The following is a 110221-nucleotide window of genomic DNA, read 5'->3' on the forward strand; positions in this document are numbered from 1 at the left end:
CCTCGTGCAGTTACGCGACTCCAAGGGCATCGACCTCTGTATCAACCGCGTCTCCCGCACCACCGGGGAGGTGCTGGACTGGATGCACCTGGACGGCTTCGGCCACGGCTACCAGATCGGCGCCCAGCACATCGGCGGGCGCACGCATCTGTGGTGCGAGACCGCCCCGGTCCGCAGTGGTTTCGGCACCAGGGTCACCCGTTTCCCGTATCTGCCCGGTCAGAGCATCGGCCCGACCTCCGACGTGTTGACCAAGCCCTACTCGCCCGGCCCGGACACCCTCACCTGCGCCCCCAACGTCGACCCGATCGGCAACTGGGTCACGCTGCGCTACCGCACCCCGGCCGGCTACTTCTACAGCCGCCACCCCATCGACCCGGCCACCGGCAAAGTCTCCGGAACCCCCACCGCCACCATCCCGCACCCGCCCTCGGTCGTGGGCACCTTCCAGGGGTTCGCCACCGTCGGCGACCTGCTCTACCTCTACAACGGCAACCCATCGGACTCCTACGAGAACAGCAACGCCCGCATCTCGCTCATCTCCTGGCGTCATCCGGACCGGCCTCCGGTCGTCACCCCCGTCACCGCGCTGCCGGGCCTGGCGCACCGCGAGCCCGAGGGCCTCGCCGTCGAGCCGCTGGGGGACGACCGGGTGCAGCTGCTGTTCGGCCTCAGCGGCGACGCGCCGGAGGGACGGCTGGCCAGCGTATGCGCCTTCACCTCCGATCCACCGGTGCGGGGCGTGAAGGTGCTGTCGGACTGGGGCAAGCTGGCGCTGGCCCGCGGGTTCGAGGGTCATACGGGCGCGCGGGTGCCCCGGGCTCGGCTGATCAGCGTCGGCGGACTGACCCAGCTCCAGCTGCGCGGCTCGCTCGGCTGTCCGGGTCTCACCGAGCCGGCCGTCGTCGCCGACCTGCCGCCCTGGCTGACCCCGAGCGTGCCGGTGCGCGCCGCCGTACCGCGCAACATGAGTTACGGCAACGCCGCCTGCCAGGTCGAGGCGACCTCGTCCGGCCAGCTCCGGGTCACCGGCCCCAGCTCCGCCCACCCGCTGTCCTGGATCGACCTCGACAGCTTCACCGCCCCCTGGAAGTGACATGCGCTCCCCAACCCGCCGCACCCTGCTGACCGCGGCCGTCGCCCTGCCCGCCCTCACCCTCGCCACCACCCCGGCTGCTGCCGCCTCCGACGGCGAGGTCGTGTTCGCCTGGAAGGCCATCGCGCTCACCGGCACCGCCAAGGCTTTCGCCGACGCGCCACCCCAGGCGCGTGTGATACGCGTGGCCGGCACCGATTTCCTGCAGCTACGCGGCGCCGCCCACGTCTCCTACACCGGCGACAGCCCGCTGGGCATCCTGCCCGCCGGGCTGGCAGTGCCCAAACTGACCCGCGGATTGTGCCCGCGCAATACCCACAACGGGCTGAGCGTGTGCCGAGTGGAGGCCGACGTCAAGGGCACCCTGGTCGTGCTCGGCGGCACCAGCGCCAGCAAGATCACCTGGGTACGGCTCGACGGCTTCTCCTCCGTCCTGTCCTGATCATCGCCGAGCACGACCAAGAACACCGCTCCATCGCCTCGGCGTCGATGGCATCAATGTGGATCACTGCGCTGGTGTTCCTCAGGAGAGTTGACGCATCTACCCAGGTCGCCGGGCAGGATTCGGATCGGCGGGCGAGCACGGTCAGGTGTTCCCAGGATCCAATCCGGGGCCGGGAGCGATCAACGTGCGATCGTGACGTGATCGTTCAGGCACGTTTCAACGAGCTCCTACTCGGTCGCCGCGACCAGCCGTAGGACCGGAACGCCGAACCAGCCGCCTGGGCCTCTACCTCGGGGAATGACAGTTGGCGGTGGCCGGGCTCCGAGCGGACGTACAGGTTCTTGGGATGATCGGGCACGCGGGTGGCGGCGCTGGTGTGACCGTGTCTGCGGCATGACGCCGGATTCACCCATGATTTGCAGATCAGTCAGGTACCGCCCACCGACGCGCCATAGACTTGCGGCCGATTTCCGGACGTTCAAGAAGCGGTGGATACATGGCTGGGACCCCTCGCGAACAACTGGCTGAGCTGCTCGGAGCTATGGCGGAACCCGCGGCCTCCAGCGTCTACCGCAAGCTCTTCATGACCGATCTGTCGGTGACGGTCGACGGTGTCGGCCCGCTGCGGTTCCCGGTCGGCGAGGAGCAGGTCGCCCAGTTGCGTGAGCTCGGCCGGCGTGCGCGGTTCGGACGGGGCGAGGAGACACTAACCGACCTGCAGGTTCGTGACACCTGGGAGATCCCCAGGGAACTGGTGCGCATCGAATGGACGGACGCGTTCGCCACCGTCCTGGAGGTGATGCGCGAAGAGCTCGGGCTACCGGCCCACTGCGAGCTCACGCGGGAGCTTCACTCCATGCTGGTCTATGAGACCGGCCAGTTCTTCGTCGCGCACCAGGACTCCGAGAAGGACGACGCCATGGTCGCGACCCTGGTGGTGACGCTGCCCTCCGCGCACACCGGTGGTGAGCTGCTCGTCGAGCACAACGGCCAGACTGTGGAGTACCGAGGGTCGAAGGTCGCGGTCTCGCTGGTGGCCTTCTACGCCGACTGCCGCCACCAGGTGCTCCCGGTGAAGACGGGGAATCGGATCGTTCTCACCTACAACCTGCTCCTCACCGGTGACAGCGACGCCGCCGCACCCGAGGGCAAGCCGGCCGATGGCCTCGCGGCCTGCCTCGCCGAGCACTTCGCCACCCCGATCACCCGTCCGTACGGCGGAGGCCAGGGCGATCCGCCGTCACGGCTGGCCTACCTTCTCGATCATGAGTACACGGCCCGGGGACTGAGCTGGTCCCGGTTGAAGGGTGCCGACGCGGCTCGGGCCGCCCTGCTGCGAGCGGCGGCAGACCAGGCTGGCTGCGAGGTGGCGCTGGCCCTCGCAGAGATCCAAGAGACCTGGGACGCCTTCGACGAGAACGAAGACGAAGACGACTACTACGAGGAAGAGGAAGAGGAAGAGGAGAAGGACGAGGACGGGCAGTATGTCGTCCAGGATCTCATCGAATCTTCCATCACCCTCAGCCACTGGCTCGACCCGAAGAATGGCCGCCTTGAGAAGATCTCGCTGACCATAGAGGACGCGGAGGTCACCACGAGCACCCCGTCGGCCGACCTGAGGCCCTATGCCTCGGAGTACGAGGGCTACATGGGCAACTACGGCAACACCCTGGACCGCTGGTACCGGCGTGCCGCGCTGGTCATCTGGCCCCGGAACCTGAGCTTCGCCAGCCGGGCCGAGGTCTCCGCGCTCGGGGCGCTGAACGAACTCGGCGAAATGATCCACGACGGAGCCGCCACGAAGGCCCGCGATGCCGCCCAGACGTTGGCGCCGTTCTGGCAGCAGGCCGTCGGTTCCGGCCCCCAGGACGAACTGCTCGCCAATGCCCTCCAGGTCGCCGTGGGACTGGACGCCGACGAGACGGCCACCATGCTGCTCTCCCCGTTCCGGCTTGAGTGGCTGACCGCCGCCCACGCGGCGGCGCTGGCCAAGCTGGCCGCGCACTACGGCGAGGTCTGGCTGGCCGATCTCCTGCGCAGCTGGTCCCGATCCTGGCCGCCACGTGGTTACGGCCATGACCCGAATCTGATCGAATGGATCTCGGACCTCCCGCGGCTGACCGCAGTGTTCCAGGACGCCGGAGCCACCGGAACCACGCTCGCCCACCTCATCCTCGAACCGTCGTGGGAGTGGTTCGCCGGCCTGGTCCGCCCCGCGCTAACCGGAGCCGCCACCATCAGCCGGGAGGAATGGCTAACCAGCCTGGGCCAGCCCTTCTCCGGCATCCTCACCGCCGCCGCGCAGAGCGGATCAACCGTGGTGCTGAACGGCGCGAGCGAACTCGGCCGCACCTCCGACGACCAAGTGGTCCGACTCGTGGCAGCCGCCCTGCGCTCCTCCATCGAGACCTCGCACCCGGTCTTCGGTGAGCTGGCCTCCAACTGCGTCGGACGGATCCGCGCCTCACTGGCCCGGCCGCCGCGCGACCCTGACGACTGGTCCGTCGAGTCGCCGGGCGGGTGCGCATGTGATCTGTGCGCGACGCTCACGACCTTCCTGAGGGACCCGCAGCGTCAGGTCTTCGAATGGAAGCTCGCCAAAGAGGGCCGCCGCCATGTCCATTCCCGCATCGACATGGCCGAACTGCCGATAAGCCACCAGACCAGGCGGGAGGGCAGGCCGTACACCCTGGTCCTCACCAAGACCAAAGCGCTCTTCGAACGGGAACATCGCGCCCGCGCGCGAGAGCAAGCGGACCTGGCCTGGCTCACCGAACACTGGAAGTGATCGCCTGAGCGGTTGAAGCCCCCGAGGTATCAGGCCGCGAGATGATAAGCGGATGCTTGTTGTGCGCGCGACCAAGAAGTTCCTCGACCGCGTCGGCCCGCCCAACCTCGACGAGACCGAGCAACCCGGCACACTCTTGGTGGTACGCCACCGTCCTGTTCTGGCGGCCGCAGGTCGCGTTGTTCGTCAACGAGCCGACGCTCCTGCCCGTGCTGATGCCGCTGGCGCCCGGCGCCACTCTGCTCGAAAGGTTCCCCTCCACGGTCGCCGCGGTGCTCGCCATGCACGGCGCTCCACAGCCGATCATCGACGACGAGATGCACCGGATGCGGGAAAAGCGGCTCGCCAAGACTACAAACCGCAGCGTCACCGGTGTCATGACGGAGTTCGCTCGGCTTGCCGAGTTCTACCGCGAAGGCACCTCGGAGCTGCCGGAACTCGCGAGGCGCTTGGCCCGCGTACCCTGTGGTCCGCTCTACAAGCGGCACGTCAGCCCCGATCGCGAGTTCGACGCGTTCCTGCGCTCCATCACACCGGCGAATGGCTGAACCGCGATAAATCCTGGGGGTCTCCTACAGGTCATCCTCGGGTCTACGGCCCGACCTGTGATGCTCCCGCCGCCACTCATGATCCCAATACGAGCCGTGTACGGCACGCAGCCGCTCCAGCGCCACCCCCAGGTCCACCGCCGCCTGCTCCCGCTCGTCCTCAGCCACCGGGGTGACCCGCGTCGAGCGGATCCGCACCCGCGAGCACATACGCCTCTCGCAGGAACGGCTCCTCCAGCGGCATCCGCTTGGTACCCTCGCACGCCTCGGCCAGGATCCGAAGCTTCTCAACCCCCGCCGGTAACGCCGGCCACACCTCACCACGTGACAAGTCAGCCTACGACTGCCGATGCGGCATCCTTACCCTGTGAACGACGAACGGCATGATCTTCCCGGAAGGGATGTCGAACTCGACCACGCCGCAGACGTGCGGTGGCAGATCCGCACGCTGATCGGGCTCATCGTCAGCGGCGATCTCGACGAGCATCTCCCGGAGATCGCCCGCGCGGTCAACCAGCGTCAGCACGAACGCCACAACGCCCGCGAACGCCAGGTCTTCGCCACCTTCCAGATCGGTGACCGGGTCCGGGTCAACCACAGCATCCGCCCCTCCTACCTGCACGGCGTGACCGGCACCGTGGTGGGCTTCGCCCACAAGAACGTTCGCGTCCTGCTCGACACACCTGCCGGCCGGTTCACCGACGGTGAGGTCACCGTTCCCCCGCTCGGATTGGACTCCCTGTGACCGCCCTGGCTCATTCCGGCCATCCGCGTCCTCACCCAGCTCATGGCCAACCACCCCGAACTGCGTGACGAAGCCGAGAGCATCCCCACCGCACTCGCCGGAGACATCCAGACCACGGTCATGGAGCTGGGCAGTGAGCTGTTCTCCGGACGGACCGGCCACCAACCGGGGCTGGGTTGGGTCCAGCCCTACGACGTCGCCGACGAAATCGTCGCCGAGGTCGTCGAACCGTTCCTGGCCGACGCCGTACGGCGAGCGCAGGCAGGCGCTACCGACGCCGCCGTCACGATGAGCGTCGACATCATCGAAGGGCTCCACTCCCTGCCGCTCCCCACCGAGCTCGACAGCACGATGGTCTACTCCTTCTGCGCCGAGGACTCCGCCTACCAGTGGGCACAAGAGCTGATCGGCCGTCTCCGCGAGGCAGGCGTCGCGCTGCCGGAGGCTACGCTCGCCGAGACCGCACCCGATTGGTTCGACCTCACACAGGCCGACATCATCCAGCGTCGAACAGGTCCCTGAGGACAGCGAGTTCGCGCGGCCCGATCTCCTCACCGGGAAAGACCCGGGCGCAACACTCGATCGCCTCAACCGACGACGTGATCTCTGCCAGTGTCGCCACGTGGCGGAGGTCGTCGTTGCGGCCCGGTCGTCTTCACCGAGCCCCGGGTGCTGCTGGTGGCCCCCGACCACGACCTGGCCCGCCTCGGTACGGTCTCCCTCGAGACGCTCGGCGACTTCCCCGTCCTGGACGGGCGCGTGAACGGCCACCGGAACGTTCCCGAGTACTGGGAGGACGCCTTCACGCCCTTCTCCACGCCCAAAGGCCGTCCGGTCGAGCGCAGTCCGCTGCCGGTGGTGAGCCTGGAGGACATCTTCACCCTCGTCGGCGTCGGTGAGGCCGTCCAGCCCCTGAGCGCCCACGCCACCCGCTACCACGCCCGTCCCGACATCGCCTACCTGCCCATCCACGACAGTCCGCCCGCACGGTGGGTCCTGGTCTGGCGCAGCGACGCGGAGACCGAGCCCGTCCGCGCGCTGGCCCAGATCGTCCGCGATCTGGGCACCCTCGTCATGTGATGTCACGTTTTCCGAAGGCGTCCCGTCTCAGGGTAGACACCGAGGAAAGGCAGAGGCAGATGGCACAGCGGATCGTGATTCTGGGCGCGGGATACACCGGCATGACCACCGCCATGGCCCTGGCCGGCCGTACGCGCGGGCGGGGTGTGGAGGTGACGCTGGTCAACCCGATCACCCGGTTCACCGAGCGGCTGCGGCTGCACCAGACGGCCGCCGGGCAGGACCTGGCCGACCTGCGGATCCCGGACCTGCTGAAGGGCACGGGGATCACGTTCGTCCAGGGCTGGGTGACCGCGATCGATGCCGGGGCCCGCGTGGTCAGCCTGGACGGGGAGCGGACGCTGACCTACGACACGCTGGTCTACGCGCTGGGCAGCGTCGCCGACACCGAGGCCGTGCCCGGGGTGGCCGAGCACGCCTACACACTCGACAGCGCGGCCGAGGCCGGGCGACTGGCCGCCCAGCTGGCCGGCGCGCGGACCGTGGTGGTCGGCGGCGGCGGCCTGACGGGGGTCGAGTCGGCCGCCGAGCTCGCCGAGACGCATCCGGGGCTGCGGGTGGTGCTGCTCAGCCGCGACGTGCCGGGCTCGATGATGGGCGCCAAGGCCCGCGCCTACCTGCACGCGGCCCTGGTACGGCTGGGCGTCGAGGTCAGGTCCGGGGTGGAGATCGCCAAGGTGCTCCCCGGCGGGGTCGAGCTGGCCGGCGGGGAGTGGGTCGAGGCCGACGCCTGCCTGTGGACCACCGGGGTCCGGGTCTCGCCGCTGGCCGCGGACGCCGGCCTGACCGTCGACGAGCGCGGCAGGATCGTGGTGGACGCCACGCTTCGGTCGATCTCGCACCCCGAGGTGTACGCCGTGGGCGACGCGGCCGCGGTGCGCCAGCCGTACGGGATCATCCACGGCACCTGCCAGAGCGGCATCCCCACCGGCGCGCACGCGGCCGCCTCGATCGCCCGCCAGGTCAGGGGCAAGCAGCCCCAGCCGTTCCGGTTCGGCTACATCCATCAGCCGATCAGCCTGGGCCGCCGCGACGGGGTCGTCCAGTTCACCCGCCCCGACGACACTCCGCGCGGGCTCTACCTCAAGGGCAGGTGGGCGGTGGCCTACAAGGAGTTCGTCAGCTCCAGCCCGTGGAAGACCTTCGGGCTGCTCAAGAGGTACGGCGGCGCGACGGTCTGGTCGCGTGGCGGGCGCGCCACCCGATGAGGAATGATGGCCCGCCGTGGATGAGCACGTCTTCGAAGACCACCGCAACCTGCTGTTCTCGGTCGCCTACCGGATGCTGGGCAGCGTCGCCGACGCCGAGGATGTCGTGCAGGACGCCTGGCTGCGCTGGTCGGCGGTCGACCGGGCCGACGTCGCCGAGCCGAAGGCGTACCTCGTCAGGATCGCGACCAATCTGGCGGTGGACCGGCTCCGGTCGGCCCAGGTCCAGCGGGAGACCTACGTGGGTCCGTGGCTCCCGGAGCCGATCCTGACCCGGCCGGATGTCGCCGAGGACGTCGAGCTGGCCGAGTCGGTGTCGATGGCCATGCTGGTGGTGCTGGAGACGCTGACCCCGCTGGAGCGGGCGGTGTTCGTGCTGAAGGAGGTGTTCGGCTTCCCGTTCTCGGAGATCGCCGAGGCCCTCGGCCGGTCGGAGGCCTCGGTGCGGCAGCTCGGCCACCGTTCCCGTGAGCACGTGCGGGCCCGCCGTCCGCGGCTGCACGGCGACGCCGCGGTACGGCGGGCGGCGACGGAGAAGTTCTACGCCGCCGCCCTGGGCGGTGACATCAACGAGCTCATGCAGGTTCTGGCGCCCGACGTCACCCTGTGGACCGACGGCGGCGGGAAGGTCCGCGCCGCGTTCCGACCGGTGCACGGCGCGGCCAAGGTCGCGGCCTGGCTGGTCGGGGTGACGCGGCGGCCGTACGAGGGGGTGGCGATCGAGGACATGACCGTCGAGATCGTCGACGTCAACGGCGGGCCCGGCCTGCTGGTGTCCGGCGGCGGACGGGTCCTCTCAGTGCTGACCGTCGACCTGGACGAGGCCGGGCGGGTCGTCGCGATCCACACCATCGGCAACCCCGACAAGCTGGAGCGCCTGTCACCCGCATGATCAGATGTCGCCGAGCATCCGGCCGCTGTCGCTCTTCGGAGCGGCCAGCCGAAGCGACGACAGCGTCTGCAAGCCGGCATGGTCCGCCCGAGCAGGAGGACCATGCGGGCTTCATCAAACGGTGCCCCTAGTGCTCGCCGGCGTGGTCTGCCCGGGCCGGGAGGAGCAGGGCGGTAATGACCACCGCCACGGACAGCACCGCGCCGAGAATGAAGGCCAGCCGCATACCGTCGAGGTTGGCGAGTGCCTCGGTGACGCCCGCGGACTTCAGTGCATCGGCTCGCGCGCTCATCACGGTGATCACGAGCGCGGTGCCGAAGGCCGCCGAGACCTGCTGCAGCGTGCTCAGGATCGAGCTGCCGTGGGAGTAGAGGTGCGGGGGAACGGCGCCGAGCCCCAGAGTGAACACCGGGGTGAAGGTCGCGGCCAGACTCACCATCAGCAGCGCGTGCAGACCGAGGAGCTGCCAGTACGGCATGGTCATCGTGACCTGGGTGAAGCCGGCGAGCGCGAGCATGATCCCGATCGCGCCCGGGATGACCAGAACCCGGCCGCCGAACCGGTCGAACAGGCGGCCGACGGTCGGACCGAGCAGCCCCATCGCAAGGCCGCCCGGCATCACCAGGAGCCCGGTCTGCAGGGCGCTGAGTCCGCGGACGTTCTGCAGGTACAGCGGCAGCAAGATCATCGAGCCGAGCATCGCCATGAAGGACACCGACATCAGGATCAGCGCGACCGTGTAGGTGCGGTGGCGCAGGGTACGCAGGTCCATCAGCGGCGCGCCGCGCTTCTGCAACCTCAGCTGGCGGACGACGAAGACGGCGATGGCGATCAGGCCGACCGCCACGATCGCGGCGGCGACGCCGACGTCACCGCCCTCGAACTGGCTGAGCCCGTAGACCAGGCCGCCGAAGCCGGCCGCGGCGGTTACCACGCTGAACCAGTCGATGGTGCTGAACTGGGGCACTCCAACGTTCTCGAGCTGCTTCAGGCCGCGCCATGCGATCACGGCGGCGATGGGGAGCACCACGGCGAACAGCAGGCGCCAGGACCCGAACTGGAGGATCACCCCGGAGACCGTCGGGCCCATCGCCGGCGCGACCGAGATGGCCAGGGTGACGTTGCCCATCACCCTGCCCCGGTCAGCCTCGGGCACCACCTGCATCAGCGTGGTCATCAGCAGCGGCATCATCACGGCCGTCCCTGACGCCTGGACGATGCGGGCGCCCAGCAGCACCTCGAACGACGGCGCGACGGCGGCCAACGCCGTACCGAGCAGGAACAAGCCCATCGCGGTGGCGTACGCGCTTCGGGTGGACACCCGCTGCAGGAACCACCCGGTGATCGGGATGACCGCGGCCATGGTCAGCATGAAGGCGGTCGAGAGCCACTGCGCGGTCTGCTCGGTGATGTGCAGCGCGCTCATCAACCCCGGGATCGCATTGATCATGATCGTCTCGTTGAGGATGACCACGAACGTGGCGAGCACGAGCAGCCGGATCACGGCCGGGGTGCGACCTGAGACGGCGGCCGCGGATTTGGCGGGTGAGTCGAGCTTCGGGCTGGGCACGGCACCTCAATCGGGGTTGTCGGGCATAACGTGGTCATGGCTGGTGTCCCAGCCGTCGCTCTCATGAGCGGTCGTGGCCATGTAAAGACTGCCGGACGCCACCGACAAAAACTCATCGACCGCGCTCCACACTGCGGTACGTGAGATGAAATGTCACCCGGTTTTCGCGACGATCTTCGTGCAAAGGAGGGGTCTGTTCCGCCCCATGGCCTGGGCGAACATCCCGCACACGCCATGGGAGCGCTCAGTCGGCAGCTCGCGGAGAGTGACCGGAAGCACAGTGGGCATCGAGCGCCGGGCCCAGCGGAGCCGTGTCAGCGGCCGCGTCAGCACGGCAACGGCCCGGTATCAGAGCGGTCGGCGATCGTGGATCCCATGAACGCTTCAGCCATTGTGGCCTCGGGGCTGCGAAAGGCATACAAAGACAAGATCGTGCTTGATGGCATCGATCTGGATGTCCGGACCGGCACGATCTTCGCCCTGCTCGGGCCCAACGGCGCCGGCAAGACCACGACGGTGAACGTGCTGACCACGCTGCTGACCCCCGACGCCGGGAAGGTGGTCGTCGCCGGGCACGACGTGGCCACGGAAACCAAGGCGGTACGCGCGGCGATCGGGGTCACCGGGCAGTTCGCTTCGGTGGACAACCTGCTCACCGGCGAGGAGAACCTGCTGATGATGGCGGATCTCCTGCACCTGCCCAAGGCGGAGGGCAAACGAATCGCCGCCCGGTTGCTCGACCGGTTCGAGCTGGTCGAAGCGGCGAGCAAACCGGCGGCGTCCTACTCCGGCGGCATGCGCCGCAAGCTGGACCTCGCCATGACGCTGGTCGGCGAGCCGCAGATCATCTTCCTGGACGAGCCCACGACAGGACTCGATCCGCGCAGCCGCCGCACCATGTGGGAGATCATCCGGGAACTGGTCGCCGACGGTACGACCATCTTCCTCACCACCCAGTACCTCGAGGAGGCCGACGAGCTGGCCGACCGCATCGCCGTACTCGATCAGGGCCGGCTGGTCGCCGAGGGCACCGCCGACGACCTCAAGCGCCGGGTTCCCGGCAGCCACGTCCGGCTGCGGTTCACCGACCGGCACCAGCTCGACGTCGCGGCACGGGTCCTGAACGTGTCCGCGAGGGACGACGAAGACCTGGCCTTGCGGGTTCCCGGCGACGGCGGAGTGCGGTCCTTGCGCGCGCTGCTCGATCGGCTCGATGCGCATTCGATCGACGTCGAGGAACTGTCGGTGCACACGCCGGACCTGGATGACGTCTTCCTCGCCCTCACCGGTCACAAGAACCTCACCGGTCACAAGAACAAGGAGGTCAACGCACGATGAGTGCTATCTCAGACTCCGCGACCATGTTGCGGCGCAACTTCCGGCACACGATGCGAAATCCGCTGGCACTGTTCAACGGCATCATCATGCCGATGTTCCTGATGTTCCTGATGGTCTACATCTTCGGCGACGCGTTCAGCGTCGGCGTCAACTACGCCGATTACGCGACCCCTGGGTTGATCCTGACGGCCATCTGCTACGGGGTCGGCCCCACCGCGATCGCGGTGAGCTCCGACATGACGACCGGATTCATCAACCGGCTTCGCGTCATGGACGTGTCACGGGCCGCGGTGTTGAACGCGCACGTGATCGCGACCATGCTGCGGAGCCTGGTGGCCATCGCGCTCCTCATCGGGGTCGCGCTGCTGATGGGATTCCGGCCGTCGGCGAGCTTCCCGCAGTGGCTCGGCGTGATCGGCATCATCACCCTGACGGTATTGGCGATCGGCTGGCTGACCGTCGCGTTCGGTCTCGCGGCGAAGTCGGCGGAGAGCGCGGGACTCGCTGCTGTCCCGCTGATGCTCCTTCCCTTCCTGAGCAGCGCGTTCGTGCCGGCCGACAAGATGGGGCCTGGCGCGCGGCAGTTCGCGGAGTACCAGCCGTTCACCCCGATCATCGAAACCCTGCGCGGGTTGCTGAGCGGCACGCCGTCGGCGGGCCCGGCCATCACGGCGATCGCGTGGTGTGCAGGGCTCGCGCTGATCGGCTACCTGTGGGCGCGCGCGACGTTCACGAAGCGAGGGTGATCTCGGCCAGCTCCCGCCAATCCCGCCGCCGGCCGTCGCGGGTCGCCTCGGTGAACACGGTTTCACCGAGGCGATTTCGCGTGTCCGCGGCGATCCTGGAAGCGTCCGGCTGCGAACGATCCGGTGTGCCGCGCACGCCGTCGCTTGCCGCGAGAAGCCGTACGGCCTGCTCGTACTGCCCCTGGCGCAGCGCGAGATCCGCGATCCCGATCAACACCTCGGCGAGCACCGGTGGAAACGCCTTCTCCGTAGCCGTGCGGAACGCTTCGGTCCGGTACGCGCGGGCCTTTTCGAGATCGTCGGTGAGGTAGCCGTACATGTCCATGGCCTTGGCGCGGACCACGTCGATTCGTTCGTCGTTGTCCAGCATCGCCCGCACCGTGGCCAGGTGCTGGTGTGCCTTGTCCGGCTCGCCGCGCCAGCGCGCCTGCTCCGCCTTCGCAAGGGCGAGCTCGGCAAGCGTGTCCGGCCAGGCGATCCCGTCCGCGTACCGCTGCGCTTCGGCCATGGCCGACGTGCTGGATCGCTCATCGGCGAGCAGCCAGTACAGCCGAGCCTGCCGCGCCCGCAGGCCGACCACATCCTCGGTCGCCCCTAGCTCGGTCAGCGCCACAACCGCCTCTTCGTAGTGCTCACACGCGCGTGCGAACTCGCCGAGCATGGCGAGCCGATCGCCCAGGAAGCCCAGCGCCAACGCGATCCCCCACCGGTCACCCAGCGTCCGGAACTCGGCAAGGGCGATTTCGGCGTCGATGTCCACGTCGGTTTCGTCGCCGCCGAGTGTGAGTCGCAACCGGCCACGAGCGAGCCTGGCCTGCGCCCGCACCCATGGATCGTCGTCGGCGATGAGCGGGTCGAAGGCGGGCAGGAACTCCGTCGGCCCGTGCAGCATGCGCTCCAGCGGCGCGACGAACCCCAGCATAGGGTGGCGAAACCCGCTGTGCTGGGTGACCCGGTGCGCCTCCTGGATCCACTTCCGCGCCTGATACTGATCGCCGCCGACCCCGGAAGTCACGAACACTGTCACGATGGTGTACGCCATCGCCCGCACCTCATCGGACACCTCACCGTCCAGCGAGGCCGCCGCGATGCTCAACTCGGTGCCCTCGGCCCGGTGCCCGCTGAGGAACCAGTACCAGCCCACGGCCGCGACCAGCCGCATCGCCTCCTGGGCCCATCCCTCGGCGATCGCCCCGCGCAGGGCCGCACCGATGTTGTCATGCTCGGCCTCGAGCGTGGCCAGCCACTTCAGCTGCTCGGCCGTACGCAGGTGGGGATCGGCCGTCTCGGCCAGCTCGGTGAAATAGGCGAGGTGCGCCCGGCGCGCCGGCTCGGTTTCCCCGGCTTCGACGAGCCGCTGCGCCGCGTACTCCCTGATGGTGTTGAGCATCCGGTAGCGCGGCGTGCCGTCGCCGTCGGCGAGCAGCAGCGACTTCTCGATCAACGCGGTCAGCAGGTCGAGCACCGGCTCCCCGGCGAACGCCTCGTCCCCGCACACCCGTTCGGCCGCTTCCAGGCTCGCCCCGCCGGAGAACACCGAGAGTCGCCCCAGCACGCCACGTTCGGCCTCGGTCAGCAGATCCCAGCTCCAGTCCACGACCGCGCGCAGCGTCTTGTGCCGGGAGAGTGCTGTACGGCTGCCGCCGGTCAACAGCCGGAATCGGTCATCGAGCCGATGTGCCAGCTGATCGATGGACATGGTGCGCAGCCGTGCCGCGGCCAGTTCGATCGCCAGCGGCATCCCGTCGAGTGCCCGGCAGATCCGCGCCATGGCCGACAAGGTGTGTACGTCGGAGCCGATGTCCTTGCGCACCAGATCCGCGCGGTCCCGCAGCAGCCGCACCGCGGGCGAGGACCCGACCTCGGAGGGGTCTGCTCCCTTCGCGGGCAGCGCGAGTGGCTCGACCTGCCACAGCACCTCCCCGGTGATACCGAGCGGCTCCCTGCTCGTGGCCACAATCCGCAGCCGGCGGCACTCCCCCAGAAGCCGATCCGCGAAAGCCGCGGCCGCCTCGATCACGTGCTCGCAGTTGTCCAGGATCAGCAGGATCGCACGTTCCCGGATCGCGGTGATGAGCCGATCCACCGGTTCCCCACCCCGCGCACCACCGAGCAACGCCTGGTCACGCAGGCCGATCGCGGTGAGGGCGGCCTGCGCCAGGTCAGCCTCTGCCTGCACCGAGGCCAGTTCGACCAGCCACGCCCCATCCGGCAGCTCGGTGAGCATCGTCCGCGCGGCCTCCGTGGCCAGCCTTGTCTTGCCGGAGCCACCCGCCCCCGTCAAGGTGACCAGCCGATGATTGATGGCCAGACCGGCGACCGCGCCGACGTCACCGTCCTTGCCGACGAAACTCGTCAGCTCGGCGCGCAGGTTCGTCCTGCGGTTGTCCGCCCGCTCGCCCAGCTCGCCCCGCAGCAACGCGGTGTGCAGCGCGGAGAGCTCGGCCGACGGGTCGACGCCCAACTCCTCAGCGAGCCGCTCGCGCGTCCGCTGGTACACGGTCAACGCCTCGTTCCCGCGCCCCGCCTCGGCGAGCGCCCGCATCAAGGCCGCCACGAACCCCTCCCGCAGCGGGTACGTGGCGACCAGTTCGGTCAGCTCGGAGACCATCTCCGAGCCATTGCCGAGGCGAATGTCCGCATCCACCCGATCCCCGAGCGCGGCAACGTAGAGTTCGTCCAGACGCGCGACCACGGCGTCGAACGCATCGCTGTCTTTCAGCGCTATGTCCGCCATGGGCGTACCGCGCCACAATGCCAGGGCCGAGCGCAGCAGCTCCGCCCGCGCCGCAGGCTCGGCGGCACGGGCCTGGTTTATCAGCTGCTCGAACCGGTACACGTCCACGGCATCAGGAGCCACGGCCAGCCGGTACCCGCCGGAATCCGCCTCGACCACACCGTCCGGCAACACCCTGCGCAGCCTGGACACCAACGCCTGCACGGCATTCACTTCGTCCGCGGGCGGCCGTTCCCCCCAGATCCAGTCCACCAGCCTCGCACGCGTGACGATCCGGCCAGGTTCGAGCGCGAGTGCGGCCAGCAGCGCGCGCAGCCGAATCCCGGGAACCTCCACCACGGCGCCATCGCCGTTCCGGACCTCGAACGGCCCGAGCAATTCAACTCGCACATCAGTCATTGTGCCGAACTGTGGCGACATTACGAGCCGGTCGGCTTCGGCCTCGGCGGGGTCGGGCTCTCCTCGGCGATCACGACGCTCACCATGCGGATGTCTCGCGGGGCGTATTCGAGGACGGCGCTGCTGGTCAGACCGATGACTGTGTCGTGTCAGCGGCCGCGTCAGCACGGCAACGGTCCGATATCAGAGCGGTCGGCGATGGTGGATGCATGAAAGAACACACCGTCACGACGCTGCCGACGGCGCGTCAGCCCGGCTGTCCGTTCGACCCGCCCAAGGAGCTGATCCAGGCTCGCGAGCACGGCCCGATCAGCCGCTACCCCTTCCCCGACGGACATCAGGGCTGGCTGATCACCGGCTACGACCTGGTCAGGTCGGTCCTGGCCGACTCGCGGTTCAGCTCCCGCAAGGAGCTCATGCGCCACCACCCGACCATCGACCTTGGCGACATCGAGGTCCCTCCGGCGCCGCCCGGCGAGTTCCTCCTCATGGACGAGCCGCAGCACAGCCGCTACCGCAAACCGCTGGTGGGCAAGTTCACCGTACGGCGGATGCGACAGCTCACCGAGCGCATCGAGCAGATCACCGCCGACCACCTGGACGCCATGGAGAAGGCAGGGCCGTCGACGGACCTGGTGACCGCGTTCGCCAGGCCCATCCCCTCCATCGTGATCTGCGAACTGCTGGGCGTGCCGTACGAGGACCGGGGCTCCTTCCAGGAGCAGGTCGAGTCATTCCTCGGCGGGGAGGTCAGCGACGAGGAACTGATCGCGGCCTACACCGCGACCCAGCAGTACCTCGCGGAGCTGGTGGCCGCCAAGCGCGCCAACCCCACCGACGACGTGCTCAGCGACCTCACCGACAGCGACCTGACCGATGAGGAGCTGCGGGGTGTCGCCCTGATCCTGCTGGCGGCCGGGTTCGACACCACCGCGAACATGCTGGCGCTGGGCACCTACGCGCTGCTGCAGAACCCGGAGCAGCTGGCGGCGCTGCGCGCCGAGCCCGCGCTCACCGACGGGGCAATGGAGGAGCTGCTGCGGTATCTGAGCGTTGCCAAGCAGTTCGCGAGGGTCGCGCTGGAGGACGTCGAGCTGGGCGGCAAGACCATCAAAGCCGGCTCGACGGTCATCCTGTCGTACAACACCGCCAACCGCGACCCCGAGCGCTTCACCGACCCCCACGTGCTCGACCTGCGCAGGCAGGACGGCGGGCACCTGGCCTTCGGCCACGGCATCCACCTGTGCCTGGGTCAGCAGCTGGCCCGCGTCGAGATGCGGGTCGCGCTCCCCGCGCTGTTCAACCGCTTCCCCACGCTGCGCCTGGCCGTACCGGCTGAAGAGGTTGCCCTGCGCCCGGAGACCGCCGACATCTACGGAGTGAAGAGCCTCCCGGTCACCTGGGACGCCTGACCGCCCCTGGCACCAACCCATTTCCATAACAGATGCAAAGGAGCACCACCATGTCCACCACCCTTACCGACCACGACAAGCTCACCCTGCGGACCGCCGCGTGGGGCGCCGTCTCACTGATGTCCGCCGCGGGTGCCGCCGGCTCGGCCCACAAGGTCGCCACCCACGGCTCCATCGCCCTGACCTCCGCGACCGGCCTGGTCGGGCACGTGGTCACCAAGGCGCCCAAGGGTGTGAAGTACGGCAAGTCCGTGGCCGCACTCGCCGACCAGGTGCTGCCGGCCCTGACGACGGCCATGAGCCTGCTCAAGCAGCAGAATCCGGCAGAGGCCGACAACTTCCGTCGCACCGTCATCGTCGCCATCGAAGCGGCCGCCCGCACCCACCAGGGCGAGCCCAGCCCCACCATGGCCGAGATGGCCCGCAAGATCACCGCAGCCCTCGACGCCGCTTGACGGGATGCCGACCCGCGCAGCCACAGCTCGTCACCGGGGTCCACTCCGGACCCCGGTGACATGGTGGCGTGGCGGGTCGCGAGCGCGGGTTCGGCTCGTGAGCAGGCCTCCCATTCGGGTAGGTGTCACCAGCCCCAGCAGCAGCTCACCTGGGTGTCAGCGCAGACCATCCAAGGAGATCGTGAGATGCAGGCGACCCACAAGCCACGCCACCGCAGCCTCGACGTGGACGGAATCGAGGTCTTCTACCGGGAGGCAGGCGCGGCGGACAAGCCCTGCGTGCTGCTGCTGCACGGGTTCCCGAGCGCCTCGCACACCTTCCGGCACGACTCTCGCCGCTGGCCGAGGTCACCCGAGTCATCCGGCCGCCACGACCCGTTCTTCGACCTGTCCGAGATCATGGGCTATGCGCGAACGCTCGACCGGCTCGAGATGCACGTCTACGACGGCGGCCACCTCATGCTCGAGACCCACGCGCCCGAGTGCGCCGCGGCGATCGCGTCCTTCATCACCGATGTCACCGCCGAACGCGCCACGGCTGACGGCGTCACTGGCCGTCCGGGCTGACGTACGGCGGTCCTGACCTGCCCGCCAGAGCGGAAAGGCCCTCGCGGGCGTGTGACTGTTCCGCACGGTTGCCCACCTCGACGGCCACGTCGAGGGCGGTGCCGTACAGGCGTTCCGCCTCGCAGAACTCGCCGAGCGCCAGCGCGACCGCCGCCAGGCCGTTGAGCGCCTTGGCCTCGCCGCGCCGGTAGCCGAAGCGGCGGTACAGCTCCAGTGCATCGCCGTGGTGCGCGCGCGCCTGCGCCGACAGGCCTTGCCGCAGGCAGGCGACGCCGAGATGGTGCAGGGCGTCCGCCTCGCCGCCCCGGCTGCCGATGGTACGAAAGAGCCCCAGCGCCTCCCGGTGGAGTCCGGCTGCCTCGGCGAACCGGCCCAGCCGCTCGTGCGCGACGCCGAGGTAGTCCGTGGTCACCGCCTCGCCGAACCGGTCGCCGAGCTCGCGAAACAACTCCAGGGCACAGCGCAGGGCGGCGAGCGCCGCCTCGTGGTCACCGGCGGCGACTCGCACGCTGCCCAGGCCGGTCAGCGCCCGCGCCGGTCGTCGGCGGTACGGCAGGCGGCCAAGGCCTGCTCGAAATGCTCCACTGCCAGCCGGTGGCCGCCCTGCACGTGGTGAACCCAGCCCAGGTCGGTCAGCGCCCGGCCCTCACCCGCCGGGTCTGCGAGCCGCCGGGCCGCTGCCAGAGCCTTGCCTGTGGGACGATCCGGATCATGGCTAAAGGAACGCCCCTCATGGACTTGAAGAGAGCAAGACGTTCCGGCGAACCTGTGAGAGTCAGCCGTGAGATCGACTGTGGGGATCGGCTCGATGCCTACGTGGTCGGCATCGGCCGCAAGTGGGTACTGCTGCACACCATCTCCGACGAACTTCGACTCGACGGCCACTCGGCCATACGTCTCCGCGACATCAAGTACGCGACGCGTTCGGGCTGGAAAGGTGCAACCATGACCCATCGTGCCCTCGCCTTGCGTGGGGAGTGCGTCCAGCCTCTGGCCGGGGTCGACCTTGATACCACCGCGGGACTGATTGAGACGCTGACCGCGGCGTTTCCTCTCATGGCTGTCTACATCGAGAAGATCGACCCACATATCTGCTACATCGGTCGCCCTCACGGGGTCACCCGGAAGAAGCGATTGCGTCTCCAGGAGATCGGGCCGGCTGCGGACTGGGCACTCACCTACTCCACGAACAAGACAACGGACATCACCCGGTTCGACGTCGGTGGCGGGTACATCGATGCCCTCCATGCGGTCGGCGGAGATCCACCAAAGTGTTGATCTTCGACAGTGCGGCTGGTAGGCGCCGGACCCCATCCCCACCCCTACCGGGCGGAAAGCGGCGTACGCCTGCAGCGGCTGGCTCTCGATCCACCGGCCGCTGCCGTGGTGGCGCGGCTGTTCCGGCTCCGGATCGCCGGACTGGGGGCTGACCGGATCGCCAAGGTGCTCAACGCGGACGACATCTCCTGTCCATCGGCTCACGATCGCGCACGTAACCGTCATCGTGAGGGAACCGAATGGACAGGGGGTGCGGTGTGGTGTGGTGTAAGGCCACGATGTGGACGCGTTGTTCGTGCCGCACGGCGTGGTGCTGGAGGAGCCGCGGGTGGCCGAGCAACTGGGGCTGCCGCCGTTGTGGCTGAACGAGCAGGCCAGTGTCTACATCTCGGGCGAGCCAGACCCCGGCAAGCGCCACCAGAGCATGTCTTCGCGATGAAAGCGCTGGCGGCGCGGGGACGCGTGACGGTGAGATCGGGCTCCTCGACAGGGAGCCAGGCGACCAGGACGTCGATGTCCCTGGTGCGAAGGGTTGCAAAGGCGTTGACGAAGGGGCTGTGGCGGATCTGGAGCCCCCATTGCGGGTGACGGGCGCGGAAGGCCTCCCAGAAGGGACGCAGGTCGTAGGCGTTGCTGGGCAGCATCCCGACGCGCAGCATGCCGGCCATGCCCCGTCCGGCGGCGATCGCGTCGGCGATCGCCCGCTGCGTCTGCTCGTAGGCCGGTCGCAGGCCGGCGTGGAAGCGTTCGCCCACGGGGGTCAGCGCCACCCTGCGCGTGGTCCGGTCGAACAGCCGCGCGCCGATGAGGCGTTCCAGCTTCTTGACCGTCTGGCTGACCCGCGCCGTCGACACCCTCAGCCGCTCGGCGGCCCGCCCGAAGTGCAACTCCTCGGCGGCCGCCAGGAAGATCTCGATATCGCGCTGTTCCATGAGATACCCCTGTTCGACCGTTAACACGGGACTTAACCACTGTTGCGAAGTTTGCCGTTTTTCTTGTTGAGACGAAATGAGACCGTTGAGGAGACGTGGAAACCGCTTAGGAAGTGACATACATGGAGCTCAGCGTTCATACCTTCGTCAGCCTCGACGGCGTCATGCAGGGGCCCGGCGGGCTTGAGGAGGACCCCAGCAACGGCTTCGAGCGCGGCGGCTGGCTCGTGCCGCACAGCCAGGCCGGCCAGCTCGACCCCGTCGACGGCTGGTTCCGCAAGGCCGACGCCATCCTTGTGGGGCGCAACACCTTCGAGATGATGCGCACCTACTGGTCGCAGGTGACCGACCCGGACAACATCGTCGCCACCGCGCTCAACACCTGGCAGAAGTACGTCGCCAGCGACACCCTGTCCGACGCCGACGCGGCCTGGGGCAAGACCACGGTGCTGCGCGGCGACGTGATCGAGCAGGTACGCAGGCTCAAGGAGCAGCCAGGCGGCGAACTGCAGGTGCACGGCAGCTGGCAGCTGGTGCGCACCCTGCACGATGCCGGGCTCGTCGACACCTACCGGTTGATCCAGTTCCCCGTCGTGGTCGGCGACGGCAAGCGCCTGTTCGCCGACGGCGCCACCCCGGCGACCTACCGGATCACCGAGTCGGAGGTGCTGGCCGGGGGTTCGGGCGCGGTCGCGCTCACCCTGCGCCAGAACGGGTTCGGCACCACCGGCACCGGCGAGTTCGTGGTGCGCGACGGCGAGGAGGCCGCCATGTGACAACGACCGGTCACCGGACGACCCTCGTGGACCAGCAGGTCACGGTACCCGCAGCCGACCCCCAGCCGATCGTGCGCGCCTCCGTCCAGTGTGGAGCCCGAACACACGACGAAGGAGCACACCATGACCGTGAACCGTGAGATCCACCTGGCCGCCCGCCCCTTCGGCGAGCCCCGCCCCGACGACTTCGAGCTGGTCGCCGCCGCGGTGCCGGAGCCGGCCGAGGGCCAGATCCTGGTCCGCAACACCTGGATGTCGGTCGACCCCTACATGCGCGACCGGATGGACGAGGGAGAGTCGTACCTGCCGCCGTTCCAGCTCGGCACGCCCATGGACGGCTCGGCGATCGGCGAGGTCGTGGCCTCGCGCTCGGCGGAGATCCCGGTGGGCGCGACCGTCGTGCACTTCCTCGGCTGGCGCGAGTACGCGGTGCTGGACGCCGCCGCCGCGACCGTCGTCGACCCCGCCCTGGCATCCGCCGAGACGTGGCTGGGCGCGCTGGGCACCACGGGGCTGACCGCCTACGTCGCCCTGACCGAGGTGGCACCCGTACGGGAGGGAGACGTGGTCTTCGTCTCGGCGGCGGCCGGAGCGGTGGGCAGCGTCGCCGGACAGCTCGCCCGCAAGCTGGGCGCCTCCCGGGTGATCGGCTCGGCGGGCGGCGCGCTGAAGGCGCGCAAGCTCGTGGCCGACCTCGGCTACGACGCCGCGATCGACTACCGCGCCGGTTCGCTGGCCGAGCAGCTGGCCCAGGCCGCCCCCGACGGCATCGACGTCTACGTCGACCACGTCGGCGGCGACCACCTGGTGGCGGCCATCGACGCGCTGCGGCCCGGCGGCCGGATCGCGATGGTGGGCGCGATCAGCTCCTACAACGCCACCGAGCCGGTGCCCGGCCCGAGCAACCTGTTCGAGCTGGCCGCCAAGGACGCCACCCTGCGCGGCATGCTGATCAACTCCTACTTCCACCTGTTCCCCGAGTGGATCGGGAAGGCGGCCGGGTGGCTGGCCGACGGCTCCCTGCGCACCGAGGTGACGGTCGCCGAGGGGATCGAGCGAGCGCCCGAGGCGTTCCTGGACATGATGCGCGGCGGCAACGTCGGCAAGATGCTGGTACGTCTCTGACCCGCGCCGAGGGTCAACCCCGAAGCGCCGCCTGGTTGCGCAGCCCCATGCCAGGGACGGGCCGCATGCCGCGTCGCTCGTAGTACGGCTGCAGCGGCGGATCACACAGGAGGTCGACCGAGTAGAAGCCGCTGGCGGCCTTCAGGACCCGGTCCACAAGCCCCATCACGCAGTGCGCAGCAGGTCGTGCGGCATGCTCCAGCCTTCGGCCAGCCGGGAGGGGTAGATGTTGACCGCGTCGCCGAAGAACTCGCAGAACTTCATGATCAGTGGATCCCAGGCGAGCGGGTCGATGTAGTTGGTTCCCGGGATGACCAGCTTCTCCTCGACGTGGACGCGCACGATCTCGACCTGGAAGGCGGTGGCGAACGGCGTGGGAGCGCCGAACGGGTACGCCTCGGTGACCCTGCACTCCAACTGAATGGGACATTCGGCTACCCGGGGCGCCCCGACCAGGTCCGCGGGCTGCTCCGTCAGCCCCGCGACCGCGAGCTTGTCCGGCACGTACCGGTAGCCCTGCTGTGCCTTGCCCGGTGTCACCTCCGGCGCCCCGGTGGTCAGCGCGAGCCGGTCGACGACGTCGACCATCGCCGAGGAGGGCAGGTTGAGCACGCACTCCCGCTCGCGCAGCAGGTTCGCTGTCGTCTGCGCGGCGTTGCCCATGCCCAGCATGCAGCTGCGACCCAACCACCAGGCGGAGGACATCGGCGCGAGGTTGGCGGTGCCGTCCTCGTTCCGCGAGCCGATAAGCACCACGGGCGTCCCGAAGTACATCACCTTGAGATCAAGCGGCATGTGCACGGATACATCCTTCTGCGTCGAATTTCAGCGCCGGGTGCGACTCTGGCGGCTGCGCGCGCGATCCGCTGGCGGTGATCGGACGTCGCATTCACGCCGCGTCGTAAGCCTGCGCAGGGTGAACGGCTCGGCCAGGATCTCCTCCAGCACCCTGGCGACATGGGTGAAGTGCGGGAGCGTGAAGTGGTGAGCCAGCGCGTCGGCAAGGGGATCCGGCCTGCACTGGGCGATGTGTACGGCAGGGCCGAGCTGGCCCTGCGTGCGGAGTTGGGGCACACGTCGATAGCCGACGTGCTACGCGAGACCCTGCTGGTGAGCTAGACGCCCTGGGTTCGGCGGCTTTCGGTGTACCCCTTGGTGTAACCGCGGCGGACACCTTCCCGGCGCTGCCGGTGCGGACCGGCGAGAACGTCTTCGTGTGGTTCGCCCGGTTCGCCGACGAGCGGCACCTCATCGAGCATCTGGACCGCCTGGAGCACTCGGATCGGTGGCGCGACAAAGTGCTGCCCACCTTGTCGGCGATGCTGGCCAGAACCCCGCAGCGGTTGCGACTGGCTCCTACCGCGAGATCCCTGCTGCGCTGAGCGCGTCGGTCGCGCCTGCCGGTTTTCTACGGTCAGGGGCGGAAAGTGAGCCATTGCCCGTAATGGTTTGATGGCGCTGCGTAACCGCTCGTGGCCTTCGGCCGACGATCGACAAGCGTAAAGCCCCTAGACAGGTGGCATCAGGCGGGGATCGCGTTCACGAGGCCGCCGTCGATTACCAGGTCCTGGCCGTTGATGTAGGACGCCTCGGGGGAGGCGAGAAACGCCACTGCTGTGGCGATCTCCTCCGGCTGGCCGAACCGGCCAGCCACGACCCGACTGGTGATGGCCGCCGCCTCCGTCTGGCTCAGTGCCGCAGCCGGGTACATCGGTGTGTCGATGTACCCGGGGCTGATGGAGTTGACGCGGACGCCACGCGGCGCGAGTTCCGCCGCCAGGGTGCGGGCCAGGTTGTGCGCGGCCGCCTTGGTGGCCGAGTACAGCGTGAGAATGCCGTTGCCGCGATGCAGGGTCCAGGAGGCGTTGATGACGATGGAGCCTTCGTCGGCGATCAGCGGCAGCGCCTTCTGAATCGTGAAGAACACACCCTTGAAGTTCACGTCGACGGTGTGATCGAAGTCGGTTTCAGTGATGTCGGCAAAGGGCGCGAAGGTGCCCACTCCGGCGTTGGCGAAGACGATATTCAGCCTGCCGTACCGCGCCTTGATCGTGTCCATCAGGGCGTCCAGACCGTGGAGGTCGGCTGTGTCGGCCACCACGCCGAGCGCGCGCGGGCCGAGCATGGCGGTGGCCTGGTCCACGCGCTGCTGGGTGCGGCCGGTGACGATCACGTGGGCGCCTTCGGTGATGAGACGGTGTGCGGTGGCCAGTCCCATGCCGCTCGTGCCGCCGGTGATCAGCGCGGTCTTGTCGACAAAACGTGTCATGTCAGTGCTCCAGAAAGCCGGTCGGCAACCGCTGCCAGCCAGTCGGGGCGGGCGTTGCCGAGCAGGTGGTCGCCGTGAGGGAGGTGGAGGTATTGTCCGCGTGATGCCAGGCGGGCCAGCGGCTCGCCGTTGGTCACGCCGGGAATGACGTCCTGGCCGCCGTCCACCACCAGCAGCGGGCAGGTGATCTTCGGGGCGAAGGGTGGACAGGTCCACCTGGCGGGCGAAGCGACGGGCCGCTTCTTCTCCGCCGGCGCGTTGGATGAGGAGGTTCCGTACGGGGGGTGGCAGGACGTCCCAGTCAGCCGGAAGGGACCGCTGACGGTCACGACGGCCGCGACGCGGGTTTCACGGGCGGCGCTTTCCGCGACGTAGTAGCCGCCGAGGCTGAGCCCGACGAGTCCCACGCTCTCGGTGCCAAGTGCGTCGATGAGTACGCCCTGTCCCGGCCCGTCCATGGCGAACACCTCGACCTTGATCAGCACCTCGCCCGGGGCGGGCGTGGGCTGAGCATCCTGGGCGAACTCCACCGGCCGCGCTGCATCTCCCGTGGGGATCAATCTACGCATGCGGTCATGAAACCGTCATTCGGGTCGTGTGATCCAACAACGTAAGCGACAGGCCGACAACCACCGGTTGTCGCCTAAGGTGACAGACGTGGACCTCGACCTGGCGCAGGTGCGCGCGTTCGTATTGGCCGCCGAAGAACTGCACTTCGGCCACGCAGCCGAGGAGCTGTCGATCTCCCAGCAGGCGCTTTCCAAGCGGATCGCCCGCCTGGAGTCCACGCTCGGCAGGCGCTTGTTCGAACGTGGTGGCCAGGGGGTGCGGCTCACCGAGGCCGGGCAGCGTTTCCTGGAGCCTGCCCGGCAGGCGTTGGCCGCCGCGGACCAGGCCGTGGCGGCGGTGCTGGATGCGCAGCGTCCGCTGCGGATCGACGTGTGGGGTCACCTGTACGCGCCCATGCGCACGTTGGCGCAGGTGACGGCCGGCGAGCTGCGGCTGGAACTGGGGCACGGCCGTGACCTGCCCTCGGTGATCGCCGCGCTGATGCACGGCGACATCGACGCCGCCTTCGGCCGCGTCCACGCGCCGCTGCCCGCCGGGCTGACGCATCGCCTGGTACGGCTGGAGCCGGTGGATGTGATCCTCAGCGCGGATCATCCGCTGGCGAACGCGCCGGGGATCCGGCCGGCGCAGTTGCGTGACGGCGTGCTGTGGACCCCAGGGGCGCTGCACCGGCTGGACTTCCTGCGCCGCTTCGCCGAGTCCTTCGGCGTCCGCGAGCGCGCCGAGGGCGCGAACCTGGGACTGGACCACTTCCTGGCCGACCTGGCGGTCGACACGCGGCGCTTCAGCCTGCTGCCGGCGGAGGCGCCCCTCCCGCCGCGCCCGACGATCCGCTCGGTCCCGCTGGTCGGCCCCACGCCCCTGTACGCCTGGTCATTGCTCTGGCGCGGCAACGGCGGTCATCCGCTGCTGGACACCCTGATGAGCGCCTTCGTGGCAGAGGCAGAGCGCAACCAGTGGCTGGAATACGATCCCGTCCGCGACTGGCTTCCCGAGCGCCACCTCGCCGACGCTGATGCATCGGCTACACCGTGAGGCGCCAACGTCTCCCCCGCAGGGCGACGTCGAAGGGCCAGACCTTCATCTCCTGCACAGCACCGCATCCAGCAAGGTCACCTACACAACGACCTCACCTTCCGCGCTCGTGGCGCACTTAAAGGGTGCGGACTCCGGAGATGGACATGCCGTGGCCCGCTGACACCCTTGATCGCTGCTCTCAGGCGGACGAGAGTATGGCTCTGGCGACCGTGTCGGCCATAGCCTCGGCTCCCGCGTCGTTGGGATGAATGTGATCGCCGCTGTCGTAGTCGGACCGCAGGACGGCAGGCGCGGCTGGGTCGCGCAGCGCGCGATCCAAGTCGGCGACGATGTCGCAGTGGGCGCGGATCCACTCGTTGACGCGCTGCCGTGTCCGTTCCCCCTCGGGGGTGGCGAATCCAGGGCTGACGCCGTCCGCTCCACCGAAGGGTGTCACGGTCGCCACGACCGTCGTCAATCCTGCTCGGTTGGCTTGTTGGGTGATCGAGGTCAGTCCGGCGACGAGCTCGTCCGCCGACACAGTGGGCAGGCCCAGCATGCCCGGCATGCCGATGTCGTTGAGGCCCAGTTGCACGATGACGTGCGTCACCCCCGGCGCAGCGAGCACGTCGCGCTCGAAGCGGGCGATACCACGCGCGCCGAAGACGTCACTGAGCAGCCTGTTGCCGGCAATGCCGAGGTTGAGCACGGCCGTGCCGCTGAGTTTGCCGGCCAAGAGGTCGGGATAGCGGTGGTGACTGCCGTGGGCGGTGCCCACTCCGTCGGTGAGTGAGTCGCCGAAAGCCGCGACCACCTGGCCTCCCTCGGGCGCCTTGATGTCGACACCGGCCAGGTAGAAGCGGGGTTCCACCTCTTCGGCACCCGTCAGGTGCGTCCGGGAGACGGCGTCGCCCGCTACCACGTATCCGGTCTGCAGGGCGAAGGGATGGTAGGTCGCCAGCCCTGCATCTGAGGGGTGATAGGTGCTGACCACCAGATCGGTCTGGCCTGTTGTGCCAAAGTAGACGGGATCGCTTACGGCTTCGGCCCCAGCGTCGATCGTCACATGCGCTGTCCCGGCGAAGGTGACCGCGGTGTCGGTGCCGGTGGTGATCGAGGATCGGGTGTCGTGCGTGGCCACGCTGGTCCGGGCGATGGTGAGGGACTGCTTGCCGTACTGGTTGCTGAGCCGTACCCGCAGTTGATCGCCGACTCCGTGGACGCGCACGATCTGACGGAGCGTCTGGTCGTGGAAGGCTCGCGAGGGGTAGATGAGCGTCATCGACTCGTAGGCGCTGACCGGGGCGGATCTGAAGGCCGCCGTCCATGTGGTGGTCATGTGTTCAGCCCCCCAGGGAGTGCAGCAGGTCGCGGGTGACGCCGCTGAGCCGCGCGGCGGCCTCAGGCGAGAATGACGGGTGGTCCAGGCTGATCGGCGTGGTTTGCAGGAAGGCGCTGAGCGGGGCGGCGGGCGGGGCGTCGATGCGGGCGATGATGGGTTGGACGCCTTCGGCGACCGGCGCGCCGTACCTCTTGAGCCGCTCGACGTGGGCGGCGGTCGCGGCGTCGTACTCGCCGCGGAAGGCGGTCGACACGGGCCCGGGGTTGATCAAGACATAGCGGGTACGGCCGGCCGCCCGTTCGGCGGCGAAGGCGGCGCCGAGCAGGTCGTTGGCGCGCCCGGCCTGCATTTGGGCCGCCACCCCGTCGTAGCCGCGCTCCAGCATCATGTCGTCCCAGTGGATGCGGCCCATGGGGACACCGGGTCCCGACACGTTGATGATGACCTCGGGATCGGTCAGAGCGTGGCTGAGGAGGTAGCGGCTCAGGTACTCCAGCGCGAACGTGGCCTCGAGTCCCTCGGCGGTGACGAATCGGGTGGATCGGAAGTACCTGGCGCACAGGACGAGTGCGTCAACGGTCGGGTAGGTGGCGTTGATCTCGTCGATGACGCGCCGGTTCTCGCTGACCAGGCTCAGGTCGGCCGCGATGAGATGAGCTCCGGGGAGGGCCTTGTCCGCGTCGCGGTCCTTGTCACGGCCGACGATGACGACCGTGTCGCCTCGCCGGAGATAGGTACGGGCGAGCTCAGCGCCCATTCCGTATGTGCCACCTGTGATCACGAGGGTCTTCAAAGGGATGCCTTTCCAGTCAGAGCGGGTTCGGGAGCGATCGAAGGACGGCCGGGCAGGAGCGGGATGACCGCCAGAATGATCGCGATCATGGCTGCGGCGAGCCAGAAGATGCCGTGGAAGCCGGTGATCGGGTCACCGGCGGTCTGCAGGACGAGCGTGACCAGCGCAACGCCCAGTGCGGCGCCGAGCTGGTTGAGCATGTAGAGCACAGAGCTGCCCTGCGCCACGAGCGGGCCGGGCAGGCTCCGGTAGAGCGACCCCATAGTCGGAGCGCTGAAGCAGCCCATGCCGAGCCCGATCGCGAGCGCGGCCAGCACTGGCCAGACTTCGGCGGTGCCGCCGCCGATCCGGGTGAAGGCGAGCGCGCTGAGCCCGGCCAGGATCGCGCCCGCCGTGGCCAGGCCGCGCGCGCCGAACCGGTCCGATAGCCGTCCGGCCAGCGGCATGGCGATCGCCCCGCCCAGGCCTGCGGGAGCCATCAGCAGCCCGGCGGCCAGCACACCGTGCCCGTGTACATGCTGGTAGTACAGCGGCAGGGCGAACAGCGTCGCGAAGTTGGCCAGGCCGCCGAGCCCCATGATGGCGACGCTGGCGACGAAGCCGCGGCTAGCGAACAGCCTGGGCTCGATCAGAGGTGGCGTGCGGCGGGCACGCAGCGCGTGCACGGCATAGCCGGCCAGCAGCACCGCGGCTGCGACCAGCGGCAGGACGGGATGCCCGCCCTGCTCGGCCGACTGCGACAAGGCCAGCACCAGAGCCGCGAAGCCGGGCGCGAGCAGGGCCAGGCCCAGGACGTCCAGCCGGGTCCGCGCCTGGTCCACCGGCGGGTCGGCGGGCAGAACGCGCCGCGCGAGCAGGTAGGCGAGCACGCCGACGGGCACGCTGAGCAGGAACATCCAGCGCCAGTCCAGGGCGTTCAGCACCGCGCCGCCCGCGACCGGCCCGAGGACGGGCCCCAGCGACAGCACCACTCCCATCAACCCCATCACCCGTCCCGCGTGGCGCCAACCCGCGGCACGGGCCAGCAGGATCAGCACCAGCGGGTCGAGGATCCCGGCGCCGACCCCCTGCAGGGCGCGGAAGGCGATGAGGCTGCCCACGTCCCACGCCAGCCCGGCGGCCAGCGAGCCCACCACGAACACCGCCAGGCCCGCCAGCCAGAGCCGCTTGCCGCCGAACCTGTCGACCGCCCAGGTCGTGAACGGGATGGTGGCTGTGACGGCCAGCAGAAACCCGGTCGAGGTCCAGCCGACGGTGCCGAGCGAGGTGTGGAACGTGGCGGCCAGGGTGCCAGTGGCCACCGCCGCCATCGTGCTGTTGAGAATGCCCAGCAGTCCGCCGAGCAGGATCACGGCGATCATCGCCAGTAGCCGGGGATCCAAACGATCGTCATCTGAACTCACGGGTTCAACATAGTTACCTAATGAGTATGCATGCAACTCGATCGTCCATGAGAATGAACCCGTTGGTATAGTCGGGGCATGGCCACATCGCGCGGACGGATCGACAAGCGGCAGGCGATCTTGCAGGGTGCGTTCACCGTGTTCGCCCGGCAGGGCTATGCCCAGGCCTGTGTCCAAGAGATCGCTGACGAGGCGGGAGTTGCCAAGCCGACGGTCTACAACCACCTCACCGACAAGGCCACCCTGTTCAGGCACGCCGTCCAGGACGCAGCGCAGGCCGCCCTCCACCAGCGACTGACCGCGCTGGAGCCGCTCGTCGAACCAGGCGACGACCTGCGCGCCACGCTCGAGAGCGTCGGCCACCAGCTGCTGCGCCTTCACTGCGACCAGCACTCCTGCGCGCTGCGACGACTCCTCTACTCGGAGATCACCCGTTTCCCCGACATCCTCGACGTCGTCACCGAGTCCGGTCCGCACCGGCTCACCCAGGCGCTGGCCGACCGGCTGGCCCGCCTCGCCCTCTCCGGCCGCCTGCGCGCCACCGACCCCGAGCAAGCAGCCGAGCAGCTACTCGCCCTGCTCGTCGGCCCGCTGGAGGCACGCTCCCTCATGGGCACCCGCCTGCTCGGCGACGACGAGCTGGGGGAGGTGACTCGCGCCGCCGTCGACACCTTTCTCCAGGCTTACGCCATTGCCGACCGGCAACCGATCGCCTAGCGATCTTTGGTCGCTGGTTTCTGTAGGTTTGTGTCAAGTTTCACGACGCCCGGGGAAGTCGAGCTTGGGTGGCGTAGTCATCGACGTGCCGGGTGATGGTCTTGAGCGCCGCTCGTAGTTCGGGGGGCGCTTGGGGTTGATCGGCCGCGGTGAGCGGGACGAGTAACCGGTTGTAGATCTTGGTGTAGAAGACGGCGATGCGGATGCCCTCGTCGGTGAGGACGTAGCGGTTGGAGCGGGGTAAGCGGCGGATCAGCCCGTTGAGACGTAGTCGCCGCAGGTCGTAGGTCATCTGGCCCGTGCTGTAGGCGGTGCTGCCGAGCAGTCCGGTCATCAAGACGCGTAGGTTCTTGTTGGTGAAGCCGGTCGCGGCGAGCAACGTCTGGCATGGGGCGCCGACCAGGGCCATGACCCGAGGATCGCCGAAGCGTAGCGCCGGGGTCCTCCGTCCCGCCGTATCCACGGTGGGATACGCGATCCGCTCAAAGGCTGGACTCGCAAGGACGCAACCCTGGCCGGCACGTTCGACCTCCAGTATGCGCCGGTTGGCGGCGCGGGCCTTGGCCTGAAGCTCCTCAAGGTTGGGCAGGCGGGCGTTGCAGCCCAGGTCACGGGGCGCGTTGACGACGTCTCGATGCGCATCGCCCACCCGTCTTTGAGGTACTGCTTGATCCGGGAATGCTTGTAGAAGACGTTGACGATGACGCCGCCGTTGTCGCGGCGGTCGATCGCGGTGCGGAAAGTTCCCACGGTGTCGCGGCGCACCCGCCGGCCGAAGATGATCTCTACGTTGGGTGGGCGATGGACGAGCACACCGCACTGGGCGGCCCCGGCACTGGCTGGGACCTGCACGAATTCTGCCACTCTGCGCTCACCCACCTGGGCGAGGCAGGCGCGAGCCCGCTCATGCTGATGGCCAAGTCCAGGCACAAGAAACCGGAGAATCTGCGGCGCTGCTTCAAGCCCACGCCGGACGCCATCGCCGAGATCGCCAGCCTGCTCGCCCTCGCATAAGCAGATGACTTCCCTCTACGCACTAAACCAAGATCGCGATTGTGGGTTTTGGGCCTATCTTGGCTGGACCCCCTCTTGATCGGTCAGTCTGCGTACTCGGACGGGCTCTGCCACCATGCCTCCTCACGCGGTTGGATACGTCGGCCTATCCAACTGGCAGGGCCCTCGGCGCGCTCAGCCGCTGCGCTGATCCACTGCCTTGCCCGGCCGATACCTACTCGGCACGAGTGGCGCTCCTGATCGAGCCGTAGGACTCATAGAAGACGTTGCGGTCCTGAGCCCGGCGGCCGGGGTGGCGTCGTTCCTCTACCGGATAGCCGACGGACATGAGCAGCGCGATGGCAAGGTCGTCGCGATCGCCGATGCCGATCGCCTTCTTCACCTTGGTCTCGTCCCACCCATTCATCGGCGAGGTGGCAAGCCCCATCTCCGTGGCGGCGAGCATCACGTAACTGGCCGCGATCATCGCGTCCTTGACCGCGTACTCCCGCAGCAGGCCACGCTCCTCGAGGTCAGCCTGGAACGCCTGCGACGCCGCGGAGAACATCGTGACGAACTCCTCGTTCCACGCTCCATTGCGGCGGGCCTGGTCGTAGACGTCGCTGTGGTCTTCGCGCCAGGACAGCGGCTCGGCCACGAAGGCCAGCATGAGCGGCGCCTCCTGCGGCTGGGGCTGACCGCCGGTGGCCCAGGCCAGACCCTCGCGACCTTCGTCACTGGTGACGGCGACGATGGACCGGTCCTGGAGGTTCCAACTGGTGGGCGCTTCGATGGCTAGAGCGAGGAGCGTGTCGAGCGCGGCAGCAGGGACTGGATCGGGACGGTAGTGGCGGACGGTGCGGCGGGTGCGGATGGCTTCGGCGACCGACATGGTGTGAGGCTTCATGTGACTCACTATTGGAGACTGACTCTCCATAGGGAAGAGGGCACTATTTAGTGCGTTACTCTCCTTACATGACGACCTTCGTGGAGTCCTCCGGGCTGCCCGCCGACGCCTTCTCGGCGAAGTGCCCGACCCGCCAGGTGCTCGACCACATCGCAGGCAAGTGGACGGTCCTCGTCGTGGACGCCCTCCTCGGGGGCACCATGCGCTACACCGACCTGAGCCGACGTATCGAGGGCGTCTCGCAGAAGATGCTCACCCAGACCCTGCGTGCCCTCGAAGCCGACGGGTTCGTCACCCGCACCGTCCACCCCACCATCCCGCCCCGGGTCGACTACGACCTCACATCGCTCGGCCGCAGCCTGGCCGAGCCCATCACCGCGCTCCGGCAGTGGACGGAAAACCACATCAACGAGATCGAACAAGCACGCAGCCGAGCACACCCCTGACCCGCCATTAGCTGCTGCACCACGCGCAGCCATCTCGCCCGCCGAACCCGGGGAACCTTCCCGGTCACCAGCACTAGCTAGCGGTAGTCCGTTGGATCAAGATGCGGGCAGGTAGGCGGTGTTGTGCGGGGGCTTTCGATTGATGGGAGCCGGGACGATGACCAAGGCCAAGCCGCCTCCGCCCGCGCCGGGGCCGCTGGAGGAGTATGCGGCTCAGTTCGATCATCTGTTCACGCACCTGGGGCAGCGGCGCGGGTTCCGGGAGTACGTGACGGGGCTGCTGTCGCAACAAGGGTGGAGCCGGTGATCGGCTCCAAGAGCGCGGCGGCGCAGCGGGTGCAGTATTTCCTGTCTGAATCGTGCTGGGGGCGGCCGGATCGCGATGGTGGGCGCGATCAGCTCCTACAACGCCACCGAGCCGGTGCCCGGCCCGAGCAACCTGTTCGAGCTGGCCGCCAAGGACGCCACCCTGCGCGGCATGCTGATCAACTCCTACTTCCACCTGTTCCCCGAGTGGATCGGGAAGGCGGCCGGGTGGCTGGCCGACGGCTCCCTGCGCACCAAGGTGACGGTCGCCGAGGGGATCGAGCGAGCGCCCGAGGCGTTCCTGGACATGATGCGCGGCGGCAACGTCGGCAAGATGCTGGTACGTCTCTGACCCGCGCCGAGGGTCAACCCTGAAGCGCCGCCCGGTTGCGCAGCCCCATGCCAGGGACGGGCCGCATGCCGAGTCTCTCGTAGTACGGCTGCAGCGGCGGATCACACAAGAGGTCGACCGAGTAGAAGCCGCTGGCGGCCTTCAAGACCCGGTCCACCAGCTCGCCGCCGATTCCCCGACCCTGGTGATCGGGAAGGACCTCGAGCCAGGGGATGAACGCCGTCAGAACGCCATCGCTGATCATGTTGATGAAACCGACGGCCCGCACGTCATCGCCCACGGCGACGACCGCGTAGTAGCTTCCGCGCAACACCGCCAGGTGTTTCTCGGGCGACGGCGGCGCGGGCCAACCCACGAAGAAGCCGTGCAGCTGATCGGCTTCGACAGCGTTCATGTCATCCGTGTACGTGACCATGTCCTTAACGAAGGTTCGCGTCCTCGGTCATGCCGCGCTGTCCAGGGACTTCTCGCTGACCGGCAGGCGCAAGGTCCGGTCACCGAAGTCGACGACCAGGTCAAGGCGCGCTCCGAGGGCCTCGGCGTAGCGGGCGATGACCTCGATGGAGGTCACCTCGCCGTGTTCGATTTGGGAGACACGGGCAACACTCACCTCCATGGCCGCCGCGACGTCCTTCTGACCCAGACCGAGCTGCTTGCGAGCCTCGGCCAACTGGTGACCTCTCGCCTCGGCCAGCAGTCGGCGGGCTCCGGCCTCGATCACGGATGGGGAGACACCAGCCTCGTGCAGTTGCCGCTCCAGGTCGGCCCAGTCCCCCGGTGTCCTCGTGGACATGTTCACTCCTCGTCGTCGCTGGTGTAGTCGATGTAGAGCTGCATGGCCAGAGGGATGTTCTCCTTATACCACCGATCCCAGTTTCCCGCCTTATCCCCACCCAGCAGCAAAAGCGCCGCCCGGGTGGGGTCGAAAGCGAAAATGATCCTGATCTCCGACCGGCCGCGAGAGCCCGGCCGCAGCTCCTTCAGATGGTGCAGGGCGCTTCCCTTGAGCCGGTCCACGAGTGGCCTGCCCAGCGTCGGCCCTTCTTCTCGGAGGGCGGCAACGGCCTGCGCGACCTGAGTCGCCGAATCGAGGTCCTCCTTGATCAACGCACTGAACCAGGCGGCGTACTCGTCTGTGACCTTCACGTTCCAGGCCAAGAGCCCCTCCCCAAATTCAAGGGTAGCCTTAATTATGGCGACAGGCTACGCCGACTTCAGCGACAGCGTGCGGAAGCCCGTCAACTCGCAAAGCCGAGCGAGGCCTGCGTCGGTGTGCGGTGCAGGCCGTCCTGCAGGAACAGGGACAGGACGAACAGCAGGCCGGCCACCGCGGCGTAGAAGACCAGGCCGAGAATCAGGCCGGAGGTGAAGCCGCGGTTGTTGAGCAGCGAGGGCTGCGCTGGCGCCGACAGAACAGGACGAACAGGACGGCTCCGGCGGCGACGGAAAGGGTCGGCACCAGGCCCCAGCGGTGGGCCGAGCCGTCGATCAGGCCGTAGAGCAGGCACAGCATCGTGGCGGCGAGCAGGCCGGAGCCGGGGCCGTCGACGGTGTCCGTACGGTCGCCGGTGTCGCGGGGCAGGGACCGGACGGCGAAGGCGATCGCGAGGCCGCCGAGCCCGTCTGGGTCAGTGCTGGGTGAAGGCGCCGGCGTTCTCGTGGGCCCACTGCCGGAAGGTGCGGGCGGGCCGGCCGAGCAGGGTCTCGGTGGTGTCGCCGATCGCGTCGGGCCCGTGGCTGGCCGTCTCCCAGAACGTGAGCAGCGAGCCGACCATGTGGGCGGGCATGTACTCGGCCAGCTGCCGTTCGGCCTCGGCGCGGGTGATCTGCTCGACCGGGATCGTCCGGCCGATGGCGGCGGACAGGATGGCGAGCTGTTCGCGGAAGGTGAGCGACTCGGCGCCGGTCAGGGTGAGCGTCCGACCGGACAGGGAGTCGCCGGTCAGGGCCTCGATGGCGACGTCGGCGATGTCGTCGGGGTGGATGACCGCCAGGTGCGCGTCGGGGTAGGCCAGCTGGATCGGCATCGACCGGCCGATGACGTGGGCCCAGCCGAGCGCGTTGCTGGCGAAGGCGCCCGCCCGCAGGAAGGTGCTGGTCAGGTCGGAGTCGGCGAGGGCGCGCTCGACCTTGAGGCTGTGGCTGGCCAACGGGTCGGTCTCGGCGTCGGGGCCGAGGACCGAGGAGGACGACAGCAGGACGACGTGTTCGACGCCCTCGGCCTCCGCGGTCTTGATCAGCTCGTGGATGCCGGCGGGCTCGGGATAGAGGAAGACCTGGCGGGCGCCGGCCAGTGCGGCGGCGAAGGTCTCGGGCCGGTCGAGGGCGAGCTCGGCGACCTCGGCGCCGGCCGGGACGGTCAGTTCGGCGGGTTTGGCGCTGGCGGCGCGGACGGTGTGGCCGGCGGAGTGCAGGCGGCTGATGATCGCCTGGCCGACCTGGCCGCGAGCACCGGTAATGATGATCGTCATGTTTATGTATGCTTGCATGCATATATTTTCATGTCAACACATACCTTGTAGGGTGAAGGCATGGCGACGAACGAACATGACGAGTTGCTCAACTCGGTCGGGCCCGCGTTCTCGAAGCTGCGGCGTTCCGCGTTGCTGGAGGTCGAGAATCCGATCTCGGCCAAGGATCTGGGCCGCACGCTGGTCCTCAACATCATCGTGGAGGCCGAGCAGGACCCCGCCCGAGAGGTCACGGTCGGCGCGGTCGCCGAACACCTGGGGGTCGACCCCTCGGTGGCCAGCCGGATGGTCTCCGACTGCATCGCGGCGGGCTACCTGGTCCGCGCCGCCTCCCAGCAGGATGGCCGCCGGACGATCCTGCACCTGAGCCCCGCCGGGATCGAACTGATGGATCGCTTCCGCCGCCACCAACGCGCGGCCTACGAATACATCACCGCCGACTGGACGAGCCATGACCGGCTGGAGTTCGCCCGACTGATGCTCAAGTACGTCGACTCCCAGGAGAGCCTCCGCCACCGCCGCGGACACACCGAGGGGGCGGGGCGCGCTTTCTCGTCCGGGCCGGGTTAGCCTCGTCAGTGGGCATCCGGCGTCTCCCCCGGTCAGGTCGCCCGCACAGCAGAGACCTTGATCGGAGACGGCCATGTCCCACCATCTCAGCGGCCCCAACCTGCGCCCGCCGTCCGGTGACGCGCGCCTCGACCTCACCGACGTGTTCGCCTTCGAGTCGCCGACCACTCCGCAGAGCACCGTGCTGATCATGGACGTGAACTCGTTCGCGTTCGACCCGACCCACGGCCCGCACCCGCGCCCCGACGCCGTCTACCGGCTCAACATCGACAACGACGGCGACGCGCGCGCCGACGTCGCGTTCAGCTTCGTCTTCTCCCCGCCGAGCGACGGCCTGCAGACGGTCACCGTCGTCCACGGCACCGACGCCGACGCCAGGTCGTGGGAGCCCGCGGGCGACGAGATCCTCACCGACGTGCCCGTCAGCTTCGGGCCCGAGTCCGCGATCACCGAGACGGGCTGGCTCAGGTTCTTCGCGGGCCTGCGCAGCGATCCGTTCTTCGCCGACCTGGAAGGCATCGGCAAGGGCTTCCAGTGGACCGGCGTCGACACCATGGCCGGCAAGAACGTCATCGGGATCGCCCTCGAAGTGCCCGACTGGGTCCTCGGCGCCGCGCCGGAGATCGGCGTGTGGGGGCGGGTGTGCCTGCGTGAGGGCGGCGAGCTCGTCTCGGTGGACCGCGGCGCGCACCCGTCGCTGACCGCCTACTTCAACGCCGAGGACGCCAAGGACGCCTACAACCGCGGCGAACCGGCCGACGACGTGGCCACCTACCTGGACACCTGGGTCGCGGCGCTCCAGCACACCGGCGGCTACAGTGCCGAGGCCGCCAGGGACCGGCTGGCCACCGTACTGCCGGATGTCTTGCGCTTCGACCGGTCCAGGCCGGCCGCCTACCCCAACGGTCGCAGGCTTGACGACGACGTCACCGACGTACGCATCGGGATGGTCACCAACGGCCAGGTCCCGAACGACGGCATCGGGCCCCACACGGACCTGCTGCCCGACTTCCCCTACCTGGGCCCACCACATCCGCAGGGCTGATGCCGCCCTCGTTCTGGTCGACACTGCGGAGCGCCGCGCTGATCGTGGCGCTCTACTACCTCCTGCCGGTGGAGGAGAGGGTGCCAGGCTGGCTCACGTGGGTACGGCTGGGCGGGTTCGTCCTCGGTACGGCGCTGCTGGTGTGGGGCGTCGTGCTGGCGGCGAGGCAGCAGGAGGAGGAGGTCGACCATGGACGCCTTCCGCTGCGCGGCCTGCTCCTGCTCACGCTCACGGGGGTGGTGCTGTTCGCACTGGCGGACTTCGCCGTCGCCACGTCGATGGACGGGCAGTTCGTGGGTTTGAAGACCAAGACGGACGCCCTGTACTTCGCGGTGAGCACCCTGGCGACCGTCGGCTACGGGGACGTCCATGCCTCCGGCCAGCTGGCACGCGGGCTGGTTCTGGTGCAGATGGCGTTCAACCTGGTCGTTCTCGCGTCGGCGGTCTCGCTCATGTCCGTGCGGTTCAAGGCGAAGGTCAGGTCGAGACACGAGAAGCCCCACCACTGAGCCGTACGGTGACCGTCGAGGAGCCGCCGCACGCGTCGGCCAGGCGTCCCCAGACGAGCGTCAGCGTCGAGCCCGTCGTGGCGGACGACAGCAGCGGATGGCCGCCGAGCACCTCGGCCACCGGCCGGTTCCAGGTCACCGTCAGCTCGTCCAGGTCCCTGCGCGGGTCAGACACGGTCAGCGTGGCCGTGCCGTCGTCCCTCTCCCTGACGAGCACCGCGCAGGGGGCGGAGGCGGCCAGGGGCCCCGCGACGCCGTCGTTCCAGAAGTTGACGGCGGTGATCCCCATCGAGGGGACGTGGACGCCCTGCTGCCTGGCGGTGTTGGCCAGCACGCCCGCCCACGCCGGGTCGGCGGCGCGCGCCCTGGTGGCCTGCGCGCTCGCGCCCGGCATGAGCAGGTAGAGGTATCCGGCCGACCTCGGGTCGACGCCGTGGTCGAGCCAGAGCGTCACGTATCCGCGCATCGCCGGCCCGCCGGTGCGCCGCTCGCGCAGCGTGCGCAGCGGGGCGCAGGGCAGGACGTAGCCGCCGTGCCCCTCCAGGTGCGCCCAGCCGGCCACGCGGTCCACGGTGAGGGGCGCCTCGGTCCTGCGGTTGTCCACGACGGTCTCCACGGCGACGCCGTCGGCGCCGGTGATGCCCGCGCCCATGCAGACCACGGCGTCGTCGAGGAAGAACCACGACTTGAAGGCCTCCACCGTGCTCTCGAGGCCGTTGAGGTGCTGGCCGACCGTGGCGTACGTGCCGTCGGTCGCGCCGCCGACCCAGCGTCCCGGCGGGCAGGTCTCGCCCCACGCGCCGCCCGCGCCGTCCGGTAGCCGCATGGTGGAGACGGTCGTGCCGGGCAGCCGGTAGGGGTCGACGGTCTGCCAGAAAGCGTCGGAGTACTGCTCGCCGTGGCCGTCGGCCCACCAGTAGAGCAGGCCCGAGCCGGTGTGCCAGCCGCGCAGGTTCTCGCCGTTGCCGTGCTCGTAGTGGCCGATCGTGGCCGAGGCCATGCTGAGCGCCGCGCACCATCCCGGCCTGCGGTGGACGGCGCGGGCGCTCATCGGCAGCAGCCGGTGCCCGACGGGTTCGTCGAGCGCGGGGATCGCGTCGTCGTCCATGACGGCGTCGAGGCGGGCCTGCGCGGCCGGGTCGAGCGCGGGACGGTGGGCGGCGCGCCGTACCCATCCCTTGACCATGCCCTGCCAGCAGGCCCGCTCGGCGGCGGAGGCCGACTCTCCCAGCAGCAGGATCGCGGCGGCGAGCTCGTGCCCGCGCCGGTGGTCGCCGTACGGCCGCCGGCCGATCCCCCTGCCCCTGACCAGGTCCATGCAGAACCCGTCGTGGACGAACGGCGCGAACGACCGCTCGACCGCGTCGAAGACGTTGCGGTCGGTGAGCGCCCACGGCGTTCCGCGCAGCACCGCGAACAGCGTGGCCAGGCCCGACAGCAGCACCACGCCGTAGCCGCCCTGGTAGGGGACGGTGGTGTGCTGGATGAACGAGCCGTCCTGGTAGAGCCCGTCGCCCTCCTGGACGTAGTGGAAGACGGGCGCGAGCGCCGAGACGGCCCGCGCGGCCCCGTCCCGGTCGGCGCCGAGGACGGCCCGCAGCAGCAGGACCGTGCACTGGTCCACCCGGTTGGCGCCGGTGCTGGTGCCGCTGTAGTCCGTGACCACGCATGCGGGCAGGAAGTGGTCCACGGCCTCGCATAACGCCCGGCTCCGGTGCTCGCCCAGGTGCGGGCCGATGAGCACGGCCGCGTCGAGGAGCCGTTTGGGGACGCCGATCTGCCAGTTCCACCAGTTGCCCGCGGGGTCGGCGCCCGCGGCGTACACGTGGCGGCGGTAGTGGTCGAGGCCCGTCGCGACCGCCGCGGCCAGGCTCGCGTCGCCGCCCACCGCGTAGGCGCGGGCCATGGCCCACAGCCTGGCGGGCGTCTCGGTGAAGGAGGGGAACGGCAGGCCGGGCCAGAGCGACCCGCCGCGCGGGGCCATGCTGTCCCGGTACCGGGCCGCCTGCTGGCTCGGATCGGGCCTTTTCGGGTACGGCCCGCCGATCGTCACCTCCCGCCATCGGCGGCGCAGCAGCACGAAGGGGTCCTCCCCCTGGCCGGGGATCGCGGCCAGCGCGCCGAGTTGGAGGAACAAGCGCCGGGACAGACCCTTCACGTTCCGGATTATCCTCTTGCGCTTCCCGTACCTTGTACGGTACAACGTACGGGACGAGAGGGGGACGGTGGACGGAAACCAGGTCGCGATCGAGGCGATCGACGTGCGTAAGCGCTATGCGGGCGCGGCGGGGCTGCACGGGTTCGACCTTCGGGTCGAGGCCGGTACGGTGTGCGGCCTCCTGGGGCCCAACGGCGCGGGCAAGACCACGGCGGTCCGCATCCTCGCCACGCTGCTCGGGTTCGACTCGGGCGAGGCGAGGGTGGCCGGATACGACGTACGGCGACAGGCCGGGCAGGTGCGGCGCAGCATCGGTCTGGTCGGGCAGTACGCGGCCGTCGACGAGATCATGACGGGGCGGCAGAACCTGGAGATGTTCGGACGGCTGCACCACCTGGGCGCGGCGAGAGCCCGGCAGCGCGCCGACGAACTGCTCGAACGTTTCTCGCTCGCCGACACCGGAGGCAAGCCCGTGGGGAAGTACTCCGGCGGCATGCGCAGGCGGCTCGACCTGGCCGCGAGCCTGATCGTCTCGCCGCAGGTGCTCTTCGTCGACGAGCCCACGACCGGCCTGGACCCGCGGGCGCGGCGGGAGGTCTGGGACGCGATCCGCGACCTCGTGGACGGCGGGACGACCGTCCTGCTCACCACCCAGTATCTCGAGGAGGCCGATCAGCTGGCCGACCGCGTCTCGATGCTGGCCACAGGGCGGATCGTCGCAGAGGGTACGCCGGAGGAGCTCAAGTCGGCGATCGGCGGTGATCGCATCGACATCGTCGTCTCCGACGAGGCGGCGCTCTCCCGCACGATGGAGGCGGTGCGACCGCTCAGCGAGGATGCGGCGCGGGTCGCGGTGGACACCGGGAGGCTCCGGCTGAGCCTGCCGGTGACCGAGCGGACGAAGGCGCTCATGCGGGTCGCGACGGCGCTGGGCGAGGCCGGTGTCGAACCGGTCGACGTGACGTTGCGCCGCCCGACCCTGGACGAGGTCTTCCTGCGCCTGACCGGCGCGGAGCCGCATGCCGTACGGGATGAGGTGACGGTATGACGGCGCTCAGGTGGCGGGTGACGGACGCGTGGACGATCACCCGGCGGGACGTGACGCACTGGACACGGCAGCCGGGAGCGGTGGTGCTCGGCTGGGTCTTCCCGGTCATGATTCTGCTCATGTTCGCCGGTCTCTTCGGCGGCGCCATCACCGTGCCCGACGGCCGCTACGTCGACTTCCTGGTGCCCGGCCTCCTCGCCATGACGATGGTCTTCGGCCTGGAGACGACGGTGCTGGCCGTCTCCACCGACGCGGCAAGGGGCATCACCGACCGGTTCAGGTCGATGCCGATGAGCGCGTCGGCGGTGGTGCTGGGACGGTGCCTCGCCGACATGATGAACGCGGTGATCGGGCTCGCCTTCCTGATCGGGGCGGGGCTGGCCATGGGCTGGCGCTGGCAGCACGGAGCCGGTGACGCCCTGGCCGCCATCGGCCTGCTCCTGCTCCTGCGCTTCGCGCTGCTCTGGGTCGGCATCCTCGTCGGACTCACGGTGAAGGGGCCCGAGTCCGTGGTGGCGGTGCAGATCCTGGTCTGGCCGGTCGGGTTCCTGTCCAGCGCCTTCGTCGATCCGGCGACGATGCCGTCCTGGCTGGGGGCCGTCGCGGAGTGGAACCCGCTGACCGCGACCGCCTCCGCGGCCCGCGATCTGTTCGGCGGCCCGAGCTGGGGCGGCGACTCCTTCGCGGCCCAGCACGCGGCCTGGGCGGCGATCGGTTGGCCCCTGCTGCTGACCGCCGTCTTCCTGCCCCTTTCGATCCGCGCCTACCGGGCGCTCGGCAGATGACCACTGCCACCCCACTACAACAAGGAGGAACACCCATGTATGAGCCGACCGCCGAGGAACTGAAGAGCATCGAGGCGTGGTTCGCCGAATACGACGCGCTGGCCGACCGCGGCGCGATCGAGGAACTGGCGGATCTTGCGGTCTTCCCGATGAACCTGGCCACCGACGTGCCCGGCGGCCACGCCGCGGTGCGGCAGTGGACGCGGGAGGAGTACATCGAGGCGATGCAGCAGGCCATGGGCGGAGGTACGGCGGGGCTCGACCTCGAGTCGACCCGCACCCCCCGCTTCATCAGCGAGAACCTGGTCGTCGTCGAGACCGAGGCCACGATGACCATCGAGGGCCAGCGGCAGACCATGCACTACGCCGACCTGCTGGTACGCACCGAAGACGGGTGGGCGTTCCAGACGATGGTCCAGGGCGGCTGGGGCCACGGCTGGCCAGCCGCCAAGCGCGGCTAGAACCATCGGTGCCGCGCTCCCAGACCGGATCCGGCGAGCGCGGCACACCGGTCGCGGCCAGGGCACCCTGTCGCCGGGAAGGATGGCCATGCTTCAGGCGAAGAAGCGGCTGAGTGCGGGGGCGATGGCGGTGGCGGCGACGGCGTGGTCCTGGCCCTCCAGGCAGGCGAGCTCGGCGTTGGGCAGCACCTCGGCGAGCGCCGTGGCGGCCGCGACCATCCACGCGTCGGAGTTGCCGCCGTAGAGCACGAGCGAGGGCGTCTGGATCGCGGTGAACCGCTCCAGCTCCTTCACCTCGCCCAGCATCGTCGAGCCCATCGCGGCCGCGTCGTACGGGAGGGTGTGGGCGACCTGCTCCATGAACCCCCACTCGGGGCCCTGGCGCATGCCCTCCACGTACTCGGCGGGGATGCCGACCGCGGACCCGAGGAACAGCGCGGCGGCGTCGCCGGGGCGGCCGTCCGCGAGGGCGGTCAGGAGCTGCTGGCGGTAGTCGGCGGGCACCGGGGCCCGGTCGTCGGTCACGACGAACGGCGGCTCGTAGAGCGCGAGGCGGGTGATCGAGGATCCGGCGAGCGCGGCCTCCAGGGCCAGGACGGCGCCGGAGGAGCCGCCGCACACGGCGGCGCTGCCGCCCGCCTCGGCGATCAGCGCGTCGATGTCGGCGATCTCGGCGGCGACCGCGTCGGCCGCGCTGATGTCGGCGGCGGCTTCACCGCTCTCCCCGCGGCCTCTGCGGTCGTAGGTGTAGACGGTGAACGAGGACGACAGCAGCTCGGCGAGCTCGGCCCCCGAGGGGTTGACGGCGCGGTAGGCGGTGGCGCCGTCGACGAGGATCACGGCGGGGCCGGAGCCGACGCGGTCGTAGGAGATGGCGGTGCCGTCGGCGGAGTGAACGATAGCCATGGGAAGCTCCTGCTTTCTTCGGGGTACTAGACGGTACAGTACTCACTCAGTACGGTACTGTCTAGTACTGGGAGGAGAGTTCAATTGGCCGACTTGACCACGCGGGCAGCCGCGAAACGTCAGCAGATCATGGATGCCGCCCTCGCCGTGTTCCTGGAGAACGGCTACGTGGGCGCGAGCATGGACCAGGTGGCCGCGCTCGCCGCGGTCTCGAAGCAGACGGTCTACAAGCAGTTCAAGGACAAGGAGCACCTGTTCCAGTCGATCATCGACGACATCGGCGACCGGGTGGACGACCCCTTCGTCGAGCTCACCAAGGACGTCGCGGAGACCGACGACGTCGAGCGGATGATCCACGCGCTCGCGGGCAGGTTCGTCACCACGATCATGGATCCGCGCGTGCAGCAGATCAGGCGGCTGGTCATCGGCGAGGCCGCCCGCTTCCCCGACCTCGGCAGGGCCTACTGGGAGCGCGGCTTCGCCCGCGCCCTCGTGACCATCGCCGACTGCTTCGCCCGCCTCGACGAGCGCGGGCTGCTGAAGGTCGAGGATCCGCAGGTGGCGGCCAACCACTTCGCCGGGCTGCTGCTGTGGATCCCGAGCAACCGGGTGATGTTCCACGGCAGGACCGACGCCGTCTCCGCCGAGGAGCTCGCCGCCTTCGCCGCCGACGGAGCGCGCGCCTTCCTCGCCGCGTACGGCACACGCCCCTGAGCCGCGCGTCGCGGGACCGGCCCCGTCGCGGGACCGGCCCTCGGCGCGGGGCATCACGGGACCGGCCCCCGGCGAGGGCGCGTGCCCGGTCAGACCAGGCGCTGCCCGGGAAGCGGCTGGCGCTGTCCGCGCAGCGCCAGCCGCTTGGCCAGGCGTTGGCCGGGCAGTTCGACGAACCGGTGCGTCGTGTACGCCAGCGGCAGCAGCACGAGGAGGTACAGCCACGCCGACGACAGCAGCCGCAGCAGCAGCGGATGCAGCAGGTAGGTCGAGTAGCTGATCACCCCGAGGTGGGTCACCCACCGCGGATACGACAGCCGCCGACACGCGAACACCGCCGCGAAGCAGGCCCCCGCCGCCACGATCGCGGGGGCCCAGCCGGGATCGTCCTTGGCGAACAGCGCGCACGCCGTCACGACCACCAGCGCGGCGGCCGCCGTACGCCATCGGATCTGCCCGCGCTCGGCCCGGTGCACGGCCGTGCCCGCGAACATCACCGCCAGGATGATCAGCCCCTGCCACGCCCCGATCCTGCTGCCGAGCACGACCAGCGCCAGCGCCAGCGCGCCGCCCGCCACGGCGGCAGCCGTACGCGCCCGGCCGCTCCCCCACACGGTCACGGCGATGGCCGCGATCACCGGCAACCCGAGCAGCGCCAGCCACTGGCCGATGACCGGCCCTGGCAGCACCAGCCCAGCCGGTACGGCGAGCAGCGCCAGCGCGGCGGCGACGGGGGCCGACCTGTGGGCATGACCGGTGCTGAAGAGCGCGACGGTGATCAGGTAGAACGCCATCTCGTACGAGAGTGTCCACATCACGCTGATGACGGCGGGCACGCCGAGCAGTTCCTGCAGCATCGTCCCGTTCCCCAGCACGGCGAGGAAGAGCGGCTTCGTGGCCAGGCCCTGGTGGAGCTCGTACGCCCCGGCGTACGCGAGCAGCAGCGCGAGCGCGACGGCCACCAGCAGCAGCGGCAGCAGCCGCATCCCCCTGCCGATCCAGAAGGCCCGCACGTCGCCGTGGCGTTCCAGGGAGGCGGGGATGATGTACCCGCTGACCAGGAAGAACACGAAGACGCCCCACGTGCCGAGGTCGATCCTGCTGTCCACCAGAGCCCACAACCCCGGGAAGTAGGTCCAGCCCGCGTGGTGCAGGACCACGGCCAGCGCGGCGGGCCCTCTGATGGCGTCCAGCCAGCTCAGACGGGAGGGGGAGGGGGACATTCGCCCGACTATATGGGCTTATACGAGGTGCAGGTGCGCCAATTCCGTCCGGTTGGAGACGCCGAGCTTCGGGAACGCGCGGTAGAGGTGGTGGCCGACCGTCTTCGGGCTCAGGAAGAGCTGGGCGCCGATCTCCTTGTTCGTCGCGCCCGTGGCCGCCAGCCGGACGATCTGGAGCTCCTGCGGGGTCAGCTCGGGCAGCACGCCGTCCGCCGAGGGGGCGACGACGGCCCCGCCCGCCGCGCGCAGCTCGGCCCGGCAGTGGTCGGCCCACGCCCCGGCGCCCGCCTGCTCGAAGACCTCCATGGCCGACCTGAGCTGGATCCTCGCCTCGTTCTTGCGGCGGGACCTGCGCAGCCACTCGCCGTAGAGGAGCCTGCTTCTGGCCTGCTGAAGCGGCAGGTCGGGGCAGCCGACCGCCTGCTCGTAGTGCTCCTCGGGGTCTGCGGCGAGCAGGGCGAGACAGCGCTGCCGTACGGCCAGCGCCCACGGCTGCCCCGAGGCCAGCGCCCAGCTCTCGTACCTGCCGAGCGCCTCCTCGGCCGGACGGCCCGCGCGGACGGCGGCCTCCACCTGGTCGGCGGCGAAGCAGGCCCCGTGGGGGCGATGGGCCAGGCGGCCGAGCCGGTCGAGCGCCGACTCCCACCTGCCGGTGACCAGGTCGTAGGCGGCGCGGGCGCGGTCGGCCCAGTCGCCGTCCAGCTCGTCGCCCGGCGGCCGGCCGCGCAGCGCCGCGGCGTGGGCGAGCAGGCCGCGGGCGACGGTCGCGTGCCGGTGCTGTCCGGTGTCCTCGGCGATCCGCAGCGCCTCCGTCGCCGTCCTCTCGGCCGCGCGGGCCGCGCCCAGGAGCGTCTCGGTCTCAGCGAGTACGGCCAGCACGCCGGGCAGCCAGCCGATCGCGCCACGGGAACGCAGGTCGGCGGCCAATGCCTGGAGGTGGTCGCGGGCGGTGGTGAAGTCACCCGACAGCAGGGCGAGGGACGTGGGGTTGAGCTGGAGGTCGTCCCTGCGCTCGGGGGCCTGGCCGAGGTGCCGCCTGATCAGGTCGAGGCCCCTTCCGGGGTCGGCGGACAGCAGCTCCACGGCCCCGTCGACCAGGCTCGCGCGGCCCTCGCCCATGCGCTCGCCGACGGCGCGCAGGCCCTCGGCGTCGCCGACGGACCAGGCCACCCGCGCCGCCTCGACCAGCAGGTCCTGCCCCGCATCGAGGAGGAGCCGCCAGGCCGACTCGGGCGAGCCGTGCTCGAACTCGATGCGGGCGCGCAGCCGTACCAGCGCCTTGGAGGTTCCGGCGAGGGAGGTTGCGGCGAGGTGCGCCGACTCGTCGAGCAGGGCGCGGGCGCGTTCGCCCTCCCCCACGTCGGCGGCCAGCTCGGCGGCGGCGATGAGCCTGCGGGCGCGTTCGCCGGTGTCGGGGGTGAGCCTGGCGGCGCGTTCGAGGGCGGCGGCGGCCTCGCCGTACCCGGAGATCTGGCGGGCGGTCGCGGCGGCGGCCTCCAGCGCGGCGGCCACCTCCTCGTCGGGGCCGGTGGCTGCGGCGGCCAGGTGCCTGGCGCGGCGCTCGCCTGAGGTGACCTCGGCCAGCGCGCGGTGGACGGCGACGCGTTCGCCGTACGAGGCGCTCTGGTAGGCGGCGGCGCGGACGAGCGGGTGCCGGAACTCCGCGCCGGTGACCAGACCCGCCTGCTCGGCAGGCGCCAGCGCGCCGACGGACAGCCCCGTCGCCCGGAGCGCGGCCGACAGCTCCCCCTCGGCCGCCAGGGCGAGCAGCAACGTGCGGGTGTCGGGCGGCAGCGCGCGGACGCGCTCCTGGTAGGCCTCCTGGAGGCGGTGCGGGAGCGGAAGCGGGCCCCCGGCCAGGGCGTCGACGTCCATGCGGGGCAGCTCGATCAGCGCGAGCGGGTTGCCGCCCGACTCGGCGACGACGCGCTCTCTTGTGGACGGCGGCAGCCCCGGAGCGCTCTCGGCCAGCAGCCGCAGTGCGGCGGCCCGGTCCAGGCCCTCCAGCCGCAGTTCGGGCAGCCCCGCCGTCGCCAGCAGATCGCGCTCCATGATCCTGGTGGCGAAGACCAGCACGACGCCCTCGGCGTCCAGCCGCCTGGCGGCGAACAGCAGCGCGTCCAGCGAGGCGCGGTCGATCCAGTGGGCGTCGTCCACCAGGCACAGCAGCGGCCCCTGCTCGGCCAGCAGGGTCAGCGTGGCCAGCCCCGTCAGGAACCTGTCCTGCCCTTCCGGCCTCGCGGCCAGGCCCAGCACGCCGCGCAGCGCGTCGGCCTGCGGTTGCGGCAGCGCGTCGAGGCCGTCCAGGAGCGGGCGCAGGATGAGGTGGAGCGCGGCGAACGGCAGCTCGGCCTCCGTCTCGGCCCCCGCCACCCGCAGGACGCGGACGCCCGCGTCGTGCGCGACGGCCTCCATCAGGGCGGTCTTGCCCGTCCCCGGCTCGGCGCGGATCACGAGAGCGGCGCTGCGCCCCTCCCGTGCTCCTGACACGAGCCCGCGAAGGCGGTCCAACTCTTCCTGACGGCCGTACAGCATGCCACGCAACCTATCTCTTGGGCATTTGCCCGATACCCACCGATCTCCCGGTTTCCTAGATTTTCGAGTCATGAACACCGCGATCTCCATCCAGGGGCTCCACAAGAGCTTCGGCAAGGCGCACGCGCTGGACGGCCTGAACCTCGAGGTGAACACCGGCGAGGTGCACGGCTTCCTCGGTCCCAACGGCGCCGGCAAGTCCACCACGATCCGCGTCCTGCTCGGGCTGATGCGGGCCGACTCCGGCACCGCCGTCCTGCTCGGCGGCGACCCGTGGAAGGACGCCACCGAGCTGCACCGGCGGCTGGCCTACGTGCCAGGCGATGTGAACCTGTGGCCCTCGCTGACCGGCGGCGAGGTGATCGACCTGCTGGGCCGGCTGCGCGGCGGCCTCGACGCCGCCAGGCGAGCGGAGCTGATGGAGCGCTTCGAGCTCGACCCGCGCAAAAAGGCCAAGACCTACTCCAAGGGCAACAGGCAGAAGGTGGCGCTGGTCGCGGCCTTCGCCTCCGCGGCCGACCTGCTGATCCTCGACGAGCCGACCTCCGGGCTCGACCCGCTCATGGAGGCCGTCTTCCAGCAGTGCGTGCTGGAGGAGAAACGGCGCGGCAGGACGGTGCTGCTGTCGAGCCACATCCTGTCGGAGGTCGAGAGCCTCTGCGACCGGGTGAGCATCATCCGCGCGGGCCGCACGGTCGAGTCGGGCACCCTGACCGAGTTGCGGCACCTGACGATGACCAGGATCACCGCCACGCTGTCGGGCCCGGCGCCCGACCTGCCGTGGGCGCACGGCCTGGAGGTCCAGGGCGGGCGCGTCACCTTCCAGGTCGACGACCAGGACCTCGACAAGGCGATGCGCAGGCTGGCCGAGGCCGGGATCGTCGGTCTCGTCAGCCAGCCGCCCTCGCTCGAAGACCTTTTCATGCGGCACTACTCGGAGACGAACGACCGATGAAGACTCTCGTCAGGCTGATCCTGCGCCGCGAACGGCTGATCGCTCCGGCGTGGATGGTGCTGCTGACCGTGCTGGCGGCGGGGCAGGCCAACAGGTACGCGACCTCGATCCCCTCGATCGGCGACTTCGCCAGGGAGATGGCCGCCAACAAGGCGCTGACCGCGTTCGCGGGCGAGGTCTACTCGCCGACCGTGGCCGGGATGGCGGTGTGGAAGAACGGCGACGCCATCTACACGATCATCGCGCTGCTCGCCGTCCTCATGGTCGTCAGGCACACCCGCGCCGAGGAGGAGTCGGGCCGCGCCGAACTGGTGGGAGCGGGCGTGATCGGCAGGCTCGCGCCGCTGACCGCCGCGCTGTCGGTCACCGCCGCCGCGATGGCGCTGGCGGGCCTGCTGGCCGGCCTCTCGATGGCCGCCATGGGCTTCGACCTGTCGGGCTCACTGGCCTTCGGCGCCGCGATCACCGCGATCGGGCTCGTCTTCACCGGCGTCGGCGCGCTGGCCGCGCAGCTCACCGAGGGGGCGCGCACCGCCATCGGGCTGGCCGCGCTCGGGCTCGGCGTCAGCTACCTGCTGCGTTTCGTCGCCGACGGCAGCGGGGTGAGCGCGCTCAAGTGGCTCTCTCCGCAGGGCTGGAGCCACCTGGTCAAGCCGTACGGCGAGGACAACTGGGCGGCGCTGCTGCCCAGCCTCGCGCTGACCGCGCTGACCGTCGCCGCCGCCTACCGTCTGGCCGCGCGCCGCGACGTCGGCCACGGCGTCATCCCGCAGCGTCCCGGCCCTGCCGGATCCACCTCGCTGCGCGGCCCGCTGGCCCTGGCGTGGCGGCTGCAGCGGGGCCTGCTGATCGGCTGGACCATCGGGTACACCGTCGCGGGCCTGGTGCTGGGCGCGCTCGCGATGTCGATCCCCGAGGTGTCCCGGCAGGGCGCGGCCGTCGAGGAGTTCCTGCGCCGCTACACCGCGGGCGAAGGCGTCGGCATGACGGACGCCTACCTGTGGCTGATCGCGCTGAGCCTCGGCTACGTCGCCGCGCTCTACCCGCTGCTCGCCCTGCTCCGGCTGCGCAACGAGGAGGTCGTGGGACGCGCCGAACTGCTCCTGGCCACCCCCGTCGGCCGCCTTCGCTGGGCGTGGAGCCACCTGGTGTTCGCCCTCGGCGGCAGCGTCGTGATCCTCGCGGCGTCGGGGCTCGCGATGGGGCTGGCGGTCGGCGACCCGCTGGGCGTCCTGCCCGGCACGCTGGTGCAGGTGCCCGCCGTATGGGTGCTGGCGGGGGTCGGCGTGCTCGCATTCGGCCTGCTGCCCAGGGCGGCGGCCGGGATCAGCTGGGCGGCCTTCCTGTTCGTCAACCTCTTCGGCGAGGTGCTCGGGCCGATCATCGGCATCGACTACTGGGTCGCCAAGTACGTCGTGCCCTTCCCCAACCTGCCGATGGTGCTGTCCGGCGAGGAGTTCGCCCTCGCTCCGGTGGCCGTCATGGGCGCGCTCACCCTGGCGCTCACCGCCGCGGGACTGGCCGCGCTTCGGCGCAGGGCGCTGCTCTGAGGCCCCGCGACACCCCGGCCCCGCCGTCAGTACGGCGGGGCCGGCCGTGTGTCCGCTTCTGGTCTGAGCCGGTCGCGGTCTGACGCCGTCCGGCCGGAGCAGGTCGCGGTCAGCGCGGCTCCAGGCAGGGGTCGGTGATGCCGTCGGCGCTGGCCAGCCTGGCGGAGTCGCAGCCGGTCAGCTTGGCGCCCGCCTGGTAGGCGCTGGTGAGGAAGCCGAGCACGGTGGCGACGGGGTCGTCGCTCTCCCTGACGTCGTCGTACTTCAGGACCGCCAGGTGCGCGCCCCTGGCCGGGATCCACGCCGCCCAGTCGGGCCAGAGGGGCTGCTCGTGCAGGCCGTCCGGCTCGGGAGCGGTGTAGGAGTAGAACGCGGGCCACGGCCGTTCCTCGTCGCCGAACCAGAAGCCCGCGCTGATCACCTCCCAGCTGTAGGCCTCCCTCGTGACGGGGTCGACCTCGGGCGACGCGCCGACGACCCGGCCGGTGAAACGGGTGACCGCGATGTCCAGGGTGTGCCAGAAGTGGTGTACCGGGCTGGTCTTGCCACAGAAGTCGCCGGCGAAGCGTTCGAGCACCTGGGCGACCTGCGACAGGACCGTCCAGTACCGGTTGACGAGCGCCGGGTCGTAGGCGGCGTGCTTGGTGTCCTGGGCGAACGGGGTCTTGTCCACCAGGTCGTACGGCACCGCCAGGATCTCCACGTCGATCCCGAAGTCGTCGAGGATCTCGAAGAGCCTGGCGTAGAAACCGGCGACCGACTGGCCGACCAGCGAGAACTCAGCGCTGCGCCCGTCGACCCTGTCGACGACGAGGCGGTGGCCGACCAGGTCGAAGTCGATGCTGAACGGAACCGGCAGACCCATCGGCCTGGTGGTGATGCCACGACCGGTCAGGTGGAAGGGCACGTTCCACCAGTGATTGCGCCGGGGACTCGTGGCCAGCCGCACCTTTCCGACGATCTGCGCGAACCTGTGGAAGGTGTCCTTGGTCTCGAGCCAATCCTCGTACGGCATGGCGGGAAAGAGCTCCATCGACTCATGCTGCCCGGCAGGCAAGCGGACAGAACACCATGTCAGGCGATTTTCCGGTCAGCCCTCGTTAATCGCCGCACAGCGCAGGTCAAACCTCTTCTCACAACTCCCGGCGGCCCATGCCTTCGGCGTACAGAAGGGAAGTAAGGGAACGGGGGGATCTTTTATGACAAAGAGAATCGGCAGCGACCTCGCACTGCTCGTCGCCCGTGTGCTGGTCGGCATCATCTTCATGGCCCACGGCCTGCAGAAGTGGCAGGCGGGCTTGGACAGCACCACCGCCGGCTTCACCCAGATCGGCGTGCCGAGCCCGCAGCTCGCCGCCCTGTTCGTCACCCTTAGCGAGATCATCGGCGGGGCCATGCTCATCGTCGGTCTCGGCGTGCGGATCGCGGCGGTCGCACTGCTGGTGTGCATGGTCGGAGCGGCGATATTCGTCGAGGCGCGCCACGGCATCTTCACCAGCACGCCGGGCTGGGAACTGGTGGTGGCGCTCGCGGCGGCCTGCCTGATGCTGCTGGGGCTCGGCGGCGGGCGGCTCGGGTTCGACGGCCTGGTCAGCCGGTGGACCGCCACGCGGGACGAACGCATCGACAACGAGGAGGCGCCCGCGGCGCCCACCGTGCCGACGGGGGCGGTCATCGTCTCGCGCGCGTCCGAAGATCCCTCCGCGGCCCGCGCCTTCATGGTGGAGCGGCCGATGTCCCGGTACTCCCCCGTGGGCGCTGCCCGGCCCGCGCCCGTTCCTGTGCCCGCGTCCGCGCCCGCATCCGTGCCCGCGTCTGTGCCCGCGTCTGTGCCCGACCTCGGCCCCGACCCCGCCCACGCGACCTCCGCGGGCCCGGTCGTCCACGAGACCCCGCTGATCGTGCCCTCGCACGAGACCTCGCTGAGGGGGCACCAGGCCTCGCACGAGACCGGACACCAGACGACGCAGGAGACGGGACGACCGACCCCGCCTCAGATCGGACACCACACGGCGCATGAAACGGAACGACCGACCGAGACCGGACACCAGACGACACAGGAGGCCGGACGGCCGACCCCGCCCCAGATCAGGCCGTACGAGGCTGGACGGCAGGCCGCGCACGAGGCCCTGGGCGGGCCGGACAGCGGTGAGGCCGACGCGGGCAGGCACCCGGTACCTTCGCAGGGCGGCACGCCTTCCCAGGGCAGCGCGCCTTCGCAGGTCGGCGCGAGCGAGCCGGAGGGCACCGAGGTGGAGCAGCTGCGCTCCGAGGTCGACCGGCTCAGGGACGAACTGGCCGCCGCCCGGCGTCGACCCGGGCCTGACGCCGGGGGCTGACGCTGGGCCGGGAGCCGGGCCTGACGCCGGGGGCGGGAGCCGGAGGCCTGACCCCTGACCCCTGACCCCTGACCCCTGGGCCGGGGGCCGGGGGCCGGGGGCCGGGGGCCGGGGGCCGGGGGCCGGGGGCCGGGGCGCGCAGTGTGGGGCCAGGGGTGTCCCCGGCCGGGTGGGTCAGGGCTTCCAGTGGGGGTCGCGGCCGAGGTAACGCAGCAGGAGGGCCACGTCGTCGTCGCCGTCCTGGCGCTCGAGGGCGGCGGCGTAGACGCCGTAGGCCCTGAGCGGCTCGATGTGCTGCTCGGCGATCGGCAGCAGCTCGCGGGCCATGGCCGGGGTGAGCGGCGAGGGCTGCCCTGTCGCCATCGCGATGTCCCACGCGTGGACGGCGGCGTCGAGCGCGCACGCCCCGATGCCGAGGGAGTAGGTCATCGTGTTCGGCGGCACCGGGACCGGCACCTCCTGGGCGTCGGGCGAAACGGTCGCCCACGCGTCGGCCGAGGCCTTCATCGCCCGCTCCGCCACCTCTTCGGGAGCGTCGGCGAGCTTGCCCGAGGGGGCGAACGGGTTCTCCTCGGGGAGCGGCCCGCCGGTGATGAACGCGGCGTAGCCGATCTGGTCGCCGGCGGCGTGCTGGAGGACCTGGGTGACGGTCCACTCCGCGCAGGGGGTGGGCAGCTCCCAACCGTCGGCGGGAACGTTGCGGACGGCGGTGCGGAGGGCTTCGTGCGCCTGGGTGAGGATCATGTCTTCATCATAGCAGAACGGAACGCTTCATTCCAATACTTGAGGTTAAGCTCGACCGAGTGCACGAGAACGACCCTCTGTACGGCAGAGCCGCCGAGCAAGCCGCCATCACCGACCTCCTGTCCGCAGCGAGAAAAGGCCAAGGTCAGGCGCTCGTCATCCGCGGCGACGCCGGGATCGGCAAGTCGGCACTCGTCGAGCACGCGGTTCGCCAGGCGGGCGGGCTGCGGGTGCTCAGGGCCACGGGCGCCGAGAGCGAGACAGGGCTGGCGTTCGCGGCTCTCCACCAGCTCCTCCACCCCGTCACCGCCGATCTTGACGCCCTCCCCGAGCCACAGCGCGACGCGGTGGCGGGAGCGCTCGGCCTGGCCGCCACCCGCAGCGACGACCGCTTCCTCGTCGCGGCAGGTGTCCTCTCCCTCCTGATCGAGGCCGCGGCACCCGACGACCCGCCGATCGAGGCACCGGCACGCGCCGGCCTGCCGGTCACGGCCCTCCCCGACGGCCTGCCGGCGGAGGCGGCGTCACCCGACGGCCTGTCGGCCGAGGCCACGGCGCTGCCCGACGACCTGCCGGTCGAGACGGCGGCACCCGACGGTCTGCCGGTCAACGCAGCGGCGACCGAAGGTCTGCTGGTCGTGGTCGACGACTTCCAGTGGATCGACCAGGCGTCGGCGGACGCCGTGCTGTTCGCGGCCAGGCGGCTCGGCAGCGAGCGCATCGCGATGCTGCTGGCCGTACGAGGGGAGACGCGCACGCCGGGCCTGCCCGAGCTGCCCTTGACCGGGCTCGACCAGGACAGCGCCGCCACACTCCTAACAGAACGAGCCGAGCGAGCCCAACGCGCCGAGCGAGCCGCGCCCGCACACGAGCACGCCGCACCCCCGCGGCATCGCCCGCAGCCCACGCCGGAGGTGGTGGCGCGCCTGGTCGAGCTGACCGGCGGCAACCCGCTGGCCCTGCGCGAGACGGTGGACCTGCTGTCCCCCGCCCAGCTCGCCGGTACCGCGCCGCTGCCCGAGCCGCTGCCGGTCGGCGCGGGCATCTTCGGCGAGCAGGTACGGCGGCTGCCCGAGGACACCAGGCGGCTGCTCCTGGTGGCCGCGCTCGAAGGCAGGGGCGACCTCGACGTGGTCCTGAAGGCCGCCGACACCGCCGAGCCCGCGCTACGGCCCGCGGAGGCGGCAGGCCTGGTCAGCGTCGATTCGGCGATCAGGTTCAGGCATCCGCTGGTCAGGTCGGCCGTCCACGCCGAGTCCAGCGCCGCCGAACGGCGGGCGGTGCACGGGGCGCTCGCCGTACAGGTGGCCGATCCCGACCGGCGGGCCTGGCACCGGGCGGCGGCGACGGTGGGCCAGGACGAGGAGGTCGCGGCCGACCTGGCCGCCTCGGCCGAGCGGGCGAGGGCGCGGGGCGGTTACGCCGACGCGGCGACCGCGCTGGTGCGGGCGGCGGAGCTGACGCCGGAGCCTGAGCGGCGTGCGGTACGGCTGGCCGCGGCGGCCACCTCGGCCTGGCTCGGCGGCCGTCCCGGACAGGCGGAAAGCTGCCTGGCCGAGGCCAGAGCGCTGGCCGACCGGCCCGAGTTCGCGCAGCTCAGGGGCAGGTTCGAGCTCAACTCCGGCGACGCGGCCGAGGCGATGCGCATTCTGTCCTCGGGCGACACGCTGGAGATGCTGGCCGACGCCTCGGAGGCGGCCTCCTACGTGGGCGACGTCCAGTCGATCGTGGCGATCGGCCGCCACGTCGAGTCGTTCCCCGAGGGCTTCCTTCGCGACGCGGTGGCGGGCATCGGCGCGATGCTCGGTGGCGACCGGGACAAGGGGGCGCTGCTGCTGCGCCGGGCGCTGGGCCGTACCGACGAACTCGAGGAGCCGGCCGCCTTCATGTGGGCCGCGGCGGCGGCCAGCTACCTGGGCGAGGCCGACGTCTCGGCCGAGCTGGCCACCAGGGCAGGCCGCGCCGCCAGGGTCTCAGGCGTGGTGGGGCAGCTGCCGGTGGTGCTGGAGTTCGTGGCGACGGCCGAGCGGATCGAGGGCAGGTTCGCGCTCAGCGCCGCGATCGCCCAGGAGGGCCTGGAGCTGGCCCGCGAGGCCGGATACACCAACTCGGTCGCCGCCCACCTGGCCAACCTGGCCGCGGTGGCGGCGGTCCAGGGACGTGAGGACGACTGCGCGCGCATGGCCCACGAGTCGCTGGCGATCGCGATCCCGCACCACCTCGGGCTGCGGGCGAGCGTGGCCCGCTACGCGCTCGGCCTGCTCGATCTGGGCATGGGACGTCACGCGGCGGCCCATGACCGGTTCGCGGCGCTGGCCGTGGCGGGGCATCCCACGGCGGCGTGGCGTTCGACGCCCGACAGGGTGGAGGCCGCGGTCGGCTGCGGCGAGCTGGACGCGGCCCGCGCCGCCGTGGCCGCCTACGAGCGCTGGTCTGCCGACGCCCGCACCCCGCAGGCGCGGGCGCTGCTGGCCAGGTGCAGGGCGCTGACCGGCGACGACGCCGCCTTCGGCGAGGCCATGGGCCTGCATCCGGAGGGCTTCGAGCGGGCCAGGACCGCCCTGCTGTACGGCGAACGCCTGCGCAGGCTGCACCGCCCCGGCGACGCCCGCTCGCACCTGCGCTACGCGATGGAGACGTTCGAGCGGGCGGGAGCCGACCCGTGGGCGCGCAGGGCGGGCGACGAGCTGCGCGCGGCGGGCGAGACGCGGGCCAGGCCCGAGCGTGACGCGCTCGGCGCGCTGACCCCGCAGGAGCTGCGCATCGCCAAGCTGGTGGCGGCGGGCGCGTCCAGCAAGGAGGTGGCCGCGCAGCTGTTCCTCAGCCCGCGCACGGTGGAGTACCACCTCTACAAGATCTATCCGAAGCTCGGTGTCAGCTCACGTACCGAACTGGCACTAGTAGTCCTACGGATGGCAGGCGATTCCCCTCACGAGATGCTCTAGCCCATGCAAAACACGACTTTCACCGAAGAGTTCGGCGACACCGCCCACCCGCCCGTCCTGCTCATCGCGGGCTCCATGTCCCAGGGGCCGCAGAGCTGGCCCGACGCGTTCGTCGGCCGTCTGGCGGCGGGAGGGCGCCGGGTGATCCGCTACGACCACCGCGACACCGGCCGCTCCCAGACGGTCGACTTCGCGACGAACCCCTACACCTGGCACGACATCAAGAACGACGCGCTGGCCGTACTCGACTCCCACGGGATCGAGTCGGCGCACCTCGTCGGCCACTCGGCGGGCGGCCTGCTCGCCCAGTGGATCGCGGTCGAGCACCCCGAGCGGGTGGCGACGCTGACGACGATCGGCTCCTCGCCGCTCGGCAGGCAGGAGGGGGTGACCGTCATGCGCGCCCTCATGGGCGAGGAGCAGCCGGAGGGCAGCCTGCCTCCGCCCACGCCCGCGTTCGTGGAGTTCTACCAGAAGATGATCACCTCCGCGCCGCCCTCGACCAGGCGGGAGCAGATCGACTTCCAGATCGCCGAGGCCAGGGTGCTGGCGGGCGGCGGGTACCCCTTCGACGAGGACGAGGAGCGCCGCCAGGCCGAGCGGCTGTACGAGCGGGCCCTCGACCTGTCCGCCCTGGCCAACCACCGGCTCGCGGCGGCGGCGGACATGGCCTTCGAGCCCGTGGGCGTGCTGCACACGGTGAAGGCGCCCACGCTGGTCGTCGAGGGCACGCACGAGCCCGCCAAGCCGGGTCACGGCGCGCTCATCGCCGAGGCCATCCCGGGCGCCGAGCTGCTGATGGTGGAGGGCATGGGCCACATGCTCGCGCCGCAGGCACACGAGACCCTGGTCGGGGCCATCCTCAGGCACACGGTTACTGTGCAGAGGTGACCCATCGGCGCCGGATGCCGGTGCTGGCGATCTGCTGCATGAGCCTGCTGATCGTCAGCCTCGACAGCACGGTCCTCAACGTGGCGCTGCCGTCCATGCAGCGGGAGTTCGACGCCCCCGTCTCCGCGCTGCAGTGGACGATCGACGCCTACACCCTGGTGCTGGCCTCGCTGCTGATGCTGGCGGGCTCCACCGCCGACAGGTACGGCCGGCGCAGGGTGTTCCAGCTCGGCCTGCTGCTGTTCACGCTCGGCTCGCTGCTGTGCAGTCTCGCGCCCGGCATGGGCTGGCTGGTCGTCTTCAGGATGATCCAGGCGGTGGGCGGGTCGATGCTGAACCCCGTGGCGATGTCGATCATCACGAACGTCTTCACCGACCCGCGCGAGCGGGCCAGGGCCATCGGCGTGTGGGGCGGCGTGGTGGGCATCAGCATGGCGGCGGGGCCGCTGGCGGGCGGGTTCCTGGTCGACACGCTGGGCTGGCGCTCGATCTTCTGGCTCAACCTGCCGCTCGGCGTCGCCGCGCTGATCCTGACCACGCTGTTCGTGCCCGAGTCCAAGGCGGCGAGAGCGCGCAGGTTCGACCCGGTCGGGCAGTTGCTGGTGATCGCGCTGCTGGGCTCGCTGACCTTCGGCATCATCGAGGCGCCTGCGGAGGGCTGGAGCTCGCCGCTCATCCTCGGCTGCTTCGCGTTCGCGGCGCTCTCACTGGCGGGCCTGCTGCTCTACGAGCCGCGCAGGGTCGAGCCGCTCATCGACGTGCGTTTCTTCCGCAGCGCGCCGTTCAGCGGCGCGACCGTCCTCGCGGTCAGCTCGTTCGCGGCGCTGGGCGGGTTCCTGTTCCTCAACACGCTCTACCTGCAGCAGGTACGCGGCCTGGACGCGCTCCACGCGGGTCTCTACATGCTGCCCATGGCCTCGATGACGCTGGTCTTCGCGCCGCTGTCGGGACGGATCGTCGGCAGCAGGGGTCCCCGACTGCCGACGCTCATGGCGGGCCTGGCGATGAGCGCCAGCGGCGTGCTGTTCGCCGGACTGCACGCCTGGCAGTCGGACCCGCTGATGTTCACCGCCTATGTCCTGTTCGGCATCGGCTTCGGCATGGTCAACGCGCCGATCACGAACACCGCGGTGTCGGGCATGCCCCGCGAGCAGGCGGGGGTCGCCGCGAGCGTCGCCTCCACCAGCCGTCAGGTCGGGGTGTCGCTGGGGGTCGCGGTCATCGGCTCGGTGATCGCCGCGACCGGCCCCGCCTCATCCGCCGGCGTCGCCGCGTGGTGGATCATCGCGGGCTGCGGGGCGGCGGTGCTGGCCATCGGCGTGCTCACGACAGGCGCGTGGGCCACGGCCACCGCCGACCGTACGGCCGAGCGCATCGCGAACCGCGTCCACGCCACGCGCTCATAGCCTTCACGCCCGTGCCCTTCGTGGGCCGCGCACCGGAGTGCGTTGAGCATTCGCCCGCCCGCGCCCGCCACCAGGACGGCGAGCGTCAGCACGCCCGCCACCTGGGTGACTCTCACCCGCAGTTCCACCCGCATCGGCCCGTTTCGGGCGACCACGCCAGGTCAATGCCCAGCAGATCGCCCGTCATATCGGGCCTGCGTCACCCAGAAGACGTCGCGGAGTCGCGCGACTGCTCCGTGGTTCCCGTGTCGTCCCTCGACGAGTCGGCGCCGAGCTCTTCGCGCAGGCGCTCGTAGTCGATGTGTTGGTTGGTGTACTTCAGCTCGCGAGCGACCTTCGTCTGCTTCGCCTTGGCTCTGCCTCGCCCCATGGCTCCACTCCCTCGATGCCCGTCATCATCCTATCAAGTTGAAGAATTGTGCAACTCGCTATATTACGATAGTTGCATGCCCGTTCCGCTGTACCAGGCCAAGGCAGATTTCTTCCGCACGCTCGGGCATCCCGTGCGCATCCAGGTGCTGGAGCTTCTCAGGCAGGGTCCCCGACCGGTCCGCGACCTGCTCACCGAGATCGACGTCGAGGCGTCCAGCCTCTCCCAGCAGTTGGCGGTTCTTCGCAGAGCCGGGATAGTGAGCGCAACCCGCGACGGGGCGACCGTCGTCTACGAACTCTCCAGTCCAGACGTGGCCCATCTGCTCATCGACGCTCGGCGGATCCTCACCGACATGCTCGCCGACCAGGGCGAGTTGCTGGCCGAACTGAGGGCCGAAGGTCGCGCGGTGGGCTGACCGGTCGGTGCGAGTGGGCCGAATGGGCCGAGCGGCAGATCCGTTAGGCTCTTGAGCCATGGTCTCCGAGCTGTTCGACCCCAAGGCCTGGCAGGTCGTCGAGGGTTTCGACTTCACCGACATCACCTACCACCGAGCCGTCGACCAGGGCACCGTGCGCATCGCCTTCAACCGGCCCGAGGTGCGCAACGCGTTCCGGCCGCAGACCGTCGACGAGCTCTACCGCGCCTTCGACCACGCCAGGCAGAGCACCGACGTCGGGTGCGTGCTGCTCACCGGCAACGGTCCCTCGCCCAAGGACGGCGGCTGGGCCTTCTGCTCGGGCGGTGACCAGCGGATCAGGGGCAAGGACGGCTACCAGTACGCCGACGGCACCCCCTCGACCGGCCGCCTGCACATCCTGGAGGTACAGCGGCTCATCCGCTTCATGCCGAAGATCGTCATCTGCGTGGTCCCCGGGTGGGCGGCCGGTGGCGGGCACAGCCTCCACGTCGTGGCCGACCTCACGCTCGCCAGCGCCGAGCACGCGCGCTTCAAGCAGACCGACTCCGACGTGGCCAGCTTCGACGGCGGCTTCGGCTCGGCCTACCTGGCCCGCCAGGTAGGCCAGAAGTTCGCCCGCGAGATCTTCTTCCTCGGCGACACCTACACCGCGGCCGACGCCCACCGGATGGGCATGGTCAACGCGGTCGTCCCGCACGAGGAGCTGGAGTCCACCGCGCTCGAATGGGCACGGAAGATCAACGGCAAGTCGCCCACCGCGCAGCGGATGCTGAAATACTCCTTCAACCTCATCGACGACGGGCTCGTCGGCCAGCAGGTCTTCGCCGGAGAGGCCACCCGCCTGGCCTACATGACCGACGAGGCCGCCGAGGGCCGCGACTCCTTCCTGGAGAAGCGCGAGCCCGACTGGTCACCGTTCCCCTGGCACTACTGATGGTCGAGGTCCCCGAGGAGCTCGCGGCGCACCACCTGAAGTACGCCCACGATGCGGGCCCCGCGTGGACGGCCGACCTGCCCGGCCTGGCCGAACACTTCCTCGACCGCTGGGGCCTGCGCCCCGACGGCGCGGTGATGCACGGGATGGTCTCGCTCGTCATTCCCGTACGGCGGGCCGACGGCATCCTTGCCGCGCTGAAGCTCCAGCCCGCCACCGAGGAGAACATCGGCGAGGGCCCTGGCCTGCGCGCCTGGGCGGGTGACGGGATCGTCCGCCTGCTCGACGAGGCGACCGTCCCCTCGCCCACCTCGCCCCACCAGGCCAACGCCCTCCTGCTCGAACGCCTCGACGGCGACCGCTCGCTCGAGGCCGTGCCCGACTCGGACCGGGCGCTGGGGATCCTCGCCGACCTGCTCGCCCGCCTGGCCGCCCACCAGGGTCCCGAGGGCCTGCGGACGCTCGGCGACATCGCCTCCGACATGCTGGAGGACGCGCCCGAGCTGCTGCCCCGGGCGCATCCCGACGACAGGGCGTGGCTGGAGCGGAGCGCCGCCGCCGTACGCGAGCTGGTCGACGAGCCGGGAGACCGGCTGCTCCACTGGGACCTGCACTTCGACAACGTGCTGGCCGGCGCCCGCGAGCCGTGGCTCGCCATCGACCCCAAGCCGCTGGTGGGCGACCCAGGGTTCGAGCTGATGCCGGCGCTGCGCAACCGCTGGCCCTCGACGGATGTACGGCGCACGGTGCTGCGGCGGTTCGACCTGATGGTCGAACGGCTGGGGCTGGAGCGCGAGCGGGCCGTCGGATGGACGCTCGGCCGGCTGTTGCAGGACGGGCTGTGGGACCTGGAGGACGGCGAGGCCAGGATCGACCAGGACGAGATCGCCATCGCCGAGGCCCTGGTCAACCGGTCACGTTAGGACTGGTGGGGTGATCTCGGTGATTGACGCACGCCGGACGGGGTAGAACCATGATCGCCCCCGGCCGCCGATGTTCCAGCCGGGGGCGCCAACCGGCCCCTCCTCCGAAGGCTTCAGCAGGCGCGGGCTTCAGCAGGCGCAGGCTTCAGCAGGCGCAGGCGATGCCGGAGACGGGGGCGGTGAGCGGGTCGATGGGGTTCCTGGTCACACCGCCGGCGGTCGCGACGGGGAAGCCCTCCCGCGCCCAGTACTCGAAGCCGCCGATCATCTCCTTCACCCGGTAGCCGAGCTTGGCGAACTCCAGCGCGGCCCTGGTGGCGCCGTTGCAGCCCGGACCCCAGCAGTAGGTCACGACCGTCACGTCCCCGGGCACCAGGTCGGCGGCCCTGGCGGCGATCTCTGCGGTGGGCAGGTGGACGGCGCCGTCGATGTGGCCCTGGTTCCAGCTCTCCAGGCTCCGCGAGTCGATCACCACGACGCCGGGGACCTTGGCGGCGAGGTCGGCGGCGACGTCGGACACGTCGGTCTCGAAGGCGAGCCGCGCCGCGAAGTGGGCGAGTGCGGCGGCGTTGTCGGCGGCGGGGGTGGAGGTGACAGCGGACATCCAGGGCTTTCCTTTCTCGGACCGGGTGGTGCGCCTCCATGGTGGCGTGCACGGAGGCGCCCGAGACAGTGGCGAGAAAGCCGCCTACCGCTAAGATCTCGCCAACCCGGCCGCCAGCTCCATCCCGGGACCTCAGGTGGAGTGCGGGCTGGGGTCTTGGGGGCGCCACTTCCTCCCCCAAGGAACTGGGACTAAGGGGGTCCAGGCGGCGGGTCAGGGGATTTCGATGACCAGTTTGCCCCTGCCGTGGCCGGTCTCGATCTCCCGGTGCGCGTCGGCGGCCCGGTCGAGGGGGAACGTCCGGCGCACCAGCCACGTGAACCCGCCCTTCGCGACCAGCTCCGCGTACCTGCCGAGCCGCTCCGCCGTACGGCCCGCGTTCACCAGCCGCACCCCCAGCTCGGCCGCCCTGCCGTGTTCCACCAGCGTGACGATCCTCCCCGGGTCCTTCACCAGCTCCAGCGACACCTCCAACGCGGGCCCGCCGGCCCCGTCGAGCACGGCGTCCACCTGGCCGAGCGCCCTGACCCTGTCGGCCAGCCCGTCCCCGTAGGCGACGGGGATCGCGCCGAGCGAGCGCAGGTAGGCGTGGTTCTCCTGCCTGCCGGTCCCGATCACCCTGGCACCGAGCCTGCGGGCGATCTGCACCGCTGCCGTCCCCACGGAGCCCGACGCCCCGTGGACCAGCAGCGTCTCGCCCTCCCGCAGGCCAATGGTGTTCAGCGCGAGCTCCGCCGTCTGCACCCCGGCCGTCAGGCCGCCCGCCACCGCCCACGGCACGCCTGCGGGCTTGGGGGCGATCTGGTCGGCGCCGACCACGATGTACTCGGCGTAGCTGTTCAGCAGCGAGAACCCGAGCACCTCGTCCCCCTCCGCGAACCCGGTGACGCCCGAGCCCACCTGGTCGACCACGCCCGCGAACTCGTTGCCGGGGACGCGCGGCAGGTCCCCTGTCACGCCCTGCGGGGTCCATCCGGCGCGCACCGCCGCGTCGTACGGCTGCACGCCCGCCGCCTTGACCCGCACTCTCACCTGGCCGGACCCCGCCTGCGGGGTCTCGATCTCCATCACCCGGAGCACCTCGGGCCCGCCGGGGGTCGCGAATGCCGCAGCCTTCATCTCGATCAACTCCTCATGTCAGTGAGACAACTCGTGTCAGTGAGACAACTCTGCAACCTCAACCAACCTTGAGGTCAACATCCCTCCTGAGAGCGAGCGCGGACCGCTCCTACCGGCGATCCGCGAGCACCCTCGGGTGCCCGACCATGGCGTGGAGGACCATCAGAAAGGAGGAAGATTGGACACCGTGTCGGATCTCCCGCAAATCGCCCGGCTGAAGGAGCGCTTCCGCGCGCTTCCACCGCTGCAGGTGGACCTCGCGCTGGCCGCCCTCGTGCTGGTCGTCCAGCTCTGGCCGTTCGTCGGCAGGCAGCGGCTGGCGGGCGCGCCGTGGCACTGGTGGGGCGTCGCGGTCGTGGTCGCCTCCGTGCTCCCGCTGGTCTGGCGGCGCAGGGCCCCCGTCACCACCCTGCTCCTGAGCGTGTTCACGTCCTCCCTCTACGACCTGGCCGACTCGGTGCCCCCGCAGCCGATCTGGTACACCACCCTCGTCTGCGCGTACACCGTCGCCGCCTACACGCCTCGCTGGTCCAGGGTGGCGGTGCTGGTCTTCACGCTGGGCGGCGGCCTGCTGGCGGTCGGCTCGTCGGAGACCGCCGTGCGCGGCACCGTGTGCGCCATCGCCGCCTACGCCATCGGCAGGGCCGCCGCCACCTCGCGCGCCTACGCCGCCGCGCTGGAGGAGCGTGCCGTACAGCTGGAAAGGGAGCGGGAAGTGGAAGCCGAGCGCGCCGCCGAGCGGGAACGGGCCAGGATCGCCCGCGACATGCATGACATCCTCGCGCACGCGGTCAGCCTGATGGTCGTCCAGGCCGAGGCGGGGCCCGTGGTCGTCAGGAGCAACCCGGCGCGCGCCGAGGCCGCCTTCGACGCCATCGCCACCGCGGGGCGCGACGCGATGATGCAGTTGCGCCGCATGCTCGGCGTGCTCAAGGAGGAGCAAGGGCCGCGCGCTCCGCAGCCCACGATCGCCGACCTGCCCGCGCTGGTGTCCCAGCTGCCGCTGCCGGTCTCCCTCCAGGTGCACGGTACGGCCCGCGCCCTGCAGCCCGACGTCGAGGTGGCGGTGTACCGCATCGCGCAGGAGTCGCTCACCAACGTCGTCAAGCACGCCGGAGCCACCCGCGCCGACCTGGCCCTGCGCTGGTCCGACGACGCCCTGACGGTCGACGTCACCGACGACGGCGCGGGCTCGGGCCTGGCGATGCCCTCGGGCGGCAACGGCCTGATCGGCATCCGCGAGCGCGCCGCCGCCTGCGGTGGCACCGCGACCGCGGGTCCGCGCGCCGACGGCCCAGGCTTCCAGGTGTCGGTACGGCTTCCGCTCACCCCCGAGCGCGGCCACGTGAAGCAAGGAGTGAACCGATGAGCATCCGGGTAGTGGTCGCCGACGACCAGGAGCTCGTGCGCGGCGGGTTCAGCATGATCCTCGACGCCCAGCCCGACATCGACGTGGTCGCGGAGGCGAGCGACGGCGTCGAGGCCGTCGCGCTGGTCCGCGAGCACCGCCCCGACGTCCTGCTGCTCGACATCCGCATGCCCAGGATGGACGGCATCGAGGCGGCCAGGCTGGTGGGGCGGGAGACCAGGGTCCTCATGCTCACCACCTTCGACCTCGACGACTACGTCTACGACGCGCTGCGTGCGGGGGCGAGCGGGTTCCTGCTGAAGGACGTGCGCAGGGACGACCTGGTCAACGCGGTCCGCGTGGTCGCCGCCGGGGAGTCGCTGCTCGCGCCCACCGTCACCAGTCGGCTGATCGCCGAGTTCACCTCGCGCCCGGCGGCGGCGTCGGTGTCCACGGAACGGCTCGCCGTACTGACGAGCAGGGAGCAGGAGACGCTCGGCCTGATCGCCCGCGGGCTGTCGAACGCCGAGATCGCCGCCGAGATGGTCGTCAGCGAGCACACGGTGAAGACGCACGTGAGCAACGTGCTCGCCAAACTCGGGCTGCGCGACCGGGTGCAGGCGGTCATCGTGGCCTATGAGACGGGGCTGGCCGTACCTGGGCATTAACCGGATTTCAAGCGGCCTGCAACCCACCCCTGGATATATTCGCCCCAGTAGGGGGGCTTTTATCCGAGGGAGCCGATGCCCGCATTCCTTGACGCCGCGCTGACCTTCCCAGCCGTGCTCTTCAGCTTCCTGCTCGTCGTGGTCGTCGGCTACTGGCTCGTGGTCATGTTCGTCGGCGGCGACGTCGACCTCGACGGCGTGCAGCTCCCGCTCGGCCTCGGCGGCATCCCCGCGACCGTCGCCGCCTCCCTGTTCGTCGCCCTCGCGTGGTTCGCGAGCCTGGCCGGAGTGGTGCTGCTGGGCGGCGGGCCGCTGGTGCTCGCCGCGGCGCTCGCGGCCGGATGGCTGGGCACGAAACTGCTGATCATCCCCATGCGCAGGCTCTTTCCCGACCGGAAGGAGCCCTCCCGCCACGACTTCGTCGGCCAGAGGTGCGTGGTGCGCACCGGGAGAGCCGACGCGACCTTCGGTCAGGCCGAGGTCATCGCCCCCGACGGCTCGTCGGCCGTCGTCCAGGTCAGGACGACCGGCGGCGACCTGCTCTCCCGCGGCCAGACCGCGTTGATCTTCGACTACGACGCAGAGGGCGAGTTCTTCTACGTCATGGAGGACCGTACATGAGTGTCATCTCCACCGGTTTCGGCATCCTGCTGGCCGTTGTCGTCATCGTCGCCATCGGCCTGGTCTTCGTGATCAGCCGGCTGTTCAGGAAGGTCGACCAGGGCAAGGCGCTCATCGTCTCCAAGGTCCGCAGGGTCGACGTGACGTTCACCGGCGCCGTCGTCTTACCCGTCCTGCACAAGGCAGAGGTCATGGACATCTCGGTGAAGACCATCGAGATCGCCAGGACCGGGGCCGAAGGGCTGATCTGCCGCGACAACATCAGGGCCGACATCCGCATCACGTTCTTCGTGCGGGTCAACAAGACCGTCGAGGACGTCATCAAGGTGGCGCAGGCCATCGGCACCGGGCGCGCCAGCGACGAGTCGACGCTGCAGGCGCTGTTCAACGCCAAGTTCTCCGAGGCGCTCAAGACCGTCGGCAAGCAGCTCGACTTCGTCGACCTCTACACCAAGCGCCACGAGTTCCGCGACCAGATCATCCAGGTCATCGGCACCGACCTCAACGGCTACAGCCTGGAGGACGCGGCGATCGACTACCTGGAGCAGACCCCGATGGCCAAGCTCGACCCGGCCAACATCCTCGACGCCCAGGGCATCCGCAAGATCACCGAGCTGACCGCCAATGAGAACGTGCGGACCAACGAGTTCAGGCGCAGCGAGGAGAAGGAGATCACCCGCCAGAACGTCGACGCCACCGAGGCCATCCTGGAGCTGAAGCGCCGCCAGGCGGACGCGGAGATCAAGCAGAAGCGCGAGATCGAGACGATGAAGGCGCGCGAGGACGCCGAGATCGCCCGTGTGCAGGCCGAGGAGCGGCTCAAGGCGCAGGCCGCGCACATCAAGACCGACGAGCAGCTCGGCATCCAGAACGAGAACCGCAACCGCGAGATCGCCGTCGCGGAGAAAAACCGCGAGCGGGTCATCGCCATCGAGAGCGAGCGGATCGAGAAGGACCGCATGCTGGAGGTCATCTCCCGCGAGCGGGAGACCGAGCTGTCGCGCATCGCCAAGGACAAGGAGGTCGAGACCGAGAAGCGGTCGATCGCCGAGGTCGTGCGGGAGCGGATCGCGGTCGAGAAGACGGTCGCCGAGCAGGAAGAGAACATCAAGAAGCTGCGCGCCGTCGAGGAGGCCGAGCGGCTGCGCCAGACCACGATCATCCAGGCCGAGGCCGAGGCGCAGGAGAGCCTGGTCAAGGACATCAAGGCCGCGGAGGCGGCCGAGGCGGCGGCCAAGCATCGGGCGCGCGAGGAGCTCACGCTCGCCGAGGCGAGGCAGCAGGCGGCCGAGCTGGACGCGCGCGCCAAGATCAGGCTCGCCGAGGGCCTGCAGGCGGAGGCGGCGGCCCAGGGGCTGGCCGACGTCCAGGTGAAGGAGCGGGGCGCCGACGCCATCGAGAAGGTCGGCCGCGCCGAGGCCATGGCGACCGCGGAGAAGCTGCGGGCCGAGGCCGAGGGCGCCAAGGCGATGGCGCTGGTCGAGGGCGCGCGGCTCAAGGCGCAGGCCGAGGGCGAGCAGGCGATGGCGCTGGTCACCGGCGACAGGCTGAAGGCCGAGGCCGAGGGTCTGATCGAGAAGGCCAAGGCGATGGCCGCCATGGACGAGGCGACCAGGACGCACGAGGAGTACCGCCTGCGCCTCGAAGCCGACAAGGAGATCAGGCTCAAGCACATCGATGTGCAGCGGCAGGTCGCCGAGTCGCAGGCCCACGTCGTGGCGGCGGGCCTGGCCAAGGCCAACATCGACATCGTCGGCGGCGACAGCATGTTCTTCGACAGGGTGGTCGGGTCGATCACCGCGGCCAAGGCCGTCGACGGGTTCGTCGAGCATTCGTCGGTCACGCGGACGCTGGCCGAGCCGTACCTCAACGGGACGGCGAGCCTGACCGACGACCTGGCCAGGCTGGTCGGCGGGATCAGCACCGAGGACGTGAAGAACCTGACGGTGTCGGCGCTGCTCATGCAGCTCATCTCGCGCGGCGGGCCGGAGGCGGCGAAGCTGAACGAGCTGTTGGAAAGCGCGCGCAGGCTCGGCGTGGCCGAGTCGTCGGTGGCCGCGCTCACGGCGGTGAAGGGCTGACGTGACCGTTTCTTCCGGTACGGCTTCTTCTGGCACGGCTTCTTCTGGCACGGCCCAGCTTGAGGCGGGCACCTACGAGGTGTTGCGCAACCGCCTGTCCGCGCAGGCCAAGGAGCTGGCCAGGGCGGCCGAGGCGGTCAACGAGGAGCGGCTGAAGGTCTTCGGCGGCGCCGAGCTGCGCCTGATCGGCACCGAGCGGATCCGCACGGAGAACAACTGCGTCCCCCGCGACATCGTCTCGGTCGGTGACCTCATGCTCTTCGGCTACAACGTCTTCATCGGCCTGAAGCCGGAGACGGCTGTGGATGACGTGTTCGCTGTCCACAGGTTCAGCCGCGACGGCGACGCGTTCAGGTTCGATGCGGAACAGTTGGGCGCGCTCAGCGACCCGGCGTTCCGGAAGGACTTCGCGGAGTTGTACCGCTACTACAAGGAGACCAGGCTCCTCCAGCTACGGCGGCTGGAGGGCAAGCTGCTGGCCGTCTTCCAGACGGGGCCGGCCGACCTGCGGGTCCTGCGCTGGGCCGTCGACACCCACGGCGAGGCGACCTACCAGGACAACCGGGGCGAGCGCGACCACGTGTTCCCGCCTTCGCACGACTTCGAGTGGACCCCGACCACGCGCGACGACCACGTGCTCGGCAGGCACCCGCACATCTCGATCTACGACGAGGTGTTCGTCGAGACGGTCGGCGGCGACCTCACCATCAAGATCGAGAACAACACGGAGTCGGGCGAGGGCATCTACACCGAGCCCGTCGCCGAGCCGCTGCAGTCGCTGGCCGACGCCGAGGTCGACCACGCCAGGATCGGGCCGCTGATCCTGCTGCGCGTCAAGCCGTACAAGGAGACCGAGTGGCGGCACCTGGTCTTCAACACCCGCACCAAGTCCGTCACCAGGCTCGACGGCATCGCGCTCGCCTGCCAGCGGCTGCCCGAGGACCAGGGCATCATCTTCCCCGGCGGCTACTACCTGTCCACAGGGGTGTCCAAGACCTTCGACACCCAGGTGGCCGACCTGGAGTTCGAGCGGGTGATCCGCTCGCCCAACGGGGAGGACGTGCTCTACGTCTTCCACGCGCGGGCCGACGGCAGGTCGCTGCTGCTGCCGTACAACGTGATCAGGAAGGAGGTCGCCAACCCGCTGCCCTGCCACGGCTTCTCCCTGTTCGACGACGGCACGCTGGTGGTCTTCAGGGCGACCTCGGAGGATCCGACGCGCGTCCATCCGATGCAGGTGTGGCAGACGCCGTACGTCTCCGACACCTACGCCGCCGCCCAGCCCACGGGCACCGGGCCGCTGGAGCGCATCGGCAACGCCGAGCTGGTCCGCGGCATCTCCGACTGCCTGTCGGTGGCCCGCATGGTCGAGGAGATGGCTCCCTCCCAGGCCACCTTCGAGGCGCTGATCGCCGCCTGCACCAGGGCCTTCGACCACTACCACTGGCTGGGCGACCACGGGCTGCGCGGCCCGCTCGGCGACGTGCGCGCCACGGCCGAGCAGGTCCTCGACGAGTACGAGAACGTCGCCCAGCTCACCCTCCAGGCCGCGGCCACGCTGGAGGCCGCCACCGCCGAGACCACCACTCTGGTACGGCAGGCTCGCGCCGAGACGCTGACCTCCGCCGACGCCTGGGTGTCCCGCCTGGCCGACCTGCGCCGCGCCCAGGGCCGCCTGGTGACGCTGCGCGAGGTCCGCTACATCGACCTGGCCGCCCTCGACGCGCTCGCCGCCACGCTGGCCGACGAGCTGACCTCGGTGGGCAGGCGGGCGGTGTCGTTCCTGGAGGGCGCCGACGCGTTCACCGGCTACCACGCCGCCGTCGCCCAACTGGAGGCCGACGCGTCCGCCATCGCCACCGTCGCCGCGGCGGCCCCCGTCGCCGAGCGGCTCGTCGCCCAGGCCGAGGGGCTCGAGGTCGTCACCGAGGTGGTCGGCTCGCTCGACATCGCCGACGCCACGGTCCGCACCGCCATCCTCGAACGCATCGGCGAGGTGCTCGGCGGGGTCAACCGCGCGCGTGCCGTCCTCGACGGCCGCCGCAGGTACCTGCTCGCCGCCGAGGGCAGGGCCGCGTTCGCCGCCGAGTTCGCGCTGCTCGGCCAGGCCGTCACGGGCGCCCTCGCGATGGCCGACACCCCCGAGCGCTGCGACGAACAGCTCGGCCGCCTCATGCTCCAGCTCGAAACGATGGAGTCGCGCTTCGGCGAGTTCGACGACTTCGCCGCCGAGCTCACGGCCAAGCGCGAAGACGTCTACGAGGCCTTCTCGGCGCGCAAGCAGACCCAGCTCGACGACCGGGCCAGGCGGGCCGACCGCGTCGCCGCCTCCACCGACCGCATCCTGGCCAGCGTCACCCGCCGCGTGTCGGCGCTGGCGTCCCTCGACGAGATCAACACCTACTTCGCGACCGACCCCATGGTCGCCAAGCTCCGCTCTTCGGCGGGCGAGCTGCGCGCGCTCGGCGCGGCCGTACGGGCCGAGGAGCTCGAAGGCCGCATCAAGGCCGCCCAGCAGGAGGCCGGCAGGGCGCTGCGCGACCGCCTCGACCTGTTCTCCGCCGACGGCGAGACGCTCAGGCTCGGCCGCCACGCCTTCGCCGTCAACACTCAGCCGATCGACCTGACCCTGGTGCCGCACGACGGCGCCATGCACTTCTCCATCACCGGCACCGACTACCGCTCGCCCGTCTCCGGCTCGTTCGAGGACACCCGGCCCTTCTGGACCCAGCTGCTGGTCTCCGAGACGCCCGAGGTCTACCGCGCCGAGCACCTGGCCGCCTCGCTGCTGCCCACGGTCCCCGCCGGGGCCGACCTGGCGGCCCTGGTACGGCTGGCCGCCGAGGAACGCTACGACGAGGGCTACGAGCGCGGCGTCCACGACCACGACGCGACCGCGATCCTCACCGCGCTGCAGCGGCTCCAGGAGGGCGCGGGCCTGCTGCGCTACCCACCGGCGGCACGGGCGGCGGCGCAGCTCTACTGGACATTCGGTCTCCAGGATGTTTCACGTAAAACATTGGCCACGCGGGCGGCATCGCTGGTGCGCGCTCGTGACGCCTTCGGCCAGATCGAGGCGCTCGACGCGCTCGCGGCGGAACTGTCCACCGCCATCGCCGCCTTCCTATCCGCATTCGGCGCGGGCCTTGCCGTGACCCCGCACCCGCTCGACCCTCGTTTCGTTGCAGCCCCCCACGCACTCGGCGCGGACCCCGCCGCTGCCCGGCATGCGCTCGGCCCCCACCCCACCCCAGCCCCGCACGCGCTCGGTGGCACCGCCCCCGCCGTCACCCCGTACTCGCTTGACCCCCACCCCACCGGTGCCCCGCATCCGCTCGGTGCGGCTTCTGCCGGTGTCCCGCAGGTGTCCTGGGCGCGCCCCGCCGTGACCCTGCCGCGTGTGCTCGGTGCTGACCCCTCCGTGGTCGCGCTCGCGGGCGAGTACCTGGTCGAGGAGCTCGCGAGCAAGCCCGAGGGCTTCGTCACCAGCGCCGCCGCCAGGAGCATCCTCGACCGGTTCCGGCAGGCGCTCGGCCCCGCCCGCATCCGCGAGTTCGAGGAGGACCTGCGGGCGCTCGCCCTGCCCGACCGCGTCCAGCTCGCCGGCGCGTGGCTGAGCGCCTTCGACCGGTCCGCCGAGCTTCCCGAGGCGCTGGCCGTACATCTGTGCGAGCTGCCGAGACACGACTCCAGCGCCACGCTCACCGCCACCGTCGACGGCCTGCTCGGCAGCCACCCCCGGATCACCGACCGGGCCCTCACGCTGCGCCTCGACGAGACGCTGGCCAGGACACGCGCGTTCCGCACCGAGCGGGTCCCCGCCTACCGCGCCTACCAGAAACGCCGCGGCGAGCTCGTCGCCCGGGAACGCGACCGGCTCCGCCTTGAGGAGTACAGGCCCAAGGTCATGAGCGCCTTCGTCCGCAACCGGCTGCTCGACGAGGTCTACCTGCCGCTGATCGGCGACAACCTCGCCAAGCAGCTCGGCGCGGCGGGCGAGGGCAAGCGAACCGACCAGATGGGCCTGCTGCTGCTCATCTCCCCTCCCGGGTACGGCAAGACGACGCTCATGGAATACGTCGCCAGCCGCCTCGGGCTGCTCTTCGTCAAGGTCAACGGGCCCGCGCTCGGCCACGAGGTCACCTCGCTCGACCCCGCCGACGCGCCCGACGCCACCGCCAGGCAGGAGGTCGAGAAGATCTCCTTCGCGCTGGAGTCGGGCAACAACACCCTGCTCTACCTCGACGACATCCAGCACACCTCGCCCGAACTGCTGCAGAAGTTCATCTCGCTGTGCGACGCCCAGCGGCGCATCGAGGGCGTGTGGAACGGCCGCACCCGCACCTACGACCTGCGCGGAAAGCGCTTCGCCGTGTGCATGGCGGGCAACCCGTACACCGAGTCGGGGCAGCGTTTCCGCATCCCCGACATGCTCGCCAACCGGGCCGACGTCTGGAACCTCGGTGACGTGCTGTCCGGCAAGGACGACCTGTTCGCGCTCAGCTACATCGACAACGCGCTCACCTCCAACCCCGTCCTGGCGCCGCTGTCCACCCGCGACCGGGGAGACGTCGAGCTGCTGGTCCGCATCGCGCGCGGCGAGGAGGGCGTGCGCACCGACCGGCTCAGCCACCCGTACACGAAGGTCGAGCTCGACCAGATCCTCAGCGTGCTGCGCAAGCTCGTCAGGGTGCAGGAGGTGGTGCTGGCCAACAACCGGGCCTACATCGCCTCGGCCGCCCAGTCCGACGACTCACGGACCGAGCCGCCGTTCCGGTTGCAGGGTTCCTACCGCAACATGAACAAGCTGGCCGAACGCATCGTGCCGGTGATGAACGACGACGAGCTGGAGCAGGTGATCGACGACCACTACCTGGGCGAGGCGCAGACCCTCACCAGCGGGGCGGAGGCGAACCTGCTGAAACTGGCCGAACTACGCGGACGGCTCAGCCCCGAACAGGCGGCGCGGTGGTCCGAGATCAAGACGGCGTACCTGCGCACCAAGGCACTGGGCGGCGCCGAGGACGACCCGATGACCCGCGCGGTCGGCGCCATCGGACTCCTCGCGGACCGCGTCGGCGACATCGGCCAAGCCCTCCGCCACCCCAGCCCCTGACCCTCACCCCACCCGGACACCCGTCTGAGCACCCCACCCGGCCGGATGCACCTCAACCACCGCATCCCACCCGGCACGCCCCAAACGCCGTAAACCCCGCCGCACCCCACCGAGGCACCGCCAACCCGAGCGCACCTCACACCGAGGACAACCAACCGGCGCATACCCCCACACGCCGCAGCATTCCGCCTGGCGCACCCCAATTCACCGCATCCCCGGAGGCACCCCGCCCGGGTCCCTCCGATCCGGGCACATCCCCCCGGGATCTCTCCCCGCTCCGATCTCCTCCGACCTGGGTCTTGGCACGCAGAGTCGGCGGCCTGCCCGGGTCAACGGACGGTCGGGGTCGGGGTCGGGTTAGCGGATGTCGGAGTTGGGGTGTTCAGCGTCCCAGCGGCGGCGCGACTCGGCGATGGCCTCACGGTGGTCGGCCGACCATTCGGTCATCGCCCTGAGCAGGTGGGTGAGGCTGTGCCCCAGCTCGGTCAGCGCGTACTCCACCTGCGGCGGCACGGTCGGGTACACCGTACGGGACACCAGCCCGTCCCGCTCCAGCCGCCGCACGGTCAGGGTGAGCATGCGCTGCGAGATCCCGTCGACCGCCCGCTGCAGCTCCCTGAACCGCCGAACCCCGTGCGCCAGCTCCACCACCACCAGCACCGACCACTTGTCACCGATGCGGTCGAGCACCTCCCTGATCCCGCAGTCGTCGGCGCAGGAGACGATCGGCTGCCGTGGGGTGGTTACCTCGGTGTGTGTGGCTGACATGAATGTGCCTCCTTACCGGCGAACGGCGATCTCACCATAGTGGTTACCCAACAGAACCACTATGGAGGGAAGTTTCATGATTATGGTTACCGGCGCGTCCGGAGGGCTCGGCCAGCTGATCGTCAAGGGCCTGGCCGGACGGGACGACGTGGTCATCAGCAGCCGCAACCCCGCGCACGGCCGCCGCCGTATCGACTTCGACGACCCCGCCACGCTCGCGGAGGGCTTCCGCGGCATCGACACCCTGCTGCTGATCTCCGCGGGGTACGGCGAGGACGACGTGGTCATCGCCCGGCATGAGGCCGCCATCAGCGCCGCCGAGAAGGCCGGGGTCGGGCACATCGTCTACACCAGCCTCACCGGCGACGGCGACCACCTGACCTACGCGCTCGCCCACCGCTGGACCGAACACAGGCTTCGGCGCGGCACCACCGCGTGGACGATCCTGCGCAACGGCCTGTACGCGGAGTTCTTCGCCGGGCTGATGATCCCTGACGCCAACGGCAGGATCACCGCCCCGCTCGGTGACGGCCGACTGTCCGCCGTCGCCAGGGAGGACCTCGCCGAGGTGGCGGTGAAGGTCACGCTGGAGGCGGCTGCTCATGCGGGCCGTACCTATGAACTGGTGGGCGAGGAGGCGATCGGCGGCGGCGACGTGGCCGCGGCGCTGGGCGCGTCCTACGAACCCGCCACACTGGCGGAGGCGCGGTCGGCGGTCGCGAGCTTCAGGCTGGAGCCGTTCCAGGTGCCGATGATCATGAGTACGTTCTCGTCGACCGCCGGGGGATTCATGTCGGGTACGGCAAGCGACCTGCGCGCACTCCTCGGCGGGGAGCCGCGCAGGGCGCTCGACATCATCGCCCCAGGTCAAGCGGCCCGCTAGCTGAGGTCTAGGCCTCATACTGGACGAACCGATCATGGGGGCCCGGCGAGGGGCGAGCAGGTGCCTTGGGGCTGGGCATGCCGGAGCCCGGCACGGTGATGCCGAGGTCTTGGGCTGGGTGGGCCGGGCATGGGGGTTCATCTCGACGAGGCTGAGGTACTGCTGGTGGCGCGGTTTCCCGGCTGTCGGTGAAGGTGGGAGGCAGTCCCCCGGCGATCAGCGCTTCGGGGGGGTACCACGACGGCTTGATCGGTCCAAACGATCAATGGTTGCATGCGTCGAATCGGAACGGAAAGATCAAGGAGAAGAAATGCGCATCTCGCCCACCGGAGCGCGCACCGGCGCATTACTCGGTCCACCGGCGACCCTCGCCGAGGCCCAGACCGCGCTGCCCACACGTGAAGAAAAGAACGGCCCCGGTCCCGACTCCGCCCCCAACCGGTACGCGCTGCCCACACGTGAAGAAAAGAGCGCGCCCGACGCCCCCAACCGGTACACGGCCTCTTGCCCGACCCAGGCCCGCATCAGGAGGGAAGAAGCGTGATAGGCGGTATTCGTCTGGCGGTGTGGGTCTATCTGCTGTTCGCCGGTTTCGGCCTGCTCGGCATCAGCGAGGGCGGGAACAGCACCGGTGTGGTGCTGTGGCTGGCCATCCTGCTCGCCTCCGCCATCCTCGGCGTCACAGGCGCAGCAGCCGGACAGACCCTCGCGGTCCGGTACGCGCTGCCTCCTGTCTTCCTCGGCGTGCTGGCGCTCGTCTTCGGTGGCGGCGTCGGGCTGCTGATCGCCGCCGGCGTCGCCGGCGTGCTGCTCTCCATCGGTGCGCGCGTCATCTTCGGCGTTGAACGCGAGGCGGACGTCAAACCCGGGCACGAGGGTACGGCGGGTCCACGAACGGGCGAGATCTGGTGGGCGGACGTGCCGTACACGGACTCGGCCAAGTCGAAGGACCGTCCGTGCCTCGTCCTGGAGGTCGGCGACTCCTACGCCCAGGTCCTGAAGATCACCAGCAAGGACAAATCCGGTCGCGATGACCATCTACGGCTCAGGAACGGCCTGGTCGACGGATATGACCAAAGCTGGCTCCAGTGCGCCGAGCCGAGGAGCGTACCGCTGAACTCGTTCCGCAGGTTCGAGCAGAGGATCGACGACGAGACCTGGCACCTGGCGACGCACCTGCTCGGCAGGGGCTGATCACGAACGGAAGGCGGCCACCACCGGGCGACCGCCTCTCCGAGACGCTATTCCAGCCTCGCCAGCACCGTCCGCGACACCTGGGCGAGGGTGCGCAGCTCGTCCTCGGTGAGCAGGTCGATGAAGTGCCTGCGCACCGAGGCCACGTGCCCGGGCGCGGCCTCCTCGATCGTGCTCAGCCCCTTGGACGTCAGCACGATGGCCGCCCCCCGCGCGTCGTGGGCGACCTCCTGCCTGCTGACCAGCCCGCGTTCCGACATGCGGGTGATGTGGTGGGAGAGCCTGCTCTTCGACCACCGCATGTGTACGGCGAGCTCGGTCAGCCGCATCCGGTGCCCCGAGGCCTCCGACAGGTTCGACAGCACGTCGTAGTCGGGCTCGGACAGCCCCGACTCACGCATCAGGTCGCGCTGGATCTCCAGATCGAGGAGCAGCCGCATCCGCCGGTAGCCCATCCAGGCGGCGTACTCCGTCTCGCTCAGCCAGTTCACGCGCCCAATCTAGGGCTCGGTCAGTTCACCGCGCCCCAATCCAGTGCTCGGAATCCAGGGCGCGGGCGACCGATTCCGCCGTCGCGGGCACCAGCGGGAGCCGTACGTCAGGCGTCGGGATGAGGCCGTGCGCGTGCAGCACCCCCTTGATGACCGTCGGGTTCGGCTCGGCGAACAGCAGCGCCGACATGGCGGCCAGCCGGTGCCCGAGCGCCCTGTCCCAGGAGGCGGCCATGGACACGAAGGAGGCGGTGTGCAGGTGCGCGGAGGCCAGGATGCCGCCTGAGGCGCCGAGCGCGAGCATCGGCGAGAGGTAGGCGTCGTCGCCGGTCAGCACGGAGAAGTCCGGCGGCAGGTCGCCGAGCAGCGCGACCGCGTCCTGATCGACGGCGCCGGTGGCGTACTTGACGCCTGCGATCATCGGGTGCTCGCCGAGCCGCCGCAGGGTGGCGGCGCTCAGCGCCTGCCCGGTCCGGTAGGGGATGTGGTAGATTACCAGCGGCACCGGCGTCCGCTCGGCGAGCTGCTCGAAGTAGGCGATGACGCCGCGCTCGCCGGGTCTGACGAACGCGGGGACGGTCACGAGTGCGGCCGTGGCCCCTTCGGTGAGCTCCAGGTCGCCGACGATCAGCTGCCTGCCGTACGAGGCCGTCACGTGGCGGCAGATCGTGACAACCTCCCGCCGTTCGGCAGGCGTGAGCGTGGAGGGCTCGCCCGTCGTGCCGAGGGCGACCAGCCCCGCGGCTCCCTGGTCGAGCGCGGAGGCGGCGAGCTTCTCCAGCGCGTCGAAGGCCACCTCCCCCGAGGCGGCGAACGGCGTGATCAGCGGCACGTAGATTCCGGAAAGCATGCCTCCCACCCTCGCGGACACCCGACCGTCAACACCAGTTCACGTTTCTGCGGTGCACCGTAAGCTCGCCTTATGCTCGATCCGCGAAAGCTCCGCCTCCTGCGCGAACTGGCGAGAAGGGGCACGATCGCCGCCGTCGCCGACGCGCTCACCTTCACCGCCTCGGCCGTCTCCCAGCAGCTCAGCGCGCTCGAACGTGAGGCGGGCCTGCCGCTGCTGGAACGGACCGGCCGTACGGTCGTGCTCACGCCCGCCGGGCGCGTGCTCGTCGAGCACGCGGAAGCCGTACTGGAGAGTCTGGAGCGGGCGGAGGCCGCGCTGGCCGCCACACGGACCGGCCCCGCGGGGCCGCTGCGGATCGGCGCGTTCCCCACGGCCGCCCGCGCGCTGCTGCCCCGCACGCTGGCGGCGCTGCGGCGCGACCATCCGGGCATCGAGCCGATGATCTCCGAGATCGACCCCGCCGACGTCGGCGCCGCCCTGCGCGCGGGCGAGCTGGACGTCGCGCTGGTCCACGAGTACGACTTCGTGCCGCCCGTCGTCGACGAGGGCGTCGAGACCGTGCCGCTGCTGACCGAGCCGATGTACCTGACCACCAGAAGGACCCTCGCCGAGGCCCGCGACGACCCGTGGATCGTCAGCACGCCCGGCACGCTCTGCCACACCATGGCCGTCCGCGCCTGCCACGCCGCCGGGTTCGAGCCGCGTGTGCTTCATCACATCGACGACTTCGACACCGTCCTGCTGCTGGCCGCCGCCGGGCACGGCGTCGCCCTCGTCCCGCAGCTCGCGGCGGCGAACCCGCCGGTAGGCGTCACGCTGACCGCGCTGCCCATCGAACGCCGCACGCTGATCGCCTTCAGGAGGGGGTACGGCGGGCACCCGGCGCTGAGCCCGCTCACAGCCGCTCTCAGGCAATCCACAGCCGCCGCGATCCAGGCTGGAGGGCATGGATGAGTTGCTGAACACCCCCGCGATCGCCCACGGCCTGCGCAAGGTGGAGACCAGGATCAGCCGGCTGGCCGGCTCCTCCGCCCTGCCCGGCATCAACGCGGGCGCCGACCGGATCGTCACCGCGGGTGGCAAGCGCCTGCGCCCCGCGCTGACGCTCGCCACCTCGCTGGCGTTCGGCAAGGCCCCCGACCGGCGGGTGATCACGGCCGCCGCGTGCGTGGAGCTGATCCACGCGGGCTCGCTCGTCCACGACGACCTCATGGACCACGCCATGCAACGCAGGGGCGCCCGCACGCTCAACGCCGAGCTGGGCGAGGGCAAGGCGCTGGTCATCGGCGACTTCATGCTCGCCAGGGCCGGTCTGGCCGCGATCACCGCGGTGTCGCGCCCGGTCGCCGAGGTGCTGGCCGCGACGGTGGTGGAGCTGGCCGAGGGCCAGTTCATGGAGACGGCCGACCAGTTCAACAGGGCGCGGACCGTCGAGAGCGCGCTGCGGTCGATCACCGGCAAGACCGCGGCGCTGTTTCGCGCCTCCTGCCTGGTCGCGGCCATCTGCGCGCGCGCCTCCGACGAGGACAGGGCCAGGATGGCGCTGTACGGCGAGCGGTTCGGCCTGATCTTCCAGATCCTCGACGACCTGCTCGACCTCACCGCGCCCGCCGAACGCCTCGGCAAGCCCGCGGGCAACGATCTCCGCCAGGGCGTCTACACGCTCCCCGTGCTGCACGCGATGGCCAAGGACCCCTCCGTCCTGCGCGACGACGTGGACGACACCCTCGCCGCGCTCAGGGAGACCACGATCGTCGCCGACACCCTCGAATACTGCCGCGGCCTGGCCTCCGACGCCCTGTCCGCGCTCCCCGTCATCCACGACAGGGAGATCGCCGCGATCATGTACGGCCTGCCCACCGCCTACATCGACCACGTGGAGCGGCAAAGTTTGACCAGAGCAAGTTGAGATTTGTTGGTACAAGACGAAAGAGCGCAGCTCATACTGGGGGTAGCTGGCATTCCAGGAGCACGCTCATGCGGAAACCCCCGACGCAGCTCGAAGCGACGCAGTTTCTCCAACTGGCCGCCGTGGACTTCAGCGGAATCTACGCGGTCCACCTGTCCGCCAAGGACGAGCGGCTGAAGATGACGCGGCTGGCGATGAGCCTGCTGTCGGCCCCCTTCGCCGCCGCGGTCGCGCTGGCGAGCACCAAGGTCGTCGAGCCCGGCACCCTGACCAGGTGGGACACCGTGCCGTGGTATCTCTACGCGCTGGTCGCCACCTTCGGCCTGCTGAGCGTGCTGCCGTTCCTGCGCCTGATCGAGGCGGTCAACACGCACGCCAGGACCGCCAGGGCGCTCAACAACTTCCGGCTGCTCTACGTCACCCGGATGAAGGACGAGTTCGACTGGTCGCCCAACCTGCCGATCGACCCCGAATATCCGGAGACCTTCGCGCCGCTGGCCTGGCCGGGGATCAACGTCATGATGCTGGCCCTGGTCAACTCCGCCTACCTGACCGTCGGCCTCACGGGGCTGGCCAAGTCCTCGCCGAACCTGCCGTTGCTGCTGCTCAGCATCCTGCTGGTGGCGCTCGTGCACTACTCGGTCTACTACGTGCGCTGCAACGTCACCCGACGGCGCCGCCTTCCCCATAACCCCTACAACTTCCCGAACGTGGAGACCTGATGGCAGAGCCCACCCGGTGGGCGTCCTGTGGGGAGGCGTGGATATGGCTCATGAGGCACGTGCGAGCGTCGGGCGCTCTCGCCGACGACGACCGCGGCCCGGTGATCGAGGGGCAGCCGGTCCTGTTCGAGATCACCGACGTACGGTGGGACGACGACCCGATCCTCAGACGGTACGGCGACGCCGCCAAGCACGCCCTCTACACGCGTAAGTTCACCGAGGCCGGGATCGTCCCGCCGTTCAAGTACAGCTACGGGCAGCGCCTGACGCCCCAACTGGAGTGGGCGACCACGCTGCTGCGGGCCAGGCCGTACAGCAAGAGCGCGTGGGTGTCGCTGACCGGGCCTGGCGAGCCGTACGACGCGGTGCCCTGCCTGGCCGCGGTGGCGGTCAGGATCAGGGACGGCGCGCTGGTGATGACGGCGTCCTTCCGCTCGCAGAACGCCTACACCTGCTACCTGAACTACGTGCCGCTCAGAGACGTCCAGGCCGGGATCGCGCGGGATCTCGGCCTGGACTGCGGCCCGCTGCGCGTGTTCGTGGACGTGCCGCACCTGTACCTGGCCGACCTCACGTACGTCGAGCGGATCGCGCCCCGGTAACCGTTCTGCAAGTTCGAGTGACTACCGTGCTCCGGGTGAAGGCGCGCATCGTGGACATAGCGACGTATCTCCCCGGCCTGACACGGACAAGCAGTGACGTAGAGGAGCGGATCGAGGGGTTCAGGGCGCCCAAGGGGCTCATCGAACGTCTGACGGGCATCAGGCGCAGGCACGTGGCGGCCGACGACCAGCAGGCCTCCGACCTGGCCGTCGAGGCGGCCAGGCGGCTCGACACCGACGTCGACCTGCTCATCTTCGCCTCGGCGTCGCAGGACCTGGTCGAGCCGGCGACCGCCCACATCGTGGCGGCCAAGCTCGGCCTGTCGTGCCCCGTGTTCGACGTGAAGAACGCCTGCAACAGCCTGCTCAACGGGATCCAGGTGGCCGAGGCGCTGATCCTGTCCGGCGCCCACCGCAGGGTGCTGGTGTGCTCGGGCGAGACGCCGAGCAGGGCGATCAGGTGGCAGGTGAAGGACCGCGAGCAGTTCGTCGACTCCTTCGCCGGCTACACGCTGTCCGACGCGGGAGCCGCGGTGCTGCTGGCCGCCGACCCGCGGCGCGGCATCTTCTACCGCGAGTTCTCGGCCGACAGCACCGCGTGGGACATCGGCACCCTGCCCGGCGGCGGCTCCGCGCATCCGCGTGACCCCGAGTACTCCTACTTCAGGGGCGACGGCCGACGGTTGAAGGAGGCGTTCGAGAAGGTGGGGCCCGACATCTTCCTCAACGCCCTCAAGCGGACGGGCCTGTCGTGGGACGACTTCGCGATCGTGGCCGTGCACCAGGTGGCGCTGCCGTACCTGCGCTTCCTGGCCGGCACGCTCGGCATCCCCGAGGACCGGCTGGTCGTCAGCCTGCCCGAGCACGGCAACTGCGCCTCGGCGACGCTCCCGCTGCAACTCCAGCTCGGCGGTTGGGCACCCGGTGACCGGGTGGCGCTGCTCGGCCTCGGCGGCGGCATCAGCATGGGCGTCATGCTGGCGGAGATGTGATGAAGCTCTGGGTCGTCGTACCCGCCTACAACGAGGCGGCGAGCATCGGCGCGACGCTGCGCGCCCTCCGGGAGCAGCACGACCGCGACTTCACCGTGCTGGTCGTCGACAACGCCAGCTCCGACGGCACCGCGGAGGTGGCCCGCGCGTTCGGCGCCGAGGTCGTCCACGAGCCGCGCAAGGGCACCGGCGCGGCCGCCGACACCGGCATGCGCCACGCGATCGCCAACGGCGCCACCCACCTGGCCAGGACCGACGCCGACTGCCTGCCGCGCGCCGACTGGACGGCCAACATCCGCCGCGCCTTCGCCGACGGCCTCGAACTCGTCGGCGGCAAGCTGCGGGCGCGCACCGACGAGTTCCCGCTGAAGCTGTGGGAGCGCCGCCTCATCCCCGCCGTCGTCGAGACCGCCGCCTTCTTCGGCAAGGTACGGCCGAGCAACCGCTCACCCGACTACCGCGGCCCCTACGTCATGATGCCCGGCGCCACCATGGCTATCACCGCGGACCTCTACGAGCGCTCCGGCGGCTTCCCACGCACCGCGATCGAGGAGCAGCACGAGGACCGCGAGCTGGTCAACCGCGTCCGCAGGATCACCGGCGCGTACGGCTCCCGCCGCGACGTCGTGGTGTTCGGCTCGGTCCGCCGCCTGCGCGCCTACGGCCTGGTCCGCACCCTCGCCTGGTACATCGACCACCACTACCGGCCAGACGTGATCGACATCCGATGAACCACGAGACCCGGCTCTACCTGGCCGCCCACCCCTTCGCCTACCCGCTGGTCCGCCTGCTGGCCCGCCTGGGCCCCGTGGTGCGCGTCCCCGGACTCGGCGTGGTGGTCAACGACGCCGCCACCGCCCGCCGCGTGCTCATGGACCCGCGCTTCCGCAAGGACGGCCCAGGCTCGCCCGGCGAGCTGTGGACGCCGGTGCTCGGACCCTCCGTGCTGCTCAACATGGAGGGCGCCGCGCACGCGGCCTTACGGGCCAAGCTCGCTCCGCTCTTCACCCCCTCGTCGGTCTCGGCGCTGGTCGCCGACGTGCTCGACCGGCCGCTGAAGGAGCTGTCCGCCCGGCTGGACGGCGGCGAGCGCGTGGACCTGGTCGACGCCATGCGGCTGATGGCGGGCTCGGTGATCTGCAGGGTGATCGGGCTCGGCGAGGTGCCCGCCGAACGGGCACGGGAGATGTTCGCCGACGGGGAGCGCGTGGCGGCCATGGTGTCGCTGCGGACACGCCGCCTGTCCGCCCGCCAGGTCGTGGCCGCCCGCGAGGTCCTCGACCGGATCGGCGACATCGCCTCCGCCGCCTACCTCGCCGAGGACCCCTCCACGGTGATGGGCAGAATGCGCTCGCTCGGCCTCTCGGAGGCCGAGGCCAGGGGCGCGGCGGGAGCGTTCTTCCTCACCGGCACGGAGACGGTGGCCACCTTCGTCCCCCGGTTGATCGCGCTGCTGCACGACCACGGACACGTGGGCGCCGACCTCGACCGCGCCATCGAGGAGGCCCTGCGCGTGACCACCCCAACCCCCGTGATGCTGCGCTCGGTCGCCGAACCCGCCACCGTCGGCCACGTTTCGGTACGGCCAGGCGACCGCGTGCTCATCGCCACCCACAACTGCGCCCGCGCCCACGGCCCCTTCGACCCTTCCCGCCCGCATCCGCCCGAGCTGCGCCGGCTGTGGTTCGGCGCCGGGCCGCACTTCTGCATCGGTTACCCGCTCGCGCTGGCCGAGATCCGCGCCGTCGCCGCCACCCTGCTCCAGCACGACCTGCGGGTCGTCGGCAGGCGGGCGGCCCGCGGCGTCCTCATCCCGACCTACGCCCACCTCTGGGTCAGGAAAGCATGATCTGTTCTATTGGGGTCAGGAAGGCATGATCGACATCGTCTCCGGCGTGCTCGCCGCCGCCGACAGCGCCCCGAACAGGACCGCCCTGATCGCGCCCGGCGAAACCCCCGTCACCTACGGCGAGCTCGGCGCCCGCGTGCGCACGATCGCCGCCGCGCTGCGTGGTGATGGTGACTTCGGGGTGCTGTTCGCCGTCCGGCCTGGTCCTGACGCGGTCGCGCTCGCGCTCGGCGCCGTGGCCGCGGGAGGGACACTCGTGCTGGCCGACCCCGGCCTCGCGCCCGAGGTGTTCGCCGGACGGATGGCGCTCACGCGGCCCCGCTGGGTGATCGCCGAGTCGCTGCTCTACCTGCTCAGCGGGCCGTTGCGGCGGGTGGCCAGGCGGCGGGGGCTGCTGCTGCCGAACCTGCGCGAGCCGTTCCCCGACGCCCGCCACCTCTACACGGGCCCCTGGCTCCCCGGCGTCCCCCGGGGAGCCACCAGCCTCGGGGCGCTGCCAGGGCTCCCCCCGGGGGCGACCGGGACTGGAGGACTGCCGGGCGTCCCGTCGAGCAGAGCGGGGGTGCCGGGCGTCCCGCCGGGGGCGGCCGGGACTGGAGGGCTACCGGGCGTCCCGCCGGGCGGGGCCGGGATCGGAGGGCTGCCGAGCCTCCCGCCGGGCGCGGCCGGGGCCGGGCTGCTGGGCGTCCCGCCGGAGACTGCCGGTGCTGGAGGGCCGGGCCTCCCACGGGGCGCGGCCGGGGTCGGGCCGGGGGTGGCCGAGGGCGCGGGGCGGCCTGCCGTACAGGCGGCGGGTACGTGGGATCAGGCGGCGGTCGTCGCCTTCACCTCGGGGACGACCGAGCGGCCCAAGGGCGTCGTGCACACCAGACGGTCGCTGGCGGAGGGTCTGCGGCTGTTCACCGAGGCGGTGCCGATGGGGCCGGGCGACGTGGTCCACACCGACCAGTTCATCCTGGGGCTGCCCGCGCTCATCGCGGGCGCCACCTGGTCGATGCCGGGGCGCGGCGACTACGCCGAGGAACTGGCTCGGCGCGGGGCGACCCACGCGTTCTCCGTTCCCGTGAAGCTGCACCAGCTGCTGGAGCGCTCCCCTCGGCTGCCCGCCACCCTGCGCTGCCTGCTGCTCGGGGCCGCGCCCGCGCCGCCTGCCGTACTGCGGAGGGCGAGGGAGGCGGCGCCCACGGCGGACATCCTGTCGGTGTACGCGCTCACAGAGGCGTTGCCGGTCGCGATCGCCTCCGCCGAGGACAAGCTCGCCACCACCGGCGGCGACCTGCTCGGCGCCCCGCTGCCGGGCGTGCGCGTCCGCGTCGCCGACGACGGCGAACTGTTCGTCAGCGGCCCCCACCTCGCCCGCGGCTACCTCGGCGACGCGCCGCTCGCCGAGGTGGCCACCGGTGACCTCGTGCGGCTCGACGCCCGGGGCAGGCTGGTACTGCTCGGCAGGAAGAAGGACATGATCCTCAGGGACGGCGTGAACATCTACCCCGGCGTCTACGAACCGGCCATCGCCGCACTACCAGGCGTCGGCGAGGCGGCCATCGTCGGCCTTCCCGACCCCGACACCGGCGACGAGGAGGTCGTCCTCGCCCTGACCACGACGGCGGGCTACGACGAGAAGCTGTTGCGCAGATCGTTGCCCGGCCTCATGGACGCGCCCGCGCTCCCCGACCGCATCGTGACGCTCGCCGACCTGCCCCGCTCGGGCCGCAGCGACAAGCTCGACAGGGCCGCGATCAGGCGGCAGGTCGCCCCATGAAAGCACCCGGGGGTTTCGCGACCGGCCAGGCCACGTCAGCCGACCAGGCCACCCCGCCCGGCCAGGCCACGTCAGCGCGCCAGGTCGCCCCATCCGGTGGGAGCGCCGCATGAGGGTCGCGGTCACCGGCGCGTCGGGGTTCGTGGGCGGCGTCGTGTGCGGGGCCGCCGCCGCGCGCGGGTGGGAGGTGCTCGCGTACGGCCGGCGCCCCCACGCCGACCTGGGAAAAGCCATCCCCTACACCTCGTGGGACCTGGTCCACGGCGAGCCGCCGAACGAGCGGGTCGACGCGGTGATCCACTGCGCGGGCAGCGTCACCGACTGGGGCTCGCCACGGGAGATCTGGCAGGCCAACCTCACCGGCACCCGCAACGCCATGGCCGCCTTCTCCGGCGCCAGGTTCGTGCACGTCAGCACGGCCAGCGTCTACGACCCCTTCCGCCCGACCGTCATGGCGACCGAGGACGAGGCACCCGTCCGCCGCTACGCCAACGCCTACGGCGCGGCCAAGGCGAGCGCCGAGAACGCCGTCATGGGCACGGCGGTCATCCTCCGTCCGCACGCGATCTACGGCGACGGCGACACCACGCTCCTGCCCCGCCTGCTGCGTTCGATCAGGGCGGGCCGACTGCTCGCCGTCGGCAGCGGCGCGACCAGGCTCAGCCTGACCTCCGTCGACAACCTCGCCCAGGCCTGCCTGCTGGCCGTCGAGGGCCCGGTCGGGGTCTACAACGTGACCGACCGCCACCCGGTCACGCTGGACGCCGCGCTCCGCGAGCTCATCCGCGAGCGCGGCCTCGCCGTACGCCCGCTGTATGTGCCCGAGGGCGCCGCCATGCGGATGGCCGCGCTCGCCGAGGCCGTCTCCGCCGTCACCGGCCGCCCGCCCCGGCTGACCAGGTACGCCGTGGGCCACCTCGCCGTCGAACGCACCCTCGACATCACCAAGGCCCGCGAACTGCTCGGCTACGAGCCCGCGCCCACCTCGTTCGCCGGGGCGGGCTCCTGGTGAAAGCTTGACCCGACGCGGCCTGCAGCATCGCCTATTCGACCGCAAACCGTTACTAACGTGTGATGGATCTGCTGGTAAACGAGGTTGGGGCAGGATGACTGGCAAAGGTCGCGAATTCGGCACGGGCGTGGCCGTCGGGCTGACGATCGGCTCGGCGATGCTGTGGGGCCTGGCCCACGTGGCCACCGGACGCAACCGCATCGGGTTCGCCCTCATGATGGTCTACCTGGTGCTCGTCGGGTTGATCGTCACGATGTCCACCGCGTTCAGGGGCGCGCTGCTGTCGCTGGCCGTCCAGCCCACGTGGCTGGTCATCCTCACGGTCTCCATCGCGACGGTCGCCGTCGCCTGGTCCGTCGTGATCCTCCGGTCCTTCTGGCTCGTACGGCCCAGCGGCGCGGGACACAACCTGAACCTCGCCATCGCCGGCGCCCTCTGTGTCCTGGTCATCGCGCCGAGCGCCTATGCCGCCCGCGTGGCCTACCTCTCCCACGACGTCGTGACCAGCGTGTTCTCCGCCACCAGCACCACCCCGGTGGTCGCCCAGGACCCGTGGAAGGGCCGCAGCCGGGTCAACATCCTGCTCGCCGGAGCCGACGCCGCCGCCAACCGGGTCGGCGTGCGCACCGACAGCATGACCGTCGCCAGCATCGACACCGTCACCGGCGCGACCACGCTGTTCAGCCTGCCGCGCAACCTGCAGCGGGTCCAGTTCCCCGCGGGCCCGGCCCGCGACCGCTTCCCCTACGGCTTCACCGGCGACGGCCCCGCCACTCCCGGCCTGCTCAACGAGGTCTTCCAGTACGCCGAGGACTACCCGGAGATGGTGCCGGGCGTCAAACACGGCAACCGCGGGCCGACCCTGCTCAAGGAGACGATCAGCGGCATTCTCGGCATCCCCGTCGACTACTACGCCATGGTCGACATGTTCGGCTTCGCCGAGATGATCGACGCGATGGGCGGCGTCCGAATCACCATCAAGGAGCCGATCACCTACGGCAAGTATGGCGAGGGCCTCCTGCCCGCCGGGACCCGCAAGCTGTCCGGCGAGGACGCGCTGTGGTTCGGCCGCTCCCGCACCAACAGCGACGACTACGTCCGCATGAGCCGCCAGAAGTGCCTGCTCAACGCCGTCGCCCAGCAGGCCGACCCGGTGACGCTGCTCAACAGCTTCGAGAACCTGGCCACGGCCACCAAGCGGGCCATCTCCACCGACATCCCCGCCGACCTGCTGCCCGCGCTGGTCGACCTGGGGCAGAAGGTGAAGGGCACCCACATCAGGAGCCTGCAGTTCGTGCCGCCGCTGATCAACACGGCCTATCCGGACTGGCACCTGATCAGGAAGAAGGTGTCCGAGGCGCTCGACGCCAAGAACACCGTCACCCGGCGCACCGCCACCCGCCCGGTGACGACGCCCACGCCCACCCCCTCGGACAACCCGATCTCCCTCGACGAGATCTGCTGACCGAACGCCCAGGCCCGCTGCTCGGCGAGACCAGCCGGACCGCTAGGCCCCGGCACTGCTCGGCGAGACCAGCCGGACCGGTAGGTCCCCGGGGCGGCTCGGCGAGACCAGCCAGAGCGGTAGGCCCCCTGCGCCGCTCGGCGAGGCTGGCCAGACCGATGGACCCCTGCGCCGCTCGGCGAGGTCGGCCAGACCGATGGATCCCTGCGCGGCTCGGCGAGGCCGTCCAGGCCGGTGGGCCCCTGCGCGGCTCGCGGTCAGGGCAGCGCGGCGGGCAGCCCGAAGCGCGGGAAGTGGTCGGCGCCGAGGAACGACGTGATCTCGGCGATGTGCTCGCCGCGCAGCGTCAGCACGTTGATCGACCATGCGACGTGCGCACCGGCCTGGTCGTTCCGGAGGTAGGAGCCCACGGCGGGCTGGCCGTTCGCGCCGGTCGGCAGGTGCCGCCAGGAGCCGCAGGTCAGCGGAACCCGCACGATGTGATCGGTGACGGCCTCGAGGCCGTGGTACCAGTGCGCAAGCGGCGGCATCGACCAGGTGACGTCCTCGGTGAGCAGCGCGACAAGAGCGTCGGCGTCGCCGCGTTCCATCGCGGCGGAGAACCCGGCGACGATCTCCCGCACGCGGGCGTCGCCGATCTCCCGCACCGTCCGCTGCTGAGTGCGGGAGGGAGCCTTCTCCGCGACGATCCTGCGGGCGCGCGAGAGGGCTGAGTGTGGGCGAGGTGAAGATTCCCAAGGTGGGGTGGGTGCGGTTCCGCTGGTCGCGTGCCGTGCCCGACGGGGTGAAGTCCTACCGGGTCACCCGCGATCGGGCGGGGCGCTGGCATGTCGCGTTCGCCGCCGTCCCCATGCCGATCGCCGGCCCGGGCACGGGCGCAGCGGTGGGGGTCGACCGTGGCGTGGCCGTGAGCGTGGCGCTGTCGACGGGCGAGCTGCTGAACGCGCCCGGCCTGCGGGAGACCGAAGCCGCCCGGCTGCGACGTCTGGAGCGCAAGCTGGCCCGCGCCAGGCGCGGTTCCAAGCGGCGCGGCAAGATCAAGGCCGCGATCGCGAAGCTGAAGGCGCGTGAGGCCGACCGGCGCAAGGACTGGGTGGAGAAGACCAGCACGGATCTCGCGCGACGGTTCGACGTGATCGCCGTCGAAGACCTCAACATCGGCAACATGACGCGTTCGGCACGGGGCACCGTCGAGGCGCCGGGCCGCAACGTCCGGCAGAAGGCGGGCCTGAACCGGGGCATCCTCGCCGCCGGTTGGGGCCAGCTCGTTCAGCGGCTGGAGCACAAGGCTCCCGACCGCGTCCGGAAGATCGACCCGTGTTACACGTCGCAGACCTGCAATGCCTGCAAGCATGTCGCCAGGGAGAGTCGCGAGAGTCAAGCTCTCTTCCTGTGTGTGGCCTGCGGGTGGCTGGACCACGCCGACGTGAACGCGGCCAAGAACATGCGTGATACCGCCGCAGGGCATGCGGTGGCTGCGCGGGGACGCTCCGGGTTGCCGGAGCGGATGAACCGCGAACCTCAACCTGACCTCCTGCCAGCGTAGGAACGGGTTGGAATCCCCCTTGTTCATGAGGGGGAGGATGTCAAAGCGACGATTCTGCCCCACGGCGGGAGTCTCCACTTCGACCGACGACGACCGTCCCGCGAGGAGAATCCCCATGACATCGACGCCCGCGGGAGGGACCACGACCTTCACGGGAGGCATTCCCACCATGACCGGAACAGACCTGAAAGCCGATCTCCACCGATACCTGCAGGAGGCCCGCGAGGCGCTGCTGTGGAAGCTGGACGGGCTCTCGGAGTACGACCTACGCCGCCCGATGACGCCGACCGGCACCAACCTGCTGGGGCTGGTCAAGCACCTGGCCACGGTCGAGCTGCTGTATCTGGGCTACGTGTTCGACCGGCACTTCGCCGAGCCGGTGCCGTGGTTCGGCCAGGACGCCGAACCCGACTCGGACCTGTGGGCCACCGCCGACCAGTCCCGCGAGTACATCGTCGGCCTGTACCGACGCTCGTGGAAACACTCGGACGCCACCATCCAGGCGCTCGGGCTGGACGCGACCGGCCACGTGGAGTGGTGGCCCCAGGACGGGGGCAAGGCGACGCTGCACCGGGTCCTGGTCCATCTCATCGCCGAGACCCACCGGCACGCCGGGCACGCCGACATCGTGAGGGAGCTGGTCGACGGGGCCATCGGAAGGATGGACGGCGACGAGCGCATCGCCCACGGAGACCAGGCGTGGTGGAAGCACCACCGCGACCGCCTGGAGCGGGCGGCGCGGGAGGCCGCCCAGAGCTGACCCCCGCGCCGGCCCTACCCCCGTCTTCTCACCAGAGTTGGGCAACAACGCGTCTTGGTGCCGCTCGCTGTGCCATTCTGAACTGGTAACGGTTTTCATCTCCAGATTGGACGGCCAGCATGAGAGTGGCGTTCGTCGGCAAGGGGGGCAGCGGCAAGACCACCGTGTCCGCGCTGTTCTCGAGGTTCGTGGCGAGTCAGGGCGACCCGGTGGTGGCCGTCGACGCCGACATCAACCAGCACCTGGCGCCGGCCCTCGGCCTGGAGGAGACGCCCGAGCCGCTCGGCGCGCGGCTGACCGAGATCAAGGAGTGGCTGCGCGGCTCCAACCCGCTCATCCCCTCCGCCGAGGCGATGGTCAAGACCACCCCGCCGGGGCGCGGCTCGCGGATCTTGCGGTTCGGCGACCTGCCGTACACGGTGCGGACGCCGGAAGGGCCGCGCCTCATGGTCACCGGCCCGTTCAGCGAGGACGACCTCGGCGTCGCCTGCTACCACTCCAAGGTCGGCGCGGTGGAGCTGCTGCTCAACCACCTGGTCGACGGCCACGGCGAGTACGTCGTGGTGGACATGACGGCGGGGGCGGACTCCTTCGCCTCCGGCCTGTTCACCAGGTTCGACCTGACGCTCCTGGTGGCCGAACCGACCAGGCAGGGCGTGAGCGTCTACCGGCAGTACAAGGACTACGCCGCCGCCTACGACGTGCCGATCGCGGTGGTGGGCAACAAGATCCACGGCCCCGGCGATGTGGAGTTCCTGCGCGAGCACGTCGGCGACGACCTGCTGACCTGGATGGAGCACTCCGCCGCGGTCCGCGCCATGGAGCAGGGCCGCCCCTTCACCCTCGACGACCTGGAGCCGGCCACCGCCGAGGCCCTGTCAATGCTGGTCAAGCAGGTCGACGCGCGGGAGAAGGACTGGGCGAGGTTCGGCCGCCAGGCGGTGGAGTTCCACCTGCGCAACGCCCGCGCGTGGGCCAACGAGCGCACCGGCCTCGACCTCGCCGACCAGATCGACCCCGGCTTCGTGTACGGCCCTGCGGCACTCGACTGTCGCCTTCACGCCATCTAGAGCACATCCGCGACCACACCTAACGTCCGAAGAGTTCCCTTGGAGAGGAGACAGCATGTCGCTGACCGTTCCGAACGATCTTCTCGAGCAGGCCAGACAAGGAGAGATCGACGACGCGGCGTTCATCGCCTGCGTCCGCGACTCCCTGCCCTACGCCTGGTCGATGATCAGCGAGCTGGTCAAGCAGCGTGAGCACACCGGAGCCGAGTTCGCCGACAACCACACCCCGCCGCCCGACGAGCAGGCCCGCGGCCAGCTCCTGCGCTGCCTGGCCAGCGACGCGATGCGCGGCGCCCTGGAGCGTCACTTCGGGGTACGGCTGGCCTTCCAGAACTGCCACAGGGTCGCGGTGTTCGACCCGGCCGCTACCGCCGCGCTGCGCGACTTCGTGACCCCGCGGGCGCAGATCCTCAACCAGGAGCCTGAGCTCGTCGACTGCTGATCCTCGGCAGCACGTCGGCGCCGAGCCGGCTGATGTTCTCGAGGGTGCGGGAGCTGTCTCCCGCGCCCTCGACCATCAGGATCAGGTGCTCGATCCCCGTCGCCGCCCGCGTGCGCTCGATCGTGGCCACGCAGTGGTCGGCGTCGCCCACCGGATGCGTGCCGGTCAGGAAGTCGACGTAGTGCCCGATGTCGCGCGAGGGGCGGGCCCGGCCGTCCACGGGCACGTAGCCGGCCAGGCCGGGCTCCAGCCACCGCGGCATCGTCTTCCTGAGCGTGTGGACGGCCTCGTCCGTCGTGTCGGCCACGTGCCCGACCGCCGCCGCCACATGGCCTGCCTTCGGTCCGCCCGCCGCCTCGTAGGCCGCGACGGCCGCCGCCTTCTCCTCGTCGCCCACATGCATCCCCAGCAGCATCGGCAGCCCCCGCTCGGCCGCCAGCCGCGTCGTCTCCGCCGAGGTGCAGGCAACGACGGGCGTCATCCGCGCCGGCGGCACCATCGCCACCTCGCGGAAGGAGAAGAACTCCCCCTCGGCGGCGACCCTGTCGCGTGACAGCGCCGCGCACAGCACGTCGAGCGATTCGGCGAACCCCCGCTCGAACCTGGGCAGGCCCGTCCCGAACACCTCCAGGTCGACCCACGGCCCTCCCCTGCCCACGCCCAGCGTGAAGCGCCCGCCCGACAGGTGGTGCAGCATCGCCGCCTCCTCGGCCAGCGCGACGGGATGGCGGGTGGACAGCACGCTCACCGCGGTGCCGACGCCGATCCTGCTGGTCCTGCCCAGCGCCATCGCCGCGAACGCGACGGCCGACGGGCACACGCCGTACGACATGAAGTGGTGCTCGGCGATCCACACGTCGTCGAAGCCCGCCTCCTCGGCGGCCTCGACGGCCTTGAGCGCGTCGCCCAGCACCTGGGCGGGCCGCTGCCCGGGGAAGGCCGCCGCGACGAGGAACACGCCCATCCGCATGCCCCGATTGTGGGCCGCGGGGGCTCAGCCGAACAGGGAGATCTGCCCCTCGCCGACCGCCGCGTCCCTGTGCTTCTTCAGGTGCCGCCATCGTGGCAGGTCATCCAGGTAGGACCAGGACAGGCGGTGGTGCGGGGTGGGGCCGAGCTCGGCCAGCGCGGCCTGGTGGACGGGGGAGGGATAGCCCGCGTTCTCGGCGAAGCCGTACTCGTCGCAGCCGAGGGTGGCCATGTGGGCGTCGCGCCTGACCTTGGCCAGCACCGACGCCGCGGCCACCGAGATGCTCGCCTGGTCGCCCTTGACCTCCAGGCGGACGGGCCACGGCGAGCCGATGTAGTCGTGGGAGCCGTCGAGGATCACCACGTCGGGCCGCACGGGAAGGGCGTCGAGCGCCTGCCGCGCCGCCCTGCGCAGCGCCTCGGTCATGCCGAGCGCGTCGATCTCCTCGTGGGAGGCCTCGCCGTACGCGATGCCCTTCGCCCATCGCTCCAGCTCGGGCGCCAGCGCGCCGCGGCGGGCGGCCGACAGCTGCTTGGAGTCGGTCAGCCCGCCGGGCGGCTCGGACAGGTCGGTGACGACCGCGCACACCAGGACGGGGCCCGCCCACGCGCCACGGCCGACCTCGTCGATGCCCGCGACGATCTTTCCGCGCGCGCCGGCGAGCAGGGTCTCGATCTCGTACGTCGGAGCCACGGCACCGAAGGCTACCGGTGCGCCAGCCTGACCGGCTCCAGATCGGCGGCCAGATAGCGGGAGGCGACGTGGATCGCCCGCAGCGTCACCGACACCGAGGGCCGGTTGACGCTGGATCTCCTGGCGACGGCGAGCACGTCGCGGCCCACGGGAGAGCCGGGGAACTCCCTGACCGCGATGCCCCGCACCCCGGCCGCCAGGGCGAGGGCGGGCACGGCGGCGATGCCGATGCCCTTGGCCACGAGGGAGAGGATCGTGCCCAGGCCCTCGAACTCCCACGGTGTCGGCCGCGCCCCGCCCACGTCGGCGAACAGCCGGTCCACGGCCAGGCGGGACGGCTCGCCGTCGGGGGTGGCCATCCACGGTTCGTCACGCAGCTCCCGCAGGTCGATCGGCACGTCGGTGTCGGCCAGGCGGTGCCTGCGCGGGACGACCAGGACCAGCGGGTCGTGCAGCAGGGGGAAGACCCGCAGGGACTCGCTGTCGCGCGCCCTGCCGTACCAGTCGTCGACGAGGGCGATGTCGACCTCGCCCGACTGCACCTCGCGCATGCCGCGCCCGGAGCGGGATTGCCCGAGCTTGATGGTCAGGCCCGTGTGGCGGCGCAGCGAGCGCGCCAGCACGGGCGCGAAGGCGACGGCGGCCGTCGGGAAGGCGGTGAGCACCACGCGGCCGGCGGGGGTGCCCGCCTGCGCGGACAGGTCGGACTCTGCCTCCTCGACCATCGTGAGGATGCGCTCGGCATGCGCGACCAGGCGGCGGCCCGCGTCGGTCAGCTCCGCGCTGCGGGCGGTGCGGTCGAGCAGCGCGGTGCCCGCCTCGCGCTCCAGCGCGGCCAGTTGCTGCGAGACGGCCGAGGGACTGTATCCCAGCGACTCGGCGGTCGCGGCGATACTGCCCCGCCTGGCGAACTCGCAGATCACAACAAGACGCCGCAAATCGAGCATCGGACTTCCTTATGCCTACCCATGAAAAGCCTCGCTTGTGCTGATGCCTTCATACAACCAGGCTGGGAACGTGACAAACATGAATGTGACGCTCTCCGCCACCCTGGCGGGCAACGAAGAGATCGAGCGAAGACGACGCGCCGGGGAACGCGTGCTGCACCTGGCCTTCGGTGAGGCAGGTCTGCCCGTGCACCCGGCGCTGCGGGACAAGCTGGTCGCCGCCTCCGACCGCAACGGCTACGGGCCGGTCGCGGGGGCTGCGGAGCTACGCGAAGCGGCGGCGGGTTACTGGACTCGACGGGGGCTCGTCACCGATCCCGGCCGCGTCGTCTGCGGCCCCGGCAGCAAGCCGCTGCTGTACGCCCTGCAACTGGCCATCGGCGGCGACATCGTGTTGCCCATGCCGAGCTGGGTCAGCTACGCGGCGCAGGCCGACCTGGTCGGCTCGCGGCCGATCCTGGTCCCGGCGCCCCCCGGCGAGGGTGGGGCGCCCGATCCCGACCGCGTCGCGTCCGCCGTCCTGCACGCCCGAGCGCAGGGCAGAACCGTGCGCTCCGTGCTAGTAACGATGCCCGACAACCCCACGGGCAGGCTGGCGTCGCCGCGGACCATCGGCCGGCTGGTCGAGGTCGCCCGCGAGCTCGACCTCGTGATCATCTCCGACGAGATCTACCGCGACCTCGTCCATGACGTCACGACCCCGTTCCTGTCACCCGCCGACCTGGCCCCCGAGCGCACGGTCATCACCACCGGGCTGAGCAAGAGCCTGGCGCTCGGCGGCTGGCGCATCGGCGTCGCCCGGCTCCCCGACGGCCCGCGCGGCCTGCTCGACTCCCTCCTGGCCATCGCCAGCGAGATCTGGTCGGCGCCCGCCGCTCCCGTCCAGCAGGCGGCCGCCTACGCCTTCACCGAGCCCGCCGAGCTGGTCGAGCGCGTGGCGCGCAGCAGGCGACTGCACAGCGTGGTCGTGAACGCGGTCCACGCCGCGTTCGTCGAGGCCGGGGCCACCGTCCCCGCCCCGCAGGGCGGTTTCTACCTCTACCCCGACCTCGGCTACCTGAGGGCCGGCGGCTCGGCGGAGGTCACCAAGCTGCTCATCGAGGACCACGGCATCGGCGTCCTGCCCGGACACGCCTTCGGCGACGACCCGTCGGCCGCCAGGGTGCGCGTCGCCACCAGCCTCCTGTACGGCGAGAGCCAGGACGAGCGCCTGGCCGCGCTCACCGCCTCCGACCCTCTCTCGATGCCGTGGATCGCGGCCAACCTGGACCACCTCAAGAGGGGTCTGCACGACCTGTCCGTCCAGCGGAGAACGGCCGGGAGAACCCCGCGCCGCACCCTGGTCAGGACGCCTGCGAACGGCCCTGTGAACGGGTAGGCATCGGTTTGGCAAACTTTGCCCCAGAGGCCGGTCGGACACCCCTACGATCAGGCCTCTGACCTGGGGAAACGCGCACATTGCAGAAACCTGCAAAAGATAGCGCGTGAGTCCTGGTACCTCCTGCGGCGTGCAAGCCCCATCATGTGCTCATGCCCGCTTTTGTCACCCTGTCCGGGCGCCTCGTGCGCCTGGAACCTCTCAGCCTCGCGGCGGTCGATGACCTCGTCGCCGCGGCGAGTGAAGACCGCTCCACGTATGCCTTCACTCGTGTTCCCGATGGGCGGGAAGAGATGGTCTCCTATGTGGAGGCCGCCCTGGCTGAGCAGGCGGAAGGCCGGACGATGCCTTTCGCCATCCGGTGGCTGCACACCGACCGCGTGGTCGGTGCCACCCGTCTCATGCACCTGGAGTATTGGCAGGGCCCCATGCCCTGGCCTCCGGGCTCACGTGGCGTGGTGGGCGAGATCCCTTCGGTTGCCGACATCGGCTACACCTGGCTCGCCGCTTCGGCGCAGGGCACGGGTGTGAACAGGGAGAGCAAGTTCATGATGCTCTCGCTGGCCTTCGACACCTGGGGCGTCCACCGCATCACCCTCAAGGCAGACGTACGTAATACGCGATCAAGGGCCGCCATCGAGGCTCTCGGCGCACACCTGGACGGTGTGCGACGGGCAGAGAGCCGAGGCGCCGACGATACGGTCCGAGATACCGCGTACTACTCGATCCTCGGCTCGGAATGGCCGATGGTTCGAGAACGGATGTGCCAGAGACTCGGTCTCGTCGAAGCCGCCGCCTAAGCACGTTCCTACGAAGAATCCGGACACGAAGGCCCTGCCCGCTATGTCGGGCAGGGCCTGGTGTTCTTTTCGGCCGGAAAGGCATGGCCGCCCCCGTTGAACTTGGGCCATGCCCTTGTGACATTCAGGATGCCGCGACACGCTTAACACCGGATCAAAGCGCAATCAATGAAATGGCCACCTCCGGGCAACTAGTATTTGGTAGCAAAATGGCCCATTGCGTTGGAGACTGTTGAGCATGGCTGGTGAGGGGCTGCGGTTCGCCGTGCTCGGGCCCGTCCGCGCGTGGCGCGATGGCGACGAAATCGATCTCGGTACACCGCTTCAGCGATCGATCCTCGCGATGCTCCTCCTGCGGGAAGGGCGTGCGATCACGCCCACCGAAATGATCGACGCGGTGTGGGGAGAGGAAGCCCCGCCGCGCGCTCTCGGCGCGCTGCGCACCTACGTCTCGCGGCTGCGCACGGTGCTGGAGCCCGACCGCTCGCCCCGCTCGCGCCCCGAGCTGCTCACCTCGGTCGGCAAGGGCTACGCCCTGCGCACCGCCTCCCTCGACCTGACCCTGTTCGAGCGCGGCGTCCAGGAGGCCGAGACGCTGCGCAAGAAGGGCAGCGCCGGCGCCGCCGCCGAGAGCCTGCGCGCCGCCCTCGCGCTGTGGGAGGGCGAGCCGCTGGCCGGAGCCGTCGGCCCCTACGCCGAGCACCAGCGCGACCGGCTGGTCGAGCGCCGCATCACCACCGTCGAACTGCTCATGGACCTCGACCTCGAGCTCGGCAGGCACGCCGCGGTCGTCTCCGAGCTGATCGCGCTCACCGCCGACCATCCCCTGCGTGAACGGCTGCGCGCCCAGCTCATGCTGGCCTACTACCGCTGCGGACGGCAGGGCGATGCGCTGGCGGTCTTCACCGACACCCGCCATGCGCTCGTCGAGGAGCTGGGCGTCGAGCCGGGCCCCGAGCTGACCGTGCTGCACCACAAGATCCTCGCCGCCGACCCCAGCCTGATGGCCGCGCCCATCACCGACACCGTGGCCGACGGCCCGGCGAGCACCGCCGACGCCACTGAGAGCGCCGACGAGCACGAGCTGCCCCGCCCCGCGCAGCTGCCCGCCGCCGTCAACGACTTCACCGGACGCCGCCCGCTCGTCGCCAGGCTGCGCACGCTGCTGTCGGCGCAGGCCTCGGCCGAGGGCGTGCCCGTCGCGGCCATCTGCGGCATCGGCGGCGTCGGCAAGACCACGCTCGCCGTCCACGTCGCGCACGCCTGCGACGACCTGTTCCCCGACGGCCAGCTCTATGTCGACCTGCGCGGCGTCACCGACGAGGCCATCGCGCCCGAGTCCGCGCTGGGAGCGTTCCTGCGCGCGCTCGGCATCCCCCCTGACGTCATCCCCGAGGGGCTGCCCGAGCGGGCCGCGCTCTACCGCTCGCTGCTGGCCGACCGGCGCATCCTGGTGCTGCTGGACAACGCCCGCGACAGCCGCCAGGTCAGCCACCTGCTGCCCGGCTCGCCCGGCTGCGCGGCGATCGTCACCAGCAGGGGGAAACTGGCCGACCTGCCGTCGGCCAAGCTGATCGACCTCGACGTCATGGAACCCGACGAGGCGCTGTCGCTGTTCACCGCCGTCGCCGGGCCCGATCGGGTGGCCGCCGAGCGCGGCGCGGCGATGGACGTGGTGGCCGCGTGCGGGTTCCTGCCGCTGGCCGTACGGATCGTGGCGGCGCGGCTGGCGGCGCGGCCCTCGTGGACCGTCGCCTCGCTGGTGCCGCGGCTGGCCGACGAGCAGCGCCGCCTCGACGAGCTGCGGGTCGGCGACCTGGCCGTGGAGGCCACCTTCGCCCTCGGGTACGGCCAGCTCGACGCCGCCCAGGCGCGGGCGTTCCGGCTGCTCAGCCTGCCGAACGGGCCCGACATCTCGATCGGTGCGGCGGCCGCCGTCCTGTCGTCGCCGACGCTGGAGACGGAGGACCTGCTGGAGTCGCTGGTCGACGCCAGCCTGCTGGAGGCGCCCGCCCCCGGCCGCTACCGCTTCCACGACCTGCTCAAGCTCTTCGCCCGGCGCATCCTCGACAAGACCGAACGCCCGCAGGCCCGGACACTGGCGCTGCGCCGGCTGCTCGGCTTCTACCTGGCCTGCGCGCAGTCGGCGCACCGGCTCGCCTACGAGGGCAGCATGATTCCCGACAACCTCGTCGTGGTGGGCAGCGGGCGCACGTTCGCCTCGGCCGACGACGCCGTCGCCTGGCTCGTCGCCGAGGGCGACGCGCTGTTCGCGGTGATCGGCCAGGCCGCGGAGTCGTGCCGTACCGCCGAGCAGTTGCTGCCCGCGGCCGACCTGCTCGTCGCGATGGAGCCGCTGCTGGAGTCGGGCACGCACGCCCGCGAGTTCGACCTGGCCACCAGGGCGGTGCTGGCCACCGCGCGGACGATCGACGACCCGGCCGGCGAGCTGCGCGCCCGCTACGTCCTCGGCCGCGTGCTGTTCGGCGCCAACCGGCTGACCGAATCGGAGCAGCAGTTCCGGCTCGTGCTCGACCTGTCGACCGCCCGCGGCGAGCGCGTCGTCATGGGCGAGGTGCTCAACGCGCTCGCCGTCGTCACCGGACGGCAGCGCCGCCACCACGAGGCGCTCGGCTGGTTCGACTCGGCCACCGCGTTCTACCGGGACAACGGCGTGGCGGCGGGCGAGGCGCTGGTGCTCAGCTACTCCGCCCGCGACCATCTCGGCCTCGGCAAACCCGACGACGCGATCGCCGCCGCCGAGAAGGGCCTGGCCATCTTCACCGAGCTCGGCAGCGGCGCCGGCACCGCCCGCGCCCGCTACCACCTCGGCATCGTGCTGTCGCGCGTCGGGCGGCTCAACGAGGCCGTCCACCACCACGCCGAGTGCCTGGCCTTCTTCAGGTCCAGCAAGCAGCGGGTGTGGGAGCAGCGGGTGTGCGCCAGGCTGGCCGAGACGTTCATCGCCGCCGAGCGCTTCTCCGACGCGGTGCGTCATGCGGAGCAGGCGCTGGCGGTCAGCCGCGAGATCGGCCACCCGTACGGCGAAGGCCTCTCGCTCGCGGTGCTCGGCAAGGCGCTGCACGGCATGGGCAACGCCGCGAGGAGCGTCGACTGCCTACGCCAGGCCCTCGACATCTTCACCAGGCTCGGCGCTCCCGAGGCCGGCGACCTCGGGGCTTTCCTCTCCGGGGTCGTCTCCGTCGAGTCCTAAATACAGCTCGTCGTCCAGACGTGTCATCCACACATGGTTGATCAAGGCTGGTCTCTTTCCGGGGTGCGGTGTGTGTGGGCCCGACCGGCCGTCTGACCGCCACGCTTCGCTAGGGGGCCCGGTTATCCGGATGCTCCACGTGACAGCTAGCCGCCTCACAACGACGGCCGGTCGGGCGACACACCCCGTCTCCTACGGAACCCCCCGGGGTGTGTCCACTCTCCGAGGGTGCGGGGTCACGCATGCAAACCAATCAACGCCGGATCAACCATCCCTCACCGACCCTCGGCCACCCGACCCCACCCGACACCGGCCCCTCGGCCATCCGACCTTCGACCACCCGACCTTCGGCACGGAGACTGACGGGGGCACGTGATTGGCTGGACGGATGAATTCTGACGAGCAGCTCGCCGACCGGTTCGAGGATCACCGTGCCCATCTGAAGGCGGTGGCCTACCGGATGCTCGGCTCACTCAGCGAGGCCGACGACGCCGTCCAGGAGGCGTGGCTGCGGCTGAGCCGTACCGATGTGAGCGGGGTGGACAACCTCGGCGGCTGGCTGACCACCGTCGTGGCGCGCATCTGCCTCGACCTGCTGCGGGCGCGCGAGCGGCGCGAGGAACCGGCGGGCGAGCACTTCCCCGACCCGGTCGTGACGGCCGAGGACGGCGGCGACCCCGAGCACGAGGCGATGCTGGTCGACTCGGTCGGGCTGGCGATGCTCGTCGTGCTCGACACGCTGGCTCCGGCCGAACGGCTGGCGTTCGTGCTGCACGACCTGTTCGCCGTGCCGTTCGAGGAGATCGCGCCCATCGTGGGGCGCTCGACCGCCGCCACGCGGCAGCTGGCCAGCAGGGCGCGGCGCAGGGTGCGGGAGACCGCGCCCGCGCCCGACCCGGATGTGAGCAGGCAGCGGAAGGTGGTCGACGCCTTCCTCGCCGCCGCGCGCGGCGGCGACTTCGAGGCGCTGGTCTCGGTGCTCGACCCCGACATCGTGCTGCGCTCGGTGAGCATGGCGGGCGTGGCGGTGCTCCGCGGCGCCGCGACCGTGGCTCAGCAGGCGACGAGGTTCGGCCGCGCCGCCGCGGGCTCGCGTTCCGTGCTGGTGAACGGCGTCGCGGGCGTGGTCTCCCTGCTGGACGGCAAGCCGTTCTCGCTGATGAGCTTCACGGTCGTGGACGGGCGGATCGTCGAGATCTACGCCGTCACCGACCCCGAACGCCTGGACCGGCTCGGCATCACGGTGTGACCTGCCTGGGGCGCCGCGTCTCAGACGTGGAAGTAGCCCTCAGCGATCAGTGGGCGGAGGGTGTCGGCGAGCAACTGCTCGCCGTCGCCCACCAGCTCGGCGATCACGTTGAGCAGCGGGCCGAGGGCCAGCTCCCCGTCGCAGACCCCGGCCAGCGCGGCCTCCACCGTGCCGACGTCGGTGCTGCGCAGCAGGCCGCGGGTCTGGCGCAGCACGATCCGCGAGGGGTCCTCGGCGCCCGGAGCGCCGATGCGCTCGTCGAGCAGGCCCTCGGCCACCCGCAGCCGCGCCGTGTCGAGGTCGCGGGTGCGGTGGGCGGCGGCGATCGAGTCGAGGACCTCCTCGACGTAGTCGCCGACGGGCAGGCACACCTGGTGGGTCAGCCGCTCCACCCTGACGACGGGGTCGAGGGCGCCGGAGTTGCGCAGCGTGATCCAGCCGAAGCCCACCCCCTCGACCTTGTTGGCCTCGAACCACGCCAGCCATTCGTCGTAGCGGGCGGTGTAGTCGGGGGTGCCCTGCACGGCCGCGTCGCGCAGCCACAGCTCGACGTACTCGGCGGGGTCCTGCACGTCGCGCTCGACCACCCAGCCGTCGCAGCCGGTCTCGCCGACCCAGCCGCCCACGCGGTCGCGCCAGTCTTCGCCCTCGACGTGCAGCCAGTTGGCCAGGAACTGGGCGTGACCGTCCTGGGCGAGATGGCGGGGCGCCCGCAGGACGAGGTCGCGGCAGAAGTCGTCGCCCTCGGCGCCGGTCTCGCGGTAGGTCAGCCCGCCACCGGGAGAGATCACGAAGGGCGGGTTGGAGACCACGAGGTCGAACTGCTCGCCCTCGACGGGCTCGAACATCGAGCCGACGCGGGCGTCGACGTCGGTGATGCCGGACAGCCGCCAGCTCAGCCTGGCCAGCTCGACCGCCCGCGGGTTGACGTCGGTGGCGACGATCCGGGCGGCGCGCTCGGCCAGGTGCAGCACCTGGACACCGCAGCCGGTGCCGAGGTCGAGCGCACGCTCGACCGGCCTGCGGGTGACGAGCTGGGCGAGGTTGGCCGACGCGCCTCCGGCGCCGACGACGTGGTCGGGACGCAGCGCGGGATTACCCGGACGCACCTTGCGGTCGGAGACGACGTAGCCGTGCTCGCCCCACGGCTGGAGATGGACGGCGGCGCGGACGCTGTCGCCGTCGAACTCGACCAGACCCGACTCCATGACCTCGAAGGGCAGCTCGGCCGCCTCGACGGCGACCCCGAGCCACCACAGCCGGATCATCGCGTCGAGCGGGTCGCCGCTCCTGGTCGCCCGTAGCGCCGGGACCAGCTCCTCCCTGGCCAGCGCCGAGGCCGCCATGTCGCCGAGCCGCTCGCGCACACCGTCGATCGTGTAGCCGGTCTTGAGGAGATGGTCACGCAGTCGTTCCACTCGCCCATCCTAGATCCGAAACTCACGGTAATCGTACAGTTACGTCTGCCATACTCCTTCTGCCCCGCCATTGCGCCAAGAGGAACGGAACCGATGCTGCTTCCCTGCCTCGCCTGTGAGTCCCGGTTCAAGCCCGAGGAGTACTTCGGCGCCTGCTCCGACTACGACCGCGGCCTCGACCGCGTGACGTGGACCTGCCCCACCTGCGGCAACCGCGACGACCTGCGCGTCTTCCCCGGCGAGCTGTGCTTCGGCGCGGCCGGGCGCGGCCGCTTCGACGTGCACGACCGGGTCCGGGTGCCCGGGTTACGCCGCCACCGGCACGAGGTGGCGCTCGACATCTCTCTCGACCGGCGGCACTGGCACGTTCCTATGCGATGATCCGGGCCTCGACTGGCGCGCAGGCGTGCACGGGCGGTTCCCCGTGGACGAGCCTGACGATGTCCGCCACGATCGACTCCGCCCGTTCCTCGGCCGTCTCCCCCGTGGCCTGGGCCAGGCGGGGGGTGAGCACCACGTTCGGCAGCCTGGTCAGCGGGTGCGAGCGGTCGAGCCATTCGCCCTCGAAGTGGTCGAGCCCTGCCCCGCCGACCCGTCCCCATCGAAGTGCCTCGACGAGAGCGGTCAGGTCGTGGAGGGCGCCACGCGAAGTGTTGAGGTAGATCGCGCCCTCCCGCATGAACCCCAGCTCGGTGTCGCCGATGAACCCCCGCGTCTCGGCGGTCAGCGGCACGTGCAGCGAGACCACGTCCGCCTCGGCGAGCAGTTCGTGCAGGGTGTGGGTGGCCTCGGGGACGTAGGGGTCGCAGGCGATCACTTTCATGCCGAGCCCCTCCGCCCGCCAGCGCACGGCCTTGCCGACCCTGCCCAGCCCGACGATGCCGATCGTCCGGCCCGCCAGCCTTGAACCCCGATAGCGCTCGGCGGCGGGCACGCGGTTGCGGCTGACCCTGCCCCGCCGTACCTCTCGGTCGGCGGCGACGATGTTCCTGCTGACGGCGAACAGCAGCGCCAGCGTGAGCTCGGCGACCGCGTCGGCGTCCTGGACCCCGTCGTGGAGCACGGTCACCCCGCGCTCGGCGGCCAGGTCGAGGTCGATGGTGGTGAGGAACCCGGTGCAGGCCACGACGTCCAGGGGAAGGTCGAGCACGGCGGCGCGGACCTGGTCGTGGTCGGTGACGAGCACGGTGGCGCCCGTCTCGATGAGCAGGTCGGCCAGCTGGTCGTCGGTGAAACCGAGAGGCGGCCGGTCGGCCACCTCCACGACGTCGGCCACCTCACGGAGCCGCGCGAGGGCGTGCTCCGGCAAGCCGGTCAGTAGGAGCGCGCGCGGTCGTCTCACATTCGCGACAATAACACCACAGAGGGTGCTTGGATCATTGCTCCCCGTCGCTCTGGCGCAGGCTCTGCCAGGCGGCCTGGCCGAGCCCCCTGATCTCCTCGTCGGTGGGGGTGTGTGCCCCGGCGAACCACAGGCGGCACATCTCCTGCGCGGGGCCGAGCCACAGCACGTAGCACATGGTCGGGGCGACCGGCTGGAGCAGGCCGTTCTTCATGTGGGGCCGCCACCAGTCGGCGACCTGGCGGAAGAAGGCGCGCCGCGCCTCGGCCGCCTCGGGGCCGCCCGGCTCGTTCTTGCGCGGCGGGCGCTCGCTGACGAGGATCCTGGCCCGCTCGGGGTGCTCGCCCGCCCACCTCATGTGGAAGGCGACGACCGCCTCGATGCCTGCGCGGGCGTCGTCGTGGCTGACCAGTTCGGCGACGAACGCCTGCTGGTAGGCGGTGAGGATCTCCGCGTAGAGCACCCCGAAGACGTGCTCCTTGCTGGCGAAGTGGTGGTAGAAACTGCCGACGCTGACGCCGCTCTCCTCGCGGAGGCTGGCCAGCGTGGTGGCTGAGACCCCGTCCTGGCTGAAGCGGCGAAGGGCGCCGTCGATGATGCGGGTACGGCCGTCGCGTCCGTTCTTGGCACCACTCGCGTGCGTCTTCATAAGGTCAATGGTGGTCCAACAGAACCTTGTTCCGCAAATACCGCGGCCGGTTGGATCATAGCGGTGACTTCCACACACCCGGAAGAGACTTTCATCGTCGCGTCGGGCCACATCCTTCTGATGATCCGCAGCACCCGCCTGTTCTCGCCCATGACGTCCATGCCGACCGTGGTCGCTCCCCGGACCGCCGCCCTGCGGAGGAGTGTCCCGATCAGCCGTCTGCCGAGGCCGCGGCCCTGCCACTCGTCGGTGACCACGATCGCGATCTCCACGTCGGCGACGCCGCCCCGGTAGCTCATTGCGTGGCCGATGATCTCGCCGTCGTGCTCGGCGACGATCGCGTCGCGCCGGCCGTCGATCGCCAGCAGCGCCCTGACCAGGCCGGCCCCGGGAGAGGGGATCCCGCTGAAGAACCGCAGGGTCTGCGTGTGGAGCGACAGCCCCGCCAGGAAGCGCCGGATCCGTTCCTCGTCGTACGGCCCGGCGGGGCGGATCTGAGTTCCGATCATAGACTCAGCATGGCGATCGCCGCTGAGTCTGTCAATTGGACTCAGGTATTTCTCGAAGTACCCTTCAGCTATGAACGTGCCTTTCCGGGTGGACAACTGCTCGATCGAGCGGACCCTGGACATCGTCGGGGAGAAGTGGACCTTCCTGGTGCTACGCGAGGCGTTCAACGGCGTGCGGCGCTTCGCCGACATGCAGGCGATCACCGGCGCGCCCCGGCAGGTGCTGAGCGCGCGGCTGAACCGGCTGGTGGACGAGGGGCTGCTGCGCAGGGAGCCCTACCGGGAGCCGGGGCAGCGCCAGCGCGACGAGTACCGCCTCACGCAGAAGGGGCTCGACCTGTACCCGATCCTGGTCGCGCTGATGCACTGGGGCGACAGGTACATGGCCGACGAGGAGGGGCCGCCCGTCGTGCTCACCCACCGCGACTGCGGGGCCGTCCTCGAACAGCACTTCACGTGCGCCGACGGGCACGAGGTGAGCGGCCCCCGCGAGGTCACTTCGGTGATCGGGTCAGGCGCGAAACTGCAGAGCGCCTAGGGTTCGACGGAAGTCGAGGATCGAGGCGAGCGCCGTACCGCCGAGCAGGACGGCCACGCCGGCCGTACGGACCAGCAGGAAGGTCGACAGCGTCTCGTGGAGGAGCATCCACAGGGTGAATGCGCCGTTGACCAGCTGCGCGCACCCCCAGACGAGCGACTGCCTGACGAAGAACCGCCGCATCAGCGGGTGCCGTTCGACGTGCTCGGGCAGCGGGACCAGGTCGGCGGCCACCCGCTGAGCCATCGGCCTGCGCGTCCCGACCGTGCACAGGAAGGTCGCGCTCGCGCAGAAAACGCCCATGGTGGGGATGAGGAAGAACCACTTCGGGTCGTCGAACACCACGGCCAGCACCACCCGCACGGTGATCATCACGGCGGCGAGGAGCACCGATCCCGGCACCTCGGTCCGCCTCCACAGCCGCCACGCCGCGCCGCCGTAGACCCACGCGACCGCGGCGGCCAGCCCTCCGGGGATTCCGGCGACGATCATGCCCGCGTAGAAGGTGGCCACCGGCATGACCATGGCTTCCAGCACTCGGGGAACGGCGTGGCGCAGGATCGACGACAGGCGGGGCATGACGACCGCGGGGGGCGTGGGGGGCGTGGGGGGCGCGGTGAGCAGGGCCATGGAGATGTGCAGCTCCTGGAGGGAAGGAGACCGGCGGGAAAGCCGACAAATCCCGACCGTAGACGATGATCGGGCGAGCTGTCCCGGGTTCGAGGGGCGACCGGTGGACGGCAGCTGGCGGGCGGCGGCGGAGAGGCTGGCCCGGGTTCGGTTCGGGACCGGTGCGGGCAGTGCCTAACCTAAAGACGTGTACCGGTTCCTCCTCACGCCCAGGTGGCTGGCGCTCCACGTCGTGGTGCTGCTGGTCATTCCCGCCTTCGTCTTCCTGGGCCAGTGGCAGTTCGGCCGGTACGAGGAACGCTCCTCCAACAGCGACGTCGTCACCACGAACCTCGAGGCCGAGCCCGTCCCCATCGCCGAGCTCGTCAAGCCCGGCGGGTCCGTCGACGAGAGCACCCGCTACCGAACGGTCACCGTCCAGGGGGCCTACGATCCCGCCCACGCCCTCCTGGTCCGCAGGCGGACGCAGAACAGCCAGCTGGGCTTCTACGTCCTCACCCCGCTCGTCACCGGGCAGGGCCAGGCGGTGCTCGTCAACAGGGGCTGGGTCAAAGCGGGCGCGACCGCCGACGCGCTGCCCGAGGTGCCGCCCGCCCCTTCAGGTCAGGTAACTGTCACCGGAAGGCTACGTCCGAGCGAGACCGAGGAATCGAGCGGCATCAGGAACCGCGGCGAGCTCCCGGCGGGGCAGGTGCTGCTCATCAACGCCGACGCCATCGGCAAGGGCCTGCCGTACCAGCTGGTGGGCGGGTACGTCTCGCTCACCGAGCAGCAGCCGCGCACCTCGCCCGCGCCCGAGCCGGTGCCGCCGCCCGACGTGGGCGCCGGCGGCGGCCTCAATTTCGCGTACGGCGTGCAGTGGTGGCTGTTCATCGGCGTGGCCATCGGCGGGTGGCTGCTGATGATCAGGCGCGAGGTTCGGGACAGGTCAGCTGAACAGCGCCGCGAGGCCGAGGACGGCGGCGCCGCTGACCATGCCGAGCGCGATGGACACCAGGCACCCGCCGGCACCCTCGAGCCGTGACGAGCGGGGCGGCAGCGGGTCGTCCAGCGCCGCCCAGATCGGCTGCGGCTCCATCAGCAGGTAGAGCGGCGCGCCGACGCCGCCGATGGCGAACAGCCAGAACCAGCCCAGGCGGGAGGCGTAGCGCGGTCTGGAGCTCGCCAGCATCGCCAGCAGGGTGAGGAACCAGGCAACCGGCACGAGCAGGCCGTAGCGGGAGGGAACCTCCTCGAACCAGTCGGGCGGCCACCTGTCGCGGTCGGCGCGCACCACCGTGACCCCGCGCGCCTGCGCGGCGCTCAGCTCGGCGTCCATGGACCCCGGCTTGTCCGGGTGGAGGCTCCGCCACCCGACAGGGCTCGCCGACCAGCGCAGCTCCCCCGTGTCCTCGACGGTCACCACCAGGTCGGGCCGGTGCAGCGCGGCCCGCAGCTCCTCCTTCGTGCCTTCGGTGGTGACGGTGTTAAGGACGCTGAGGAGCATCCCCCACAGCAGCGTCGCCAGCAGCAGGACCCTGGCCACCAGCCCGGCGATGCGCCATGGCGTTCTGACCGCTAAATGTCCCTCCATGTCTCCCAACGTAAGGTGAGGGGGTGACGCGTCACCTGGGTTTCCTGCGGCTCCACAACTTTCGCGACATTGGCGGATATGTCGCCCGGGATGGGCAGGTCGTTCGGTGGAAACGCCTCTACCGCGCGGACTCTCTCGGTTGGCTAACGGGTGACGATCTCGACAGGTTCCACGCGCTCGCCGTACGAACAGTGATCGACCTGCGCCACCCCTTCGAGGTCGAGCGTTCGGGCCGGGTCCCCGAGTCGGACGGCCTGGCCTACCACAACCTGCCCATCGAGGGCCGCCGGTGGGACACCAGCACCTACGACCCCGCGGAGGGCGTCGCCAGGTTCCTGGCCGACCGCTACCTGGAGGTCGCCGAGGACGGCGTCGACCGGCTCAAGGTCGCCGTCGAGACCATCGCCGACGGCTGCCCCGTCGTCGTGCACTGCGCGGCGGGCAAGGACCGCACCGGCGTGCTCACCGCGCTCATCCTGTCCCTGGTCGGCGTCGCCGACCACGACATCGTCGCCGACTACGCGCTGACCGGCCTGGCCACCGAGCGCTTCGTCGCCGACTGGAAGACCAGGCATCCCGACGCCCCGATGTGGCCGGGCTTCGGCCAGGCGCCCGCCGAGGCGATGTGGTTCTTCCTGCGCGACCTGACCGCACGCCACGGCTCCGTCGAGGACTACTGCGCCGACGTGCTCGACCTCGACCGATCCACGGTCGAGCGACTGCGTGCCGTACTGCTGGGTAGGGGCGCGGAGGGTTCGCCCACGGCACCCTCATCGGGTGAGCCCGCGCCCGGGATCACCGGCCCTCCCAGTGATCCCGGGTGAGGGCCCGATACCAACAGGTGACCGCCCAGCTTGTTCGACGTGATGCGCACGTCGTACCGTTGCCTGCGTGACTACGCCGCTCCTTCCCGACCCCGAGCCGAGGCGGCGCGACTACGTGATCATCTCGGCAGATGATCACCTGATCGAGCCTCCCGACCTGTTCGAGGACCGAGTCGCGGCGAAATATGCCGACTTGGCGCCCAAGGTGGTCGAAACCGAGGCGGGTCACCAGGTCTGGCGGTACGGCGGCGCCACCTACCCGTGCGCCGGGCTCGACGTCGGCGCCGGCCTGCCCCGCGAGCAGTGGACGCTCGACCCCGTCAGGTTCGAGGACATGCGTCCCGGCTGCTACGACATCGAAGCCCGCGTCCAGGACATGGACGTCGCCGGCATCTGGGCCGCGCTCTGCTTCCCCGGCATGCTCGCCGGGCAGTCCGGCATGCCGTTCGCCAGGACCCGCGACCAGGAGCTCGGCCTCGCCCTGGTCAAAGCATGGAACGACTGGCACATCGACGTCTGGGCCGGCACCTACCCCGAGCGCGTCATCGGCCTGCAACTGCCCTGGCTGCCCGACCCCGAGACCGCCGCCAAGGAGATCCGCGCCAACGCCGCCCGCGGCTTCAAGGCCGTCGTCTTCCCCGAGTTCCCGACCCGGCTTCGGCTGCCGTCGATCCACAGCCAACACTGGGACCCGTTCTTCGCCGCGTGCGAGGAGACCGGCACCGTCGTCTGCCTGCACACCGGCGCCTCCTCCTGGTCACCCGTGCCCTCCCCCGACACCCCCATCGAGGCGATCACCACACTCATGCCGGCCAGCGCGATGTTCGCCTGCGCCGACTGGCTGTGGTCCGGCATCCCGCTGCGCTTCCCCAACCTGCGCATCCTCATCGTCGAAGGCGCCGTCGGCTGGCTGCCCATGCTCGCCGAACGCGCCGACTACGCCCTCGACCACCCCGTCGGCACCGAGGCGCTGTGGGAGGGCGGGCTGAAGCCCAGCGAGGTGCTGCGGCGCAACTTCTTCTTCGGGACACTCGACGACCACGCCCTTTCCGGGGTACGGCTGGCGGTCGGCCTCGACCACGTACTGCTGGAAAGCGGATACCCCCACTCCGACTCGACCTGGCCCGACACCCAGAAGGCCGTCGCCCGCAACCTGGGCACGCTGCCACCGGCCGACATCGCCAGGGTCGCGTACGGCAACGCCGCCCGCCTGTTCGGCCACCCCCTACCCTCACGCGCCTGGCTCCGCATGGAACAGCTCTAACAGCAAGGGCCTTCGCCTGTGGCGCGCTTCGCGCGTCGGAGGCTCCGGGCTGGCCTGAAGGGGGAGCGCCCCTTGCCGGTCGCCTGCCGGCCCCCGGACCCCCGAGACGTTGGCCGATGACTCCGAGTGTGAACGTGAAGGGCCGGAGGTGGGTGGGGTTCTTCGCACGTCCCAGAAGCAGTGGGTTCAGCGCACGTGCTCTCCACAGCGTGACACTGACGGTAGAGGCCGGGATCGAAGGCTGGAGGTCGTCCGCCCTTAGACCCTTGGCGCGGCGGTGGGCATCCTGGTCAGCCTTGCTCGGGATGCAAGCCATGATTCCTCGCCGGCGCAGATAGCCGCGGTTGGACCTGCTGGTGTACGCCTTGTCGGCCAGGACCAGGTCGGGGCGGGTCCGGGGCCTGCCGCCACCAAGACGGCTGACCCGGATCTTGTTCAGCACCGGGATGAACTGCGGACTGTCGCCACGCTGACCGGCGGTCACCACCAGGGCCGGGGGTTTACGGTCCTGCTCGCAGACCAGGTGCGTCTTGATGGTCAACCCACCGCGTGAGCGGCCCAACGCGTGGCCGGCCGGTTCGTTGGGCACCCCGCCGGGCGGCTCCTTCTGCAGGTGGCCGTCCCGGCGTGCGCCGGCGGCGTACTGGTGGGCGCGGCTGATCGTGGAGTCCACCCTCAGCGTCCAGTCGATCTTCCCCGCGGCGTCCGCATGTGCTTGCAACCCGGCCAAGATCTTCGCCCAGGTGCCGTCACGCTGCCAGCGGCGAAACCGGCCATACACGGTTGACCAGGGCGCGTGCAGCTCGGACGTCCCGCCACGGCGCGCCGGTCCGGATCCGCCACCGGATCCCATCGATCAACTGCCGCTTGCTCCATTTCGGCGGACGACCGCGGCCCGAGGTGACGGGTAACAGCGGCTCCAGCGCTGCCCATTGCCCGTCGGTCAGGTCATGCCGCTCGTCACCGCTACGCAGTCCACCAGGCCTCCGGAGGCCTCGTCGTTTATCGATCATCGCCACGCCGCAACGTTCAAAACCCCTTTTGAAACACGACCTAAACGATCGGGGGGCGGCCCGCAAGAGTCAGCCGCAGTACAGTCCTCCAGGACATCGGCTGCCGTTGCCCGTGCCCGCCCTTCAGCCCTTCCCACAGACCGGCGAACCAGACGGCGAGGTTGGGGAGGGACCGGAT

At 70.6% G+C, this 110221-nt stretch carries 114 protein-coding genes and 3 pseudogenes (2 of these 117 only partly in view); 73 read left to right on the top strand and 44 right to left on the bottom strand.

What is annotated here, in order from left to right; all coding sequences use genetic code 11:
- The 4 genes from ACFXJ8_RS17960 to ACFXJ8_RS17975 form a co-directional block, all read left to right on the top strand.
- A protein-coding gene (locus tag ACFXJ8_RS17960) for a hypothetical protein (protein WP_379645016.1) crosses the window boundary here: on the top strand, positions 1-1096 show its 3' portion. It extends 107 nt beyond the left edge of the window; the window shows 1096 of its 1203 coding nt (coding positions 108-1203); its start codon lies beyond the left edge, outside the window; it ends in the stop codon at positions 1094-1096.
- Between the two features lies 1 nt (position 1097).
- Positions 1098-1538, top strand: coding sequence for a hypothetical protein (locus ACFXJ8_RS17965; protein ID WP_379645017.1), 441 nt, complete (start codon positions 1098-1100; stop codon positions 1536-1538).
- 544 nt (positions 1539-2082) lie between these two features.
- Entirely contained in the window at positions 2083-4329 is a 2247-nt protein-coding gene (locus ACFXJ8_RS17970; RefSeq protein WP_379645018.1) for a 2OG-Fe(II) oxygenase, read from the top strand.
- A gap of 41 nt (positions 4330-4370) precedes the next feature.
- On the top strand, positions 4371-4877 hold the full coding sequence (locus tag ACFXJ8_RS17975) for a DUF6933 domain-containing protein (protein ID WP_379645019.1): 507 nt from the start codon (positions 4371-4373) through the stop codon (positions 4875-4877).
- Between the two features lie 24 nt (positions 4878-4901).
- Here ACFXJ8_RS17975 and ACFXJ8_RS17980 read toward each other — a convergent pair whose 3' ends face one another.
- Complete coding sequence (locus ACFXJ8_RS17980) at positions 4902-5075, bottom strand: hypothetical protein (protein WP_379645020.1); 174 nt, start codon at positions 5073-5075, stop codon at positions 4902-4904.
- Between the two features lie 169 nt (positions 5076-5244).
- Between ACFXJ8_RS17980 and ACFXJ8_RS17985 the strand changes: the two genes are divergently transcribed.
- The 5 genes from ACFXJ8_RS17985 to ACFXJ8_RS18005 all read left to right on the top strand — a co-directional run bounded on the left by ACFXJ8_RS17985 (position 5245) and on the right by ACFXJ8_RS18005 (position 8802).
- A complete protein-coding gene (locus ACFXJ8_RS17985) occupies positions 5245-5622 on the top strand; it encodes a hypothetical protein (protein WP_379645021.1) in 378 nt (125 codons plus the stop codon).
- A 42-nt stretch (positions 5623-5664) separates the two neighbouring features.
- Positions 5665-6144, top strand: a complete 480-nt coding sequence (locus ACFXJ8_RS17990) for a hypothetical protein (protein ID WP_379645022.1) — start codon at positions 5665-5667, stop codon at positions 6142-6144.
- Between the two features lie 90 nt (positions 6145-6234).
- A complete protein-coding gene (locus tag ACFXJ8_RS17995) occupies positions 6235-6702 on the top strand; it encodes a LysR substrate-binding domain-containing protein (RefSeq protein ID WP_379645023.1) in 468 nt (155 codons plus the stop codon).
- A 59-nt stretch (positions 6703-6761) separates the two neighbouring features.
- On the top strand, positions 6762-7910 hold the full coding sequence (locus tag ACFXJ8_RS18000) for an NAD(P)/FAD-dependent oxidoreductase (protein ID WP_379645024.1): 1149 nt from the start codon (positions 6762-6764) through the stop codon (positions 7908-7910).
- Between the two features lie 16 nt (positions 7911-7926).
- Positions 7927-8802: an RNA polymerase sigma-70 factor gene (locus ACFXJ8_RS18005; protein ID WP_379645025.1), complete on the top strand. Its 876-nt coding sequence runs from the start codon at positions 7927-7929 to the stop codon at positions 8800-8802.
- Positions 8803-8929: 127 nt separating this feature from the next.
- Here the strand turns inward: ACFXJ8_RS18005 and ACFXJ8_RS18010 are convergent, their stop codons facing one another.
- Entirely contained in the window at positions 8930-10372 is a 1443-nt protein-coding gene (locus tag ACFXJ8_RS18010) for an MDR family MFS transporter (RefSeq protein WP_379645026.1), read from the bottom strand.
- A 375-nt stretch (positions 10373-10747) separates the two neighbouring features.
- Between ACFXJ8_RS18010 and ACFXJ8_RS18015 the strand changes: the two genes are divergently transcribed.
- Together ACFXJ8_RS18015 and ACFXJ8_RS18020 are read left to right on the top strand one after the other, a co-directional pair.
- Positions 10748-11710, top strand: coding sequence for an ATP-binding cassette domain-containing protein (locus ACFXJ8_RS18015; protein WP_379645027.1), 963 nt, complete (start codon positions 10748-10750; stop codon positions 11708-11710).
- Entirely contained in the window at positions 11707-12456 is a 750-nt protein-coding gene (locus tag ACFXJ8_RS18020; protein ID WP_379645028.1) for an ABC transporter permease, read from the top strand. Before ACFXJ8_RS18015 ends, ACFXJ8_RS18020 begins: the two co-directional genes overlap by 4 nt.
- Here ACFXJ8_RS18020 and ACFXJ8_RS18025 read toward each other — a convergent pair.
- On the bottom strand, positions 12440-15592 hold the full coding sequence (locus ACFXJ8_RS18025; RefSeq protein ID WP_379645029.1) for a BTAD domain-containing putative transcriptional regulator: 3153 nt from the start codon (positions 15590-15592) through the stop codon (positions 12440-12442). The two genes, ACFXJ8_RS18020 and ACFXJ8_RS18025, sit on opposite strands and share 17 nt — an antisense overlap.
- A gap of 209 nt (positions 15593-15801) precedes the next feature.
- Here ACFXJ8_RS18025 and ACFXJ8_RS18030 point away from each other — a divergent pair, with 209 nt between their 5' ends.
- The 3 genes from ACFXJ8_RS18030 (at position 15802) to ACFXJ8_RS18040 (ending at position 18026) form a co-directional block, all read left to right on the top strand.
- Entirely contained in the window at positions 15802-17004 is a 1203-nt protein-coding gene (locus ACFXJ8_RS18030; protein WP_379645030.1) for a cytochrome P450, read from the top strand.
- A 50-nt stretch (positions 17005-17054) separates the two neighbouring features.
- Positions 17055-17459: a hypothetical protein gene (locus tag ACFXJ8_RS18035; RefSeq protein ID WP_379645031.1), complete on the top strand. Its 405-nt coding sequence runs from the start codon at positions 17055-17057 to the stop codon at positions 17457-17459.
- A 186-nt stretch (positions 17460-17645) separates the two neighbouring features.
- A complete protein-coding gene (locus tag ACFXJ8_RS18040; RefSeq protein WP_379645032.1) occupies positions 17646-18026 on the top strand; it encodes an alpha/beta fold hydrolase in 381 nt (126 codons plus the stop codon).
- Here ACFXJ8_RS18040 and ACFXJ8_RS18045 read toward each other — a convergent pair.
- Positions 18007-18648 (bottom strand): tetratricopeptide repeat protein, encoded by a 642-nt coding sequence (locus ACFXJ8_RS18045; protein WP_379645141.1) that lies wholly within the window; start codon positions 18646-18648, stop codon positions 18007-18009. The two genes, ACFXJ8_RS18040 and ACFXJ8_RS18045, sit on opposite strands and share 20 nt — an antisense overlap.
- 89 nt (positions 18649-18737) lie before the next feature.
- On the opposite strand from ACFXJ8_RS18045, the gene ACFXJ8_RS18050 reads away from it, so the two are divergent.
- A complete protein-coding gene (locus ACFXJ8_RS18050) occupies positions 18738-19304 on the top strand; it encodes a hypothetical protein (protein WP_379645033.1) in 567 nt (188 codons plus the stop codon).
- A 280-nt stretch (positions 19305-19584) separates the two neighbouring features.
- Positions 19585-19743: a hypothetical protein gene (locus tag ACFXJ8_RS18055; RefSeq protein ID WP_379645147.1), complete on the top strand. Its 159-nt coding sequence runs from the start codon at positions 19585-19587 to the stop codon at positions 19741-19743.
- Positions 19744-19825: 82 nt separating this feature from the next.
- On the opposite strand, the pseudogene ACFXJ8_RS18060 reads toward ACFXJ8_RS18055, so the two are convergent.
- Positions 19826-20356: pseudogene (locus ACFXJ8_RS18060) on the bottom strand (LysR family transcriptional regulator); the annotation flags it as partial.
- A 2-nt stretch (positions 20357-20358) separates the two neighbouring features.
- Here ACFXJ8_RS18060 and ACFXJ8_RS18065 point away from each other — a divergent pair.
- On the top strand, positions 20359-21012 hold the full coding sequence (locus tag ACFXJ8_RS18065) for a dihydrofolate reductase family protein (RefSeq protein WP_379645034.1): 654 nt from the start codon (positions 20359-20361) through the stop codon (positions 21010-21012).
- Between the two features lie 123 nt (positions 21013-21135).
- The gene (locus ACFXJ8_RS18070; protein WP_379645035.1) at positions 21136-22137 is read left to right on the top strand and encodes an NADP-dependent oxidoreductase; all 1002 of its coding nucleotides are present in this window, start codon (positions 21136-21138) and stop codon (positions 22135-22137) included.
- 13 nt (positions 22138-22150) lie between these two features.
- Here ACFXJ8_RS18070 and ACFXJ8_RS18075 read toward each other — a convergent pair whose 3' ends face one another.
- Positions 22151-22294: a hypothetical protein gene (locus ACFXJ8_RS18075; protein WP_379645036.1), complete on the bottom strand. Its 144-nt coding sequence runs from the start codon at positions 22292-22294 to the stop codon at positions 22151-22153.
- Between the two features lie 8 nt (positions 22295-22302).
- Positions 22303-22932, bottom strand: a complete 630-nt coding sequence (locus ACFXJ8_RS18080; protein ID WP_379645142.1) for a flavin reductase family protein — start codon at positions 22930-22932, stop codon at positions 22303-22305.
- A gap of 162 nt (positions 22933-23094) precedes the next feature.
- Between ACFXJ8_RS18080 and ACFXJ8_RS18085 the strand changes: the two genes are divergently transcribed.
- Both ACFXJ8_RS18085 and ACFXJ8_RS18090 read left to right on the top strand, forming a co-directional pair.
- The gene (locus ACFXJ8_RS18085; RefSeq protein WP_379645037.1) at positions 23095-23256 is read left to right on the top strand and encodes a hypothetical protein; all 162 of its coding nucleotides are present in this window, start codon (positions 23095-23097) and stop codon (positions 23254-23256) included.
- 71 nt (positions 23257-23327) lie between these two features.
- Entirely contained in the window at positions 23328-23519 is a 192-nt protein-coding gene (locus ACFXJ8_RS18090; protein ID WP_379645038.1) for a hypothetical protein, read from the top strand.
- A gap of 140 nt (positions 23520-23659) precedes the next feature.
- Here ACFXJ8_RS18090 and ACFXJ8_RS18095 read toward each other — a convergent pair whose 3' ends face one another.
- Positions 23660-24406: an SDR family oxidoreductase gene (locus tag ACFXJ8_RS18095; protein ID WP_379645039.1), complete on the bottom strand. Its 747-nt coding sequence runs from the start codon at positions 24404-24406 to the stop codon at positions 23660-23662.
- Positions 24403-24975 carry an alpha/beta fold hydrolase gene (locus ACFXJ8_RS18100; RefSeq protein ID WP_379645040.1) on the bottom strand — a complete coding sequence of 191 codons (573 nt, stop codon included), beginning with the start codon at positions 24973-24975 and terminating at the stop codon, positions 24403-24405. The genes ACFXJ8_RS18095 and ACFXJ8_RS18100 overlap by 4 nt, the downstream gene beginning before the upstream one ends.
- A gap of 88 nt (positions 24976-25063) precedes the next feature.
- On the opposite strand from ACFXJ8_RS18100, the gene ACFXJ8_RS18105 reads away from it, so the two are divergent.
- Positions 25064-26011: a LysR family transcriptional regulator gene (locus ACFXJ8_RS18105; RefSeq protein ID WP_379645041.1), complete on the top strand. Its 948-nt coding sequence runs from the start codon at positions 25064-25066 to the stop codon at positions 26009-26011.
- A 181-nt stretch (positions 26012-26192) separates the two neighbouring features.
- Here the strand turns inward: ACFXJ8_RS18105 and ACFXJ8_RS18110 are convergent, their stop codons facing one another.
- The 3 genes from ACFXJ8_RS18110 to ACFXJ8_RS18120 are packed head-to-tail and all read right to left on the bottom strand — an operon-like array spanning position 26193 to position 29531.
- Positions 26193-27332 (bottom strand): SGNH/GDSL hydrolase family protein, encoded by a 1140-nt coding sequence (locus ACFXJ8_RS18110; RefSeq protein ID WP_379645042.1) that lies wholly within the window; start codon positions 27330-27332, stop codon positions 26193-26195.
- Between the two features lie 4 nt (positions 27333-27336).
- Entirely contained in the window at positions 27337-28116 is a 780-nt protein-coding gene (locus tag ACFXJ8_RS18115) for an SDR family NAD(P)-dependent oxidoreductase (protein WP_379645043.1), read from the bottom strand.
- Between the two features lie 8 nt (positions 28117-28124).
- Positions 28125-29531 (bottom strand): DHA2 family efflux MFS transporter permease subunit, encoded by a 1407-nt coding sequence (locus tag ACFXJ8_RS18120; RefSeq protein ID WP_379645044.1) that lies wholly within the window; start codon positions 29529-29531, stop codon positions 28125-28127.
- A gap of 78 nt (positions 29532-29609) precedes the next feature.
- Here ACFXJ8_RS18120 and ACFXJ8_RS18125 point away from each other — a divergent pair, with 78 nt between their 5' ends.
- Positions 29610-30248 (top strand): TetR/AcrR family transcriptional regulator, encoded by a 639-nt coding sequence (locus tag ACFXJ8_RS18125; RefSeq protein ID WP_379645045.1) that lies wholly within the window; start codon positions 29610-29612, stop codon positions 30246-30248.
- A 40-nt stretch (positions 30249-30288) separates the two neighbouring features.
- On the opposite strand, the gene ACFXJ8_RS18130 is transcribed toward ACFXJ8_RS18125, so the two are convergent.
- Positions 30289-30897, bottom strand: coding sequence for a hypothetical protein (locus tag ACFXJ8_RS18130; protein ID WP_379645046.1), 609 nt, complete (start codon positions 30895-30897; stop codon positions 30289-30291).
- A gap of 29 nt (positions 30898-30926) precedes the next feature.
- On the opposite strand from ACFXJ8_RS18130, the gene ACFXJ8_RS18135 reads away from it, so the two are divergent.
- Complete coding sequence (locus tag ACFXJ8_RS18135) at positions 30927-31262, top strand: hypothetical protein (RefSeq protein WP_379645047.1); 336 nt, start codon at positions 30927-30929, stop codon at positions 31260-31262.
- A 214-nt stretch (positions 31263-31476) separates the two neighbouring features.
- Here ACFXJ8_RS18135 and ACFXJ8_RS18140 read toward each other — a convergent pair whose 3' ends face one another.
- On the bottom strand, positions 31477-32148 hold the full coding sequence (locus ACFXJ8_RS18140; RefSeq protein ID WP_379645048.1) for a nitroreductase family protein: 672 nt from the start codon (positions 32146-32148) through the stop codon (positions 31477-31479).
- Between the two features lie 68 nt (positions 32149-32216).
- On the opposite strand from ACFXJ8_RS18140, the gene ACFXJ8_RS18145 reads away from it, so the two are divergent.
- The 3 genes from ACFXJ8_RS18145 (at position 32217) to ACFXJ8_RS18155 (ending at position 33252) form a co-directional block, all read left to right on the top strand.
- Positions 32217-32594: a winged helix-turn-helix transcriptional regulator gene (locus ACFXJ8_RS18145; protein ID WP_379645049.1), complete on the top strand. Its 378-nt coding sequence runs from the start codon at positions 32217-32219 to the stop codon at positions 32592-32594.
- A 157-nt stretch (positions 32595-32751) separates the two neighbouring features.
- A complete protein-coding gene (locus ACFXJ8_RS18150; RefSeq protein WP_379645050.1) occupies positions 32752-32901 on the top strand; it encodes a hypothetical protein in 150 nt (49 codons plus the stop codon).
- Positions 32902-32946: 45 nt separating this feature from the next.
- Positions 32947-33252 carry a hypothetical protein gene (locus ACFXJ8_RS18155; protein ID WP_379645143.1) on the top strand — a complete coding sequence of 102 codons (306 nt, stop codon included), beginning with the start codon at positions 32947-32949 and terminating at the stop codon, positions 33250-33252.
- A gap of 13 nt (positions 33253-33265) precedes the next feature.
- Here the strand turns inward: ACFXJ8_RS18155 and ACFXJ8_RS18160 are convergent, their stop codons facing one another.
- The 5 genes from ACFXJ8_RS18160 to ACFXJ8_RS18180 form a co-directional block, all read right to left on the bottom strand.
- Complete coding sequence (locus tag ACFXJ8_RS18160) at positions 33266-33646, bottom strand: GNAT family N-acetyltransferase (RefSeq protein ID WP_379645051.1); 381 nt, start codon at positions 33644-33646, stop codon at positions 33266-33268.
- A gap of 48 nt (positions 33647-33694) precedes the next feature.
- Positions 33695-34045: a helix-turn-helix domain-containing protein gene (locus tag ACFXJ8_RS18165; protein WP_379645052.1), complete on the bottom strand. Its 351-nt coding sequence runs from the start codon at positions 34043-34045 to the stop codon at positions 33695-33697.
- A gap of 2 nt (positions 34046-34047) precedes the next feature.
- Complete coding sequence (locus tag ACFXJ8_RS18170; RefSeq protein ID WP_379645053.1) at positions 34048-34410, bottom strand: type II toxin-antitoxin system RelE/ParE family toxin; 363 nt, start codon at positions 34408-34410, stop codon at positions 34048-34050.
- 80 nt (positions 34411-34490) lie between these two features.
- Complete coding sequence (locus ACFXJ8_RS18175; protein WP_379645054.1) at positions 34491-34760, bottom strand: hypothetical protein; 270 nt, start codon at positions 34758-34760, stop codon at positions 34491-34493.
- A 120-nt stretch (positions 34761-34880) separates the two neighbouring features.
- Positions 34881-35723 carry an NAD(P)H-binding protein gene (locus ACFXJ8_RS18180; protein WP_379645055.1) on the bottom strand — a complete coding sequence of 281 codons (843 nt, stop codon included), beginning with the start codon at positions 35721-35723 and terminating at the stop codon, positions 34881-34883.
- Between the two features lie 60 nt (positions 35724-35783).
- Between ACFXJ8_RS18180 and ACFXJ8_RS18185 the strand changes: the two genes are divergently transcribed.
- The 3 genes from ACFXJ8_RS18185 to ACFXJ8_RS18195 all read left to right on the top strand — a co-directional run bounded on the left by ACFXJ8_RS18185 (position 35784) and on the right by ACFXJ8_RS18195 (position 37847).
- Positions 35784-36293 carry a MarR family winged helix-turn-helix transcriptional regulator gene (locus tag ACFXJ8_RS18185; protein ID WP_379645056.1) on the top strand — a complete coding sequence of 170 codons (510 nt, stop codon included), beginning with the start codon at positions 35784-35786 and terminating at the stop codon, positions 36291-36293.
- A 73-nt stretch (positions 36294-36366) separates the two neighbouring features.
- Positions 36367-37338: a DUF4331 family protein gene (locus tag ACFXJ8_RS18190; protein WP_379645057.1), complete on the top strand. Its 972-nt coding sequence runs from the start codon at positions 36367-36369 to the stop codon at positions 37336-37338.
- Positions 37338-37847 carry a potassium channel family protein gene (locus ACFXJ8_RS18195; RefSeq protein WP_379645058.1) on the top strand — a complete coding sequence of 170 codons (510 nt, stop codon included), beginning with the start codon at positions 37338-37340 and terminating at the stop codon, positions 37845-37847. The genes ACFXJ8_RS18190 and ACFXJ8_RS18195 overlap by 1 nt, the downstream gene beginning before the upstream one ends.
- Here the strand turns inward: ACFXJ8_RS18195 and ACFXJ8_RS18200 are convergent.
- On the bottom strand, positions 37816-40005 hold the full coding sequence (locus tag ACFXJ8_RS18200; protein ID WP_379645059.1) for a polysaccharide lyase 8 family protein: 2190 nt from the start codon (positions 40003-40005) through the stop codon (positions 37816-37818). The genes ACFXJ8_RS18195 and ACFXJ8_RS18200 overlap by 32 nt on opposite strands.
- Before the next feature lie 67 nt (positions 40006-40072).
- Here ACFXJ8_RS18200 and ACFXJ8_RS18205 point away from each other — a divergent pair, with 67 nt between their 5' ends.
- From ACFXJ8_RS18205 to ACFXJ8_RS18215, 3 genes are read left to right on the top strand one after another with little or no spacing between them, the layout of a single operon-like run.
- A complete protein-coding gene (locus tag ACFXJ8_RS18205) occupies positions 40073-41053 on the top strand; it encodes an ATP-binding cassette domain-containing protein (protein WP_379645060.1) in 981 nt (326 codons plus the stop codon).
- Complete coding sequence (locus ACFXJ8_RS18210) at positions 41050-41838, top strand: ABC transporter permease (protein ID WP_379645061.1); 789 nt, start codon at positions 41050-41052, stop codon at positions 41836-41838. The genes ACFXJ8_RS18205 and ACFXJ8_RS18210 overlap by 4 nt, the downstream gene beginning before the upstream one ends.
- 35 nt (positions 41839-41873) lie before the next feature.
- Positions 41874-42299, top strand: a complete 426-nt coding sequence (locus ACFXJ8_RS18215) for a nuclear transport factor 2 family protein (protein ID WP_379645062.1) — start codon at positions 41874-41876, stop codon at positions 42297-42299.
- Between the two features lie 93 nt (positions 42300-42392).
- On the opposite strand, the gene ACFXJ8_RS18220 is transcribed toward ACFXJ8_RS18215, so the two are convergent.
- The gene (locus ACFXJ8_RS18220) at positions 42393-43205 is read right to left on the bottom strand and encodes an alpha/beta fold hydrolase (protein WP_379645063.1); all 813 of its coding nucleotides are present in this window, start codon (positions 43203-43205) and stop codon (positions 42393-42395) included.
- An 84-nt stretch (positions 43206-43289) separates the two neighbouring features.
- Here ACFXJ8_RS18220 and ACFXJ8_RS18225 point away from each other — a divergent pair, with 84 nt between their 5' ends.
- Entirely contained in the window at positions 43290-43919 is a 630-nt protein-coding gene (locus ACFXJ8_RS18225; protein WP_379645064.1) for a TetR/AcrR family transcriptional regulator, read from the top strand.
- 89 nt (positions 43920-44008) lie between these two features.
- Here the strand turns inward: ACFXJ8_RS18225 and ACFXJ8_RS18230 are convergent, their stop codons facing one another.
- Both ACFXJ8_RS18230 and ACFXJ8_RS18235 read right to left on the bottom strand, forming a co-directional pair.
- The gene (locus tag ACFXJ8_RS18230; protein ID WP_379645065.1) at positions 44009-45142 is read right to left on the bottom strand and encodes an acyltransferase family protein; all 1134 of its coding nucleotides are present in this window, start codon (positions 45140-45142) and stop codon (positions 44009-44011) included.
- A gap of 18 nt (positions 45143-45160) precedes the next feature.
- A complete protein-coding gene (locus tag ACFXJ8_RS18235; protein ID WP_379645066.1) occupies positions 45161-47677 on the bottom strand; it encodes an AAA family ATPase in 2517 nt (838 codons plus the stop codon).
- A gap of 70 nt (positions 47678-47747) precedes the next feature.
- Here ACFXJ8_RS18235 and ACFXJ8_RS18240 point away from each other — a divergent pair, with 70 nt between their 5' ends.
- Entirely contained in the window at positions 47748-48632 is an 885-nt protein-coding gene (locus tag ACFXJ8_RS18240; RefSeq protein WP_379645067.1) for an ATP-binding cassette domain-containing protein, read from the top strand.
- Positions 48629-50182, top strand: a complete 1554-nt coding sequence (locus ACFXJ8_RS18245) for an ABC transporter permease (protein ID WP_379645068.1) — start codon at positions 48629-48631, stop codon at positions 50180-50182. Before ACFXJ8_RS18240 ends, ACFXJ8_RS18245 begins: the two co-directional genes overlap by 4 nt.
- Positions 50183-50291: 109 nt before the next feature.
- Here the strand turns inward: ACFXJ8_RS18245 and ACFXJ8_RS18250 are convergent, their stop codons facing one another.
- The gene (locus ACFXJ8_RS18250; RefSeq protein ID WP_379645069.1) at positions 50292-51215 is read right to left on the bottom strand and encodes a DUF5996 family protein; all 924 of its coding nucleotides are present in this window, start codon (positions 51213-51215) and stop codon (positions 50292-50294) included.
- 166 nt (positions 51216-51381) lie between these two features.
- On the opposite strand from ACFXJ8_RS18250, the gene ACFXJ8_RS18255 reads away from it, so the two are divergent.
- Positions 51382-52521 (top strand): DoxX family membrane protein, encoded by a 1140-nt coding sequence (locus tag ACFXJ8_RS18255; RefSeq protein ID WP_379645070.1) that lies wholly within the window; start codon positions 51382-51384, stop codon positions 52519-52521.
- Between the two features lie 174 nt (positions 52522-52695).
- On the opposite strand, the gene ACFXJ8_RS18260 is transcribed toward ACFXJ8_RS18255, so the two are convergent.
- Positions 52696-53265 (bottom strand): TIGR03086 family metal-binding protein, encoded by a 570-nt coding sequence (locus ACFXJ8_RS18260; RefSeq protein ID WP_379645071.1) that lies wholly within the window; start codon positions 53263-53265, stop codon positions 52696-52698.
- 59 nt (positions 53266-53324) lie between these two features.
- Between ACFXJ8_RS18260 and ACFXJ8_RS18265 the strand changes: the two genes are divergently transcribed.
- The 3 genes from ACFXJ8_RS18265 to ACFXJ8_RS18275 are packed head-to-tail and all read left to right on the top strand — an operon-like array spanning position 53325 to position 58507.
- Positions 53325-56210, top strand: coding sequence for an ATP-binding protein (locus ACFXJ8_RS18265; RefSeq protein WP_379645072.1), 2886 nt, complete (start codon positions 53325-53327; stop codon positions 56208-56210).
- Between the two features lie 3 nt (positions 56211-56213).
- Positions 56214-57101, top strand: a complete 888-nt coding sequence (locus ACFXJ8_RS18270) for an alpha/beta fold hydrolase (RefSeq protein ID WP_379645073.1) — start codon at positions 56214-56216, stop codon at positions 57099-57101.
- Positions 57098-58507 (top strand): MFS transporter, encoded by a 1410-nt coding sequence (locus ACFXJ8_RS18275; protein WP_379645074.1) that lies wholly within the window; start codon positions 57098-57100, stop codon positions 58505-58507. Before ACFXJ8_RS18270 ends, ACFXJ8_RS18275 begins: the two co-directional genes overlap by 4 nt.
- A gap of 199 nt (positions 58508-58706) precedes the next feature.
- Here the strand turns inward: ACFXJ8_RS18275 and ACFXJ8_RS18280 are convergent, their stop codons facing one another.
- The gene (locus ACFXJ8_RS18280; RefSeq protein WP_379645075.1) at positions 58707-58877 is read right to left on the bottom strand and encodes a DUF3073 family protein; all 171 of its coding nucleotides are present in this window, start codon (positions 58875-58877) and stop codon (positions 58707-58709) included.
- A 76-nt stretch (positions 58878-58953) separates the two neighbouring features.
- Here ACFXJ8_RS18280 and ACFXJ8_RS18285 point away from each other — a divergent pair, with 76 nt between their 5' ends.
- From ACFXJ8_RS18285 to ACFXJ8_RS18295, 3 genes are read left to right on the top strand one after another with little or no spacing between them, the layout of a single operon-like run.
- Positions 58954-59295 carry an ArsR/SmtB family transcription factor gene (locus ACFXJ8_RS18285; protein ID WP_379572964.1) on the top strand — a complete coding sequence of 114 codons (342 nt, stop codon included), beginning with the start codon at positions 58954-58956 and terminating at the stop codon, positions 59293-59295.
- A 58-nt stretch (positions 59296-59353) separates the two neighbouring features.
- The gene (locus tag ACFXJ8_RS18290) at positions 59354-60232 is read left to right on the top strand and encodes a 1,4-dihydroxy-2-naphthoyl-CoA synthase (RefSeq protein ID WP_379645076.1); all 879 of its coding nucleotides are present in this window, start codon (positions 59354-59356) and stop codon (positions 60230-60232) included.
- Positions 60232-61155: an aminoglycoside phosphotransferase family protein gene (locus tag ACFXJ8_RS18295; protein WP_379645077.1), complete on the top strand. Its 924-nt coding sequence runs from the start codon at positions 60232-60234 to the stop codon at positions 61153-61155. Before ACFXJ8_RS18290 ends, ACFXJ8_RS18295 begins: the two co-directional genes overlap by 1 nt.
- Positions 61156-61300: 145 nt before the next feature.
- On the opposite strand, the gene ACFXJ8_RS18300 is transcribed toward ACFXJ8_RS18295, so the two are convergent.
- Both ACFXJ8_RS18300 and ACFXJ8_RS18305 read right to left on the bottom strand, forming a co-directional pair.
- The gene (locus tag ACFXJ8_RS18300; RefSeq protein WP_379645078.1) at positions 61301-61759 is read right to left on the bottom strand and encodes a rhodanese-like domain-containing protein; all 459 of its coding nucleotides are present in this window, start codon (positions 61757-61759) and stop codon (positions 61301-61303) included.
- A gap of 213 nt (positions 61760-61972) precedes the next feature.
- Positions 61973-62878 carry an NADP-dependent oxidoreductase gene (locus ACFXJ8_RS18305; protein ID WP_379645079.1) on the bottom strand — a complete coding sequence of 302 codons (906 nt, stop codon included), beginning with the start codon at positions 62876-62878 and terminating at the stop codon, positions 61973-61975.
- Between the two features lie 187 nt (positions 62879-63065).
- Between ACFXJ8_RS18305 and ACFXJ8_RS18310 the strand changes: the two genes are divergently transcribed.
- From ACFXJ8_RS18310 to ACFXJ8_RS18330, 5 genes are all read left to right on the top strand, one after another.
- Positions 63066-64247 carry a sensor histidine kinase gene (locus tag ACFXJ8_RS18310; RefSeq protein WP_379645144.1) on the top strand — a complete coding sequence of 394 codons (1182 nt, stop codon included), beginning with the start codon at positions 63066-63068 and terminating at the stop codon, positions 64245-64247.
- Positions 64244-64894: a response regulator gene (locus tag ACFXJ8_RS18315; RefSeq protein ID WP_379645080.1), complete on the top strand. Its 651-nt coding sequence runs from the start codon at positions 64244-64246 to the stop codon at positions 64892-64894. The genes ACFXJ8_RS18310 and ACFXJ8_RS18315 overlap by 4 nt, the downstream gene beginning before the upstream one ends.
- A gap of 75 nt (positions 64895-64969) precedes the next feature.
- Complete coding sequence (locus ACFXJ8_RS18320) at positions 64970-65515, top strand: hypothetical protein (protein WP_379645081.1); 546 nt, start codon at positions 64970-64972, stop codon at positions 65513-65515.
- Positions 65512-67596 carry an SPFH domain-containing protein gene (locus ACFXJ8_RS18325; protein ID WP_379645082.1) on the top strand — a complete coding sequence of 695 codons (2085 nt, stop codon included), beginning with the start codon at positions 65512-65514 and terminating at the stop codon, positions 67594-67596. The genes ACFXJ8_RS18320 and ACFXJ8_RS18325 overlap by 4 nt, the downstream gene beginning before the upstream one ends.
- Before the next feature lies 1 nt (position 67597).
- Positions 67598-72712 carry a DNA repair ATPase gene (locus ACFXJ8_RS18330; protein WP_379645083.1) on the top strand — a complete coding sequence of 1705 codons (5115 nt, stop codon included), beginning with the start codon at positions 67598-67600 and terminating at the stop codon, positions 72710-72712.
- 357 nt (positions 72713-73069) lie between these two features.
- Here ACFXJ8_RS18330 and ACFXJ8_RS18335 read toward each other — a convergent pair whose 3' ends face one another.
- Entirely contained in the window at positions 73070-73480 is a 411-nt protein-coding gene (locus tag ACFXJ8_RS18335; protein ID WP_379645084.1) for a winged helix-turn-helix transcriptional regulator, read from the bottom strand.
- 76 nt (positions 73481-73556) lie between these two features.
- Here ACFXJ8_RS18335 and ACFXJ8_RS18340 point away from each other — a divergent pair, with 76 nt between their 5' ends.
- From ACFXJ8_RS18340 to ACFXJ8_RS18350, 3 genes are all read left to right on the top strand, one after another.
- Entirely contained in the window at positions 73557-74363 is an 807-nt protein-coding gene (locus tag ACFXJ8_RS18340) for an NAD(P)H-binding protein (protein WP_379645085.1), read from the top strand.
- 310 nt (positions 74364-74673) lie between these two features.
- Positions 74674-74907, top strand: a complete 234-nt coding sequence (locus ACFXJ8_RS18345) for a hypothetical protein (protein WP_379645086.1) — start codon at positions 74674-74676, stop codon at positions 74905-74907.
- Positions 74904-75557 carry a type II toxin-antitoxin system PemK/MazF family toxin gene (locus ACFXJ8_RS18350; RefSeq protein ID WP_379645087.1) on the top strand — a complete coding sequence of 218 codons (654 nt, stop codon included), beginning with the start codon at positions 74904-74906 and terminating at the stop codon, positions 75555-75557. Before ACFXJ8_RS18345 ends, ACFXJ8_RS18350 begins: the two co-directional genes overlap by 4 nt.
- A gap of 47 nt (positions 75558-75604) precedes the next feature.
- Here ACFXJ8_RS18350 and ACFXJ8_RS18355 read toward each other — a convergent pair whose 3' ends face one another.
- The gene (locus tag ACFXJ8_RS18355; protein WP_379645088.1) at positions 75605-76048 is read right to left on the bottom strand and encodes a MarR family winged helix-turn-helix transcriptional regulator; all 444 of its coding nucleotides are present in this window, start codon (positions 76046-76048) and stop codon (positions 75605-75607) included.
- Positions 76049-76073: 25 nt separating this feature from the next.
- Positions 76074-76898 (bottom strand): dihydrodipicolinate synthase family protein, encoded by an 825-nt coding sequence (locus tag ACFXJ8_RS18360; protein WP_379645089.1) that lies wholly within the window; start codon positions 76896-76898, stop codon positions 76074-76076.
- 72 nt (positions 76899-76970) lie between these two features.
- On the opposite strand from ACFXJ8_RS18360, the gene ACFXJ8_RS18365 reads away from it, so the two are divergent.
- The 10 genes from ACFXJ8_RS18365 to ACFXJ8_RS18410 all read left to right on the top strand — a co-directional run bounded on the left by ACFXJ8_RS18365 (position 76971) and on the right by ACFXJ8_RS18410 (position 87214).
- Positions 76971-77855, top strand: coding sequence for a LysR family transcriptional regulator (locus ACFXJ8_RS18365; protein ID WP_379645090.1), 885 nt, complete (start codon positions 76971-76973; stop codon positions 77853-77855).
- On the top strand, positions 77848-78810 hold the full coding sequence (locus ACFXJ8_RS18370; protein ID WP_379645091.1) for a polyprenyl synthetase family protein: 963 nt from the start codon (positions 77848-77850) through the stop codon (positions 78808-78810). The genes ACFXJ8_RS18365 and ACFXJ8_RS18370 overlap by 8 nt, the downstream gene beginning before the upstream one ends.
- Before the next feature lie 68 nt (positions 78811-78878).
- Positions 78879-79532 carry a hypothetical protein gene (locus ACFXJ8_RS18375; RefSeq protein ID WP_379645092.1) on the top strand — a complete coding sequence of 218 codons (654 nt, stop codon included), beginning with the start codon at positions 78879-78881 and terminating at the stop codon, positions 79530-79532.
- Positions 79533-79582: 50 nt separating this feature from the next.
- Positions 79583-80134: a hypothetical protein gene (locus ACFXJ8_RS18380; RefSeq protein WP_379645093.1), complete on the top strand. Its 552-nt coding sequence runs from the start codon at positions 79583-79585 to the stop codon at positions 80132-80134.
- A 35-nt stretch (positions 80135-80169) separates the two neighbouring features.
- On the top strand, positions 80170-81126 hold the full coding sequence (locus ACFXJ8_RS18385) for a 3-oxoacyl-ACP synthase III family protein (protein WP_379645094.1): 957 nt from the start codon (positions 80170-80172) through the stop codon (positions 81124-81126).
- Positions 81126-81857, top strand: a complete 732-nt coding sequence (locus ACFXJ8_RS18390) for a glycosyltransferase (RefSeq protein WP_379645095.1) — start codon at positions 81126-81128, stop codon at positions 81855-81857. Before ACFXJ8_RS18385 ends, ACFXJ8_RS18390 begins: the two co-directional genes overlap by 1 nt.
- Positions 81854-82975, top strand: a complete 1122-nt coding sequence (locus ACFXJ8_RS18395) for a cytochrome P450 (RefSeq protein WP_379645096.1) — start codon at positions 81854-81856, stop codon at positions 82973-82975. Before ACFXJ8_RS18390 ends, ACFXJ8_RS18395 begins: the two co-directional genes overlap by 4 nt.
- A 25-nt stretch (positions 82976-83000) precedes the next feature.
- On the top strand, positions 83001-84737 hold the full coding sequence (locus ACFXJ8_RS18400) for a class I adenylate-forming enzyme family protein (RefSeq protein ID WP_379645097.1): 1737 nt from the start codon (positions 83001-83003) through the stop codon (positions 84735-84737).
- Between the two features lie 109 nt (positions 84738-84846).
- Complete coding sequence (locus ACFXJ8_RS18405; RefSeq protein ID WP_379645098.1) at positions 84847-85749, top strand: NAD-dependent epimerase/dehydratase family protein; 903 nt, start codon at positions 84847-84849, stop codon at positions 85747-85749.
- A gap of 94 nt (positions 85750-85843) precedes the next feature.
- Positions 85844-87214, top strand: a complete 1371-nt coding sequence (locus ACFXJ8_RS18410; protein ID WP_379645099.1) for an LCP family protein — start codon at positions 85844-85846, stop codon at positions 87212-87214.
- Between the two features lie 257 nt (positions 87215-87471).
- On the opposite strand, the gene ACFXJ8_RS18415 is transcribed toward ACFXJ8_RS18410, so the two are convergent.
- On the bottom strand, positions 87472-87861 hold the full coding sequence (locus ACFXJ8_RS18415; protein WP_379645100.1) for a nuclear transport factor 2 family protein: 390 nt from the start codon (positions 87859-87861) through the stop codon (positions 87472-87474).
- A gap of 59 nt (positions 87862-87920) precedes the next feature.
- Here ACFXJ8_RS18415 and ACFXJ8_RS18420 point away from each other — a divergent pair.
- The 4 genes and pseudogenes from ACFXJ8_RS18420 to ACFXJ8_RS18435 form a co-directional block, all read left to right on the top strand.
- Positions 87921-88760 (top strand): annotated as a pseudogene (locus ACFXJ8_RS18420) (RNA-guided endonuclease InsQ/TnpB family protein); the annotation flags it as partial.
- Positions 88761-88875: 115 nt separating this feature from the next.
- A complete protein-coding gene (locus ACFXJ8_RS18425; protein ID WP_379645101.1) occupies positions 88876-89520 on the top strand; it encodes a DinB family protein in 645 nt (214 codons plus the stop codon).
- 119 nt (positions 89521-89639) lie between these two features.
- Entirely contained in the window at positions 89640-90590 is a 951-nt protein-coding gene (locus ACFXJ8_RS18430; protein ID WP_379645102.1) for an ATP-binding protein, read from the top strand.
- Between the two features lie 55 nt (positions 90591-90645).
- Positions 90646-91032 (top strand): SCO5389 family protein, encoded by a 387-nt coding sequence (locus tag ACFXJ8_RS18435; RefSeq protein WP_379645103.1) that lies wholly within the window; start codon positions 90646-90648, stop codon positions 91030-91032.
- Here ACFXJ8_RS18435 and ACFXJ8_RS18440 read toward each other — a convergent pair.
- From ACFXJ8_RS18440 to ACFXJ8_RS18450, 3 genes are read right to left on the bottom strand one after another with little or no spacing between them, the layout of a single operon-like run.
- Entirely contained in the window at positions 91001-92002 is a 1002-nt protein-coding gene (locus ACFXJ8_RS18440; RefSeq protein WP_379645104.1) for an LLM class flavin-dependent oxidoreductase, read from the bottom strand. The two genes, ACFXJ8_RS18435 and ACFXJ8_RS18440, sit on opposite strands and share 32 nt — an antisense overlap.
- Positions 92003-92026: 24 nt before the next feature.
- On the bottom strand, positions 92027-92695 hold the full coding sequence (locus ACFXJ8_RS18445) for a ribonuclease HII (protein ID WP_379645105.1): 669 nt from the start codon (positions 92693-92695) through the stop codon (positions 92027-92029).
- An 11-nt stretch (positions 92696-92706) separates the two neighbouring features.
- Positions 92707-93642 carry a LysR family transcriptional regulator gene (locus ACFXJ8_RS18450; protein ID WP_379645106.1) on the bottom strand — a complete coding sequence of 312 codons (936 nt, stop codon included), beginning with the start codon at positions 93640-93642 and terminating at the stop codon, positions 92707-92709.
- 79 nt (positions 93643-93721) lie between these two features.
- On the opposite strand from ACFXJ8_RS18450, the gene ACFXJ8_RS18455 reads away from it, so the two are divergent.
- From ACFXJ8_RS18455 to sigJ, 4 genes are all read left to right on the top strand, one after another.
- Positions 93722-95020 (top strand): pyridoxal phosphate-dependent aminotransferase, encoded by a 1299-nt coding sequence (locus ACFXJ8_RS18455; protein WP_379645145.1) that lies wholly within the window; start codon positions 93722-93724, stop codon positions 95018-95020.
- Between the two features lie 152 nt (positions 95021-95172).
- Entirely contained in the window at positions 95173-95820 is a 648-nt protein-coding gene (locus ACFXJ8_RS18460) for a GNAT family N-acetyltransferase (protein ID WP_379645107.1), read from the top strand.
- Between the two features lie 238 nt (positions 95821-96058).
- Entirely contained in the window at positions 96059-99034 is a 2976-nt protein-coding gene (locus ACFXJ8_RS18465; protein ID WP_379645108.1) for a BTAD domain-containing putative transcriptional regulator, read from the top strand.
- Between the two features lie 388 nt (positions 99035-99422).
- A complete protein-coding gene (gene sigJ, locus ACFXJ8_RS18470; protein WP_379645109.1) occupies positions 99423-100283 on the top strand; it encodes an RNA polymerase sigma factor SigJ in 861 nt (286 codons plus the stop codon).
- A gap of 20 nt (positions 100284-100303) precedes the next feature.
- Here sigJ and ACFXJ8_RS18475 read toward each other — a convergent pair whose 3' ends face one another.
- Positions 100304-101701: a methyltransferase gene (locus tag ACFXJ8_RS18475; RefSeq protein WP_379645110.1), complete on the bottom strand. Its 1398-nt coding sequence runs from the start codon at positions 101699-101701 to the stop codon at positions 100304-100306.
- Positions 101702-101794: 93 nt separating this feature from the next.
- On the opposite strand from ACFXJ8_RS18475, the gene ACFXJ8_RS18480 reads away from it, so the two are divergent.
- Positions 101795-102082 (top strand): hypothetical protein, encoded by a 288-nt coding sequence (locus ACFXJ8_RS18480; protein WP_379645111.1) that lies wholly within the window; start codon positions 101795-101797, stop codon positions 102080-102082.
- Here ACFXJ8_RS18480 and ACFXJ8_RS18485 read toward each other — a convergent pair.
- From ACFXJ8_RS18485 to ACFXJ8_RS18495, 3 genes are read right to left on the bottom strand one after another with little or no spacing between them, the layout of a single operon-like run.
- The gene (locus ACFXJ8_RS18485) at positions 102072-103043 is read right to left on the bottom strand and encodes an NAD(P)-dependent oxidoreductase (protein WP_379645112.1); all 972 of its coding nucleotides are present in this window, start codon (positions 103041-103043) and stop codon (positions 102072-102074) included. The two genes, ACFXJ8_RS18480 and ACFXJ8_RS18485, sit on opposite strands and share 11 nt — an antisense overlap.
- Positions 103044-103077: 34 nt before the next feature.
- The gene (locus ACFXJ8_RS18490; protein ID WP_379645113.1) at positions 103078-103692 is read right to left on the bottom strand and encodes a TetR/AcrR family transcriptional regulator; all 615 of its coding nucleotides are present in this window, start codon (positions 103690-103692) and stop codon (positions 103078-103080) included.
- On the bottom strand, positions 103689-104201 hold the full coding sequence (locus ACFXJ8_RS18495) for a GNAT family N-acetyltransferase (RefSeq protein ID WP_379645114.1): 513 nt from the start codon (positions 104199-104201) through the stop codon (positions 103689-103691). Before ACFXJ8_RS18495 ends, ACFXJ8_RS18490 begins: the two co-directional genes overlap by 4 nt.
- Positions 104202-104271: 70 nt before the next feature.
- Between ACFXJ8_RS18495 and ACFXJ8_RS18500 the strand changes: the two genes are divergently transcribed.
- Positions 104272-104739 carry a winged helix-turn-helix transcriptional regulator gene (locus tag ACFXJ8_RS18500; RefSeq protein ID WP_379645115.1) on the top strand — a complete coding sequence of 156 codons (468 nt, stop codon included), beginning with the start codon at positions 104272-104274 and terminating at the stop codon, positions 104737-104739.
- On the opposite strand, the gene ACFXJ8_RS18505 is transcribed toward ACFXJ8_RS18500, so the two are convergent.
- Positions 104713-105369: a VC0807 family protein gene (locus ACFXJ8_RS18505; protein WP_379645116.1), complete on the bottom strand. Its 657-nt coding sequence runs from the start codon at positions 105367-105369 to the stop codon at positions 104713-104715. The two genes, ACFXJ8_RS18500 and ACFXJ8_RS18505, sit on opposite strands and share 27 nt — an antisense overlap.
- Before the next feature lie 187 nt (positions 105370-105556).
- Here ACFXJ8_RS18505 and ACFXJ8_RS18510 point away from each other — a divergent pair, with 187 nt between their 5' ends.
- Positions 105557-106393 (top strand): SURF1 family protein, encoded by an 837-nt coding sequence (locus tag ACFXJ8_RS18510; protein WP_379645117.1) that lies wholly within the window; start codon positions 105557-105559, stop codon positions 106391-106393.
- On the opposite strand, the gene ACFXJ8_RS18515 is transcribed toward ACFXJ8_RS18510, so the two are convergent.
- A complete protein-coding gene (locus ACFXJ8_RS18515) occupies positions 106298-106942 on the bottom strand; it encodes a hypothetical protein (RefSeq protein ID WP_379645118.1) in 645 nt (214 codons plus the stop codon). The two genes, ACFXJ8_RS18510 and ACFXJ8_RS18515, sit on opposite strands and share 96 nt — an antisense overlap.
- Positions 106943-106965: 23 nt before the next feature.
- Between ACFXJ8_RS18515 and ACFXJ8_RS18520 the strand changes: the two genes are divergently transcribed.
- The gene (locus ACFXJ8_RS18520) at positions 106966-107766 is read left to right on the top strand and encodes a tyrosine-protein phosphatase (protein WP_379645119.1); all 801 of its coding nucleotides are present in this window, start codon (positions 106966-106968) and stop codon (positions 107764-107766) included.
- A 67-nt stretch (positions 107767-107833) separates the two neighbouring features.
- Positions 107834-109030 (top strand): amidohydrolase family protein, encoded by a 1197-nt coding sequence (locus ACFXJ8_RS18525; RefSeq protein WP_379645120.1) that lies wholly within the window; start codon positions 107834-107836, stop codon positions 109028-109030.
- A gap of 274 nt (positions 109031-109304) precedes the next feature.
- Here the strand turns inward: ACFXJ8_RS18525 and ACFXJ8_RS18530 are convergent.
- From ACFXJ8_RS18530 to ACFXJ8_RS18540, 3 genes and pseudogenes are all read right to left on the bottom strand, one after another.
- Positions 109305-109883: pseudogene (locus ACFXJ8_RS18530) on the bottom strand (IS5 family transposase); the annotation flags it as partial.
- The gene (locus ACFXJ8_RS18535) at positions 109780-110043 is read right to left on the bottom strand and encodes a transposase (RefSeq protein WP_379645146.1); all 264 of its coding nucleotides are present in this window, start codon (positions 110041-110043) and stop codon (positions 109780-109782) included. The gene ACFXJ8_RS18535 and the pseudogene ACFXJ8_RS18530, both read right to left, overlap by 104 nt.
- A gap of 40 nt (positions 110044-110083) precedes the next feature.
- Positions 110084-110221, bottom strand: the end of a protein-coding gene (locus ACFXJ8_RS18540; protein WP_379645121.1) for a glycosyltransferase family 2 protein. The gene runs 750 nt beyond the window's last position; only the last 138 of its 888 coding nucleotides appear in the window; its start codon lies beyond the right edge, outside the window; the stop codon is at positions 110084-110086.

Origin of the sequence: Nonomuraea sp. NPDC059194 (genome assembly GCF_042754765.1) — a bacterium.
In the GTDB taxonomy this organism is placed as follows: Bacteria; Actinomycetota; Actinomycetes; order Streptosporangiales; family Streptosporangiaceae; genus Nonomuraea.

Excerpts from the sequence above, each read along its gene's own strand:
- ACFXJ8_RS18080 (WP_379645142.1), bottom strand. The coding sequence starts at position 22,932 with ATGCCGCTTGATCTCAAGGTGATGTACTTCGGGACGCCCGTGGTGCTT.
- ACFXJ8_RS18020 (WP_379645028.1), top strand. The coding sequence starts at position 11,707 with ATGAGTGCTATCTCAGACTCCGCGACCATGTTGCGGCGCAACTTCCGG.
- ACFXJ8_RS18490 (WP_379645113.1), bottom strand. The coding sequence starts at position 103,692 with ATGAAGACGCACGCGAGTGGTGCCAAGAACGGACGCGACGGCCGTACC.
- ACFXJ8_RS18460 (WP_379645107.1), top strand. The coding sequence starts at position 95,173 with ATGCCCGCTTTTGTCACCCTGTCCGGGCGCCTCGTGCGCCTGGAACCT.
- ACFXJ8_RS18430 (WP_379645102.1), top strand. The coding sequence starts at position 89,640 with ATGAGAGTGGCGTTCGTCGGCAAGGGGGGCAGCGGCAAGACCACCGTG.
- ACFXJ8_RS18375 (WP_379645092.1), top strand. The coding sequence starts at position 78,879 with ATGCGGAAACCCCCGACGCAGCTCGAAGCGACGCAGTTTCTCCAACTG.
- ACFXJ8_RS18400 (WP_379645097.1), top strand. The coding sequence starts at position 83,001 with ATGATCGACATCGTCTCCGGCGTGCTCGCCGCCGCCGACAGCGCCCCG.
- ACFXJ8_RS18030 (WP_379645030.1), top strand. The coding sequence starts at position 15,802 with ATGAAAGAACACACCGTCACGACGCTGCCGACGGCGCGTCAGCCCGGC.
- ACFXJ8_RS18290 (WP_379645076.1), top strand. The coding sequence starts at position 59,354 with ATGGTCTCCGAGCTGTTCGACCCCAAGGCCTGGCAGGTCGTCGAGGGT.
- ACFXJ8_RS18450 (WP_379645106.1), bottom strand. The coding sequence starts at position 93,642 with ATGCTCGATTTGCGGCGTCTTGTTGTGATCTGCGAGTTCGCCAGGCGG.
- ACFXJ8_RS18440 (WP_379645104.1), bottom strand. The coding sequence starts at position 92,002 with ATGCGGATGGGCGTGTTCCTCGTCGCGGCGGCCTTCCCCGGGCAGCGG.
- ACFXJ8_RS18260 (WP_379645071.1), bottom strand. The coding sequence starts at position 53,265 with ATGATCCTCACCCAGGCGCACGAAGCCCTCCGCACCGCCGTCCGCAAC.
- ACFXJ8_RS18535 (WP_379645146.1), bottom strand. The coding sequence starts at position 110,043 with ATGATCGATAAACGACGAGGCCTCCGGAGGCCTGGTGGACTGCGTAGC.
- ACFXJ8_RS18065 (WP_379645034.1), top strand. The coding sequence starts at position 20,359 with ATGGAGCTCAGCGTTCATACCTTCGTCAGCCTCGACGGCGTCATGCAG.
- ACFXJ8_RS18505 (WP_379645116.1), bottom strand. The coding sequence starts at position 105,369 with ATGGCCCTGCTCACCGCGCCCCCCACGCCCCCCACGCCCCCCGCGGTC.
- ACFXJ8_RS18040 (WP_379645032.1), top strand. The coding sequence starts at position 17,646 with ATGCAGGCGACCCACAAGCCACGCCACCGCAGCCTCGACGTGGACGGA.
- ACFXJ8_RS18315 (WP_379645080.1), top strand. The coding sequence starts at position 64,244 with ATGAGCATCCGGGTAGTGGTCGCCGACGACCAGGAGCTCGTGCGCGGC.
- ACFXJ8_RS18245 (WP_379645068.1), top strand. The coding sequence starts at position 48,629 with ATGAAGACTCTCGTCAGGCTGATCCTGCGCCGCGAACGGCTGATCGCT.
- ACFXJ8_RS18295 (WP_379645077.1), top strand. The coding sequence starts at position 60,232 with ATGGTCGAGGTCCCCGAGGAGCTCGCGGCGCACCACCTGAAGTACGCC.
- ACFXJ8_RS18335 (WP_379645084.1), bottom strand. The coding sequence starts at position 73,480 with ATGTCAGCCACACACACCGAGGTAACCACCCCACGGCAGCCGATCGTC.
- ACFXJ8_RS18250 (WP_379645069.1), bottom strand. The coding sequence starts at position 51,215 with ATGGAGCTCTTTCCCGCCATGCCGTACGAGGATTGGCTCGAGACCAAG.
- ACFXJ8_RS18195 (WP_379645058.1), top strand. The coding sequence starts at position 37,338 with ATGCCGCCCTCGTTCTGGTCGACACTGCGGAGCGCCGCGCTGATCGTG.
- ACFXJ8_RS18185 (WP_379645056.1), top strand. The coding sequence starts at position 35,784 with ATGGCGACGAACGAACATGACGAGTTGCTCAACTCGGTCGGGCCCGCG.
- ACFXJ8_RS18100 (WP_379645040.1), bottom strand. The coding sequence starts at position 24,975 with ATGCGTAGATTGATCCCCACGGGAGATGCAGCGCGGCCGGTGGAGTTC.
- ACFXJ8_RS18395 (WP_379645096.1), top strand. The coding sequence starts at position 81,854 with ATGAACCACGAGACCCGGCTCTACCTGGCCGCCCACCCCTTCGCCTAC.
- ACFXJ8_RS18215 (WP_379645062.1), top strand. The coding sequence starts at position 41,874 with ATGTATGAGCCGACCGCCGAGGAACTGAAGAGCATCGAGGCGTGGTTC.
- ACFXJ8_RS18390 (WP_379645095.1), top strand. The coding sequence starts at position 81,126 with ATGAAGCTCTGGGTCGTCGTACCCGCCTACAACGAGGCGGCGAGCATC.
- ACFXJ8_RS18050 (WP_379645033.1), top strand. The coding sequence starts at position 18,738 with ATGGCTAAAGGAACGCCCCTCATGGACTTGAAGAGAGCAAGACGTTCC.
- ACFXJ8_RS18370 (WP_379645091.1), top strand. The coding sequence starts at position 77,848 with ATGGATGAGTTGCTGAACACCCCCGCGATCGCCCACGGCCTGCGCAAG.
- ACFXJ8_RS18435 (WP_379645103.1), top strand. The coding sequence starts at position 90,646 with ATGTCGCTGACCGTTCCGAACGATCTTCTCGAGCAGGCCAGACAAGGA.
- ACFXJ8_RS18340 (WP_379645085.1), top strand. The coding sequence starts at position 73,557 with ATGATTATGGTTACCGGCGCGTCCGGAGGGCTCGGCCAGCTGATCGTC.
- ACFXJ8_RS18235 (WP_379645066.1), bottom strand. The coding sequence starts at position 47,677 with ATGCTGTACGGCCGTCAGGAAGAGTTGGACCGCCTTCGCGGGCTCGTG.
- ACFXJ8_RS18285 (WP_379572964.1), top strand. The coding sequence starts at position 58,954 with ATGCCCGTTCCGCTGTACCAGGCCAAGGCAGATTTCTTCCGCACGCTC.
- ACFXJ8_RS18165 (WP_379645052.1), bottom strand. The coding sequence starts at position 34,045 with ATGTCCACGAGGACACCGGGGGACTGGGCCGACCTGGAGCGGCAACTG.
- ACFXJ8_RS18365 (WP_379645090.1), top strand. The coding sequence starts at position 76,971 with ATGCTCGATCCGCGAAAGCTCCGCCTCCTGCGCGAACTGGCGAGAAGG.
- ACFXJ8_RS18455 (WP_379645145.1), top strand. The coding sequence starts at position 93,722 with ATGAATGTGACGCTCTCCGCCACCCTGGCGGGCAACGAAGAGATCGAG.
- ACFXJ8_RS17990 (WP_379645022.1), top strand. The coding sequence starts at position 5,665 with ATGGCCAACCACCCCGAACTGCGTGACGAAGCCGAGAGCATCCCCACC.
- ACFXJ8_RS18255 (WP_379645070.1), top strand. The coding sequence starts at position 51,382 with ATGACAAAGAGAATCGGCAGCGACCTCGCACTGCTCGTCGCCCGTGTG.
- ACFXJ8_RS18025 (WP_379645029.1), bottom strand. The coding sequence starts at position 15,592 with ATGACTGATGTGCGAGTTGAATTGCTCGGGCCGTTCGAGGTCCGGAAC.
- ACFXJ8_RS18000 (WP_379645024.1), top strand. The coding sequence starts at position 6,762 with ATGGCACAGCGGATCGTGATTCTGGGCGCGGGATACACCGGCATGACC.
- ACFXJ8_RS17975 (WP_379645019.1), top strand. The coding sequence starts at position 4,371 with ATGATAAGCGGATGCTTGTTGTGCGCGCGACCAAGAAGTTCCTCGACC.
- ACFXJ8_RS18210 (WP_379645061.1), top strand. The coding sequence starts at position 41,050 with ATGACGGCGCTCAGGTGGCGGGTGACGGACGCGTGGACGATCACCCGG.
- ACFXJ8_RS18480 (WP_379645111.1), top strand. The coding sequence starts at position 101,795 with ATGCTGCTTCCCTGCCTCGCCTGTGAGTCCCGGTTCAAGCCCGAGGAG.
- ACFXJ8_RS18150 (WP_379645050.1), top strand. The coding sequence starts at position 32,752 with ATGACCAAGGCCAAGCCGCCTCCGCCCGCGCCGGGGCCGCTGGAGGAG.
- ACFXJ8_RS18410 (WP_379645099.1), top strand. The coding sequence starts at position 85,844 with ATGACTGGCAAAGGTCGCGAATTCGGCACGGGCGTGGCCGTCGGGCTG.
- ACFXJ8_RS18495 (WP_379645114.1), bottom strand. The coding sequence starts at position 104,201 with ATGATCGGAACTCAGATCCGCCCCGCCGGGCCGTACGACGAGGAACGG.
- ACFXJ8_RS18095 (WP_379645039.1), bottom strand. The coding sequence starts at position 24,406 with ATGACACGTTTTGTCGACAAGACCGCGCTGATCACCGGCGGCACGAGC.
- ACFXJ8_RS18360 (WP_379645089.1), bottom strand. The coding sequence starts at position 76,898 with ATGCTTTCCGGAATCTACGTGCCGCTGATCACGCCGTTCGCCGCCTCG.
- ACFXJ8_RS18035 (WP_379645031.1), top strand. The coding sequence starts at position 17,055 with ATGTCCACCACCCTTACCGACCACGACAAGCTCACCCTGCGGACCGCC.
- ACFXJ8_RS18110 (WP_379645042.1), bottom strand. The coding sequence starts at position 27,332 with ATGACCACCACATGGACGGCGGCCTTCAGATCCGCCCCGGTCAGCGCC.
- ACFXJ8_RS18380 (WP_379645093.1), top strand. The coding sequence starts at position 79,583 with ATGAGGCACGTGCGAGCGTCGGGCGCTCTCGCCGACGACGACCGCGGC.
- ACFXJ8_RS18240 (WP_379645067.1), top strand. The coding sequence starts at position 47,748 with ATGAACACCGCGATCTCCATCCAGGGGCTCCACAAGAGCTTCGGCAAG.
- ACFXJ8_RS18220 (WP_379645063.1), bottom strand. The coding sequence starts at position 43,205 with ATGGCTATCGTTCACTCCGCCGACGGCACCGCCATCTCCTACGACCGC.
- ACFXJ8_RS18300 (WP_379645078.1), bottom strand. The coding sequence starts at position 61,759 with ATGTCCGCTGTCACCTCCACCCCCGCCGCCGACAACGCCGCCGCACTC.
- ACFXJ8_RS18230 (WP_379645065.1), bottom strand. The coding sequence starts at position 45,142 with ATGTCCCCCTCCCCCTCCCGTCTGAGCTGGCTGGACGCCATCAGAGGG.
- ACFXJ8_RS18135 (WP_379645047.1), top strand. The coding sequence starts at position 30,927 with ATGCTTGTAGAAGACGTTGACGATGACGCCGCCGTTGTCGCGGCGGTC.
- ACFXJ8_RS17970 (WP_379645018.1), top strand. The coding sequence starts at position 2,083 with ATGGCGGAACCCGCGGCCTCCAGCGTCTACCGCAAGCTCTTCATGACC.
- ACFXJ8_RS18015 (WP_379645027.1), top strand. The coding sequence starts at position 10,748 with ATGAACGCTTCAGCCATTGTGGCCTCGGGGCTGCGAAAGGCATACAAA.
- ACFXJ8_RS18070 (WP_379645035.1), top strand. The coding sequence starts at position 21,136 with ATGACCGTGAACCGTGAGATCCACCTGGCCGCCCGCCCCTTCGGCGAG.
- ACFXJ8_RS18345 (WP_379645086.1), top strand. The coding sequence starts at position 74,674 with ATGCGCATCTCGCCCACCGGAGCGCGCACCGGCGCATTACTCGGTCCA.
- ACFXJ8_RS18515 (WP_379645118.1), bottom strand. The coding sequence starts at position 106,942 with ATGGAGGGACATTTAGCGGTCAGAACGCCATGGCGCATCGCCGGGCTG.
- ACFXJ8_RS17965 (WP_379645017.1), top strand. The coding sequence starts at position 1,098 with ATGCGCTCCCCAACCCGCCGCACCCTGCTGACCGCGGCCGTCGCCCTG.
- ACFXJ8_RS18500 (WP_379645115.1), top strand. The coding sequence starts at position 104,272 with ATGAACGTGCCTTTCCGGGTGGACAACTGCTCGATCGAGCGGACCCTG.
- ACFXJ8_RS18425 (WP_379645101.1), top strand. The coding sequence starts at position 88,876 with ATGACATCGACGCCCGCGGGAGGGACCACGACCTTCACGGGAGGCATT.
- sigJ (WP_379645109.1), top strand. The coding sequence starts at position 99,423 with ATGAATTCTGACGAGCAGCTCGCCGACCGGTTCGAGGATCACCGTGCC.
- ACFXJ8_RS18465 (WP_379645108.1), top strand. The coding sequence starts at position 96,059 with ATGGCTGGTGAGGGGCTGCGGTTCGCCGTGCTCGGGCCCGTCCGCGCG.
- ACFXJ8_RS18190 (WP_379645057.1), top strand. The coding sequence starts at position 36,367 with ATGTCCCACCATCTCAGCGGCCCCAACCTGCGCCCGCCGTCCGGTGAC.
- ACFXJ8_RS18270 (WP_379645073.1), top strand. The coding sequence starts at position 56,214 with ATGCAAAACACGACTTTCACCGAAGAGTTCGGCGACACCGCCCACCCG.
- ACFXJ8_RS18160 (WP_379645051.1), bottom strand. The coding sequence starts at position 33,646 with ATGAACGCTGTCGAAGCCGATCAGCTGCACGGCTTCTTCGTGGGTTGG.
- ACFXJ8_RS18280 (WP_379645075.1), bottom strand. The coding sequence starts at position 58,877 with ATGGGGCGAGGCAGAGCCAAGGCGAAGCAGACGAAGGTCGCTCGCGAG.
- ACFXJ8_RS18140 (WP_379645048.1), bottom strand. The coding sequence starts at position 32,148 with ATGAAGCCTCACACCATGTCGGTCGCCGAAGCCATCCGCACCCGCCGC.
- ACFXJ8_RS18180 (WP_379645055.1), bottom strand. The coding sequence starts at position 35,723 with ATGACGATCATCATTACCGGTGCTCGCGGCCAGGTCGGCCAGGCGATC.
- ACFXJ8_RS18125 (WP_379645045.1), top strand. The coding sequence starts at position 29,610 with ATGGCCACATCGCGCGGACGGATCGACAAGCGGCAGGCGATCTTGCAG.
- ACFXJ8_RS18305 (WP_379645079.1), bottom strand. The coding sequence starts at position 62,878 with ATGAAGGCTGCGGCATTCGCGACCCCCGGCGGGCCCGAGGTGCTCCGG.
- ACFXJ8_RS18320 (WP_379645081.1), top strand. The coding sequence starts at position 64,970 with ATGCCCGCATTCCTTGACGCCGCGCTGACCTTCCCAGCCGTGCTCTTC.
- ACFXJ8_RS18325 (WP_379645082.1), top strand. The coding sequence starts at position 65,512 with ATGAGTGTCATCTCCACCGGTTTCGGCATCCTGCTGGCCGTTGTCGTC.
- ACFXJ8_RS18405 (WP_379645098.1), top strand. The coding sequence starts at position 84,847 with ATGAGGGTCGCGGTCACCGGCGCGTCGGGGTTCGTGGGCGGCGTCGTG.
- ACFXJ8_RS18085 (WP_379645037.1), top strand. The coding sequence starts at position 23,095 with ATGGGTGAAGTGCGGGAGCGTGAAGTGGTGAGCCAGCGCGTCGGCAAG.
- ACFXJ8_RS18145 (WP_379645049.1), top strand. The coding sequence starts at position 32,217 with ATGACGACCTTCGTGGAGTCCTCCGGGCTGCCCGCCGACGCCTTCTCG.